At 52.0% G+C, this 115,343-nt stretch carries 85 protein-coding genes and 1 pseudogene (1 of these 86 running past the window's edge); 24 read left to right on the forward strand and 62 right to left on the reverse strand.

Features of this window, described 5'->3' with window-relative positions; translation table 11 throughout:
- Window positions 1-417: 417 nt before the first annotated feature.
- The 3 genes from B1748_RS07695 to B1748_RS07705 all read right to left on the reverse strand — a co-directional run bounded on the left by B1748_RS07695 (window position 418) and on the right by B1748_RS07705 (window position 2,365).
- The gene (locus tag B1748_RS07695) at window positions 418-876 is read right to left on the reverse strand and encodes a GNAT family N-acetyltransferase (RefSeq protein WP_087567320.1); all 459 of its coding nucleotides are present in this window, start codon (window positions 874-876) and stop codon (window positions 418-420) included.
- A 156-nt stretch (window positions 877-1,032) separates the two neighbouring features.
- On the reverse strand, window positions 1,033-1,836 hold the full coding sequence (locus B1748_RS07700; protein WP_087567321.1) for a Cof-type HAD-IIB family hydrolase: 804 nt from the start codon (window positions 1,834-1,836) through the stop codon (window positions 1,033-1,035).
- Window positions 1,837-1,915: 79 nt separating this feature from the next.
- Window positions 1,916-2,365: an SRPBCC family protein gene (locus tag B1748_RS07705; protein WP_087567322.1), complete on the reverse strand. Its 450-nt coding sequence runs from the start codon at window positions 2,363-2,365 to the stop codon at window positions 1,916-1,918.
- Window positions 2,366-2,479: 114 nt separating this feature from the next.
- Between B1748_RS07705 and B1748_RS07710 the strand changes: the two genes are divergently transcribed.
- Window positions 2,480-3,301 (forward strand): helix-turn-helix domain-containing protein, encoded by an 822-nt coding sequence (locus tag B1748_RS07710; protein WP_087567323.1) that lies wholly within the window; start codon window positions 2,480-2,482, stop codon window positions 3,299-3,301.
- A gap of 195 nt (window positions 3,302-3,496) precedes the next feature.
- Window positions 3,497-4,336 (forward strand): hypothetical protein, encoded by an 840-nt coding sequence (locus B1748_RS07715; RefSeq protein WP_087567324.1) that lies wholly within the window; start codon window positions 3,497-3,499, stop codon window positions 4,334-4,336.
- Window positions 4,337-4,943: 607 nt separating this feature from the next.
- Here B1748_RS07715 and B1748_RS07720 read toward each other — a convergent pair.
- Complete coding sequence (locus tag B1748_RS07720) at window positions 4,944-5,342, reverse strand: hypothetical protein (RefSeq protein WP_087567325.1); 399 nt, start codon at window positions 5,340-5,342, stop codon at window positions 4,944-4,946.
- A 200-nt stretch (window positions 5,343-5,542) separates the two neighbouring features.
- On the opposite strand from B1748_RS07720, the gene B1748_RS07725 reads away from it, so the two are divergent.
- Both B1748_RS07725 and hflX read left to right on the forward strand, forming a co-directional pair.
- Window positions 5,543-5,884: a winged helix-turn-helix transcriptional regulator gene (locus tag B1748_RS07725; RefSeq protein WP_087567326.1), complete on the forward strand. Its 342-nt coding sequence runs from the start codon at window positions 5,543-5,545 to the stop codon at window positions 5,882-5,884.
- Between the two features lie 477 nt (window positions 5,885-6,361).
- Complete coding sequence (gene hflX, locus B1748_RS07730; RefSeq protein ID WP_087567327.1) at window positions 6,362-7,648, forward strand: GTPase HflX; 1,287 nt, start codon at window positions 6,362-6,364, stop codon at window positions 7,646-7,648.
- Between the two features lie 56 nt (window positions 7,649-7,704).
- Here hflX and B1748_RS07735 read toward each other — a convergent pair whose 3' ends face one another.
- The 4 genes from B1748_RS07735 to B1748_RS07750 form a co-directional block, all read right to left on the reverse strand.
- The gene (locus B1748_RS07735) at window positions 7,705-8,967 is read right to left on the reverse strand and encodes an ATP-binding protein (protein ID WP_087567328.1); all 1,263 of its coding nucleotides are present in this window, start codon (window positions 8,965-8,967) and stop codon (window positions 7,705-7,707) included.
- Between the two features lie 200 nt (window positions 8,968-9,167).
- On the reverse strand, window positions 9,168-10,802 hold the full coding sequence (locus B1748_RS07740) for a sensor domain-containing diguanylate cyclase (protein ID WP_087567329.1): 1,635 nt from the start codon (window positions 10,800-10,802) through the stop codon (window positions 9,168-9,170).
- 154 nt (window positions 10,803-10,956) lie between these two features.
- Entirely contained in the window at window positions 10,957-11,427 is a 471-nt protein-coding gene (locus B1748_RS07745; protein ID WP_087567330.1) for a hypothetical protein, read from the reverse strand.
- 123 nt (window positions 11,428-11,550) lie between these two features.
- Window positions 11,551-12,375 (reverse strand): AraC family transcriptional regulator, encoded by an 825-nt coding sequence (locus B1748_RS07750; protein ID WP_087567331.1) that lies wholly within the window; start codon window positions 12,373-12,375, stop codon window positions 11,551-11,553.
- Between the two features lie 153 nt (window positions 12,376-12,528).
- Here B1748_RS07750 and B1748_RS07755 point away from each other — a divergent pair, with 153 nt between their 5' ends.
- On the forward strand, window positions 12,529-13,851 hold the full coding sequence (locus B1748_RS07755) for an alpha-L-fucosidase (RefSeq protein ID WP_087567332.1): 1,323 nt from the start codon (window positions 12,529-12,531) through the stop codon (window positions 13,849-13,851).
- A gap of 110 nt (window positions 13,852-13,961) precedes the next feature.
- Window positions 13,962-14,384: a CHRD domain-containing protein gene (locus tag B1748_RS07760; protein WP_256975569.1), complete on the forward strand. Its 423-nt coding sequence runs from the start codon at window positions 13,962-13,964 to the stop codon at window positions 14,382-14,384.
- Window positions 14,385-14,538: 154 nt separating this feature from the next.
- On the opposite strand, the gene B1748_RS07765 is transcribed toward B1748_RS07760, so the two are convergent.
- The 5 genes from B1748_RS07765 to B1748_RS07785 all read right to left on the reverse strand — a co-directional run bounded on the left by B1748_RS07765 (window position 14,539) and on the right by B1748_RS07785 (window position 20,174).
- Entirely contained in the window at window positions 14,539-15,228 is a 690-nt protein-coding gene (locus B1748_RS07765) for an AIM24 family protein (protein ID WP_087567334.1), read from the reverse strand.
- The gene (locus B1748_RS07770) at window positions 15,225-15,734 is read right to left on the reverse strand and encodes a DUF3450 domain-containing protein (RefSeq protein ID WP_143810261.1); all 510 of its coding nucleotides are present in this window, start codon (window positions 15,732-15,734) and stop codon (window positions 15,225-15,227) included. Before B1748_RS07770 ends, B1748_RS07765 begins: the two co-directional genes overlap by 4 nt.
- 313 nt (window positions 15,735-16,047) lie before the next feature.
- A complete protein-coding gene (locus tag B1748_RS07775; protein ID WP_087567586.1) occupies window positions 16,048-17,670 on the reverse strand; it encodes a glycerol-3-phosphate dehydrogenase/oxidase in 1,623 nt (540 codons plus the stop codon).
- Between the two features lie 361 nt (window positions 17,671-18,031).
- Window positions 18,032-19,522, reverse strand: a complete 1,491-nt coding sequence (gene glpK, locus B1748_RS07780; RefSeq protein ID WP_087567336.1) for a glycerol kinase GlpK — start codon at window positions 19,520-19,522, stop codon at window positions 18,032-18,034.
- Between the two features lie 97 nt (window positions 19,523-19,619).
- On the reverse strand, window positions 19,620-20,174 hold the full coding sequence (locus B1748_RS07785; RefSeq protein WP_087567337.1) for a glycerol-3-phosphate responsive antiterminator: 555 nt from the start codon (window positions 20,172-20,174) through the stop codon (window positions 19,620-19,622).
- 172 nt (window positions 20,175-20,346) lie between these two features.
- Here B1748_RS07785 and udk point away from each other — a divergent pair, with 172 nt between their 5' ends.
- The 3 genes from udk to B1748_RS07800 all read left to right on the forward strand — a co-directional run bounded on the left by udk (window position 20,347) and on the right by B1748_RS07800 (window position 23,701).
- Window positions 20,347-20,964 carry a uridine kinase gene (gene udk, locus B1748_RS07790; RefSeq protein WP_087567338.1) on the forward strand — a complete coding sequence of 206 codons (618 nt, stop codon included), beginning with the start codon at window positions 20,347-20,349 and terminating at the stop codon, window positions 20,962-20,964.
- Between the two features lie 92 nt (window positions 20,965-21,056).
- The gene (locus tag B1748_RS07795) at window positions 21,057-21,677 is read left to right on the forward strand and encodes a TetR/AcrR family transcriptional regulator (RefSeq protein ID WP_256975570.1); all 621 of its coding nucleotides are present in this window, start codon (window positions 21,057-21,059) and stop codon (window positions 21,675-21,677) included.
- 62 nt (window positions 21,678-21,739) lie between these two features.
- Entirely contained in the window at window positions 21,740-23,701 is a 1,962-nt protein-coding gene (locus B1748_RS07800; RefSeq protein ID WP_087567340.1) for an alpha/beta fold hydrolase, read from the forward strand.
- Here the strand turns inward: B1748_RS07800 and B1748_RS07805 are convergent.
- The gene (locus tag B1748_RS07805) at window positions 23,670-23,930 is read right to left on the reverse strand and encodes a hypothetical protein (protein WP_087567341.1); all 261 of its coding nucleotides are present in this window, start codon (window positions 23,928-23,930) and stop codon (window positions 23,670-23,672) included. The two genes, B1748_RS07800 and B1748_RS07805, sit on opposite strands and share 32 nt — an antisense overlap.
- 210 nt (window positions 23,931-24,140) lie before the next feature.
- Here B1748_RS07805 and B1748_RS07810 point away from each other — a divergent pair, with 210 nt between their 5' ends.
- Window positions 24,141-24,482, forward strand: a complete 342-nt coding sequence (locus tag B1748_RS07810; protein ID WP_087567342.1) for a hypothetical protein — start codon at window positions 24,141-24,143, stop codon at window positions 24,480-24,482.
- A 595-nt stretch (window positions 24,483-25,077) separates the two neighbouring features.
- Here B1748_RS07810 and aroC read toward each other — a convergent pair.
- A complete protein-coding gene (aroC, locus tag B1748_RS07815) occupies window positions 25,078-26,133 on the reverse strand; it encodes a chorismate synthase (protein ID WP_087567343.1) in 1,056 nt (351 codons plus the stop codon).
- A 116-nt stretch (window positions 26,134-26,249) separates the two neighbouring features.
- On the opposite strand from aroC, the gene B1748_RS07820 reads away from it, so the two are divergent.
- Window positions 26,250-27,137 (forward strand): LysR family transcriptional regulator, encoded by an 888-nt coding sequence (locus B1748_RS07820; protein WP_087567344.1) that lies wholly within the window; start codon window positions 26,250-26,252, stop codon window positions 27,135-27,137.
- 151 nt (window positions 27,138-27,288) lie between these two features.
- Here the strand turns inward: B1748_RS07820 and B1748_RS07825 are convergent, their stop codons facing one another.
- Window positions 27,289-28,605, reverse strand: a complete 1,317-nt coding sequence (locus tag B1748_RS07825) for an AAA family ATPase (protein WP_087567587.1) — start codon at window positions 28,603-28,605, stop codon at window positions 27,289-27,291.
- A 26-nt stretch (window positions 28,606-28,631) separates the two neighbouring features.
- Window positions 28,632-30,056, reverse strand: coding sequence for an RtcB family protein (locus B1748_RS07830; RefSeq protein WP_087567345.1), 1,425 nt, complete (start codon window positions 30,054-30,056; stop codon window positions 28,632-28,634).
- Between the two features lie 464 nt (window positions 30,057-30,520).
- Between B1748_RS07830 and B1748_RS36775 the strand changes: the two genes are divergently transcribed.
- Complete coding sequence (locus tag B1748_RS36775) at window positions 30,521-31,222, forward strand: hypothetical protein (protein WP_179215458.1); 702 nt, start codon at window positions 30,521-30,523, stop codon at window positions 31,220-31,222.
- Between the two features lie 356 nt (window positions 31,223-31,578).
- On the opposite strand, the gene B1748_RS07850 is transcribed toward B1748_RS36775, so the two are convergent.
- On the reverse strand, window positions 31,579-32,367 hold the full coding sequence (locus B1748_RS07850) for a nucleotidyltransferase domain-containing protein (RefSeq protein ID WP_087567346.1): 789 nt from the start codon (window positions 32,365-32,367) through the stop codon (window positions 31,579-31,581).
- Between the two features lie 193 nt (window positions 32,368-32,560).
- Complete coding sequence (locus tag B1748_RS07855; RefSeq protein ID WP_087567347.1) at window positions 32,561-33,391, reverse strand: phytanoyl-CoA dioxygenase family protein; 831 nt, start codon at window positions 33,389-33,391, stop codon at window positions 32,561-32,563.
- Between the two features lie 169 nt (window positions 33,392-33,560).
- On the opposite strand from B1748_RS07855, the gene B1748_RS07860 reads away from it, so the two are divergent.
- A complete protein-coding gene (locus B1748_RS07860; RefSeq protein WP_087567348.1) occupies window positions 33,561-34,394 on the forward strand; it encodes a helix-turn-helix domain-containing protein in 834 nt (277 codons plus the stop codon).
- A gap of 207 nt (window positions 34,395-34,601) precedes the next feature.
- On the opposite strand, the gene B1748_RS07865 is transcribed toward B1748_RS07860, so the two are convergent.
- The 4 genes from B1748_RS07865 to B1748_RS07880 all read right to left on the reverse strand — a co-directional run bounded on the left by B1748_RS07865 (window position 34,602) and on the right by B1748_RS07880 (window position 42,631).
- Window positions 34,602-39,035, reverse strand: a complete 4,434-nt coding sequence (locus B1748_RS07865; RefSeq protein ID WP_087567349.1) for an S-layer homology domain-containing protein — start codon at window positions 39,033-39,035, stop codon at window positions 34,602-34,604.
- A gap of 118 nt (window positions 39,036-39,153) precedes the next feature.
- Window positions 39,154-40,746, reverse strand: a complete 1,593-nt coding sequence (locus B1748_RS07870) for a type 2 periplasmic-binding domain-containing protein (RefSeq protein ID WP_087567350.1) — start codon at window positions 40,744-40,746, stop codon at window positions 39,154-39,156.
- Window positions 40,747-40,771: 25 nt separating this feature from the next.
- The gene (locus tag B1748_RS07875) at window positions 40,772-41,641 is read right to left on the reverse strand and encodes a carbohydrate ABC transporter permease (protein ID WP_087567351.1); all 870 of its coding nucleotides are present in this window, start codon (window positions 41,639-41,641) and stop codon (window positions 40,772-40,774) included.
- Window positions 41,642-41,668: 27 nt separating this feature from the next.
- Entirely contained in the window at window positions 41,669-42,631 is a 963-nt protein-coding gene (locus tag B1748_RS07880; protein ID WP_256975571.1) for an ABC transporter permease, read from the reverse strand.
- 218 nt (window positions 42,632-42,849) lie between these two features.
- Between B1748_RS07880 and B1748_RS07885 the strand changes: the two genes are divergently transcribed.
- A complete protein-coding gene (locus B1748_RS07885; protein ID WP_179215459.1) occupies window positions 42,850-44,646 on the forward strand; it encodes a sensor histidine kinase in 1,797 nt (598 codons plus the stop codon).
- 14 nt (window positions 44,647-44,660) lie between these two features.
- Window positions 44,661-46,175: a response regulator transcription factor gene (locus tag B1748_RS07890; protein WP_087567353.1), complete on the forward strand. Its 1,515-nt coding sequence runs from the start codon at window positions 44,661-44,663 to the stop codon at window positions 46,173-46,175.
- Here the strand turns inward: B1748_RS07890 and B1748_RS07895 are convergent.
- Window positions 46,159-48,228, reverse strand: a complete 2,070-nt coding sequence (locus B1748_RS07895; protein ID WP_087567354.1) for an alpha-L-rhamnosidase-related protein — start codon at window positions 48,226-48,228, stop codon at window positions 46,159-46,161. The genes B1748_RS07890 and B1748_RS07895 overlap by 17 nt on opposite strands.
- A gap of 136 nt (window positions 48,229-48,364) precedes the next feature.
- On the opposite strand from B1748_RS07895, the pseudogene B1748_RS36345 reads away from it, so the two are divergent.
- A pseudogene (locus B1748_RS36345) lies at window positions 48,365-48,534 on the forward strand (transposase); the annotation flags it as partial.
- A gap of 87 nt (window positions 48,535-48,621) precedes the next feature.
- Here the strand turns inward: B1748_RS36345 and B1748_RS07905 are convergent.
- From B1748_RS07905 to pdxR, 7 genes are all read right to left on the reverse strand, one after another.
- Window positions 48,622-51,063: a leucine-rich repeat protein gene (locus B1748_RS07905; RefSeq protein WP_087567356.1), complete on the reverse strand. Its 2,442-nt coding sequence runs from the start codon at window positions 51,061-51,063 to the stop codon at window positions 48,622-48,624.
- Between the two features lie 134 nt (window positions 51,064-51,197).
- Window positions 51,198-52,079, reverse strand: coding sequence for a carbohydrate ABC transporter permease (locus B1748_RS07910; RefSeq protein WP_087567357.1), 882 nt, complete (start codon window positions 52,077-52,079; stop codon window positions 51,198-51,200).
- 11 nt (window positions 52,080-52,090) lie between these two features.
- Window positions 52,091-53,017, reverse strand: coding sequence for an ABC transporter permease (locus B1748_RS07915; protein WP_087567358.1), 927 nt, complete (start codon window positions 53,015-53,017; stop codon window positions 52,091-52,093).
- A 95-nt stretch (window positions 53,018-53,112) separates the two neighbouring features.
- Window positions 53,113-54,813, reverse strand: coding sequence for an extracellular solute-binding protein (locus B1748_RS07920; RefSeq protein WP_256975573.1), 1,701 nt, complete (start codon window positions 54,811-54,813; stop codon window positions 53,113-53,115).
- A 147-nt stretch (window positions 54,814-54,960) separates the two neighbouring features.
- Complete coding sequence (locus tag B1748_RS07925; RefSeq protein WP_087567359.1) at window positions 54,961-57,336, reverse strand: AraC family transcriptional regulator; 2,376 nt, start codon at window positions 57,334-57,336, stop codon at window positions 54,961-54,963.
- A gap of 20 nt (window positions 57,337-57,356) precedes the next feature.
- Window positions 57,357-58,490, reverse strand: a complete 1,134-nt coding sequence (locus tag B1748_RS07930; RefSeq protein WP_087567360.1) for a glycoside hydrolase family 88 protein — start codon at window positions 58,488-58,490, stop codon at window positions 57,357-57,359.
- A 220-nt stretch (window positions 58,491-58,710) separates the two neighbouring features.
- The gene (pdxR, locus tag B1748_RS07935; protein WP_087567361.1) at window positions 58,711-60,171 is read right to left on the reverse strand and encodes a MocR-like pyridoxine biosynthesis transcription factor PdxR; all 1,461 of its coding nucleotides are present in this window, start codon (window positions 60,169-60,171) and stop codon (window positions 58,711-58,713) included.
- Window positions 60,172-60,296: 125 nt separating this feature from the next.
- On the opposite strand from pdxR, the gene B1748_RS07940 reads away from it, so the two are divergent.
- Window positions 60,297-61,181, forward strand: a complete 885-nt coding sequence (locus B1748_RS07940; RefSeq protein ID WP_087567362.1) for an arylamine N-acetyltransferase family protein — start codon at window positions 60,297-60,299, stop codon at window positions 61,179-61,181.
- A 72-nt stretch (window positions 61,182-61,253) separates the two neighbouring features.
- Here the strand turns inward: B1748_RS07940 and B1748_RS07945 are convergent, their stop codons facing one another.
- On the reverse strand, window positions 61,254-61,706 hold the full coding sequence (locus B1748_RS07945) for an AraC family transcriptional regulator (protein ID WP_087567363.1): 453 nt from the start codon (window positions 61,704-61,706) through the stop codon (window positions 61,254-61,256).
- Window positions 61,707-61,924: 218 nt separating this feature from the next.
- Between B1748_RS07945 and B1748_RS07950 the strand changes: the two genes are divergently transcribed.
- Complete coding sequence (locus B1748_RS07950; RefSeq protein ID WP_087567364.1) at window positions 61,925-62,404, forward strand: hypothetical protein; 480 nt, start codon at window positions 61,925-61,927, stop codon at window positions 62,402-62,404.
- Between the two features lie 345 nt (window positions 62,405-62,749).
- On the opposite strand, the gene B1748_RS07955 is transcribed toward B1748_RS07950, so the two are convergent.
- The 7 genes from B1748_RS07955 to B1748_RS07985 form a co-directional block, all read right to left on the reverse strand.
- Entirely contained in the window at window positions 62,750-63,925 is a 1,176-nt protein-coding gene (locus tag B1748_RS07955; RefSeq protein ID WP_087567365.1) for a response regulator, read from the reverse strand.
- Window positions 63,922-65,847, reverse strand: coding sequence for a sensor histidine kinase (locus B1748_RS07960; RefSeq protein ID WP_087567366.1), 1,926 nt, complete (start codon window positions 65,845-65,847; stop codon window positions 63,922-63,924). The genes B1748_RS07955 and B1748_RS07960 overlap by 4 nt, the downstream gene beginning before the upstream one ends.
- Before the next feature lie 9 nt (window positions 65,848-65,856).
- Window positions 65,857-66,741: a carbohydrate ABC transporter permease gene (locus B1748_RS07965; RefSeq protein WP_087567367.1), complete on the reverse strand. Its 885-nt coding sequence runs from the start codon at window positions 66,739-66,741 to the stop codon at window positions 65,857-65,859.
- A 16-nt stretch (window positions 66,742-66,757) separates the two neighbouring features.
- Window positions 66,758-67,651, reverse strand: a complete 894-nt coding sequence (locus tag B1748_RS07970; protein WP_087567368.1) for a carbohydrate ABC transporter permease — start codon at window positions 67,649-67,651, stop codon at window positions 66,758-66,760.
- A gap of 107 nt (window positions 67,652-67,758) precedes the next feature.
- The gene (locus B1748_RS07975) at window positions 67,759-69,105 is read right to left on the reverse strand and encodes an extracellular solute-binding protein (protein WP_087567369.1); all 1,347 of its coding nucleotides are present in this window, start codon (window positions 69,103-69,105) and stop codon (window positions 67,759-67,761) included.
- A 668-nt stretch (window positions 69,106-69,773) separates the two neighbouring features.
- Window positions 69,774-70,469, reverse strand: coding sequence for a peptide-methionine (S)-S-oxide reductase MsrA (locus tag B1748_RS07980; protein WP_087567591.1), 696 nt, complete (start codon window positions 70,467-70,469; stop codon window positions 69,774-69,776).
- Window positions 70,470-70,509: 40 nt separating this feature from the next.
- A complete protein-coding gene (locus tag B1748_RS07985; RefSeq protein ID WP_087567370.1) occupies window positions 70,510-71,361 on the reverse strand; it encodes a patatin-like phospholipase family protein in 852 nt (283 codons plus the stop codon).
- A gap of 233 nt (window positions 71,362-71,594) precedes the next feature.
- Here B1748_RS07985 and B1748_RS07990 point away from each other — a divergent pair, with 233 nt between their 5' ends.
- Window positions 71,595-72,125: a hypothetical protein gene (locus B1748_RS07990; RefSeq protein WP_087567371.1), complete on the forward strand. Its 531-nt coding sequence runs from the start codon at window positions 71,595-71,597 to the stop codon at window positions 72,123-72,125.
- Between the two features lie 5 nt (window positions 72,126-72,130).
- On the opposite strand, the gene B1748_RS07995 is transcribed toward B1748_RS07990, so the two are convergent.
- The 3 genes from B1748_RS07995 to B1748_RS08005 form a co-directional block, all read right to left on the reverse strand.
- Window positions 72,131-72,769, reverse strand: coding sequence for a glycerol-3-phosphate acyltransferase (locus B1748_RS07995; RefSeq protein WP_256975574.1), 639 nt, complete (start codon window positions 72,767-72,769; stop codon window positions 72,131-72,133).
- Complete coding sequence (locus B1748_RS08000; RefSeq protein ID WP_087567372.1) at window positions 72,766-73,965, reverse strand: glycosyltransferase; 1,200 nt, start codon at window positions 73,963-73,965, stop codon at window positions 72,766-72,768. Before B1748_RS08000 ends, B1748_RS07995 begins: the two co-directional genes overlap by 4 nt.
- A gap of 148 nt (window positions 73,966-74,113) precedes the next feature.
- Window positions 74,114-75,328, reverse strand: coding sequence for an MFS transporter (locus tag B1748_RS08005; protein ID WP_087567373.1), 1,215 nt, complete (start codon window positions 75,326-75,328; stop codon window positions 74,114-74,116).
- Window positions 75,329-75,477: 149 nt separating this feature from the next.
- Between B1748_RS08005 and B1748_RS08010 the strand changes: the two genes are divergently transcribed.
- Complete coding sequence (locus tag B1748_RS08010) at window positions 75,478-76,281, forward strand: AraC family transcriptional regulator (RefSeq protein WP_179215460.1); 804 nt, start codon at window positions 75,478-75,480, stop codon at window positions 76,279-76,281.
- Window positions 76,282-76,360: 79 nt separating this feature from the next.
- Here B1748_RS08010 and B1748_RS08015 read toward each other — a convergent pair whose 3' ends face one another.
- From B1748_RS08015 to B1748_RS08035, 5 genes are all read right to left on the reverse strand, one after another.
- Window positions 76,361-77,125 carry an N-acetylmuramoyl-L-alanine amidase family protein gene (locus B1748_RS08015; protein WP_087567375.1) on the reverse strand — a complete coding sequence of 255 codons (765 nt, stop codon included), beginning with the start codon at window positions 77,123-77,125 and terminating at the stop codon, window positions 76,361-76,363.
- A gap of 163 nt (window positions 77,126-77,288) precedes the next feature.
- Window positions 77,289-78,044, reverse strand: a complete 756-nt coding sequence (locus B1748_RS08020; protein WP_143810262.1) for a type 2 periplasmic-binding domain-containing protein — start codon at window positions 78,042-78,044, stop codon at window positions 77,289-77,291.
- A gap of 104 nt (window positions 78,045-78,148) precedes the next feature.
- Window positions 78,149-79,324 (reverse strand): WD40 repeat domain-containing protein, encoded by a 1,176-nt coding sequence (locus B1748_RS08025; protein WP_087567377.1) that lies wholly within the window; start codon window positions 79,322-79,324, stop codon window positions 78,149-78,151.
- Window positions 79,321-80,790: a sensor histidine kinase gene (locus tag B1748_RS08030; RefSeq protein WP_087567378.1), complete on the reverse strand. Its 1,470-nt coding sequence runs from the start codon at window positions 80,788-80,790 to the stop codon at window positions 79,321-79,323. Before B1748_RS08030 ends, B1748_RS08025 begins: the two co-directional genes overlap by 4 nt.
- A gap of 3 nt (window positions 80,791-80,793) precedes the next feature.
- The gene (locus tag B1748_RS08035; protein ID WP_087567379.1) at window positions 80,794-81,492 is read right to left on the reverse strand and encodes a response regulator transcription factor; all 699 of its coding nucleotides are present in this window, start codon (window positions 81,490-81,492) and stop codon (window positions 80,794-80,796) included.
- A 189-nt stretch (window positions 81,493-81,681) separates the two neighbouring features.
- On the opposite strand from B1748_RS08035, the gene B1748_RS08040 reads away from it, so the two are divergent.
- Both B1748_RS08040 and B1748_RS08045 read left to right on the forward strand, forming a co-directional pair.
- Window positions 81,682-82,431: a type II toxin-antitoxin system Phd/YefM family antitoxin gene (locus tag B1748_RS08040; RefSeq protein ID WP_087567380.1), complete on the forward strand. Its 750-nt coding sequence runs from the start codon at window positions 81,682-81,684 to the stop codon at window positions 82,429-82,431.
- 542 nt (window positions 82,432-82,973) lie between these two features.
- The gene (locus tag B1748_RS08045) at window positions 82,974-88,790 is read left to right on the forward strand and encodes an S-layer homology domain-containing protein (protein ID WP_179215461.1); all 5,817 of its coding nucleotides are present in this window, start codon (window positions 82,974-82,976) and stop codon (window positions 88,788-88,790) included.
- Window positions 88,791-89,004: 214 nt separating this feature from the next.
- Here B1748_RS08045 and B1748_RS08050 read toward each other — a convergent pair whose 3' ends face one another.
- The 10 genes from B1748_RS08050 to B1748_RS08095 form a co-directional block, all read right to left on the reverse strand.
- Window positions 89,005-89,880, reverse strand: a complete 876-nt coding sequence (locus B1748_RS08050; RefSeq protein ID WP_087567382.1) for a metallophosphoesterase family protein — start codon at window positions 89,878-89,880, stop codon at window positions 89,005-89,007.
- Complete coding sequence (locus B1748_RS08055) at window positions 89,881-90,675, reverse strand: HAD-IIA family hydrolase (RefSeq protein ID WP_179215462.1); 795 nt, start codon at window positions 90,673-90,675, stop codon at window positions 89,881-89,883. It abuts the gene before it with no gap.
- A 41-nt stretch (window positions 90,676-90,716) separates the two neighbouring features.
- The gene (locus B1748_RS08060; RefSeq protein WP_087567384.1) at window positions 90,717-91,844 is read right to left on the reverse strand and encodes an SGNH/GDSL hydrolase family protein; all 1,128 of its coding nucleotides are present in this window, start codon (window positions 91,842-91,844) and stop codon (window positions 90,717-90,719) included.
- A gap of 29 nt (window positions 91,845-91,873) precedes the next feature.
- Window positions 91,874-94,714, reverse strand: coding sequence for an alpha-mannosidase (locus B1748_RS08065; protein ID WP_256975575.1), 2,841 nt, complete (start codon window positions 94,712-94,714; stop codon window positions 91,874-91,876).
- A gap of 24 nt (window positions 94,715-94,738) precedes the next feature.
- Window positions 94,739-97,321: a glycoside hydrolase family 2 protein gene (locus B1748_RS08070; RefSeq protein ID WP_087567385.1), complete on the reverse strand. Its 2,583-nt coding sequence runs from the start codon at window positions 97,319-97,321 to the stop codon at window positions 94,739-94,741.
- Window positions 97,322-97,400: 79 nt separating this feature from the next.
- On the reverse strand, window positions 97,401-99,020 hold the full coding sequence (locus tag B1748_RS08075) for an extracellular solute-binding protein (RefSeq protein WP_087567386.1): 1,620 nt from the start codon (window positions 99,018-99,020) through the stop codon (window positions 97,401-97,403).
- 64 nt (window positions 99,021-99,084) lie between these two features.
- On the reverse strand, window positions 99,085-99,972 hold the full coding sequence (locus B1748_RS08080) for a carbohydrate ABC transporter permease (protein WP_087567387.1): 888 nt from the start codon (window positions 99,970-99,972) through the stop codon (window positions 99,085-99,087).
- Complete coding sequence (locus B1748_RS08085; protein WP_087567388.1) at window positions 99,969-100,874, reverse strand: ABC transporter permease; 906 nt, start codon at window positions 100,872-100,874, stop codon at window positions 99,969-99,971. The genes B1748_RS08080 and B1748_RS08085 overlap by 4 nt, the downstream gene beginning before the upstream one ends.
- Before the next feature lie 184 nt (window positions 100,875-101,058).
- The gene (locus tag B1748_RS08090; protein ID WP_179215463.1) at window positions 101,059-102,867 is read right to left on the reverse strand and encodes a sensor histidine kinase; all 1,809 of its coding nucleotides are present in this window, start codon (window positions 102,865-102,867) and stop codon (window positions 101,059-101,061) included.
- Window positions 102,860-104,476, reverse strand: coding sequence for a response regulator (locus B1748_RS08095; protein ID WP_179215464.1), 1,617 nt, complete (start codon window positions 104,474-104,476; stop codon window positions 102,860-102,862). Before B1748_RS08095 ends, B1748_RS08090 begins: the two co-directional genes overlap by 8 nt.
- 278 nt (window positions 104,477-104,754) lie before the next feature.
- Between B1748_RS08095 and B1748_RS08100 the strand changes: the two genes are divergently transcribed.
- Window positions 104,755-106,356 carry a response regulator gene (locus tag B1748_RS08100; protein WP_256975590.1) on the forward strand — a complete coding sequence of 534 codons (1,602 nt, stop codon included), beginning with the start codon at window positions 104,755-104,757 and terminating at the stop codon, window positions 106,354-106,356.
- A gap of 19 nt (window positions 106,357-106,375) precedes the next feature.
- The gene (locus tag B1748_RS08105) at window positions 106,376-108,154 is read left to right on the forward strand and encodes a sensor histidine kinase (RefSeq protein ID WP_179215465.1); all 1,779 of its coding nucleotides are present in this window, start codon (window positions 106,376-106,378) and stop codon (window positions 108,152-108,154) included.
- Between the two features lie 56 nt (window positions 108,155-108,210).
- Here B1748_RS08105 and B1748_RS08110 read toward each other — a convergent pair whose 3' ends face one another.
- The 5 genes from B1748_RS08110 to B1748_RS08130 all read right to left on the reverse strand — a co-directional run.
- Window positions 108,211-109,827, reverse strand: a complete 1,617-nt coding sequence (locus tag B1748_RS08110; RefSeq protein ID WP_143810263.1) for a type 2 periplasmic-binding domain-containing protein — start codon at window positions 109,825-109,827, stop codon at window positions 108,211-108,213.
- 44 nt (window positions 109,828-109,871) lie between these two features.
- Window positions 109,872-110,762: a carbohydrate ABC transporter permease gene (locus B1748_RS08115; RefSeq protein WP_087567394.1), complete on the reverse strand. Its 891-nt coding sequence runs from the start codon at window positions 110,760-110,762 to the stop codon at window positions 109,872-109,874.
- Between the two features lie 18 nt (window positions 110,763-110,780).
- Window positions 110,781-111,728 (reverse strand): ABC transporter permease, encoded by a 948-nt coding sequence (locus B1748_RS08120; protein WP_087567395.1) that lies wholly within the window; start codon window positions 111,726-111,728, stop codon window positions 110,781-110,783.
- A gap of 228 nt (window positions 111,729-111,956) precedes the next feature.
- Window positions 111,957-114,641 carry a glycoside hydrolase family 38 N-terminal domain-containing protein gene (locus B1748_RS08125; RefSeq protein WP_179215466.1) on the reverse strand — a complete coding sequence of 895 codons (2,685 nt, stop codon included), beginning with the start codon at window positions 114,639-114,641 and terminating at the stop codon, window positions 111,957-111,959.
- Window positions 114,642-114,673: 32 nt separating this feature from the next.
- On the reverse strand, window positions 114,674-115,343 hold the end of the coding sequence (locus B1748_RS08130; protein ID WP_087567397.1) for an alpha-mannosidase. Its footprint extends 2,063 nt past the window's final position; the window shows 670 of its 2,733 coding nt (coding positions 2,064-2,733); its start codon lies beyond the right edge, outside the window; it ends in the stop codon at window positions 114,674-114,676.

The raw sequence follows: 115,343 nt of genomic DNA on the forward strand, positions 1-115,343 counted from the left end.
TTGAAGTGTAAGCTTTGATGCAACGCTAGTGGAGCTTTTCCCTCTGTTTTCCGATGCGATGTACGATTTTCCGTGCGATGTACGATTTTTCCGATGCGGTAGACGATTGTCCTCCCCTCACGGCGTCCTTTCTATAGACGCCATCGTTTCATCGGAAACTTGTAGAGCGAGTATGGAGCTAATAGGAGCAAACGAGGAACGGTGCGTACAAGCTGTCGGCCATGCCGACAAACTCGCCCGATGTGGCTGCTTTTGACTACGGATCTATTGACTTACCCTACCGAAAACAACATAAGGACGGGAGTAAAAAAAACGACAGCGACGAACTAAGACTGAAAAAGCAAGTTCCTAGACTGCCGCTGTTGTCTTTGAACCTCTTTGAACCAACGTTCCCCTGGGGGAGTTCAATAGTAATTCTCAAGAGCTTTTCTTCTCAAGATATACCAGACTAAAATCAGAGGCAATCAAGTGCTCTTTGAAGGCTTTATATCCTAACTTTTCGTATAAGGCAATGTTCTTTTCGCTTTTACTTCCAGTGAATAATTCATAACGAGACTTCGGAAAAAGACCTTCAATCGCATTCATTAACAATTTGCCTGTCCCTTTATTTTGATGATCGGGATGAACAATGAGCTTGCCTATGTAGCACGTTCCGTCTTGGTGATTTGCTCGGACGGAACCGATAATAATTTCATCAACCGTAGCTTTAAGGATAATGTGATTTTCAAACTGTGCTTGCAACTGTCCCAGAGTTTGAATAAGCGGTTCAATACTAAAATTGTTGTAGAGTTCCGCTTCACTTCTATAAGCTAGCTTTTGCAGTAACAGTACTTCCTCGGCATCAATCACGGACGCTCTTTCAACTTTAACGCTCATCTCAACTCATCCTTTCTCGGCTCATCTCAGCTCATCAGACCCCCATTTTACTATACGCCTTATTGAGCTCTAGCAGCGCCTGCCGGTTCGTTCAACACCGCCGACTGAGTCTAACCCCTTTTCTCAGTCTGTAACTTGATTTTTTGGTCTGAATCTTTATTTTATTGGAACGGCAACGCCCTCGGAACGCAGCAATCCCGCCTCGATCAAGCCGTTGCGAATGCCGCGGTCATCCACATGCGACGTCACGAAATTCGCGTAAGGCAGCAATTCCGGATGGGAATTGCCCATCGCGACGCCAAAACCGACATACTCCAGCATTTCCTTATCGTTAAGCCCGTCTCCGAATGCGACGGCATCGGCCGCCGTCAGTCCCAGCTTCTCCAGAAGAGCCGCCACGCCTTGCGCCTTGGAGCCGCCTGCCGGCAGTACATCCATCGCGGCGCGATGCCAGCGGATCAACGTAAAGTCATCCTTCAACGCTTCATACAGATGCTCTTCGTGGCTTTCGCAGTGCAGGAACACCTGGAAGATGTCGTCCGTCTGCCAGAAGGCCGGGTTAAACGCCGGCAAGTCCACCTTAAGCGATAGAACCGCTTCCTCGATAAATGGATGGTTCTCCCGATCGCTGCAAAACGCCGTCTCTCCCTCGAATACCAGTCCATGATCATGCGCGGCGGCAAGCTCCACCAGGCGGCCCAGCTCCCGCTTGCCGATCTCTCGGCGATACAGCGGTTGTCCCTTGTAGACGACGTAACCGCCATTCAAGGTGACGAAGGATTCGATGCCCAGCTTCTCCGCCAGCGGCTTGATGAAGTAAGGCGCGCGCCCCGTCGCGATGACAGGCTCCACGCCCTGTTCCTTAAGCTCGCGGATCGCCAGCACCGTATCCTCCGGTATTTCCTTTTGCTCGTTCACCAGCGTGCCGTCGATGTCAAAAAAAACGATTTTGTAGCTCATGGTCCCATTCTCCTATCTATTATCTCTATTCGTTCGTATGGCTACTTCTAGTATAGAGAATAGGAGAAGGTTCGGCTACCTACCAGCCAAAGTTTAACGTCTTGCCCGTCTCGGCATAACTCTTAAGGTTGCTGACCACGACGGCCCAATTGTCCTCGGAGCGTTCGAAGCTGGGATGGTTTTCGGTGAATTGATCATTGACCAGCGTTAGCTTCGTCGTCTCCCCTACCGCCTCCAGCGTATAGGTAATGCGCGAGGTCAACTCGGCATGGTTCTCGTAGTAGGACGGTCCCGGATGTTCGATTACGGACATCATCCGGCCTGGATCGATATCGATAATTTCACCGTATACGTGAACGGTCTCCTCCCCGTCATTGCCTGGGCCAACATAAGCGAACTTGCTTCCCGGCGTCAGCTCGGACTGGAATAGGCAGTCGAAGAAGATGGCGCGGGTTCCCTCCGGGCCGATCAGCGTATCCCAAACCTTTTCCGGCGTTGCTCCAATATAAGAGATGAATTTATGCTGCATGTACATACACTCTCCTTTTTTAATCATAGATTCAAGCATCTCCCCGCCAGTATAATAGAGACATATCATCCCGTATTGTAAAAAAGCGTCAGCTCTGTAAAGGAGAGATTCCGCATGTCGTCTTCCCCGTCCCAAACCGCGAGCATGGGCATTTTGCAAGCGCCGGAAGCGTTCAACAAATTCCGTCTGCGCCGTTTCGCGCCATCCGAGGCTCTTGCGCCGTTCGTGATGCATCATTGGATCGTCGAATGGGATCTGCCGGAGAACGAAGTATTCCTCCAGGACAATATCCCGAATCCTTGCGTTAATCTAGTCGCAGAATTTTCAGGCAGCGCGGTCTACGGCGTTTCCAGCCGCAAATATACGAAACGGTTATCCGGCAAAGAGCGCGCGTACGGCGTTAAGTTCCGGCCGGGCGGCTTCTACCCCTTCGCAGGCAAACCGCTCTCCGAATTGACCGATGGGTCCATGACCTTCGCCGAAGCATTTGGCATGGACAACGACGGTATGAATGCGAAATTGACAGAAGCACTCCGGTCGGATCAGCAGGCGGAGACGCTTATTGCCCTCACGGAAACGATGTTAATGAGCTGTCTGCCCCATCCCGATGAAACGGTTGATCGGCTAGTCGACATCATTCGTTACATTCAGAGCGACCGTACCGTCTCCAGCGTCGAGCAGTTGACCCGGAACTTCGATATCGGGGTGCGTACGCTGCAGAGACTGTTTAGCAAATATGTCGGAGTCAGCCCCAAGTGGGTCATCCAGCTCTACCGGCTGCAGAATGCCGCGGAGACGCTTGACGCCGGTTACAAAGGGAGCTGGGCGTCGCTCGGCGCCGAGCTGGGCTTCTACGATCAGTCCCACTTCATCCGATCGTTTAAGTCGATGATTGGCAAGACGCCGGAGGAATACGCTGGCGGCCATTCGCCGTAAGGACCTTATATTAGAGCGTGCGTTCGCCTTCGGTATTGACCTCTCCAGCTTCATACGGTATAATCGGGACAAATACGGATCGGACAAGCGGGAAGCACCCGCAAGGACAGACGAACATCGTCTGCCTTGCGGGTGCTTTTTTTGTTGTTTGGATGACTGCCCGCCTGCTCCGACCGATTCTCAGGAGGTATGATTATGCGTATCCGCAACCGACGAATGAGCATTGGCACTACGATTGGCTTGGCTGGTTTGGCGTTTCTATTGTCACTGAGCTACTCGATGACGGCGTTCGCGGCGCCGTTCGAATTTACGCCCACCGCAAAAAAGGCCTTCGACAAGATGGTCTCGGCCGCATCCTCTTCCGTCTCCGCTTCGCTTAAGAAGCAATACGCCGAGCTGCAGACGCTGCAGCGCCAGGATCTGGACTGGGACTCGAAAATCAATGCGCTGCATTACAGGAACGAAGAGAACGATGGAAAGCTCCGAAAAGCCATTCGCGAGATCGACTCAGCCAAGATCAAAGCGTTGGAAAACGCGGCCGCTTCGCTCAAGAAGCAGCATGAGCCGTTGTTCAAGCTGTATGAAACCCAGAAGACGCAGCTTAGCCTCGCCCGCTCGTTTAAGAACAAAAATCTGACCTCCGCCCTGAGCGTCCAGGTCGAGATGACGAAGGCGGCCGTTCAAGCCGCGAAGAAAAAGCAAAGCGACAAGAATGCCGAGCTTAAGAAGGCGAAGGCCGACGCCAATGCCAAGATGAAGCAGCTTCGCCGGATGTTGGACGACAACGACGCGACGGAGTCGAAGATCAAGGCGGCCAAAGCCGCTGCCAGCACCTACAAGACGATGTTTACGACGGAGGGCAAGGTGCTTGGAGGCGCCGTTCGCGGCGGCGATACCAGTGGAACAGCTGCCTCCTTCACGCGTATGATCGCCCATCAGCGGCAAATACTTGTCCAGAAGTACCTCATTCATTCCTATGAGGAACGAATTGCCGCCTCCATCGAGAAAACCGAGGCGAAGATGCGGAGCTTATAGGCCTGGAGGCGTTAATAACGCCTATGGCTCCAAAAAGCAGGCGAACGAGCTGCTATAGGCGTTAAAAACGCCGATGGAGCGGAAAGTTACTCTGATTAGCTTCCATAGGCGGTACTAACGCCTTTAGCTCCAAAAAAGCAGGCGAACGAGCTGCTGTAGGCGTAAAAACGCCGATGGACCGGAAAGTTACTCTGATCAGCGTCCATAGGCGATACTAACGCCTATGGCTCCAAAAAGCAGGCGAACGAGCTGCTGTAGGCGTTAAAAACGCCGATGGAGCGGAAAGTTACTCTGATTAGCGTCCATAGGCGTTAATAACGCCTATAGCTCCAAAAAACAGGCGAACGAGCTGCTGTAGGCGTTAAAAACGCCGATGGAGCGGAAAGTTACTCTGATTAGCGTCCATAGGCGTTAATAACACCTATAGCTCCAAAAAACAGGCGAACGAGCTGCTGTAGGCGTTAAAAACGCCGATGGACCGGAAAGTTACTCTGATCAGCGTCCATAGCCGATAATAACGTCTGATGGAGCTTCAAACGGCAGCAAAAAACACCCCATAGTCGCTATTAACGTCTATGGGGTGTTTTACCAACTTCCCCTTATCTTACTACGTATGCGTGCTGCCGAATTTTCTCGATGCCCAGGCGATGAGCTCCACTAGAATGCCCAGTACGAAACCGGCGGCCGACAAAAACATGAACGTGATAAATCCGACAAGATCGCCCCAGCCTGATGTATCCTGGCTCTTCACCGCCATAAATACAATGCCCGAGACAAATCCGATCGTAGAAAGCAGCCAAATCCATTTCGCGCCGAACCACCCTGCGGCTGCGACGACAAGCGATACGACAACGGCAAGCAGGACCAGCATAAAAGCGTTGCCCAAGTTCCATTCCTGACCGATAATGCCGAATCTTACCGCCAGCAGCGCTGCTCCCAGCAGTGCGGCAGACACACCTGCGATTCTCCACCATGTTGCATGACCGCTATCGGGAAGCCAACGCATGGACGCACTCTCCTTATCTTCTCGTACTGTTGTCTCGGTAACATTTATTCGTACTTACACCATTAGACGATACCCGAATCGCAAAGGTTTCGTGTCGCGATCTTCCCCGCGCCTGATAAATTAATGGAAGAATAAGAATCATCCCTCTTTTCTGTATGCGCCTTCAAGTCTATAATGATAACAAAGAGAGGATGAGCCTTATGGAACAGAAGCGTATGTGTGTCCGATTCGAGAAGGCGGTCGAGCTGCTGAGCAAACGCTGGGTTGCGCTTATCGTGTACAGTCTGCTGCCTGGTCCCAAAAGATTCTCCGACATCGAGCAGCATCTCCCCAATCTGAGCGGCAAGGTGTTGTCAGACCGGCTGAGAGAGCTTGAGCTCGAAGGCCTGATTCGCCGCGACGTTTATCCCGAGATGCCCGTGCGAATCGAATATTCGTTGACGGAGAAGGGCCATGCCTTATCTCCCTTGTTCAACAGTATTACCGATTGGGCGCATCAGTGGGTTCACTTGGAGAATGAGGAGATTCAGGAGCCTCACTAAACGGTTATAAATGTTTAGTCGGTTGCTTCATGTTTCGTCCTTGTGCTACACTGTTCTCATTCCAAAGGAACGGAGGGTTTCGTGTGATAGATTACATCCGAGTCAGGTCTTTGCGCGGCTAATTGCAAAGTATATACCGCTCTGCCCATACGGCGGAGGACTCAGGACAGGTCTGTCTACATGAAGCTTTACTTCAACTGCAGCAGCCGAGACGCGGGAGCATGGCCCCCGTCGGATTGGCCGTCTATTGCCGCACGGCTTGCTTTGGTGCAATCGCTTAAGGATTGGACCATAATCAAGTTCCGCGAGCGGCGGCGATCCCATGCTGTAGCGACGCCTTCCTATCTCCTCAGATCGTATATCGTCGGGCACGGGCAGGCATGCCTGTGTTTTTTTGTACCCAAACCTAGGTCGTGTCTGAAAATCTGCTCCCCTCGGAGTATTCAGACATGCCCTAATTCCGGAGGATGATGAATAATGACGGAACCAAATGAAACGAAACAAAAAGCGATTATCGTCGGCGTCCAGCTGAAGAACGGCGCCGACTTCGAATATGCCATGATGGAGCTCCGCAACCTGGCCGATGCCTGTTATATCGAAGTGGTGGATGAGCTCAGCCAGAAGGCCGACCGCATCAATCCACCCCATTACATCGGCACGGGCAAGATCCAGGAGCTGCGCGCTCTGATGGAAGCCCGCGAGTGCGAGCTGGTCGTCTTTAACGACGAGCTGTCCCCTTCCCAGATCCGCAATCTGGAAGCCGAGCTCGCATGCACGGTCATCGACCGTACAATTCTGATCCTGGACATCTTCGCCGAACGTGCTAAAACCCGCGAGGCGCAGCTCCAGGTCGAAGTCGCGCGGCTGCAGTATTCTCTCCCTCGCCTCGTGGGCCTTCGCGCTTCTCTTGGCCGCCAGGGCGGCGGCTCCGGCCTGAAAAACAGAGGCGCAGGGGAGACAAAGCTCGAGCTCGACCGCAGGCGCATCGAGGAGCGGATCACCGCGTTGCAAGCCGAACTGGAGAAGCTCGTGGCCACGCGCCAAAATCAGCGAAAAAAACGGAAGAAAAACGAAATGCCTGTCGTCTGTTTGGTCGGATATACGAATACCGGCAAATCCAGCCTTATGAACGCTCTTCTGGAGGCGTACGACCCCGACACGACGAAGCAGGTATTCGCCAAGGATATGCTGTTCGCTACGCTGGAGACATCGGTACGCAGCATCGAGCTGCCGGACAACAAGTCGTTCCTGCTTACGGATACCGTCGGCTTCGTCAGCCAGCTGCCCCATCACCTCATCAAAGCGTTCCGTTCCACGCTGGAGGAGGTAACGGAAGCCGATCTGCTCGTGCACGTCGTAGACTACGCGCACGAAGATTATGAGCAGCTCGTCACCGTCACTAACGAGACGTTGGGCGAGCTGGGCGCTGACGGCATCCCGACTGTCTACGCCTACAACAAATGCGATCTGACGGAGCATCCTTATCCCATGAGGTCCGGCAATTCGGTCTATATGTCGGTGAAGGAAGGCCAAGGGATTCAGGAGCTGATCGAAGTCGTTCGCTCCCATATTTTCGCCAATTACGTCAAAAAGGATATTCTTATCCCCTTTAATCAGGGAAAGCTCGTGTCTTACTTCAACGAGCATGCCCATGTCATGTCGACCAGTTACGAAGCCGAGGGCACGCGTATGCTGATCGAATGCAGCACAGCCGACTATGAACGTTTTAAGAACGACTTTGTCGAGGTGGACGCCGAGAGCTAAGCAAGATACGAATACCAAAAATCCGGAGAGGGCTGTTGCCCTTCCGGATTTTTTCGTTAAATCGATATATTTTGAAATTGCAGCACAAACGTCGTTCCTTTGCCAGGCTCGCTATCGATATGTATCATCCCGCCCATCTTCTTAACGATATTAAAGGATACCATCGTGCCAAGCCCCGTTCCCTTATCCTTGGTGGAATAATATGGCGTACCTAACCGTTTAACCTGGTCGGCGCTCATGCCGATACCCGTATCCGCTATCCGGATTACCGCCGTGCCGGCCTGCTTGCTAAGCTCGAGAGAAAGATCCCCGCCATTTGGCATCGCCTCAATGGCATTTTTGCCGATATTAAGCAGCACCTGTCTAAACTTGTGCCTGTCCCCCATGACGGCCAGCTTGCTCTCCTCATAATAGGAAACATGTAATCTGATGTTGTTGAAGTTAGCGTAATTAAGAAGCAGATTGAACATATAACCCAGCTCCGCATTAAGGTCAATCTCCTCGATCACCTCCAGATCATTGCGGGCGAGCGACAAGTAATCGGAAATAATGCCTTCCGCCCGGTCAAGCTCCGCAAAGCAGATGGCCTTGTATTGCTCCTTCTTCTCGGGAGTAAGCTCCTTCGTGCCAAGCAATTGAATAAAACCCCGAACCGACGTGAGCGGGTTTCGGATTTCATGCGCCACGGACGCGGCAATCTCGCTGACGAGCTTCATCCGTTCCGTATTGACGACCTCGTCTTGAATGCGGCTGTATCGCCTCATAAATTCGATGATCAAAACTCCCATTACCAGAATAAAACTTTGGAACACATAGGTGGCAATAGTCTCCATCGGGTTGTTAGTCAACAGATAAAGTTGACCCTTCGTAATCAAATAGGTGGTGAACGTCACTAATTTAATGAGCGCGCATGCCAGCACGGCGATAACCGCCTTCATGCGAAGAGACGCCGCGTCGTACCTCTTCATCGCCAGCCACGCGATGCAATAGGTGGGCAGCAACGAAAATATGTACAGCAGAATATCGGATGTTCCCAACACGTACCTCGTGGCGATAATGACCCCGTACAGAAACAGGGATACAACGGGACCTCCGTACAAGGTGCCGATTACGAGCGGTACGGAACGAAAGTCGTAAGAGATTCCGTTCATCATGACCGGGAAACACATCGTCGCCAGGATGGCTATGCAGCAAAGCAGGAACAAGTAGGCGCGGTATGCGTTGACCCTGTCTCTGATTCTGTGCAAATAAGGGTATAATACGAAAGGAGATGAAATAATAAAAACGTTAAATAAAAACTCCTTTAGAAAGAGCAGCACGTCGAAGTCCCCTTCACGAATCTCCGAATCTGTATCCTGCCCTTAATATAGCATATTTTTCCGATTTGTTTTGAGATAATTTATATCCCATATTTACCCATATTCAATTCGGCTCGCAACAAAAAAAGAAGAAATCAGCATGCATATTGTGCACAGACTGAATTTCTTCTCCTATCGGACGTTTCCATAAAGACTTGTCATTATGCAGTGACGCTGCTGCGGGCAAATGTCAGCTGGTTTTTCCCTTTGCTCTTGGAGGCGTAGAGCGCTTCGTCGGCATCCCGCAGCAGGCTTAACGGATCGCGATCATCTTGCGGCCACATCGCGAGTCCGATGCTGCAGCTTACCCGCATTATCTTGCCATCAATCTCATACGGCTGCCGCACGGCCTCCAACACACTCGTTGCTACCGCCTCCGCCTCTAATTCGGCATTCGCTCGGGACACGGACAGGATGAGGACGAATTCGTCTCCGCCCATACGGAACAAGTAATCGCCGCTCCGCGCATTCTTCCAAAGCCTGGAGGCAACCTCCTTTAGAAGCTCGTCCCCGGCCGCATGGCCATGCGTATCGTTAATGTTCTTAAAGCCGTCGAGATCCATATAAACGAATGATAGCGAGCTGCGCTGCTCCTCCGCTTGCCTGACGGCACGCTGAACGATGACATCCATCGCGGACCGGTTAAGCAATCCCGTCAGCTTATCGTGATGAGCCTTGTCCTCCATTCGAACAAGCTGAGTCTCGGTCTCCGTCAGATCCGCGATCAGCGACCGCAGAGAACTGGACAGCAACTCAATGTCCTTAATCCCCTTCGAATAAGGAATTTCGGCACTCTCTCCTCTGCGGAGCTTGTTCGCCGCTTCTGCTATAAGCGACAGCGGCTTCGATACTTTGCGAGCGAGCAGCCATCCTATCAGCGCGCATGCCACGGCCAGCGCGAGACCAAGCAAGGTCATGAACGCAATAAGCTCCTGCACGGGAGCAAAAGCCAGTTCCGCCGGCTGACGGACGACAATCCTCCAGCCTAGACCCGGGTAGTTGCCGTAACCCGAACTTTGAGCGAAGCCGGTCAAATACTTTTTCCCGTCCGGCCATCGTCGCACATCCCATTTGTTGTCCGTGCTCAATGTTTCCAGGTCAGTCAACTGAAGCAATTGTCCGATCATATCCTCGGGACCCGACAATACCGTATTATCCTTCTCCCTTAATACGAACACCTCAAGCTCCTGCTTTCGGTCTCTATGATAAGGAGCAAGCAACGATTTCTGCAGCTCCTGCGACCATTCCCAGCTCAGTTGCGCCGCGAGTATGCCCGTAAACATTCCTTTGTTGTCGTATAAAGGCGTGCTGATATCGACGACCTTAAGCGGATCGCCCGACGGGCTCGTCAACTGCTCGGCTAACAGCACAGCTTCATGCACGTCACCGATAAACGGCTTTTGGAGCGCCTCAAGAAAAACGGGACGTTTCTCGAAATTCACACCGATCATAAGGTCTTTGGTCGCCGCCCTCACGATGCCCTGCGCATCCAGCAGAGCTACCCAAGAGAACGCTGGAATGTTGTCCTGCAATTCGTTCAGCAGGCGGCTGACCTCCTTCAGATCCTCCTGCTCCTTCAGCGTGTTCAGCGTACTCAACAGCATGATCTCGTTATAACGCGACCACATGTAACGGTCCAGCTTATCGGTCATACCGTATGCCAGGGCTGCGACCTGTCCCCCAATTTCCTTCTCTAACACGGTTTTTGTCCGCTGTCCATATAACGTAGCTACTGATGCAATAACAAGTAAAATTATAAGCGCGAACGATAATGCAAAATAAGTTCTCAGTTTCAAAGCCTGTCCTTCCCAATCCCGCGAAAAGATTGTCCATATTTGTCGAACAAGCAGTATTATAGACGAATTAATCAATGAATGGAAGGTTATTGCGACATATTCGCTGGAGTTACAGCATGTAAATGCTTGTCCTGTAATACTATGTAAGTACGTTCTAAGATTCGGTTATCCGAATTTCGAATGGCTCCGAAACAATTCGAAACGATTGCTTTCGGTCTCCATTCAGCTTCACTTCAAATGTTGCCGTGGCCACCAGCGTGTACGTTCCCGGCTGTTCGATCCGAATGATTCGTTTGCCCGACTCGTAGATCTCCTTATCGGGATTGTACGTTTCATTGGGCTTCGCTATGCCGTTAATGCCAATAGAATCGGTAACATGCATCTCAATCTGGGGCTGATCGCGCTCATCGTAAATTTGCACATGGATAAGCGGGGAGCCGTGATATACAGCCGCCGATCGATTCGTCAAATTGATCACCCCCGTCGTAATTTCGATATCTTCATTGGCCTTCCATGTCCTTGCATCAACCGTTTCAACCGTGGCGGCAAAGTCTGATTCCTCGAACATTTTGTCTTCCGGCTTCATGCATGCGGTTGCCGTTATTATAAGTATCAGAATAACCATACCACTGATCAAACTTCTTTTCCCTTTGCACGAACCTCTCATTGCATGCCCACCCTTCACTCTTCTTACTACGCCTCAGGAGAGGCGCTTGGCCGTATCCATTCTATCCCTTATCCCTGCCGCTCACACATTCAACCGATACTCCGAAGGACTGAAGCCCACTTCCCTGCGGAACGTTTTGGAGAAATAGTTGGCGTCGTCGAAGCCCGTGGCCGCAGCGACCTCCTTCACGCTTCGGGACGTCGTCTTGAGCAGCAGCTTGGCATGATCCATGCGCTTCCGGCTGACGTACTTGAGCGGCGGAATGCCGAAGTGGCGCTTAAAATATTTGCTGAAATAGTTGGGATGCAGATGCAGCACCTCCGCCAGCTCCTCCAGCGTCATCTCTTGATCGAGATGCTCGTCCACATATCGCTGAATGAGCGTCAGCCTTTCCATCTCATGGCTCTGGCTCTGACGGATGCGAATGGGCTGCGCCTCCATTAACAAAGACAGGATGTGAAGCAGAATCGCCTTCTCCTTAAGTCTGGCTGCGATGGACGAATCCTGGTGCGCGGACACAAGCTCGCAGAACAGCTCTTCCACTACGGCCCGGTCCAGTCCCGCGAAGCTGCATGGCAGATCCAGCCAATGAAAGACATCCGTCTGCCCCGTTATAGCAGTGAAGTGGCACCAATATTTGCGGAAGGGGCGATCGCTGATCGCCGAAAACGATTGCTGCTTGTGCGCGGGCATCAACACGACTTGCCCCGGCTCCGGATACAGCTCCCGGTCTTCGATTTTGATCCAGCCTTCCCCGTCCAAAATAAAGTACAGTTTATTAAAAGCCGGACGATAATCCAGCTCGCGCCAGCCCGTCCAGCATTGCGTCAACTTCGCTTCAAGCACCTCAACCTGCATCCCCAATACCATGTCGTGCGCGGCTCCGCCGATGACGCTTCCGTCCATGCGTACCTCCCCGTTCTGTCGCTTGAACAGGAACTTGTCCAAGCCTGGTTATCCGCTATTTTTTTACCCGCGATAGTTAGTTTCCTTCTCTGTCCATTCTATCACAAGCTTGGTAAACTGATGCTGAACATTACGAGACAGGAGGTTTCTCGCATGAGTACTGGACAACGATTAATCAAGGAACGAACGGATCGGACCGAATGGTTCCTTAACGACCGGTTCGGCATGTTTATCCACTGGGGGCTGTACGCCATCCCGGCTCGCGGCGAATGGGTCCGCAGCTTCGAGCAATTGACCGTGGAAGATTATCAGCCTTACTTCGAACAATTCGATCCCGTGGACTACGATCCCCGCGCATGGGCGAAGGCGGCCAAGCAAGCCGGGATGAAATATGCGGTGCTGACCGCCAAGCACCATGACGGCTTCTGTCTGTTCGACAGCAAGCTGACGGATTACAAGGCGACGAACACGAAGGCCGGTCGCGATCTCGTAGCGGAATTTCTGGAAGCATTCCGTGCGGAAGGACTAAAGGTGGGGCTCTACTACTCCCTTATCGACTGGCATCACGAGGATTATCCCGCTTATGGCGACCAGATCCATCCCATGAAAAATAACGAGCAATTCAAGCGCGATCCCGCAAACTTCCATCGTTACTTGACCTACATGCACGGGCAGGTCCGCGAGTTGTTGACGAACTACGGCAAACTCGACATCATGTGGTTCGACTTCTCTTACGGCGAAATGAGCCAGGAAACGTGGAAAGCGACGGAGCTGATCGGGATGATGCGCTCCCTGCAGCCGCATATTATTATCGACAACCGGCTGGAAGGAAGCGGAGAGCACGGCGGCAGCATCTATTCCGACGAGCCTACGGTATACGCGGGCGACTTCGCATCGCCGGAGCAGATCATCCCTCCGCGCGGCATTACCGGCGCGGACGGCAACCCCGTCCCTTGGGAGGCCTGCATCACGCTGAACAACAACTGGGGGTATGCCGCCGCCGACCGTCAGTACAAAAGTCCGGCCACCGTCATCCGCAAGCTCGTGGAATGCGTGAGCAAAAACGGAAATCTGCTCCTCAATGTCGGACCCGACGCCAGAGGCGTCATTCCGAGGGAGTCGCTCGATATTCTCGCCGAGGTCGGCGACTGGATCGCGCGCAACGGCGACAGCATCTACGGCTGCGGCGCGTCGGAGCTGCCGAAGCCCGATTGGGGACGGTACACGAGCAACGGCGGCAAGCTGTACGCCCACGTTTTCGAAGAGAGCATCGGTCCCATCGTCCTTGCCGGCTTGGCCAGCCACGTCAAGTCGGCGCGTCTGCTCGCGGACGGCTCCGAGCTCATCGTAAATACGCCTTGGAGCGCCAAGGAATTCAAAGAGGACGCATTCGTAAACTTCGCCCGTCCCGAGCATTACACCTATCCGTTGCCGGACAAACGCGACACTGTAATTGAGCTGACGCTGAACGACTAGATTAGTCTCTATTAATCATTTAAATTCCATCATCGCCGAGGTACAGCCGAACAAACTTCTCCCTTCCCGCATGCATACGCTGTCGTATGAATGAAAGGGAGGAATGTAGATTGGCCACTTTCAGAGCTAGACTTCGCGGCCGCAACGAAGTGCCGCCGGTGATCACGAACGCCTCCGGCAGCGCCGTGTTCCGCGAAATATTCGGACGAACCGGCGTTGACCGCAGACGCGTGCGCGCGCTTCAATTCCGTCTCACACTGAACAACATTCGCAGAGTGACGCAGGCGCATATTCATCTTGGTCGGCCCGGTCAGAACGGTCCCGTTGTCGCTTTTCTGTTCGGACCCAACCGTCAGGGCGTATCGTTTAGGCGCGGCGTTATTCGAGGCACGCTCAGAAGCAACGATCTGGTCGGACCTCTTAGAGGGCAAAGCATTCGTGCGCTAGTTCGCGAGATCGAACGCGGTAACGCCTACGTAAACGTGCATACGGTGCGTAATCCGGATGGAGAAATACGCGGGCAAATCCGTTAATAAACCGTAAATACGAAGCACTCATCGATTCTGCATGAATCCCAACAAAAAAGGGGCTTCCTTCGGCTTTTAAGCCGGAGAAAGCCCCTTTTCCTATTCCTTCCAAAAAAATCCGCAGCCTTCTTCGGCTGCGGATTTTTTGTTTGTTTATCGGTTATTTGATATAAACGCTGCCGAAAGGGAGCACTTCGCGAAGCAGCCGCTTGAACCAGCCTTCGTCGCTGAGCCGGCTCTCCAGTCCGCTGTCCCGCGAACCCGTCTGAATAAGCACCGGCCCCTTCCCTCTGAGCTCCCACTGCACGTTCATATGCTGGCTCGCGAGGGAATTGCCGTAGACGGACAGTTGGATGGAGGCGTTGTCGGGATACGCGACAAGCGCTCCCTTATCCACGAACAACGGCGTCTCCTGATCCAGCTGAATGACCGCCAGATCGCCTACCGACAGTACGCCCAGCGTACCCGGACCGCTGAACTGGATGCGGATCAGTTCCCGCGTAATCCATGCCGTCTTGAGCCGCATCACCTTGCTCTTGAAGGTCATATCGTCGGAGAGAAACATAATATGGCGAAAGTCGAACAGCAGGCTGCCTCCCTCCGGCACCTCAATGGGCACAAGCGAATAACCTGCCGGAAGCCCCATGACAAACGAGGCCGGCCCCTGAAGCCTGGAACGGATCCACTTCTTCTTGCGGAAGGCGCCCCCGATGTTCATGAACTTGTCCTCGCGATTTCTGGGAGCTCCGCTGAACGCGATAATCGATCGCGGATGCAGCACCTGAAGAGCTTCTTCTTGACCAAGCTCGACGCGCACATGCCCTAGCGGAGAAGGCGCCGCGATGTTCATGGCAGCGTCACTCCGCGGCTGTCGTCATGCGCTCTGCCGCCGCGCCCTTGTCGGCGCCATGTCAAGAAGCGCCATACCCGTACGGACAACGCATAGACGGCAATGAGCGCTACAAGAGCTCCCGCGGCGATTGCCGCTTTACGGTACAGCGACTGACGGTTCTGCTCCAGCTCTTCCATCTGGCCCACCAGCCTTGCATTCTCCCGTGCCAGCTCCTCATTGCGTGCCTGCATCTGCTCGTTTTGCTCCCGAATAGCTTCGTTGCTGGACTCCAGCTCCTGCTGGCGCTGGAGCAACTGCTCGGCTTGGCGGCGCGAATCCTCCAGCTGTCCTTCCACGGCCTTGATGCTGGCGTCGTAAGCCTCCTGGAGCTCGTCCAGCTTGTCGGGCGCCTGGTAAATATCCTTGATCCGGTCGAACATGCCGGCACTCGCCGTCTCTAACGGCACGGCAACATATAATAGAGATAGAATCATAACGGTATACAATAGTTTCGCTACTTTCATCGCATTCACCCGCCTTCTGCGATTTATCCACGAAAGATGCGGGTTCCACGCTTCCGCGTCGCCTTGCATCCTTCGCCTACATCCATACTAATTGTCTCTTATTCTAGCATAAATTAGTCGGGACATGTCGAAATACGCAGAAGTTGCCATAGCGTTCCAACTTAGAGGATTTGCGATCGTTTAGCGGTAATTTGATATTACATGCAACGAACTAACAACATACTAGCAACAAACTATAGATAAGCGGAAAATCGCCACCTAATTGCAATAAAACTAACAAATCAATCATTCGGCGTTCAATCGCAGTTGCCGATTAAGGGTGCGCCGGCGTGACTGCCTCGCGAATAAGCGTATCCAGTTCCGCGGCATAACGTTCGAGTTGCTCCACGCTCCAACCGAGCTCCTGCTCCATGGCCCGGATAACGGGCTCTTTCCATGCGCGGACCGTGTCCATGCGGAAGAAAAGATCCCCCGTGCGGCGGACGAAGAAGTCGGCCGGCGTAACCGCCATCTCGTGAAGCATCGAATACCGCAGCATCGCGGCCAAATTCGCCGGCAACCCGTAGACACTGGCCAAGCGGCCGGATTGTTCGGCGTCGTCAAAGATTCTGCCAACGTTCGAGCCGTAGCGCCTTGCCAGGAAGTCCGCATCGCGTCTGCTGAAACCCGCCCTCTCTCCATCCGCAACAGCCGAACGGACATAAGCTTCGAATCGCGCAGAGCCGCCCACGTCACCGCCCGATATCGGCAAGTCGCGCGTCATACTGCTGCCGTACGACCCGCCGTTGCCGTTGCTCTTCATGAGCGAGACAACCTTGTCGACAACGTTCTCCGCCATCTTGCGATAACCCGTCAGCTTGCCGCCCGCGATCGACAGCAAGCCGGATTCCGATACGAATAGCTCATCCCGGCGGGATACCTCCGAAGGGGATTTTCCTTCCTGTTGGATAAGCGGCCGAAGTCCAGCCCAACTCGACTCCACGTCCGCAGAAGTTAATTTAAGCCGAGGAAACATGCCGTTCGCGGCTGTCAGCAGATAGTCGCGGTCAGCGGCCGTCATGGCCGGATGGGCCGTATCGCCCGCATAGTTCGTATCCGTCGTGCCGAAGTACGTCTTGCCGTCACGCGGAATCGCAAACACCATGCGGCCGTCCGGCGTATCGAAGTACACCGCCTGCCTTAGCGGAAATCTGCCTCCGTCGAATACCAGATGCACGCCTTTGGTCAAGCGAAGCGTCTTGCCCCGCTTGGAGCCGTCCAGCTCGCGCACGTCGTCGACCCATGGTCCCGCCGCATTGATGACGTAAGTAGCCGACAACCGATGCGTTGTTCCGCCGATGATATCGTGCACTTCCGCCCCGCATACGGTCCCTTTCCCGTCATACAGCAGCTTCTCTGCGCGCGCATAGTTGACCGCCATGGCTCCGGAATCGATCGCCTTTTTGAGCACCTCGATCGTCAGTCTCGCATCATCCGTCCGATATTCGACATAATAGCCGCCGCCCTTTATGCCGTCCTCCTTCAGCAGTGGTTCCTTCGCCAGCGTCTCTGCCTTGCCGAGCATCTTCCTGCGCTCGCTCCGCTTGACGCCCGCCAGGAAGTCATACACTCTAAGGCCGATCGACGTGGTGAACTTGCCGAATGTTCCCCCCTTGTAAAACGGCAGCAGCATCCACTCCGGAGTCGTCACATGCGGTCCGTTCTCGTATACGATGGCACGTTCCTTGCCTACCTCGGCGACGACGCCGATCTCGAGTTGCTTCAAGTACCGCAACCCCCCGTGCACCAGCTTCGTCGAACGGCTCGACGTGCCCGCCGCGAAGTCCTGCATTTCCACCAGACCGACTCTCATCCCCCGAGACGCCGCGTCCAGGGCGATACCGGCCCCCGTAATGCCTCCCCCGATGATCAATACATCCAACTGACTGGCCGCCATCGCGCGAAGACTGCCGCTACGACTGCTCGCTCCGAAGGCCGTATCGCTGACCTGCCCGACTTCTCCTCCGAATTCGCCTGCTTCGTTCCCTGTTCCTACCCGTTTTTGTTCCATATCCGATTCCTCCGTTCGCTCTCCTGTAGACACGTTATGTTTATCATTACCCATTTGCCAGTATTATGCTCATCCGCACGCTCTCCAAATTGAAGCCTGAAACACGATAGAAATCGAAAAAAACCGCCCAGACCATCCTCCTCCCTCGCGGAAGGCTGATGGCCTAAACGGTTTCTCCGAATCTCCGACCTTTATTAACTTAACCCCACTATAGCATGTGCCAAAGCCGATCGCAAGCCTAGACTGTTCAGTTGCTAAATGCCATCGCCGCCGCGACCGCGCGCTTCCAGCCGCCGTACAGCTCTTGTCTTCGAGCTTCGTCCATGGCAGGCTCGAATAGACGATCCACCTGGCGCAGCGCCTCGATCTCGGACTTATCCTTCCAGAAACCTACGGCGAGACCGGCCAAATAAGCCGCTCCAAGAGCCGTGGATTCCAGCGATAGCGGTCGCTCGACCGGCACGCCGAGCAGATCGCTCTGGAACTGCATCAAAAGACCATTCGACACTGCGCCTCCATCCACCGCCAGCGATGCCAGATGGACGCCTGCTTCCTCCTCCATCACCTTGAGCACATCCTTCGTCTGATACGCCAGCGATTCCAGCACTGCGCGCACGAAGTGCGCCTTGGTCGTTCCCCGCGTCAGACCGAATACGGAGCCTCGTACATCGCTGTTCCAATACGGCGTGCCAAGACCCACGAAAGCGGGCACGACATAAACGCCGTCCGTTCCTCCCGCTTCGGCCGCCAGCGCCTCCGTCTCGGAAGCCGATTCGATCAACTCCAGCCCATCGCGCAGCCACTGAATGGCAGCACCGGCCACGAATACGCTGCCCTCCAGCGCGTATTCCAGCTTTCCGTCCAGCTCCCAGGCGATCGTAGTGAGCAGTCCCTTCTGCGACATGATCGCTTGCTCGCCGGTATTCATGAGCATAAAGCAGCCCGTGCCGTACGTATTTTTCGTCGCTCCCTTGCGGAAGGCGTTCTGTCCGAACAGAGCGGCCTGCTGGTCGCCGGCGGCGCCGGAGATCGGAAGGGCAAGCCCCAGCAGCGATTCCTCCGCGTATCCGTAAATTTCGGAGCTGGACTTCACTTCCGGCAGCATCGCGCGAGGGATGCGGAGCAAGCTCAACAGCTCATCATCCCACCCGCGATCATGAATGTTGAACAACAGCGTGCGCGACGCATTCGATACATCCGTCACATGCGCCTTTCCGCCTGTCAACTTCCAGATGAGCCACGTCTCGACCGTGCCGAATAGCAGCTCCCCGCGCTCGGCGCGTTCCCGGGCGCCGTCCACATGCTCCAGCAGCCAAGCGATTTTGGTCCCGGAGAAATAAGCGTCGATCAACAGCCCCGTGCGGGCATGAATATTGTCCCCGTGTCCATCGGCTTTAAGACTGTTGCAAATATCGGCCGACTGGCGAGACTGCCAGACAATCGCTGCATGAATGGGCTCTCCTGTCGCTTTGTCCCAGACGATCGTCGTCTCTCTCTGATTCGTAATGCCGATGCCCGCAATCTGCTCCGGCCGCGCGCCCGTTTCCTTCAACACGCCGCGCATGACACGTTTCGTTGATTCCCAAATATCCAATGCATCCGCTTCCACGGCGCCAGGCGATGGGTATTCAAGTTTAAGCTCCTCTCGCGCGATGCCAGCGATCCTCCCCATGCGGTCTACAAGCAGCGCTCTCGTGCTGGTCGTCCCCTGATCCAGCGATAACATATAGGTTTCCACAACGCTTCCTCCTCATACCAGATGGTTCAACAACTATCGATCAATCCATAATCCGATAAATGATCACAATCTATAAACCAAATCCCATACTGCGGTCCTATTCCCGCCAAAGCTCGCTCCGCGACGTCGTAATCGCAGCGGCGCCCGCCGCCAGCGCCTGCCGCACATGCTCCTTGGTGCGGATCAGTCCGCCCGCGATGACGGGGATGCCGGTCCGCTCCTTCACTTCCGCGATAATCTCGGGCATTAGTCCCGGCAGCACCTCGACGTAATCGGGCTGCGTCTTCTCCAGCAGCTTGCAGCTCTTCTCCAGCGCATCCGAATCCAGCAGGAACAGCCTCTGTACGGCGATAAGCCCTGCTTGCTTCGTCCGGGCGATCACGCCCGCGCGCGTCGAGATAAGCCCTGCCGGGCGAATCGTCTGGCATAGATACTCCGCCGCGTATTCGTCGTTCTTAAGGCCGTCGATGAGATCGGCGTGCAGAAGCACTTTTTTGCCACCGGCTCTAGCCAGATCGACAAGTCCTTGAACATGTCCCAGATGCCCGCCCAGCAGCACCATGTACGTATAGGGCGACGCGATAATCGCCTCTACTTCCTTCGCCTTGCGAGCCGCCGGAAGCAAGCTCTGCTCCTTCGTCAACAGCGGCATACCCGCCACCTCCCGATCAGTCATCCTACACACTAAGGTAATACGAAGTGCGGTCCAAGCGCAAATAGCAAATTTACTCCAGCTGTTTTCCGCATGGTGAAATAGGGGCTGTCATATGCTACAATACGGTGATCTCAAACGCATTCAGGACTAGGAGGGTGAAGCTTCGCCCATGTTAATGATCGGTATCGCAGGAGGCACCGGCTCCGGCAAAACAACCGTCGCGCGTTCCGTCATCGACCGGATCGGCGCAGACAAAGTCACATTCATCTCGCAGGACAATTATTATAAAAACTTCCCAGAGCTTATCCTCGAAGAACGCGAGCGCCTCAATTACGATCACCCGCTGGCCTTCGACAACGAATTGCTTATTCGAGATCTCAAGCTTCTGCGCGAAGGACGCCGGGCCGTCGCGCCGGTCTACGACTTCTCCCGTCACGCCCGCTCCGAGACCGAAACGCTGGAGCTCAAGCCGAATCGGATCGTTGTGCTGGAAGGGCTGCTCGTGCTGGCCGACCAACATGTGCGGGATCTGCTCGATATCAAAGTGTTCGTCGATACCGACCCGGACGTCCGCATTTTACGCAGGGTGCTGCGGGATATCCAGGAACGCGGCCGCAGCATACAGTCCATTTACGACCAATATCTGGAGACGGTAAAACCGATGCATGAAGCCTTTATCGAGCCGTCCAAAAAATACGCCGACCTCATCATCCCCGAAGGCGGGCATAATCAGGTTGGCATCCAGCTTCTCTCCGCGCTTATGGAGAACGTGCTCAGCGAAGCTTAAATGAACGACCTTGCAGACAAGGCCGCGGGTCATGCGACTCGCCCGCCGCTTTCATACGCTTTTTCGGGACGCTGCCGGCATCATGAATTGACATGATGATATTAGTACCGTATAGTACCATTATGACACCAACAAAACGAACGAACTCCAATCGCGACGTCGCTCTGGAAGCCGCGTCGCATCTCTTCCTCACGCGGGGCGTAACGGTCACCAGCATGGATGACATCGTCGCCTACAGCCATGTCTCCAAGACGAATATTTATTATTATTTCAAGAGCAAGGAGGAGCTTCTGCTCACGATCGTGGACGGCTTAACGTCACACTACGAGCGAAGGCTGGCCGCTATTCTGTCGGAAGAGGGGGCGTCCGTCTACGACAAGCTTGAGAGGGTCATCTCCGCTTTATCCTTGGAGAACGAAAATAACAACTATCTCGGCGGATGTCCCTTCTTGACGCTGTACGTCCAGACGGCTGGCGAATACCCCGCGGCTAAAGAGAAATTCCGGCGTTTTTTCTCCATGCAGCTGGAAAGCCTGGAAGCCCTGCTGACGGACGGAATAAGTCGGGGCGAATTGCGCAAAGATCTGCCTGCTCAAGCAACCGCCGCGATGATCGTCTCGACGATCGAAGGTGGGTTGTTTGTCGCCCAGAGCACCGGCATGAACGGAATGCTGAAGGATGTATTGCCTGCTTTAGCGCTTTTGCTAAAGTAATTTTTTTAATCAAATTAGTACCTATTAGTACTATAAATTCAAATCGATGGGACGGATGACACATGAACGTATTTTTGACCGGCGGAACGGGATTTATCGGCAAACCTCTCCTGAGGAGACTGGCTGCGGAGGGCCATCGCGTCTATGCGCTTGTGCGCTCCCTATCGAAGTTCGAGACTGTGCTGGAAGAGCTGCGGATGACGGATAGAGATCAGACCGTCTTGCCAATGGTCGGCGACTTAACCTTGCCGAAGCTGGGCCTCTCCACGGAGAACATCGGGCAATTGCTGGCTTGCGACACGTTCATTCACGCAGGCGGTCCGATGAATATCGGGCTGGATCTGGCCGAGGCCGAGATCGTGTTCCGCGGCGCGGCCCGGGAAGCGGCCGGACTTGCGGAGAGCCTTGTCAGGGAAGGCAAGCTGCGCCACTTCGTTCACGTCGTCGGATTCATGAGTCCATATGACGAGAGCAACGCGCTGACGGATCTGCCCGGCGCCGTCAGCCACGCACCGCCTTACGAGATCATGAAGTTCGAGGCCGATTCCTACATTCGTAAGGCTCTGCGACCGCTTGAAATAACCTTGTCCACCGTCAATCCCAGCGTCGTCGTCGGCCATTCGGTTACCGGCGAGACCGAGCAGACGGGCGGACTCGGCATTCTCGTCGATGCCGTTCGCAAAGGAGCGATGCCCCTGTCTCCTGGCGGGACGGATCATTGGCTGCCCATGGTCCATGTCGATCATACGGCGGCGTTCATCGCAAGTCTCGTCGCAAAGAGACCTGCCGTCAGCGATACCTTTTACTTGTTGGATGATAAGAGAGATAGCCTTTCCATGCCGGAGTTGACGGGGCTTATCGCCCGGGAGCTTAGGGTGAAACCTCCGCTCGCCGCGGCTCCTCCCGTCTTGATAAAGCGGCTGTTGTCATGGGGCGGGAACCGACTGCTCGGCATCCCCTCCGAGTCGATGAACTTCATCGTGCGGAAAGAATTTACGACGACATCCAAGGAACGCGTGCTGCGAGGTCTTGCCGTCAACCAAGAGGCGCTCCGCCGCGTCGTCGCCGATCTCGACTATCGGCTTAGCCATCCGGGCCGCAAGCTTTCCGGTGATGCGACGCTTCATGTCCACGAGGGGATGACGCTGCTGGCCTTGCAGGATGGGATTCATCCGGCTGCGGGCATTACGGCTGAGGTTATTTCGGGAGAGGGGAACCTCCCTTCCGCTAATCAGCCTTCGCGGCTACCGACGACCGGTCAACCCATGCCGCTCGTATTCGTTCACGGCATCTACAGCTCGGCGGAGCAACTGCTGCCGCTTGCCAGAGCCGTCAAGCATGACGGGCCTAAGCAGATCCTTGAGCTTCCCGGCCTTGGGCGCGCGCCTTACCATCGTCATCCTTCGGTCTTGGAAGGGTATGTCGAAGGTCTTGCGCGCCTGCTGCGAAGCTTCGACGAACCTGTCGTGCTGATCGGCCATTCCTTTGGCGGTTTGATTGCGGCGAAAGCGACGGAGAGCGTGCCCGGCCCCGTTCGCAAGCTGCTTCTGCTCCAGCCTGCGCTTCATCCCGTACGCAAGGCCGCGTATCGTTTCCCGAAGCTGAGCGCCCGCTTGTTCAGGCGCGGCTCGTTTCGCCTGATCTCCAAACAACTCAAAAAATCCGGCACCTTCGCCATAAGCGAGAATGTGCCGGAGGACTATGTTCGTTACGTCCGGGAGGAGCTGGCTTCTCCCAGAGTGTTGTCGACGACGGCGGAAATTGCCAGGCAACTGACGCGCGCGGACGTTTACTTGCCGATGCTGTCGGCTTCAGTACGGAACAAAGCGGCCATTCTGTGGGGTGAAGCGGATGCCGTATGGCGGTTACCGCACGCCTTGCAGGGATGCCGTGTGGATACGTTGCCTTTCGGTCATCAATTTCCCATCTCCCGTCCGTTAGAGACGGCGGCTTGGATCGAAGACCAATTGTTGGCGGATCGGGGAAATTCCATCAACCCCGTGCTTCTCTCCGATACTCCGTGAAGTAGAAAGCACCAGTCGTATGCGCCGAATCGATAATGCGGTTCATCACTTTGCATACATGCTGCATAGAATCGATGTCCTTGAGTGTAGAAGCCATCTGATGCAACGTATTGAGGCTGCCGAGCGCATGCTCCTTGCCAACGACCCCGTTTTTTAAATTGGCAACAACCCGATCGATTTCTATGTGGATGAACCAGGCCGTCCTCTTTCTAAGCGATTTTTTGTCCAAATAGCGCCCCTCCGTCATCTTGAGTAATAATCTCTATGACTAGTATAGCGAGCTTGATCGCAGAGGGGTGTCGAAGCGCGTAGTCGAAACGCAATTCTTTCTGACAAGATTCTAACTACAATTCCGACAAAATACGATGGTATACTTTGGAATTTAAATCTAACAATTGGATTATATTTCAATTTGGTGAACCTGGGAAGTTACACCGGATTGCTGCAGGTAAGGAACGTTAGATCGATCGATGTCAGCTGCATCAGCGTGCGCAGCGTCTCCATCCTTGCGTACGTGTTTCATGGCATTCCGGCGCTGCTGGAACTATTCTTGATTGGAAGCGGCCGAAGCATAATCGCAACATTGTATGAACTTAATACCGTGTGTGGCTTGAACACCTGGTATGATCTGAACACGCCGTATGGTCTGAACACCGAATGTGAGCTTAATGCCGTGTGTGACCCGGACACCGGGTATGACCTGAACATCTTGTATGACCTGAACTCCGGGTATGACCTGAACATCTTGTATGACCTAAACTCCGGGTACCCTCATCATTAATTGTGCATTTTTACTCAATTTTTCTGATCATTACCGCCCCTGGGCCGCAATTTGTACGAATATACACAAATCCTCGATCTACATCGTTTCTTTGAAGTCCTTCAGACCAAAATTTATGTATATTTACACAAATTTATGAAATTATAACTCATAATGGGCTTTATTTGTGTATTTTCGTACAATTATTTTTCTAATCGCGTTATCGTAACCGATGCTTTTAGCCAAATAGCCTTTTCATTGCAGCCAAAAAACGCCCCGGCTGCCGTTAGGCAACGCAAGGCGTGAGGAGCAGGGCGTGCACAAGCACGAGGCGCAAGGCGCTAGACTCGAGCTGCAAGGTGTGAAGCGCAAAACGCTAGACGCTAGATGCGGGACGGTAGACGCGAGTCACACAAGCGCGAGGTGCACAAGCACGAATTGCAAGGCAGTAGACGCTAGCTGCGAGGAGAAGAAACGCAAGGCCCGAGCTCAAAGCGCGAAGCGCTAGGTGCAAGGCACAAAGGCGAGAGGCGCACAAGCACAAAGCGTGAGGCACAAGGCTAGGCGCGAGGCGCTAGACGCAAAAGTGCTAGGCGCATATCCGTTCAGCAACAAATTAATCCAGCAAAGCGGCCTGCCGCTTATAATGGTCCTCGATAACCATGCAGACCATCGCCTCGATAACCGGTACAACACGAGGGCAAATGCTGGGATCATGTCTGCCGATCGTCGTGATCGGCTTCTCGTTTCCTTCCACATCCACCGTCATCTGGGGCTTGGAGATGGAAGAGGTGGGTTTGACGACAACGCGGAACACGATGTCCGCACCCGTACTGATGCCGCCGATGATACCGCCGGCATGGTTCGTTTTGAAGCCGTCCGCGCCCATCTCGTCGTTATGCTCGCTGCCCCGCATAGTGGCCGCCTGGAATCCCGTCCCGAACTCGATGCCTTTGATGGCGCCGATCGACAGCATCGCCTTAGCGAGCTCCGCGTCCAGCTTGTCGAATACCGGCTCTCCAAGTCCTGCCGCCACGCCGCTGATTCTGCATTCGACGATACCTCCGCAGCTGTCGCCCTCCAGAGCCAATTCTTCGATGTGTTTAATCATGCGCTCGGCCGCCACAGGATCGCATGCCCGCACCGCATTCCGCTCGATCGCATCGGGATCGAACGTTTCGCAGCGGATGCCGCCGATCTCCTTCGTATAGGCGAGAACGGATACGTTCCGCTTCTCCAGCAGCTTGCGCGCCACGGCGCCTGCCGCCACGCGGGCTGCCGTCTCCCTGCCCGAAGCTCTTCCGCTGCCCCGGTAATCCCGAATGCCGTACTTCTGATCGTATGTGTAATCCGCATGCCCCGGTCTGTACAATGACTTAATATCGTCGTATGCCGATGGCTTCATATCCGTATTGTTCAGGATGATGCATAGCGGCGTGCCCGTCGTACGCCCTTCGAATATGCCCGATACGATCCGAATTTTGTCATATTCCTTCCGAGGCGTCGTTACGGAGGATTGGCCGGGCCTTCTGCGGTCCATCTGCACCTGAATATAGGCCTCGTCCAGCTCGACCCCAGGCGTGACGCCGTCTACGATGACCCCCACCTCCAGTCCATGCGATTCACCAAATGTCGTCATCTTCAATCGTTCCCCGAATGTGCTGCCCGCCATAACGCAAGCCTCCTCTTTTTTTCATCGTCCGAGTGTTCTCTTCTTCATTTTAGAGGTATACTTGGAATAAATGAAATTACAATATTTGAATCCTGTCATAGAGAGGGTTGATGTCAATGGTGTCTCATACGGAGTGGTATCGCATCTTCCTGTATGCCGCCGAAGCCTCGAATTTAACCAAAGCCGCCCAGCAGCTTCATATGACGCAGCCTTCCGTCAGCTACGCGATCAAGCAGTTGGAAGAAACGCTAGGCGTTACCCTGTTTAATCGATTGCCTAAAGGCGTGCAGTTGACCGAGGAGGGCAAGGTGCTGTATCGGCATGTTCGACTTGCCTTCGAAGAGCTGGGAGCCGCCGAACGGCATATGAACAATCTTCGTCAATTGCATGAAGGGATTGTGCGCATTGGCGCGAACGGAGCCATTATTCGGGATAGCGTGCTCCCGGCGCTGGATGCGTTCCAAGACCGTTATCCGGATATCCACATCCAGCTTATCCAGGATCAATCCAGCAGTATTGTCGATCGGCTAAAGAAAGGAGAGCTGGATCTCGGCTTCGTCCATCTTCCTGTCTCGGACGACGAGATCGAGATCGTCGCATCGCGCATCTCCCCATACTGCGTCGTGGCAGGAACGGCCTTCGAGGAATATGCGGACCGGCCTTTATCGGCGGAACAACTTACTAAGCTTCCTCTATTGCTGCTTTCCACCGGAAGCTCAACGCGCAAATACGTTGAGCGATGGTTCCAATCACAAGGCATGGAGGCCAAAGCCGATTTCGAATTAAGCAGCTTGGACATGCTGGCCGAGTTCGCGGAACGGGGATATGGCGTAACGTTCCTGCCCAGAGCCTTCATCGCCTCCGGCATCTCCCGGAGATCGCTCCTGGAGCTTCGCACGGAGGTCCCGCTGCCGGATCGGCAGATTGGCATTGCCGCCAGAAAGCAGGCCCCCCTCTCCATCGCGGCGGAGTCCTTCCGTGACCTGCTGAGAGCACAGCAGTAGCGTCTTCCGTAGCGATCCAGTGAGACTAGAGTTCCGCTGAGACAGCTCTGCCCGGCATGGACGCAGGTAGTAACGTCTTCCGCAGAAGACCAGCGATTCTCTCATTCACGGCAGACAGCTTTGCCTGGCATGGAAGCCGGCTTTTCGAAGTTTACAAAAATCCCATCGAGCGGGATTTGTCAGCGGCCATCCAGTCGCCGCTGCGGCTCTTGGCGTAGTCCGACTTCATCTCTTCGACTAGTCGTTCCAGATCCGCTTCCCCTTCGTACTGGCGTTGCAGGGCCGCGGACACGTAGAGCTCGCCAAGCTGCGCGAAGGTGAAGCCCTCCGTACGGCGGGCGATATCGGCGATCTGGTCCTCGGCGGCGAATCTTCCCAGGCCTTTGCGCGTCAGATAGGCAAGACGCAGTCGTTCGTCCGGCAGCTTCACCTCGTATGCCCGGTCGAAGCGACCTGCCCGGTTCATAAGAGCGGGATCGATCTTCTCCGGGTAGTTGGTGGTTCCGATCAGGAAGACGCCTTCCTTGGAAGCGGCGCCGTCCAGCGTGTTCAGGAAATACGAGCGGCAGGACTCCGGCATGGAGTCCAGATCCTCGATGACGAGCACCATCGGAGCCATGCGGGCCGCGGCCGCGAACACTTCGGCGATGGACTCGCTGTTCGTATACTCCGTAATTTGCCAATACGCGACAGGCGCGTCGACGGTAGCCGAGATCGAACGGACGAGCGTCGTTTTGCCGTTGCCGGGTTTACCGTAGAGCAAAATGCCCCTTTTATACGGAATGCCATACTCTTGGAAGAACAGTCCCTCATTACTGAAAAATTCGTCCAACGAGCGGTAAATTTGCGTCTTGAGCGACTCCTCCATAAATACGTCGTCGCGCGTCACCTCGCCCTTGGGGTTCATCCGCTCCTGCTCCAATCCGTCGCGCGTATCGCTAAACAAGATCAGCTTCCTGCACTCCAGCTGGCGCTTGCGCATATCGGCGAGGAACGCTCCAAGCCCCTCATCATTCTCCGCGAAAATAATATCCTCGTTGCCAAGCCCGTACTGCGTCTCTCTCGGAATTCGGGCAAAGGCCACACGAAACTTGTCATAGACGAAAAGGTTGTTGCGAGCGGACGGACGAATCTCGTAGCCCGACAGCCGCCGGTCCGGCTCCGACTCGAACTGGAATTGGCTCGTCTCTACCAGATCGTACAGACTGGCAACATGCCGAAGCCCTTCGTAGCCGCTGCGGATGTCCTCGCAGAGCGCATCCCAGACGTCGTTGTTCTCATCCTGGTAATATAGCTTGGGCTCTGCATCCCAACGTTCCGTCAGATTGACCATAATCCGCTCCATCATGGCCACATAGTTGAAGTAGTTATGCCTCCCGCCGATAGCCGCGCCTCTATCTTTGGCATCCGCGGACCGCACGATGAATGGCGTTTCGGTCTTCGGTTCGTTTTTGAATACGATGTTCATCTTGTTCATTGTTCATCACCTTTATATTAAATGCCTTTAATCGTCGCCATAGGGCGGCATTTCGCGACAACGGATGCCAGACCCGCTCCGACTACGCTGTCCACGATTTCATCAACGTTCTTGTACGCTTGCGGGGATTCGTCCAGAATAGCCTCCAGCCCGCGATGGTTCACCACGATCTCGTCCTCTTCGCCGACGCGCATGGAACGGGCGAATTCGTCGACCGTGACAAGCTGCTTCGTCGCGTTGCGCGACCGTATTCTGCCTGCTCCATGGCAGATAGAATGGTAGTTGGCCGCGCCGCCAGGGGCACCGACCATAAGATAGGAGGCCGTCCCCATGGAACCCGGGATAAGGGCGGGATGTCCAGTCTCCAAATACGGCGCGGGGTTGCCGGGATGGCCTGCGGGCAGCGACTTGGTCGCTCCCTTGCGGTGGACGAAGTAGGCGGACTCCCCTCCCCCCTCTTCGCAGGCGTAGTTATGCATCAGATCGTATAACGTGCGAAGCTCGGCAGCCTTGCCCAGCGTCTCCTTAAATGCCTCGCGGACCGCGAAAGCCATGAGATGGCGATTTACAATGGCGAAGTTAAGCGCGGAATACATCAGGTTTACGTACGCGTACCCGGCCCCGCTGTCCAGCGGCGCGAACTGCAGCTTCGGGTCTGCCGTGCCGAGTCCCGCGCGGCTCATCGACTTCGCGACCTCGGAGCCGCAATACTGGTTGACGGAACCGCCCCATGCCCGGGAGCCGGAGTGGATCATGACGACGACCATGCCGTCCTCAAGCCCCCAGCGGTTTGCAATATCGCGGTTGTCTTCATGGATGCGAAGAGATTGAATCTCCACAAAATGGTTGCCGCCGCCCAGCGTTCCCAACTGTCTATGGGCGCGATGCCATACATGTTCCGGTAGCCGGTCGAGCTCGGCTTCGTCGAAGCGGAAGCCGCTGCTCTCGACATGCGTAAGCGAAGTCGCTTTCTTGGGCGTGTAGGCATCCGGCACGTATTTGCCCGGGAGACCGTGCAGCCCTTTGCGCAGCACATGCTCCAGCCGGATATCGGAGAAGAAGCCCCTCGCGTGGTTCTCCACCGGGATGAGCCGTTCGATCGCTTTTACCAGCTTGCGCCTCAGCCGAACGTCGCGAAGCTCTTCCTCGCGGATGTTCGTCAGGTGGACGCGCATGCCGCAGCCGATATCGCTGCCCACTATGGAAGGCGAGACGAATCCGTTCTCCATCCCCCATACCGCCGTCGTCCCGATGCAGGTCCCGACGCCGACATGCGCGTCCGGCGTGTAGCTCATGAAGCGGATATTCGGGATTTGCAAATTGTTGTTCGCCATCTCGAGGACCTTGTGCCCCATTCCGTGGAAGAGCGGGTCGCTGGCGTAGACATGCAGATCCCCGGCGGGCAGATCCACTCGTCTGTAATAAGTTTGTTGTGTGCTCATATGTTGGTACTCCTTTATTTTTCATTGGTTTCTTGACGTGGAATTGATCGGCGGCGCCGACCTGCTTTGCACCAGGGGCCCGGTATCCGGCTTTTAGATTCGGCTAGGCCGACTTACAAACATAAATTAAGGGAAAACCTCCCACTATTTCGATCCCCTAGGGTTTCTGCATCAAATTAAAGGGAAATGTTCCCTCAATATTGCGTAATTACGAGTCCTCCGGCCGATTTCACGATAATTAGAGGGAGATTTTCCAGCTATTGTCCCAAATCCATGGATTGGCGCAAGATTAGGAGGAGCTTTTCCCTCTATTCGTGCCTACGACATCCAAATGTACGTCAACGGGATGGTATGCAGCGTCTATCGCATTCTTCCCCTAGTTCTGGTGCTGGTGCCGGCGCTGGTTCTGGTACTGATGCTAGTGCTGGTTCTAGTTTTCTGATACTGGTGCTAGTGCTGGTTCTGTGCTGGTGCTGGTGCTGGTTCTGGTGCTAGTGTTGGTGCTGGTGTTGGTGCTGGTGTTGGTGCTGGTGTTGGTGCTGGTGTTGGTGCTGGTGTTGGTGCTGGTGTTGGTGCTGGTGTTGGTGCTGGTGTTGGTGCTGGTGTTGGTGCTGGTGTTGGTGCTGGTGTTGGTGCTGGTGTTGGTGCTGGTGTTGGTGCTGGTGTTGGTGCTGGTGTTGGTGCTGGTGTTGGTGCTGGTGTTGGTGCTGGTGTTGGTGCTGGTGTTGGTGCTGGTGTTGGTGCTGGTGTTGGTGCTGGTGTTGGTGCTGGTGTTGGTGCTGGTGTTGGTGCTGGTGTTGGTGCTGGTGTTGGTGCTGGTGTTGGTGCTGGTGTTGGTGCTGGTGTTGGTGCTGGTGTTGGTGCTGGTGTTGGTGCTGGTGTTGGTGCTGGTGTTGGTGCTGGTGTTGGTGCTGGTGTTGGTGCTGGTGTTGGTGCTGGTGTTGGTGCTGGTGTTGGTGCTGGTGTTGGTGCTGGTGTTGGTGCTGGTGTTGGTGCTGGTGTTGGTGCTGGTGTTGGTGCTGGTGTTGGTGCTGGTGCTGGTGCTGGTGTTGGTGCTGGTTCTGGTGCTGGTGCTAGTGTTGGTGCTGGTGTTGGTTCTAGTCCTAGCACCTATGCTTTCGCGCATGCCCGCCTTGTTTTTTTCATACTTTACAGCATGGGGCTGAATCCCGTTAGACTTCTGCGGGAGTTCTGGCGCAGTGATTTCACACTCATTCCCACCCTGCGGGTCCGCAGGCTCCCCCAAGAAAAAAACCGCAAGCCCGAGGGCTCACGGTTGAACTGTGCATCAAGACAAACGCTTCACCGCTCCGCTCTGCAAGGGAGACAAATGTCGCGAATTCTTTCTCAGATCAGGCCCGTAGAGGCCGATGGACAATAAGCGTATGATATTGTGCCGCAGCTTGCTTGCGTTTTGTCGTCGTATCGATCACGGCCATCGGCCTCCCTTCTCCATATAGTAAATCCATCTTACCCCTGCCGAGGTTCAAGTTCAAAGGAATAAACGGTTTAGTACCGAACTTTACCTCCACGCCTCGGCCAACGTATCGCGAAAAACCTCATCCAACCGTTCCATCCGTATCGGGTCTGCAGGCAATTCGGCGGCACGGGCCATCACCTCCAGCATGATGAGCTTAGAATCCAAATAATCATGAAGGACATCGATACGAGGCTCTCGATCCAATTCTTCGCCGCGCATCTTTCGAGCGAGAAGCTCCTGAATAACGGCATGAAGCTCGCTTCCCTCCGGCACGATCTCCTCCACCAGTCGATGGAATTCCAGCGGCGGCATTTCTCCGAATTTGACGATCCACTCGCAAGCCAGCACCGGCCGCAGCACGTAAAAATATTTTTTGATGCGAACGACGTCACCCTGCAAATATTCGCGGAAGTTGCCCCTTGCCATATTCAAGTAATGGAACATGCACGACTTGGGCGAAAAGGCTTTGGACGCCAGACGTCGTATCCGCTCTGCAGAGCTATAATATTCGCCATACTTGATAGGCGACTGCAGCCACTCCAGCAGCGGAGGATTGGACTTTCGCAGCAATCCGAGCGCCTTGCGCAGATCCCATCCGCTAATGTCCAGCATATCGCTGATTGGCCGCTCGATCACATCGCGACGTTCGAAGACGGACAAATACCACTCCACCGGTCTTATATAGATAAATCGGACATCGTAATCGCTATCCTTGGATGGAAATCCCCACGCCCGGCTCCCCGATTCGCAGGCATAGAGAATGCGAACGTTCTCCTCAAGCTCCAATCGTTTCAGCTCTTCTTGAATGACTTCTTTTTTGATCTCGGTCATCTTTGCTACTCCTCCCTTTGCCCTTGCCTTTGCCTTTCCAGTTACTCGGCTTCCTCCATTTTCTTCTAAAACCGACTAGATGAACATGGCGGAAATATGGCGACATCTCATTCGGAAGCCCATTCCAACAACAAAAAACCTGCAAATCTCTTGATCTGCAGGCTGAGTACTCAAGCGCTGTTCAGAAATGCTTTTATTTGTGATGCCCGCGAGGTTTTTTACCGCTCCAACGCTCGTCTACTTTCTCGTTAACGGACTGGTATCTCGTGTCGACGCTTAGCCGGTATTGATTAGTCGTATTTTCCAGTGAACAATGCATAAGGAACATTCCGAAAATTAATACGTCTCCGGCTTTAAATTCTGTTGTCGCCCATTTGCCTCCGAATTTTTCCGTGACGACAAGAGGATCGTCTGTATAGTGTCCAAACCCGATATTGTCCCTGTCCGAGTCCTTGGAGCCGTAGGAACGTTTAAGCTCTGCGAAATTGTGAGAGTCAAGGCAAATCGCGAGCCCTCCCATCGCATAGTTGATATCGCCGAGCGGAGACCAGACGGTGTACAAGTTGTGTGTCCCTCTTCCCATGTATACGATATCGTAATGGGCACCGGTATAATCGCCTTTCCCGACCGCGCGCAACCATTTATAGTGGTAGGTCATCGATTGATCACCAAGCAGCTCATCGAAGAATCGCATAACATGATCGCCGTTAAGTACGCTAAGCAACTCCGGAAGATCCTCGTTTGTCCCGCCGAAAAATATCGTTTTGCTGCCGTCCGCCATTACCCCGTCTTCCAGCAACGTATCCCGCTCCAGTTTGCCCATCCGGTCCATTTTCTCCAGAATGCGTTGACGTGCTTTCATAACTTGTTCCCGGTCATGGAAACCTCTAAGCAAGAGGTAACCGTCTTCTTGCATTCTGTTTCTTAGGGCATCGATATCGTGAAGCAAATCGTTCGAGCTTCTCAGTTTAGTCAGATGCGGGCCCCCTAATTCAAGCTCTCTGCTGCCGACTTTGACCATCATAACGTAACACTCTCCCTTGTTATTTATGACCAAAGTATAATTATTCCGCAAACGCGAAACCATGGAGAAACGTATTCATTACATGTAAAATAGTACATGAATATATCAAAATATTATAATCGCAAGCAGTATTTATGTATAATTGACCAGAACGGAGGATCGAAGCGTTATGCATAAAATCATGAACATTCCATACGAATTAGCCCCAAGCGATAGTCGACTACCTTGCCGTTTCCATTCCATCTGGAAGGTGCATGCGAACGAATCTTATCAAGTCGCGAAACAGAATGGTTTTTCCGAACCCGGTCTATTCGTAACAATAGAAGGTGCTGGCAGTCTAACGTTAATTGGCGAAAAAAGGCTATTGCATGCTGGTACTTTTTTTATCGCTGACGTGGATATGCCATGCTCTTATTGCTGCATAGACGGCAATTGGAAATTTTATTTCATAGACTTCGCCGGAACGGATATGATTAAGGAGCTTGAGCTTGCTATTGGGCAAGTGACGACAAGCGCCAAAGTTGCAGATAGTGTTAAACTCTGCGAGAACATAATCGAAACTCTCATCGTTAAGCCCGTAGGTTATGTATATTCAGTCAACATTCTCCTTCAAGAATTGCTCCTTCTGTTCGCCCGAGAAAAATCTATCACAAACACTACTCGCGATCCTGAGCTCGATACCGTTCTTTATCATATGCACCAGAACATCGATAAGCCGTTCCGTGTCCAGGATTACATTGCGGAAAGCGGCTTAACCAGAACGACGTTTTTTTCGCGATTCCGCGGAATGACGGGACAATCTCCCGCTCAGTATATGCTCGACCTTAAGCTCGCCTCGGCAAAAGCATCATTGGAGACAACGAATCTGTCCTCCAAGGAAATTGCGTTGGCTCTTAACTTTTATGACGAATTCCACTTCTCGAAGATGTTCAAGCAACGTTATGGCTTTTCTCCCCGGATATACCGGAAAATGAGGACAGAATCGGATAACAGTAGGCATTAATTTGATTTAGAAACAACGTGCCGACTAATGGCAAATCAATCTGGAACCGCGCGAGAAAATAAAGGCAACCCAAATTGCTAGGAGGTTGCCTCGTGAGGACAAAGGACAACAAGAGAAGAGAATGAAAGAAAAAGCCGAGCGAATATCAGGGGATACCTGAAATACGTCGGCTTGACGGTATACTTTAAGCAATGAGCATGACAAGAATTATTTGGTGAGAATATTGTATAGCACTTGTGCTGCTTCAGCACGAATCGCAAAAGAGCGCGGATCGAATTGACCATTGCCCTTTCCTTGCATCAATCCAACAGCAATTGCCTTGCTTACTTCTGCAATCGCCCAGTCGGATACATTAGAGCCATCTGTAAAGGCATCCGGCCCCGTGCTATCAACCTCAATGCTGCCATTCACGAATTCGTATGCGCGTACCAGCATTGCCGACATTTGCTCGCGGGTTATGTTCTCCTCAGGTGAGAACGCCGTCGTCGATGTACCGTTAACGAGTCCCGCCAGATAAGCTGCGACAACTTCCGAATAGTACCACTGATCCGAGGTTACGTCAGTAAACGGCGATGCTTGTTCTGACAATTCGATTCCTAGAACTCTCACAAGCAGCGCTGCAAACTCCGCCCGCGTTACATCGCCATCGGGTGCGAAGTTCTTATCGTCTGTCCCGTTGACCATGTGCTTGGCAGCGAGTATTTGCAAAACTCTGGCTGCCCAGTGGTCTGCAGGAACATCATCGAATCGCTTCGTATATTGGAAAACGGCATACTTCCCTAGGCGATCGATGTTTATGGATATTTGCCGGTTCTCCTTGTCGACGATACCACCGACATACCGCCACTCCTGCGCCTCCTCATCGAATACGTAGACACCGAGGAGCTCCTCGTCAAATACATCATCGTAATCCAATGTCAGGTTCATAACTTCCTTACCTTCTCCAAGCTGAAACTTGTCCCCAGCCGCAGTCCGCAGATACACATCGAACTCGTAAGCTGGGCCAGCTAGCTCAACAGCAGTCGGATTACCCGCTACGGCGGCCTTCAACTCCCCTTCAGATAACGCTGTTATACTCACTTCAAGCGTCGCACCGTTTGGATCCTCCAGTTTGCTGAGGAGAGCTTCCAGCACCCCTTGCTCGATTCGCAGCTTTGCATCCTTCGATTGAAGGACAAGCGCTAACCCCTCTAGCCCTTTCACCGGGATCGAATATGCCGGATTTTTTTCATCAAGCGTTACAATCGCACTGCCGCCATTGATTTCTACGAGCTTCACTTCCGGTACACCAGGCAATGTTGGATATTCCATGATAGGGCTAGTCGTTTCTTCCGGTACTTGATCATGAGGGATCACGTATTCCGTAAGATTCGGAACGATGATCTTGATGGATCCGTCCGATTGTTTCTTTACTGTTGGCTGAGTCGCGTTCCGGTTACCTTCGATCTGGTACAGCTGTCCGGCATAAAGCACTTCCTTTAACCCCATATTGTCAAGCTCGGCAGGCAAATTCGGGTTGATGTGCAGCCCATCCGACCTTGCTTCTACGCCCAGGAAGCCTTCCAGCATGACCATCGGTACAATGCCTGATTCCGAATATTCGCCGACGATGCCAAACACCCATGGCCCTCCAACAGGATTGATGGGATCTCGGCGCAATTCGTCCTGATGGAATTCCTCCAGTATGTTCTCCATTCTTGCAAATGCGCTGTCTGCTCCGCCAGATGTCTTCAATCTGCCCATCATATCGTCGAAGGAGGTATAGAAGATCGCCCCGCCATTCTCCAGATGCTCGCCCCATCTCGCGCTGCTTGAAGGATTATTCGGGTCTACGCTGATGGCTCCGTTATAATCAAACCACCAATACGGCTCCTTGGATTCGACTGCTACCGTATTCGCTCTTGGCGCCCAGCCCCAGTGATAGATATCCTCCCCTGTCGAAGTATCTCCCTCAATAATTCGGTTGCCATCCAACCAGTCATATATGAAATCGGCACGAGCCTCATCGGCCAGACCATACATAACAGCCATTGCATTCAAGAAGGTGAATCCGTAATCGTGCTCCTCATCGTTCACGTCAATCGTAGCGATATAACGCCCAAGCTCATCATTCCAGAACGTCTCATTAAACTTTTCCTGGATAAGCGGAAGCAGCTCGCGCAGTTCAGTTGCCCGATCCGGATTGCCTACCGCACCCTCAAGATCGGCCATTGCCTTCACTGATCCATAGAACAATACATTCTCATAGGCACTCTTATAACCCATCGGGTAGTTGTCCCAATAGTTGGAAGCATGGGCATCTGCCGTACCGTCATTTTCCGGATCCTTAATGATGAGCAGACCATGTTTGCCCTCTTGATCCTCAAGCATAAATTCCATCGCTTCACGCAATTTATCCAACATCGTGTTCACGCCTTGAGGGTAGGCCGGTGCTGCCCAATACGACAAAGACGGCAATGGATTACTGAACATGGAATGATCCCGTGTCCACATATACAGCCTGTGCACGCCCATAATAAACAAAGGGTTATTGGAATAATGTCTGGACAAATCCAGATGCTTCTCCCCATACGCATGCGCCCAGATAAATCCATCATCTAACGGCACATCGAGCATCTGCCGGTAGAGCTCTTTTTTATTCGCCGTATCATTCGTCCAGGCCAGCTTCTGCGCTGTCCAAAATTGCCATTCTGTCGGTCCAATGGCAAGGTTGCCGCCTGGGCCGTTCAACCAACGATTTCCTTCCGGTGTCAGCTCATTTTGCGCCAATCCATAAACCGTGAACATATTGCTCCAATCCGCATCATAGATGTCGCCTTTGGAGGTATAGAATCGTGTTCCTTCCTTGCCAATCACCTTTAGCTCGGCTAATTGAAAGGCTGATTCGCCCTGATCATCCTCGCCAAGCTCGTTGGCCGTAATCTTGAAATATTTGGCCGCAAGTCCGCCTGTCTCCAATACGAAATCAGAATCAACGGGACCAGGCACGGTCATATTCTCGTAAATGGGTACATCGTGCCAGATTAGACCATCTACACTATAAGATAAGGTTAGTTCTCGCGGGAAACCATAACCTCCGGCTCGAGGGCTCAGCTTAATTCGGTCAACCGTGTATACGCGGCCCAAATCCACCGCAAGATGCTCTTCTTGGGAAGGATCATCTGCATGCAATTCACTGGACCAGTATGAGCTCGGATCGCCATCCAAGACATGAATCCCGGCATAAGCCGCTTCCCGTTCGGAGGAAACGGAAGAGACCTGCACTCCGTTTATCATATGATCGCCAGTCGCTCCTGCAGGTTCTGCAACGACAACCTGCAGTGGCTCCGACCATTCTTGAGACGGGTTGCCTTTATTATCATAGGCCCGCACTTTAACCGAATAGGTCCCTGGCGCTTCCCATGCATGTGAAGAACGTCCATTACGATACGCTTCACCATTCGTTCTTGGTTTAACTGGCGATGACATGGACAACGAGCCATCTCCCCAATCGAACAGATACGCCAGCATCGATCCAGCCCCGTGGGATGCTCCGCTATAGAATTCAGCTGTTTCTCCTGCCTTGATCGTTGCAGAACCTGTAGGAACTGCTGGCTTACCCGGTACTACTCCGGAGATGAAACCAACCTCTGCCTGATAGTTAAAGTTTTGCAATACCACTCCATTGGCATAAGAGACGGACGGATCCCCATTCTGACGATCATAGCCGTAAACTCCGATCCATTCTACCGGATCGCTCAGTTCCCAGAGATAAGATCCCTGAGGCTGCTCCGGAAACTCCAATTCCAGCCAGGCATTATCATTGAAATTAACAAATGTTTTACTTATAATTGCTTCTTTGCTTGTTGTCATTGCATAGTTAGTATCCCAAGCATACAGAGACAGCGTCAGCTCTCCGACATTGTTCCCATAGCTTGGCGCCACAACGCGGAAAGAATCAAATCCTGATAATACATTAAATCTTTGCCCTCTTGTTGCTGTTGCGTTAAAATCAAAGGCGGGTCTATCGCCTTGCGGACTATAGAGCTTGGTCCAACCCATCACAGCAACTGCCGATCCTTCGGGATCTACTGCTCCTCCTTCGCTTAATTCAATTTCCGACATATAATTGTAGCCCGGCAGCTCCACACCGTTGTCGAATGAGACGGACTTATCGTTACCATTGCGAGCAAATCCGTATACCCCGACCCACTCTTCATGACCGCTTAATTCCCAGAGATAATCCCCCTCGTCCTGCGTTGCAAAATTAATTTCCAGCCAGTCGCTATCAATAAAATTGACAAATGTTTCAACTTCGATAGGCTCCTGACTTGTTGTCGTTTCATAGTCAGTATCCCAGGCATACAAGGACAGTGTAAGCTTCCCCGTATTGTTCCCATAGCTTGGCGCCGACAGACGCAATGAATCAAACTCAGCATCGGCAGTAAATTTCTGGCCCTTTGTTTTTGTAGCGCTTGCATGAGTCGGAAACTCAAAATGAGCTTTATTCTCATTTCCAGTGTGAGTATACAGCCTGATCCAGCCATCCGCACTAGCTCGGGATGGGAGCAAGGACAGCGAGCTGCACGCAACAATCGCTGCCAGCATGAATATTCCAAGTGTTCTGCAGTACTTATTGAAATCACTAGCATATGTCTTCATCCATCTATTCCTCCGCTCTTCGTCATAAGTAGAGCCATAGCCAATCCGCCTTTAGAAGCTTGTCGCTGTAACTGCCCTAATGCTGGAATGAAACTATGGCTCCCTGAGTCAATACGGGCTATTTGATATAGCCAAGCGCCTTGTATTGTTCCGTTGCGCTGTCCAGAAGCTGTTGGCCGCCGGCCTTCAACCATTCTGCCTTGAATGCTTCATAATCACTCGTATTTCCTAGGACGTATTTGATATCAAATTCGTTCTGAAGTCTCGTAACGTCATTCAACAACTGCGGATCCAGCGTCAACAACGATTCAAAATCTTGATAGCGTGCGGCATTGATCGTCTCGTTATCAAGTTCAAATGTCTTTTCTTGTACCGCTCCCGGTTCTTTCGCCGTACTTTGAAGCACACTGTCACGATTGGTAGCGATCCAGGTGCCGTAATCCCATGCTCCCGGTACATTGCTGCGATAATTGCTGGAGTCTTTGGTTTCGCTAAAGAATTTGGCGCCATTATCCAGGTCGGTCATCGTTTCTCCTGTAATGCCAACGCCCCAACGTATTTTCCAGTACCCGTCATTTGGATAGGTTACGCCTTCAATCAGTTGAAGCACTCGTTCAAGCTTCTCAGGATCCTTTGCCGCGTTTGCGGAAATCGCCAGCATGCCGCTAACCGGAGCATCTGCAGGCAATTTGCCACCCGAATCCGTGCCTTTCGGCATGGGGAGATTCGTCCATATATCCGCCGCTTTTCCCGTATTGCTGGTATTCGCTTCGTACTCTGAAAGCAGAACGCCAGGATATTGATCCACGCCAACCTTGTCTGTACCCAGCTTCACTTTCTTTTGCTCCCAATCCTGCGTGTACCAGTCCGGATCAATAATCTTCTCATCCTGCAGCAGCTTCACGAAATCCAGAAATTTCTGATGAGTACCATTAAGGATGGAATGATCTACCTGGTTATTGGTTACCTGGAAGCCCATTTGACCATACATATTTTCTAATTGCGACAAGGAGCTAAAATTCGCGCCTGCGCCTGCAGAGGTTGCTCCCCATGTATCAGCTTGATTGTTGCCGTCTGGATCGTTGAAGGTAAACTGCTTGAATACTTCAATTAATTCAGTATCCGTCTGCGGAATTTGCAAGCTTAGTTTATCCAGCCAGTCCTTGCGGATCTTGAACGACCATGTATTGGCATCCGGCTGTCTTGGCAACGCGAACATCTTTCCATCTTGAGATACATATTTTTTGGCTACATCGGACATAGTGGCTGCCGCGGTCGGCACCTTATCCAGCAATGGGACCCAATCATCAAGCAGCACTCCCTGATTGTATAGCTTCTGGAACAAGGTTCGATCCGTGCCTGCAACAAAGATCAGATCAGGCTGATTGCTTCCCGAGAAACGGGTGAACAGCTTGCTCTCGAAATCATTGGCAGGGATCGTCGTCAAGGTGAAGTCAACGTTAAACGTTTCATCAATCCACTTCTTGAAAGGATCACTGTCGTCTGTAGGTGTGTTAACCCAGCCCGTCTCGATCAATTCGATAGCGAACTTCTTATCGCTGGTTTTCTCAGCGTCGGTTGCTCCAGCTGTTGGACTAACCGCATTCGAAGGACTTACATTGTTCGGATCTCCTGATGACCATCCTGCAAGCATAATGCTTCCGGCAAGCATCAGTGTGCCTACTGTTCCCCATTGTTTTCGTCTCAACATTCAAATCATGCCTCCTATATTAGTTCTAACCCTTTACAGCCCCCAAGTACATGCCTTTGGTAAAATATTTTTGCAGGAACGGGTAGACGCACAGAATGGGCAGAATACCGTAAACAACCAATGCCATCTTCAATGATTCCTGCGAAATGGATGGAATAATTGTGGCCGCTCCCGCATTTTGCATAATCGAGAATTCGCGATCATTCTCGAACATATTGCGAATAAGAAGCTGCAACGGATAAAGTTTGCGATCATCGATATAAATAAGAGCATCAAACCATGCATTCCAATGACCAACGGCTGTAAAGAGTCCAATTGCCGCCATGGCTGGCGCCGCCATCGGAATCATAATTCTCCACATAAGCTGAATCTCTCCAGCCCCGTCGATTTGAGCCGATTCTTCTACCTCTGAGGGCAAGTTTTCAAAAAACTGTTTTAACACCAGCACACTCCAGCTATCCACCAATCCCGGGATGATCAGCGCCCAAATCGAATCCAGCAGCTGCATATCCCTAACGACCAGATAGGTTGGAATAAGGCCTCCGCCAAACAGAATGGTGATCAGAATAGCCAATAGCAGCACTTTCCGACCAGGAAGCTTCTTCCTTGACACCGCATATGCCGTTATAACGGTAAAAGCTAAAGTCAGTAACGCCCCCATCGCCGTCCTTAATACCGTTACCCCCATCGCCTTTGTGAACAGGGTGCTTGCAAACATTTGCTGGTACGCCTGCAGCGTAATTTCATCCGGCCAGAGAATAAAGCCGCCCTTGGCGTTCCATTCCTGTATATACACAAGCGAAGATGATATCGCATACCACAAGGGCAGGACGGAAAAGGCGCTTATTACCGAAACAATAATCGCTGCGGACCATTGGTAGACCCGTTCGGACATCCTTCATCCTCCTTCCTCCTCCTCGATTTACCAAATGCCGGTCCCCGTCCATTTCTTCGAGATCGAGTTCGACGACAATACTAATATGAGACCAATTACGGATTGAAACAAGGAAACAGCCGTTGTCATGCTGTACTGCATAGAGCCTAGACCCTGCCGATACACATATGTATCGATGACATCCCCCACGCTATAGGTGGCCGGATTATAGAACAACAGAATCTGTTCCGCACCCGCATTCAAGATGCCCCCCAATGAAAGCGTGAACAAAAAGATCATGACCGATTGAAGCCCCGGCAGCGTTACATGCCATATACGTTTTAATGGACCGGCGCCGTCTATCTTGGCTGCATCGTACAGCGAGGGATCGATCATGGACATTCCTGCCAAATAAATGATCGTGCCCCATCCGATTTCCTTCCATATCGCCGATCCTATTAATAATGGCCGGAACCAATTCGCATCAAGCAGGAAGTTCTGAGCCTTGCCTCCCACTTCCTCCAGCAAGTGATTAACTAATCCCGTGTTAGAGAACAACGCATATACAAGTCCATACATGATGACCCACGAGAAGAAATGAGGAATATAAAGCAACGTTTGGCTTATTCTGCGAAGAAGGGAAGAATGCAAATCGTAAAGCAGAATAGCTAATATGATCGGCGGAAGAAATCCAAACGCCAAACGCAGCAAACTGATAGCGATGGTATTCCTCAGTACTTGATAGAATTCATCCTTAGAGAAGATGTGCGTAAAATTATCGAATCCAATCCAGTTGCTATGCCAGATCCCACCAAGAAGCGTAAAATCTTTAAAGGCAAGCGTCACCTGTACAAGCATCGGATAGTAACGAAAAATGCCGTAATACACGAGAACAGGCGTGATCAGCAGATATATAAACCAAAAGCGCTTCATCTGCTTTACCCTTATCCAGCCAAGAGGATTTGGTCTTCTAACAACCCGACCGGCCATCTCATTATCGTGATACTCCATCTGATAATTCACCCCCTTGCAGCCTATTTCGCTGCGACTTGATTAGCTTGCATTGTCATTTTATCGAACGGCCAATTGCATTTAAAGGTGACAATCCGAGCAAAAGGGTGCAGATATTGACACAACAGCATTTGAATATTGCTTGCATGAATCTTCTATTTTATACTCATGATTATCACTTCATTGGATAGAAAATAAAACGGTTGGAGCGGATGAGCTTGAGAAGGTTATCGCGCCTGAAATATCGAAACTGGCCTATATTCTACAAAATGGCCATTGTTTTCTCTCTGCTGTCGACCAGTCTGATTCTAAGCATTGGGTTTTTGTCGTATGTCATTTACCGCAATAGCTTGGAAAGCCAAATCGGTGAATTCGTTCCGCAAGTGCTCTCTCAAGTCAATCACCAGGTAGAAAATTATCTGGACGATCTCAAATCAACATGGCCGGATAATTTGGAACAGGCATTAAAGGAAATCAATCTCAAAGAAGGTCTGCCCACCTTGGAGAAAACGTTAATGATTCGCGACATCATTGATACACTTAAATTACAGTTGAAGGGCTCTCTCTACGGGGTCACGTTCTATACAGATCAAGGTTATACTTATGTAAACGAACAATCCGGCGGTGTATGGAAGAATGTCTCCTATGCGACCCAACCGTGGTATAGCCAATTGGACTTGGTCGACTTCTCGCCGATTGTGCTGGGTACCGTCCGTCAACAAATTGTGAATAATAGCAACGGAACGTTTTTCTTCTCCATCGTCCAGCCTCTTCGTCTTTCCGGTACGAAGAATTTGGCGGGCGTCATGCAAATTTTCGGCACGATGGAGCCTTTGAATACGATTATGCATGGTATTAATCTAGGATCGGACTCCAGATTCTATATTCTCGACAACGATAACAAAATTGTTTATTCTACGCTTTCATCCCAATTAGGGGAATATTGGAATCCAACACTCGGCTTCGACATGAGCAAGCAAGTGCCCGGAGCCCATTCGGACACCGTAATGCTCAATAACAAAAAATATATGATGAGCTACAATTGGTCATCCGGAACTAACTGGAAGGTGATCGGATTTGTGCCGATGGAAAATTTCAGCAAAGGTATATCCAGAATTGCACTGTGGACGGGAATTTGGGGAGTAATCGGGGTTATTATTGCGATTCTATTATCGAGTCTTCTAGCTTACGGATTTACCCAGCGTCTCAAACAATTGAGCAAGCAAATTCGTTCTACCCAGCTTGATGAATTAGAGCAGAAGCAGGAACCGTTGCAATACGATGAGATTGGTTATCTATCCGTTTCCTTCCGAAGCATGATCAATCGCATACGCAATCTGGTCGACGAGGTGCTGAAGTCAAAGATTCTAAAGCAGGAGGCTGAAATCAAGGCGCTTCATAGCCAAATCAATCCTCACTTTCTCTATAATGTCCTGGAATCGATTCGTATGACCATCAAGAAGGGGGACCATGCCGCAGCGGAAGCCGCTTTAGTATCGCTTGGGCAGCTTTACCGCTACCAAACCTATCAAGAGAATGATCTCGTTACAATAGGTAAAGAAATGGAATTTATCGAGCAATATTTGCACATTCAACAATTCCGCTTCGGAGACTTGCTAGAGGTTCAAGTAGATGTGGCCTTAGATGTCCAGGATTTCCTTTTCCCTCGGATGATCCTGCAGCCGCTTATCGAAAATGTGCTTAAACACGGTCAATCGCAGCTCGACATGTTCATTCAGTTGCTCATTCGTATTCGTTGTGAACAGGATTCGATCCTCGTCGATATTGCGGATGAAGGCGACGGGATGAGCGACATGAGATTGCAAGAGGTTCTCGACGGCTTAGAGCAGGGGTTTACAGCTGACCAACGTTTCGGTCTTGCCAATGTATATCAACGAATCAAGAATCTATATGGCGAGCGAGGAAGCATGTACATTGAAAGCGAAGAAGGAGCGGGAACGATCATCCAAATCCGCATACCCGCTGAACATTATACGAAAGCCGCACACATTTGAAAGGGGTTGCTCCTATGAACGTATTGATTGTGGATGACGAATTTGCGATCCGAGAAGGACTTCGCGACATGTTAAAGCAGCTTGCCAACTCCGGCATTCCTATACACCAGGTTGAAACATCGATTGACGGCAATCACGCGATGGATATTCTTCATTATTATCATTTTGACTTGCTAATCACCGACGTGCGAATGCCAGGGATGGACGGGTTAACGTTATTAGAACATGTTCAAAGCCGTTTTCCAAAAATGAAGACTATCATACTTAGTGGCTTTGATGAATTCGCATACGTTCAACAAGCTTTGCGCCTAGGAGCGATAGATTACCTGCTCAAACCAGTAAATGTGCCCGATTTGACAAAAACGATCGAGCGTATTTCGTCCGGGTTAAACGATACCTATAACATCCACCGAAGTTGGAAGCGCTTCAACGAACTGGATGCATTCAAATTATTAGCTGTCGTAGATATTGACAATCCTCAAGAAACCCGCGCCCTTGAATTTGGAGATTGGCAAACTCTTTCGTGGATGCTTAGAAAATCCTCTTTTGAAATCTTACAAGATATGACTGGCGTATACCTCATTGAAGAGATGGAGTCCCGGATGGATAGCTGTAATATGATATGCGGCTTCACCGGCGAGTCTCCCGAACGAGCAATGGAGCAATTCGAACGATTCGCCTCTGCTCTGTTCGAATTTTGGGAGGATCGCGTGCGTTTATCCATTAGTATCGGAGTATCCCGTCCTTACCGGCACGATCATTCGGAAGAAGCTCCCTATTCGGAAGCCCTGACAGCACTGCTTACGAGACTTTACAGAGGCAGCTGCATTCAGAAATACCCTGAGGATGAACAGGCTGAGATAGGTTCCGCTTCCTTTGCTCGATTATGGCAACAGCTTGAAGTCTCTCTCGACGTTGGCGATATCGATCGTGTCATCGAACGCCTCCATGAATTTGTTCGCGAGAGTGTGAAGCAAGGTACTCCTCGTCAGCTTATGTGGTCTCTGGAACGCTTGATGCTGGATCTGAATGGGCGCATTAATCAGAATGCACTAATTCCTTTTTCGATAGAAGCACGTCACATTACTCAGAAAGTCAATCAAATGCAATGGTCGCGCAGCGAGGAAGCGTTGCAGCAGCAAATCGGAAAATGGATAAACGATCTTCTTCTGTCTAGCGATCCTGAAGAGCAAGAAGGACAAATCATGCTCAAAGCCAAAAAATATATCCGTGAACATTTGGGAGAAATGATCTCATTAGAGGAGGTCAGTCAACATACCTATATAAGCAGGTCACATCTGAGCCGACTTTTCCGCATTCGAACGGGGCAAACCTTTCTGGAATACTTAACTGACTTAAAAATCGAAGAGTCCAAAAAAATGCTTACGGAGCCTGGAATTAAAATATATGAAGTAGCCGAAAAGCTTGGTTATCGAGATTGGAAGCATTTCAGCAGGACCTTTAAAAATAAAACAGGGTATGGTCCTGCTGAATACAGAGCCAATCTCAATATCAGTCCATTGGAGTAAAGACAACCTCATAGGTTATGCCCGGTACATCGATGCAAAGCTCGTACCAGTCGTCAGCAAGCATTGTTATGATATTCTGACCGGCATTTGGTTCGTGGCGGCTGCGGAATTGCAGCCGCCCCTTACCTGCAGGTATCGAACAACGTATCGACTTGCGATTCATGAATACATATACTTCACCTGCAGGCACAGGAACTCGTCCCTCCATCCATTCAAGCCCTCCAAGCGCTGGACGAATGAATACCTCCTCATAGCCGGGCCTTGCGGGAGTCACTCCGAGATAGTATCTGCCGATCAAATATATCGGACTAGCGCCCCAGGCATGGCAAAGGCTCTTGCCATACTTGCGTCCGTACATGGCATACTGATCCGGCATCGGTATAGCAGGATCATACTCCTCCCAGAAGGAGGTTGCTCCCAAATCCAGCATGCCACCCCAATAATCCAACATTTCATGGAGAACAAACGATTGTTCACCCACCTCGCACAAAGCCGCAAGCTCATAAAATCGCATATAAGGAGTCGTAATTTTCGGAACGGAAGGATTCAGGAGCACCTGCTCCTTCACTCGATTCATCTGTTTGGCATCCGCAAATCCATACAGCACCGCCATCATATTGGGATGTTTAGTCACGAACGCATCGAGTGAGCCGTTAATGATGCGATGAATATAGGCCCCTTTTTCTTCGTCCCAAAAAAGCTGGCGAATTTTCTTCCGAAGTTGTTCGGCTTGGGGCCGATAGTAGTCGCCTGACGCCTCATCACCCAACAGCTCCGCAAAACGAACAATGGACTCCAGGGAGAGGCAGTACAGCATTTGCTCGAAAGCCAGTGCTCCTTCCTTATCCATGTCCGCCCAATCCACAAATACCCAATCGCCATTCTGCCCCTCTAACATGCCATCTTCATTTGACCGTGATTCACAGAACTTGATTAGACGCAGCATGGAATCGTATTGGTCTCTAATAAACGACAAATCTCCAGTGAATTGATAGTAATCTTCAAGTCCCATAAACCAATAAAGGGTATAGTCCATAATCGTGTTCAAATGATGCTCAATTGGATCCTTTCCTCTAAGCGCGATCATCGTTCTCTGTGTTACCGGAAGGTCAAAGAACAGATAATAGTTCATGAGATAGCTTTGATACGCATCCCCCGACCAAACCCAACGGTCCCGTTTGATCCCGTCAAGGAAAAATTCCCGAGTATTCAGATGGAACGTATAAGAGGATACCTCCCATATTTGGTTTAGCTTTTCATTGGAAGACTTGAATTGACCACGATAGGTCAGCGGCAAATATTCATACAGTAATGTGACGGAGCCAATGCTCACACCTTCATCGGACGTAATCCGAACATACCGAAGGGCGCGTGATCGAGACAAAGTTAAACTCGTAGTCAAGCTAGTGACATCAACAATATCATAAGTCTCGCAATGCTCGAAGTCGTTCGCTTCCTCGAGCGATTCGCCGTAAACAAGCCGTACCTTTCCTTGCCCTCGTATATCATGAAGCTGTACATAGCCGAAGGTTTCCTTGCCAAAATCTATGAGCAATGCTCCTTCATTAGAAACAGCGTTTACCGGTTCAATCTCTATCGTATCCAATCTGAAGTCTGATGGAGGAATCTCCTGCTGATGAAAGCCTGCACGCCCAGCCTTCACATAGCCGGATTGCCACAAATGACTGACTTCCCAAGTATGATCCGACTTAACAGTTGGACCCTCCACAAATAAAGAAGGGACTCTTGTGAAATGATGGACTTGAACGAAGATCGAATGCTCCCCGGCTTGAATGACAACTCCTTGCCCTGGGGAATTCATCGTTACACCGTCGATCTGCAGCATAAACTCTCCATTTGCCCTAAAAACAACAGATTCTGCTGCCTCTAAATGTACGGTCCTCCGAAATCTAACTGCCGTATATGGACTATCGACACGCCAGATTGGCGGAATCGTTATTCTTCGTTCATCACGTCTGAATTCCACTTCTCGACGAAGCCATATTTCGAAGTCGCCTGGGTAAAAAATCCACTCGGCTCTTTTACTCTCCATTCATTCACACCTCCATATATTCAAAACCGTTTGGTACCCATTCTATCAATCATCGTATAGGCATAAAAGGAGCTAATTACATCAAAATGGAATGAAAATAACTATTACGCCTCCCGAGAGTTACCGCCGCCAGCTCCGAACGTGCTACCAAACCATAGAGCGATGCTTTGCGGACGCCAGGGAGCTTCACGGGCTTCGTTATTGTCGTTATCACGGACGCAAAAAGGTGCAGCCACAAGCTTTGATGACGCAACCTGCCAGAACTTAAAGAAGATCGCCAATATCCTGGCCAAGAAGGCGAGATAAGGAGCGATCTTCTTCAGTTCAGAATCAAAATGGCCTTCATCCTGAATTAACAGGATTTCTTCTGTCGTATTCCAATATAAACCACCTTCAATCGATAAACCCAATCTTCCGCAGCATGCGGTCGATCATCGCTGCCGCCTCCGCCCTTGTCGCCGTCTCCTTGGGAAGCAGTTGGTTATTCCCGTTGCCTACGATCAGACCGGCTCGCAAGGCCGTGGACATCTCGTCCTTTGCCCAAGGCGATATTTCGCCTGCGTCTCGAAAACGATTCAGGATCCCAACGTTGGCCCGATCCGGTCGATCAACCGCGTAGCGCATCCCCGAAACGATCATGACCGCGGCTTCTTCCCGACTGATTGGATCTCCAGGACGGAAATTGTCCGTCTCGTCCCCATGCACCAATCCTTCACGGAAAGCCGTTACCACCGCATCGGCATACCAGCTTGCCGGGTCTACATCCTTGAACTCGCTCACTCCCACCGCCACTGCCTGCAAACCCAGGGATCGCGCCAACATCGCCGTCATTTCCGCGCGAGTCACCGGAGCATCCGGAGCGAACCTTGTGTCATCCATACCGTTAACAATCAGCTTCGAGCCGAGCCGATTGACGACCTCTTCCGACCATAGGCCCATCACATCCGCGAATGCCTTTTCGTAAACAAGCACGGCAGCGATGCCGCCTGAACGGCTCTGAAACGCCGCTTTAGCTCCCTCCATTCGGGACGGCGCGTAATGGTAGGTTTGATTCGATCGATCGTAGCGTGCCCCGATTCGTACAGAGGGATCTCCTGCGTCATCCAAAGCCAAAGTATAAACAACATAATCCGCGTATCGATCTATGATTCGTTCCTCGTCATCCGTCACAACCGCCAATTCCGTCTCAACAGGAACCCCTGCCAATCGGGCACCGATCGCCGCCGCCGCTTGCTTCATCTCTCGCAGAAGGATGGAATCGGCGAGACGGATTGTTAGTTTCGTTCCAGATACCTCTGCAGTATCGATCTCGGACAACAACACCGCCACCGGCAAGTCGTAAGCCGCCAAAGGGGTCCTTAACCGCACCACGCCCTCGGGGTTATACTCTTCCAGTACCCGCATCGTTCGTACCGGGATCGTAAGCGTCCAGGCGTTCGAGCTCATAGCCGGTTGCCATTCGCCGCTATCCGCCTCAACGATATCCGAAAGCAAATCTTTTTGTTCATAATAGAGGGTTTGGGATTCGTTATCCCCGGTCGTTAACGTCATCACATATCGCGGAATGACAGGAGCCGGAGGCGGGGCTTCACTGTCGTCATCTTCGGAAGCATCGCTTGACGGCGCACGGGTCACGTCGATCGTATAGCTTCCGGTTGTGCCGTCGATCGTGACGACTTCGATTTCGATCGTATTCTCGCCGACATGAAGCGCAATTGGCGCCGATGCATGGCCGCTCGTCACGGCATCGCCGTTTACCGTGACGGCAAAGTTGCTGTAACTCGCGGTCGGCGTCACCGTGATCGCATACACGCCGTTCGTCACTGAAACAGTGTAAGCGAGCGAGTCCGGAGCAAACGCCGGACTTAAGCTGCCCTCGCTCAACGTCAACCTGCTCAGTTCCGGCATCAGCTTATGAAAGGTGTGACCCTTCGCAACCGCATAATCTTTGGCCGGCGAGGGGTCATAACTGATAAAGGCCAGATCATCCGGGGACGCTTGATTGTTTTCGAAAGCATCTGTCCCGATACTTGTCGCATCTCCGGGAATGGTAACTTGAATCAATGCATTGCCAACAAATGCATATTGCTCGATGCTCGTCACGTTTTCCGGAATTTCAATCGTTGTCAGTTCATTATTAGCGAATGCATATCTACCGATGCTTGACAAACGATCGGAAAGCTCGAGGCTGGTTATTTGGTTGCTTCGGAAGGCTGCTGTCCCGATCCCCGTCAAGCTGTCCGGGAACGTGACGTGCGTCAAATGGTTCCGATAGAAAACAAAATCCCCCAGGTGCTCCAGGCCTTCCGGAAGAATGACGCTCGTAAGATTATTTAATTCGAATCCCGCGCGTCCGATACTCTTCAAGCCATTCGAGAGCGTCAGACTGGTCAAATTATTGATCCGAAATGCATAATCTCCAATCGTCGTCACGCTATCCGGAATCGCGAGACTTGTCAGTTGGTTGTACATGAATGCTTGATCTCCAATCGTCGTCACGCTATCCGGTATGATGAGACTTGTCAGACGATTGTTTGTGAAAGCACTCTTACCGATACTGGTTACGGTGTTCGGAATGACGACACTGGTTAGATTGTCGCTAAAAAAGGCAGCTTGCCCGATTCCTGTAACCGTTAGCCCATCCAATGCACTCGGAATGATCACGTCCGTATTCGTTCCCATGTATGACGTAATTGCCGCTGTTCCGTCCCCGTTATCCATGTAACTGAAGTCGCCTGACAATGCCGCTTCGGCTTGCTGTCCAGGGACTGGCATCCAGACGGCGGTTAGAAAAACCAACAATGCCATCGTGCGAAGCGCCGCTCTTTTCAACATTCTTTTCCCTCCAGTTGGGTAATTCTAGATCGCAAGATCCATTCCGCAGTATACCAAACCACTATGAAAGAATTATGAAAGAAATATAAAAACATGCCCTGCTCCGGCGGTCTTCCCTCCGTGGCCTTATGCCGTTACTCCTTGATCGCGCCCAGCATCACTCCCTTCACAAAATAACGTTGCAGAAACGGGTACAACAGCAAAATCGGCACCGTAGCGACGATAATCGTCGCGTATTTGATCGTTTCCTGCACAAGTCCCTTGTCAAAGTCGCTGACTGTCGTCATCATCTGGTCGGTGCTGTTGGCGATCAGAATCTCCTGCAAAATCAGCTGCAGCGGATACAGCTCGCGGTCGCGCAAATAGATCATCGCATCCAGGTAGGAGTTCCAGTGCTGCACGCCGTAGAACAACGTCATGACCGCCAAAATCGGCAACGATACCGGGAGAAAAATGCGGAACAGGATGGTAAAGTCGTTGGCTCCGTCGATGCGGGCCGATTCCTCGAGCGCCACTGGCACCTGCTGGAACGAGGTCCGCATGACAAGCAAATTCCACGTACTGATCGCGGTGGGGAGAATCATTACCCACCGCGTGTCGAACAAATGCAAATTTTTAATAATGAGGTAATGAGGGATCAGTCCTCCGGAAAAAAACATCGTAAATACGATGGCGAACATCACTTTATTGCCCAGCAGCGTCCCCCGACGCGATAGGCCGTACGCTGCAAAGGAGGTCAATAAAATATTAAGCGCCGTTCCGATAATGACATAAAACAAAGTGTTAAAGTAACCCGACGCAATCATCGGGTCGGCCAGTACAAGCTTATAAGCTTGCAAGCTGAAACCCTCGGGTGCAAGCAACAGACCGCGATGCTGCATCAGCTCCGCCGGCGAGCTGAACGAAGCAAACAATACGTACAAAAACGGGTACAACGTTACGGCCATAAGCGCAATCATCAAAAGCGCGTTCAGACTGTCAAACAGCCGCTCGCCAAACGATCGGGAATTGAGCATATTGGCCCTCCTTACCATAATTTATGTTCGCTAAACCGGCGACTAAGAGCATTGGCCGTCAGCAGGAGCGCAAAGTTGACGATATTGTTCATCAAACCGATCGCCGCCGAGAAGCCGTAGTCGAATTGCAGCAGCCCGCGCCGGTATACGAAGGTCGAGATGACATCGGCCGTTTCGTAGGTCGTCGGCTTGTAGAGCAGCAATATTTTTTCGAAGCTTCCGCCCGACATGAGATGCCCGAACCGCAGCAGCAGCAGGATCATAATCGTCGGCATGATGCCCGGAATCGTAATATTCAACAGTTGGCGGAAACGGCCGGCGCCGTCGACTCGCGCCGCTTCATACAGGGACGGGTCAATACCGGCGATAGCGGCCAGATAGATGATCGAGCCCCAGCCGACGCCTTGCCAAATGCCGGAGGAGACATAGATGGTTCGGAACCACTCGGGCTGAAGCAGATACGAGAGGGGAGTTCCGCCGAACCAGGCAACAATCTGGTTAATAATGCCGTCGCTCGCAAGGAAATCGACCATCATGCCGGCAACGACGACGACCGAGATAAAATGAGGCAAATAAGTAATGGATTGCACGACGTTCTTGAACATCTTGCGCCTCAGCTCGTTCAGGAGAAGCGCCAGTACGATCGGCGCCGGAAAACCAAAGACCAGCTCGTAGAAGCTGAGCAGAAGCGTATTGCGCAGAATGCGCCAGAAATAATAGCTGTCGTAAAACGCAACAAAATGTTTAAAGCCCGCCCAATCGCTGTGCCAGATGCCCTTCGTCGGCACGAAGTCCTTGAAGGCGATCTGCAAGCCGTACATGGGCAAATAAGAAAAAATAAAGTAATAGGCAACGACGGGCAACAGCATCATGTACACGTACTTGTTGCGGACAAGATCCTTGGATAATTTGCGCATGACAGGCATTTTTGTTTTCATATTAATATTCTCCCATGTGAAAACTTGGTCTAAGCGTTCATACGGCTTTGGTCGAAGAAGGAGATCTCCTTCTCCAACCGCTTTGCCGCTTGTCTTTATCGTTTCAGGTAACGATCGTAAGCAGCCTGCTGAATTTGAATCGCTTCCTGCGCGCCCATCCCGTTCAGCTTGTCAACGAAGGCGTCAAAGTTCTCGATCGGCTCCGCTCCCATAACAAATTTGTCGAACATCTCGTCATTGAACGTTCTAACGTCGGCCATAATGGAAGCGAGCTTTGCGGCCTCCTCGGTCGTCAACGACAAGGTCGGGAGCCAGCCGCTATTGTCGGCCTGCGTCCACACCTCCAGCGCGTGTTTCTGTTGCGGAAGAGCGGCATTTTGCTCCATATAACGCTTATCCTGCACAATCGGCGCGCCGAACGGAATGGCGTATTTCGTCAAAGCGACGCCGAAGGCAAGACCTTCTTTATTTTTCATCACTTCGTCCGTATAAGTCGGATAACCGTTCTCCATCGTGTAGCTGACGCCCTCGATTCCGAAGTTGAACAGCATCGAACCTGCATCGCCGTATTTGTAATCCAGCCACTTGACTGTTTCGACCGGATGCTCGTTCGACTTGGAGATAGCCGCGCCGAGTCCGTTAAATATCGGTTCCTGCTGGCCGAGCGCCGGCTTGTCGCCTTTGTTCAGCGTCGGATACGGAGCCGCCACAAGGTCGAAGGTTGCGTGATTGTCTTTCATCGCGTTCAGATACGTGCCGATGCCGCCGCCGATCGTCACCTGCATTGCGCCTACGAGATCGCCTGTCACCTTGGCATTTTTTTGCTTGGCGTCCGTCGCGGCGTAATCGGGATCGATAAGCCCTTCCTTGTACCACGACTGCAACGTTGCCAGGAAATCCTTGAATTGAGGCTGAACGGCGCCGTATTGTACCTTGCCTGTTGTCGTATCGAGGTAGAAGTCGTTGCGAAGTCCATAAGCGTTAAGAATTTCGTTGCCCCAATTCATGGTACCTTTATCGAATAGCAGCGGCAGCTCGTCGGCCTTGTTGTTGCCGTTCGGGTCCTGCTCCTTAAACGCCTTCAGCACTGTATGCCATTCGTCGATCGTCGTCGGCACCTGCAAATTCAGCTTGTCGAGCCAGTCCTTGCGCAGTGCGAGACCATAATAAGTTTGCAAATATGGATCGTTTCTAATGAAAGGGAACGCATAGATGTCGCCGTTGTCCGTCGAAATCTGCTTGCGGATTTCCGGATTTTCGTCTAACAGCTTTTTGAGATTCGGCGCGTGTTCATCGATCAACTCGTTAAGCCGGATGATCGCGCCGCTGTTAAGCGCGTTCTGCCCGCCGCCCGGATAGCTGTTCCAGCCCCACTCGATCACGTCCGGGTAATCGCCAGAGCTGAGCATCAGATTAAATTGATCCGCTTCCTGGCCGGCGGCCGGGTGCTCGAATTCGATATGGATGCCTGTCTTTTCCTCCAACTCCTTGTAAGCTTCCATGTCGTTCAGGCTGTTCATCCCGCTCGGCCGATTCGCTGCCAGCTTGACGAAGTAGGACAACGTCAGCGGAGATGATACGATTCTGCCGTCCTCAGGCGCCGCCGCAGAGTCGGCGGGCTTGCCTGACGGCGCTGTGGACGGAGCCGTGCCGTCCGTCCCTCCCCCGTTGCCGCTGCAGCCTGTCGCGACGACCGCCAACGCGACCAGCGCCGCGATAGCCGTCTTGGAGCCGCGTCGCCCAGCCCTTCTATACGGCTTGTTGAGCGATTCCCGATTGTCCATTTGGTATGCCATTGTCTGTTACCCCTTTTGCGATAGATTTGACCCCAGCCCCTCGGCGTGGTCCTGGATTCGATTGTAGCCCCGGCTAGCCTCGAGCGGTATTGCCTCATGCTAAGATCGGCTAACTGCTTGTAAGAACCGGGTTATCTATCACTCTTATTACCTATCCCTATCCAAGCTGGTGCGATAGGCACCTGGCGTCACGCCCTCGTATTTTTTGAAAAAGCGGATAAATCCGATATCGTTGGCGTATCCGACTCGAAGGGCAATCGCCGCCAATGTCTCCGATGTATCGGCCAGAAGCCGCTTGGCTTCGCGAAGCCGAACCTCCGCGATATAATCCGCCAAATTTTGACCGCCTGCCTTCTTGAACACGGTCGACAAATATTGAGGCGTCAGCTCGAACGCATCGGCGATAGAGTTGACGCTAAGCATATTGTCGCCGTAATGCCGCTCGATATGTTCCCGTACGCCAGAGAGCAGACGTTCCCCCGCGTCGCCCCGCCGCTCCCGCAATAGCCCGCATAATGCGACATACACTCGCTTAAGTTCGCCAAATGCTTCGTCAAGGTCTCCTCCCTTATTATCCAGGGAAACCAGTTGTTCGGTTACGAGCTGCTTCAAGCCGGGATGGCTCTGCAAAAGACGATACATCGTGCCAGTCAGGTGTACGAGCAAATAACGTCCCGATACGGCTGAAATGCCCCGCTTGTCGAAGTTATCCGCGCAGATGGCGTCCAGCAGCTTGATGGCCCGCTCCGAATCGCCGCTCTTAACGACATTAAGGAGCTGCTGCTCAGCCTCCAACGGGTAGTAGTAGCCTGTCTCATCCGGCTCCGCCGACATAGACACGAGGTCGCCTGCGCCTCCGATCGGACCGGCGGCAGGATGTTCTCTGCCGAGGGAAAGCTCTTCCTCCAGCGCGGCAAGCGCGGCAAGGAAAGCTTCGCCAATCCGCGAGGCGCCAGAGACCGGACCTCCGACCGCCACCGTCGCCTGCAAGCGAAAGCGGTCGGCAAGCAGGGTCGACAAACCTCCCGCGACCGCTTTGAGATCGGCTGCGGCCTCTGCCTCCCTCTCCTGGCGGACATTAACCAGCATCGCTACGCGACCGCGATCAAGCTCCACCGGATAGCCCTGATGCCGCTCGTTCGCCAGCTCTCCGGCGATATTGGCGATAATGAAGCTGACAAACGGCCATTCCCGTTCTCCGGCCTGGGCGAAACCGCTTATATCGTCAACCTCGATCAGCAGCACCGCGAACGACTGCCACTGAAAAGAGAACCCGGCAAACGCCAGCGCCTCTGGCTTTAACTCTGCCGGATCGGCGTAACCTCTAATGAGGCGACGCAGAAAATTGACGCGGATAATCGGCGACTGCTGCTCCAGTCGCTCCCGCAGCCGCGACTCGGTCAGGCGGGCGGATTCGATCGTGCTTCGAATAAGATCGTATTCACCCCCGGCCTGCTCCTGCACCGTATCCGAAGCTCTCCATGTCCGGATAGCCCTTACAACGTCGCGCACCGGCCTATAATTGCGGTAAGCCAAATATAAGGAGGCTGCAACGCCCCCTACGACGCATAGAGTCAGCAAAATCAGCGCCCACTTCTTGACGGCGTAAACCTGATCGAGAAAAACGTCGCTCGGAACAACATATACATACTTCCAGCCGTTGACTCCGGAGGTCGTATAGGAAGCTATCGTCGCCTCTCCTCCCGAAACCAGCTCCTGCTTGCCCGTTTCTCCGTACAGCCCGCCGTAGCTGAACAAGCCGGCGCTTGAAGCGCTGCCGTTCGTCGCAGTAGAACTGACGATCCGATTCTCGCTGTCGACAATATAAATTTCGCCTTGGTTGACGGCGGCCAATTTGTCGAATAACGCGCGGAGCTGCGACTCGTCGATCAATACAATAAGCGATCCTCGCACATCGCCGGGGTTGCCGTATGGCAGCGACTGCCGATAAGTAATCAGACTCAGCGGAGCGCCGTCGCTCGACTGCATTGAGACAGACGGATCGTACTTCCGCATGGCCAGCCGCTGAAATTCTTCTGTCCAATCCTTGCTTGATTTGCCCGGAAATCTATATACCCCGTCGAACAAGACTTGCGGCGTCGATTTAACGCCGGGGCCGACCAGTGTCTGCGAAGCGTCCGCATAAATATAAAAGTCATAGATGAGCAGATTGGCTAGTGTCTTGAACCGCCTCAACTCGCTGGCAAATTCAACGACCGCGTACGCCTCCTGCTCGGCAAGGACCCTATCGCTGTTCAGCAGCTTCCCAAGTTTGGGATGAAACGCGATCTGCTGCTCCAATTGCTCGATCTCCCGCAGTCGTCCGTCCACCACCTCGCGCAACTGCTGCAGCATCGCGGCGTTCGAGTTTTCCACGGTATGCTGTACGACCGTCGTTGCTTTCCAATACAGCATACTGCCGATCACAATGGCCAGCAGCAAGATGACGATATAAGAAGCGAATAACGGCACCATCGCGCTGCCCTTTCGCTTTCGCCATCCTTGCATCCACCCGTTAATCATTCCGCCGCCCCCCTCTGTCTCTATCTTTCTCTCGACCACATATGCCAGTTGCGGCCCGTTGCCTTAAGAAGCGCCTCCAAATAATAGTAATCGCCCCAAATCGTATACATATGCGATCGCCTTCCCTCAGTCCTTCCATAACAACATGAGAGAATACCGCTGACGGCGGGATCGAAGGCCGAGGAATAGCCGACGAGGGCGCTTAACATGTCCAGCGCCCGTCTCCGAAGCTCCGCAGCCCGCTCGGGCTTATCCGCCGCAAGCGCATCGGCCAGATCGAACAATCCGGATATCGCAATGGCGGCTGCCGAAGTATCCTTTAGCTCGATCGCGTCCTCAGGCAGCCGGAAGTCCCATAGCGGCACCTGATCAGACGGCAAGTTGCGGATGAAGTAGTCCGCCATCCGCTCCGCCGTCTCCCTAAACTCCTGCCGCCCCGTCCATTCGTACGACATTTGAAAGCCGTAGACACCCCATGCCTGTCCGCGCGACCAGGTCGACTCGTCGGCATAACCGTCCTCGCAGCGGCCGCCAAGCGGCTCGCCGCTGTCGGGATCAAAGTCGAATGTATGGTAGGTCGAAGCATCCGCCCTGAGCAAATGCTTGCGCGAGCTGTCCGCATGGCCCTCCGCGGCCTCGCGGTACTTGCTTGCGCCCGTCAACGCGCTCGCCTCATAAAGCAAAGGCAGATTCATCATACAATCAATGATGATCTTCCCCCTGCGTTCGTCGCTATGCAGCGGACCCCATGCCCGGATAAATTGTCCGCGCTCATTGTATCTCTCCAGCAGCTTGTCCGCGGCGTCCACGGCAAGGCGCCGGTACTTCTCATCGTCCGTCAACCGGTACGCCTCGACGGCATACAACTGATATAGGAAACCTAAATCGTGATCGGTATAACCGGTTCTCAAGCGTTCTTGATAAAGCGGAAAATAGTGCTGCAAGTAGTCGATATATCGCGAATCTCCCGTCACTCGGTAGGCAAGTCCCACCATGCCGGTCCAGAACGACCCTGTCCAACTTCCGTCTTCCGCAAAATTCTCGGCGTAACGCCCCTCCCGATGGAGATGTGGAAATCTTGCTCCGTACGCCTCCATATTTCGATCAATCTTTTCGATTATCCTGTCAATTTCTTGCTGAAATTCTGTTAACATCCCTTCTCCTACCTCCTCCTTATTCGGACGACGAATCGTCCAAACCAATTGTATCAAGGAGGGGGTCTTCTACGAACGATACATCTGTACGATTGGCTGCCTGTTTGTAAGACAGATTCCTTGTATAAGCCATTCCGCTGCGCCATCAATCCGACTTTCGCTTTCTTCCCACTCTCCCGACGACCGGCAGCTGGCAGGCATTCTCCACCATGAGCCATCCTCATCTAGGAATCGCTCCCCCCCACGCTTCGCGCAGCAACGACACTCCTAACGCCAGCTCCTCCTCGCTCAGGTCGCCGAAGCCCAGGTACACGGTCGCCTCCCCCATGCCGGGAATCGACCCCATCCAGGTTCGGGCGTAGTCGTACACCCGAACGCCTTCGTCCGCAGCCAGCTCCATTAGCTCCGCCGCCGAGCGCTCCGTCCGCACGGTTACGCCGATATGGAGTCCGGCGCTGCCGCCGGAGACGGCGATGGCGTCTCCAAAATGCTCCTGCAGGAGCTGCGATAATCGCTGATGCTTTCTTCGATAAGCATTGCGCATCCGGCGGATATGCCGATACCAATGCCCTTGCTCGATAAATGTCCGCATGGCCAATTGGTCCATGCGGGAAGGAACGCTTAGCAGATGGCCGATGGCGCCCAGCCGGGGCAGCAGCGCTTCCGGTATGACCATGTAATTCATGCGGAAGGCTGGCGCGAACGCCTTCGAAAACGTCCCGACATAGATCACTCTGCCTTCGGGATCAAGGCTTTGCATGGAGGGGATCGGCTTGCCCCGGTAACGAAATTCCCCGTCATAATCGTCCTCGATAATGTAAGCGCCCCTCTCCCTTGCCCATTCCAGCAACTTCAAGCGTTCTCCGTATGGCATGACCGCGCCGGTAGGAAATTGATGCGAAGGCGTGACGTAGACGATATCCGCCTTGCTCTCCGCCAGCCCCTCCAGACGGATGCCCAGCTCTCCGACGGGGATAGGCTCCACGACGGTTCCGGCCGCCAGAAATACATCCCTGACGGTCCGGAAGCCGGGCTCTTCGATCGCCGCGATTGCGATGGGATCCAGCAGAGATAAGATCACCTTCAGGCTGCCGGCCATGCCCACGCCGACGACGATCTGCTCCGGCGAGCAGACTACGCCCCGCGATTGTCCGAGATACTCCGCCAGTATGGCGCGCAACTCATACTCCCCCTGCGGGTCTCCGTAACCGCTGTGATTCAGGAATTCATGCTCAAGCGTATCATGCAGCGCCTTCTTCCACGCCCGAAGCGGAAACAAAGCCGCATCCACGCCAACCGTGTTGAAGTCGATGCGAAAAGCTTTTGGGGGCTGGAGAACGCCCTCCCGGAATTGCCGCTCCGACAGCGGGATGTCGGGGTATAACCCCGCCCTCCCATTCTTCTGTTTCCCCGCGTCCGGGATCGTTCCCGCTCGGGGAGCTACGGCGAACAGCCCGGATCGCGGCTTGCTCACGGCGTACCCCTCGGCGACAAGCATCTGATACGCGGTCTCGATCGGCGTCTTGCTCAGTTGAAGCGCGGCTTGCAACGCCCTTACGGAAGGAAGCCTCGATCCGTCCGCAATGCTTCCGTTCGTAATCCGATTACGGATTTCATCGTAAAGCTGCCTGTATTGAGGCTGGTTGGAGCCCGAGTCGGCGTCCAGCCAAATGTCCAGCATATTCGTTCCTCCTCATCGAGGTCAATCTGTCTTTTAATTTCCGCGAATTCTGTCCATTTATTGCAAGTCAGTTTTATTGTAAAGTAAGCTGCATGAACCCGCAATGATGAAGGAGAGATGCTCTTATGATACTTACCGCAACGGAAATAAAAGCCTATCTAAAGCGGCTGGATATATCGGACATCGAAGCGCCGAGCTATTCGTACTTAAGACGATTGCACCGCGCCCACGTGGAGCGGCTGTCCTGGCAAACGCTCGATATCTTCGCCGGCAGACCGGCGTCCATCGATCTTGAGCATTCCGTCGGACTTGTCTTGAGCGGGAGAAGCGGCTACTGCTTCCACTTAAACGGGGCGTTCGGCACGCTGCTTCGTTCTTTGGGATTCCGCGTGAACTGGCATCGGGCGGGCGTGCAGCCCGCAGGCATGGAACCAAGGATCAACGGCTTTCATCTGGCTCTTACGGTCGGAACGAGCAATGAGGACGGCGAAGAGGAGCTCTGGATCGCGGATGCGGGGCTCGGCGATATGCCCCATGATCCGCTTCCTCTTGCGGAGGGAATCTATCATCAGGGACCGTTCGCTTATACCGTCACACAATCGGAGCTGGCGGAAAATGGCTGGCGGCTTGTGCATGACCCCCTCGCGACATTCGCCGGGGTCGACGTGGCGCCGGAGATCGTTCAGGATTTGACCCCGTTCTACGACAAACACACCTATTACAGCACATCGCCGGAATCCCCTTGGCTGCATACGTTTTTGCTGCGCCATCGTCATGCGACGGGCAGCAACGAATTGCGGGGCTGCGTGTGGAGCAGGCGCGAGGGAGGGCATATAGCCAAGACGGAGCTCGCTTCTCAATCCCAGTGGCTGGACGTGCTCGGAGACGTGTTCGGCGAACCTCTTGTCGCATACGGCTCGGCAGACCGGGATGCCTTGTGGAAGCTGGTGCGAGGCTGGCACGAGGAGTGGTTGCGGTCGCGGGAGCAAGCCGGCGCGGTCGACGGTTAAGCCGCCGTCTTGCCGCGCCGGACGGCAGAAATCGCTTTAAACTTTGATTTTCATTCCGCTACGCGGACAGGATTACCGTTCGACCGGCACGCAAATTTCGCAAAAATCATGGATTTCCATATTGCCGACGTATCTTTCGATAATCGGCTTATCGGCTTGACGAAGCCCTCTATCGTGTAGAGCCGGGAAAATAGCGCCCCATGCTCTTTGAACATCTTCTGACGTATGTTTGACCGTAAATATCGCGTATTCTCCGCCAACGAACTCCCTTTCGCCGATCGACTCATCAATCGCGTTATGATCGGCAAGAACAATGCAAGCATCGTATCTGCATTCCTGGGGTGAAGTTGTTCGAGGGTTGTCGTTGGCGATCCCCAGTAATACGGTCGATTCCGTAAGCAGCCCCTTCGCCCTCGACCATTCCTTTATTTGTTGCATGGCTTGAGTGTTGGCCGGGCCGTACGGCCCCGTCTGCCTCACATAGGCAAGGCGGTAATTCGGGAGAATCTCCATTCTCATCTTCATCGTATCATCCCTTTCGGTTCATTTTGCGTTACCCATCGAATGCTAACATGTTATAAAAAAATATGCATGATTATATTAAAATGAAAATATTTACATTTAATAACATTGATTATACGATGGTACTATAAAAGATAGAACTTCTTGCATAGTCCTTTGTGCAGTATGATGCAAGTAATGGAACGCGGAGTGTGTTCTGCACGAAGGGGGAATACCGCAGTATGCAGGTGTCTTTCAAACAAATGTTCATGAGAAAGCTGATAAGCGCAGCTATTGCGACTTCCTTATTTTCGATTCTATACGCTTGGTTTGGTCCCGATCCATTTGGCGACAAAGCCCGCTTTTATTCGTTGAGCGATCGCCTGCACGAAGCCATTGGTTATACAATGATTTATATGATGTATGCTGCACCTGCTATTTATATTTACGGAGTCATAACATCCGTTATTAGCGAGCTGATCTCCCGCGCCGCGACTTCACATCAATGGCTGAGACTGGTTATATCGGCCATCCTGCATATCGCTTTTGGTCTGATTCTGCTGTATATCAGCCTTTTGGCAGTCGTCTTATTTTTCATGGCCGATACCCTTCTTGTTTTATTCCGCAAGAAATCGTACACGATAAAGTACACGTTGGCAAGTCTACTTCTGCCTCTGACCATTTGGCTTGCGTGCTTGGCCTATATCCATATCATGGGTTGAATGGAAACTAAACACCCGGTAACAACAATAGCACCCGCAAACGGACATGAGAAACCTTATTTCGATGAAATCGCCCGCACTCGAGTTCTAAGAGACAAGAAAGACACTATTCGAGCCAAAGACCTCTCCAAACCGCTCCACGGACCTCAATAAGGTCTTTCCTGTCTGTTAGAATTGGAAATCGGCGTTTTCCGCCCCAATAACGTCGCTGGTGTCCGTTAGCCGCGCAGCCCATCCCATTCCATCCCCATCCCCATTCCGCACCAAAAAAACCTGCCCAATAAAGGACAGGTCGACTCAAGCAATAGAGGGGCAATTCCGCTTCCCGCCTAGGCCCGATGGGCCCTAAAGGGTGGGTGCGGTCGTGTTCTGCCGATATTCCGAAGGCGTGCAGCCTGCCTTCTTGCGGAAGATCTGGGAGAAGTGTCGGACGTCGGGATAACCCACCTTCTCGGCGATCTCGCCGATCTTGAGCTCCGAGTCCCGGAGCAGCTCCATCGCTCGCTCGAGACGCAGCCCCGTCACGTATTCCTTGAAGCCGCCGCCCGTCTTCTGCTTGAACAGCTGGCTGAAGTACACAGGGTTTAAATAGACGACGGAGGACACCTTCTCCAACGTCAGCTCGGAGGCCATATGGGACCGAATATACTGAATCGCCACCTCCACCGCCTTCTCGCCGCCGCTGGCATAATGATCGTATACCTGCGATTCCGACGACTTGCGCATCCTCTTGACCTGCTCCGGCACGGCGTCCAGGTCGGTAATCCGGTCGGAGTGCACGACCTGGAACGGAATTTTGAGATACCGCTTGAGATGCGAACGCATCTGCTCGATCAGCGGACCCAGCCCCTGCTCCTCCCGCAGCGTGACGAGTCCAAGCAGGCTCTTGGAGTCGATGCTCGCGACGAACCCGTCGCCAGCGGTATCGATCAGCTCGGACATGACGTTCTCCACGATAAAGTGCTCCAGTCGAAGATCGGTTTCGCTGTCGAGACGCAGCATGATGAGATGAAAGTACGGGTGATTGCCTACGAAAGGCGCCAGATCGATGCCTCCCAGGTCCAGATCGGAAGCCCATCTGGCAAAGATCGCTTCGCGCAGGAAGCGGAGATTGCGAGACAGCAGCTGGGCTTCCTTGTTCCGTTCGTTCTCCTTTTCGATCTCCAATTCCAACTCCTTGATCTTGTCGATCAGCGTATCCTTGCCGATCGGCTTCAGCAAATAATCCTTAGCCCCGAGACGCACGGCCTCCTTCGCGTAAGCGAATTCGGAGTAAGCCGAGATGACGATCCACTTGATATGGGAGTGCCGGCCCCGCGATATTTCGATAAGCTCCAGCCCCGTCATGCCCGGCATAAGCACATCGGTCAGCACAAGATCGATAGGCAGGCTCTTGAGCAGCTCCACGGCCGCTTCGGGACTGTCCGCCATGACCACGCGATGCTGGGGAAATGCTTTCCGTATCGTCCGCTCAACACCGCTCCTTATCACTTCTTCGTCGTCGACGACCAGAATGTTCATCCCTTTGCCTCCTCCTTCCCTTGAGCCGGGAACGACGCGATAACGGCCGTCCCTTGCCCCTCGACGCTTTCGATACGAAGTCCGTACGTTTCTCCGAACATGAGCCGGATACGGCGGTGGACGTTGAGCAGCCCGATGCCCCTGCGCTCTTGCGACTGCCCGCCGCCGCCCGAAGCCGGCAGGCTCCCGGCATCCCCGATCGACCTGTTGTCCTCCATTCCGATTGCTTTCGAAGCGTCCGAAGCGCGCTTAGGCAGAGTCGGATTATGAGATGATCCCCAGCCTGACTGCCCAGGCATGACGGAATGCTCCTCCAGCATGTCGCTCAGCCTTGCGAGCGTTTTTTCCTCCATGCCGACGCCGTCGTCCTCCACGACGATTTCTACCCGACCGCCGTCGGCCTCTCTGGAATAGACGCGAAGCAGACCCGGACGGTTCAGCGGCTCCAGCCCGTATTTGACCGCGTTCTCCACGATGGGCTGAAGAATCATTTTCGGGACTTCGATATCCAGCCACTTCTCCTCGACCTCGATGGAGGTCGTCACTCTATCCCCCAAGCGAGTCTCAATAATCGTAAAATAATGCCTGAATTGCTCCAGCTCCAGCCGCAGCTTCGCCTTCGACGCTTCCTCCCAATCGCTGCTGTAGCGGAAGATGCGCGATAGCGCCAAAATGACGCGGCCTAACCGGTCGTTTTCCCGCTCGTCCAGCATCCAGTAGATCATATCGAGCGTGTTGAACAGGAAGTGCGGGTTCACCTGCGATTGCAAAGCTTGCAACTGCGCGTTCTTCTCGCTGATGGAGGCCAGCTTGATCCTCTCGATCAGTTCGTCCATCTGCTGAACCATCCGGTTGAAGGAGCCGACGAGCACGTTAATCTCATAATACGAACGCACTTGCACTTCGCCTTTGAAATTGCCTAGTTCGACCATCTTCATCTGCTGGATGAGCCGCTTGAACGGCGAGGAGAACGAACGCGAGACGAAAGTAGCCAGCAACGTTGCCGCGACGATGAGAATGAGCGCAAGCGTAATAAGGAACTGCTGCGTTTCCTTGAGCTCCAGCCGCAGCTCATTGTTCGGCGTGACGCCGATCATCGTCCAATCCGCCATGCCGATTCGCGCTGCCGTCGACGTGACGTCATCCGAGTCGCGCACGACGACCTCTCCCTGTCGCAGCGTTCCCGGCCATTCCGCTGGCACAAGGGCCGGTTCGACGCCCTCGGAAACACCGGTGCGAATGATTTCTTCTCCTCCCGCGCCTCGAATAATAACCTGGCTCCCCGGCCCAAGGCTTGCGTTCGTAAGCGCCGTCTCGATGGCGTCGGCGTCCGTCTCGATCAGCACGATGCCGATGGACTTTAGCGTATCAAATTCGTACAACTGTCTCCCGAATGCAAAAACAGGCCGCTGAATTCCCGCGCTCATTAGCGATTCCGGAAACACGCCCAGCCATTTCATCTCCCCCGTCGATCCCTTGAGCTCGGTAAACCAGGACGTCTCCGAATATTGCCGCACGCTGGCTCCGTTGGTCCGGTCGAAGCTGAACACCTTGTCGTAGTTGGTTACGATATGGATGCCTACCGTATCGCTGCGCGAATAAAAGATGGCGCCGATAATGTCGGTAATCCGCTTCTCCAGCTGCACGGCCTCGACGGATTCCGATCCGGCGTACTGCTTGAGCAGACGGATGAGCTCATAGTTGCTGTTCAGCGATTTGGTGACGCTGTCATACCCTCTTAGCAGCAGGTCGAACAGATTGACGGTTTGCGATATATTTTTTTCGGCGATGGAGCCTACCCGATCCCTGATCTGCTCCGTCGCCCGCTGGTAATAAACCACCGTGACGACGAGCAGAAGACCCAGCATGCTAAGAAGGAACATGGGAAACAGGCGGCCGTGAATGGATTGGAATTTGTTCATCTCTCCATCTTACCCCTTTACGGCGCCGGCTACCATCCCTTTTGTAATCCGCTCGGAGAGCAGGAAATAAATGACGATGACCGGCAGCGCACCAAGCACCAGAAACGCGCCGATGGCGCCATAGTTGACGGAATACTGGCTGACGAAGCTGTTTACGCCGAACGGAAGCGTCTTGAGCTTCTCCGACGAGATGAATGTCGCGGCCAGAATGTATTCGTTCCAAATGTTGATGAAGGTCAGAATGCAAACTGTCACAATAGGCGGTACGGAGATCGGCAAAATGATGCTGCGGAAGATCCGGAATACGCCCGCTCCGTCGATAATGGCGGACTCCTCGATCTCGTGCGGGATCGCCTTCATAAAGCCGCTCAGGATGAAGACCGAGATCGGCGTCTGGAACGCGATATACGGCAAGATCAGAGACAGATGCGTATTTAGAATGTCCATATTTTTGAAAATAATCATAAGCGGCAGCAGCGTGCTTTGCAGCGGAATCATCATGCCGAGCAGGAACAGCAGCAGTACCAGTTGGCCATACTTCCAGCGGAATCGCGTAATGGCGAAAGCGGCCAACGCTGCCAGCACGATGACGCTGGCCATCGTAATCGACGTGACGAACAGGCTGTTGCCAAGGTATCTCCAGTAATTGCCGCTCTCGATGGCGGCGCTGTAGTTCTCGATCTGCCAAACGGACGGCAAGGAGAAGAAGCTGCCGGACAGAATCTCGTCGTTCGTTTTGAACGAATACAGGAACAGCCAGAGCAGCGGGTAGAGCTGCGTGACGAGCAGGATGCCCAGCACGATGTAGATCAGCGGCTTGGCGACGGAGAAGCGGCTGCCGCTTGTGCGGACAGTCGCGGCTGGCTTGGTCGCCGTGATCGCGGTTCGGCTCATGACAAGCGCCTCCTTCTTACGTATACTTTTTGTCCAATCGATTGAACAGGAAGTTGATGATGACGGTCGCGATCAGACAGACGGCGACGAGAAAGGTCGCGATGGCGCTTCCGTACCCGAACTTCTGCGACAGGATCGACATCTTGTACATATGGCTGGCAATCACGTCGGTTGCGTTGCCCGGTCCTCCGCCCGTCATGACCATAATCAGGTCGAAGGACTGCAGGGAACCGATAAAGGACAGCACGACGGAAATTTTGAAGATCGGGATGATCATGGGCAACGTTATATAACGATCGGCCTTGAAGCCATCTGCGCCGTCGATCTTGGCGGCTTCGTAAATATCGGCCGGAATGTTCTGGACGCCAGTGAACTGGATGAGAATATGGTAGCCCAGGTACTGCCACAGGCCTACGACGATAATCGCAAAGATCGCGATCTTCGGCTCGGTCAGCCAGGAGTGGGTCCAGCTCTCCAGCCCGATTGTTTCGAGAATTTGATTGATCATGCCCCCCATGGAGCCGGGGTTATAGATCGTTTTCCATAGTTGGCCAATAACGACCACGGACAGAATAACAGGCAGAAAATAACTGGAAACCAAAAAATTCGGTTTGCGCACGTAACGGCTAATTAAGATCGACACGAACAGGGCAAGCGGCAATTGAATAAGCATCGAAAATCCCGCAAGCAGGAAGGTGCGTCCGACCGCCGGCCAAAACACCGTGTCGCTCGTCAGCATGTACTTGAAATTATCGAGCCCGACGAACGTCGAGGCTCCGATTCCGTTCCAATCCAGCATGGCGCTGTATACGGACACGAGGATCGGTACGAAAACCAAACCGACATATAACAAAACGCAAGGCAGCACGAACGCCGCGATGGTCCACTTGGACACTTTCAATACGTTCAAGGCATCCATCTCCTTCTCACAAAACCTTCGCTAGCCGACACGGGCGGAGGGAGCGGCTATCAGGCTGCCCCCTCCATTCCTTTTATCAACTTGAACTGATGATGCGATTACTTGTTGTTTTCTTCGAAAGCTTTTTGATGTTCTTTGGCGACGTCCGCCGCGTCCTTCTTGGATACGAACAGGTTCTGGATGCTCGTCAAGTGGACCTGGGACGTGCCGGGGTTCATCGTGTTGTCGAAGGAGATGTCTCCGCCTTTAACATCCTTAAACAAATCAAGTACTTGAATCGCCATGTTGGAATAGCCTGCAGCCGCGAAGTCCTCTTCGATCGTCTGGGCGACGCCTACCGCGCCTTTTACCTTAAACGCTTCGATCGGGTAATTCTGCATGAAGTAGTTCAGGAAGTCCAACGTCACGTCCAGATGTTTGCTGTGCTTGGATACCGCGAATGCGGAGCCCGGAGCCAGCATGAATTCGTCAGGGTTGCCTTTGCCGTTAACCGTAGGGAACTTGAAGACGCCGATATTGTCGTCCTTGTTCACTTCGGATGTCTCGATGCCGCCCGTTGCCCAGCTGCCCATATAGTACATGGCCGCTTTGCCCGTTTTGAACAGGTTTTCGCCCGCATTATAGTCGAAGGAAGTTGCGCCCTCCTGGAAGGCACCGGCTTGAACCAGCGATTGGAACGCGTCTACGGCTTCGGCGAAAGCCGGATCTTCGAACGTTTTGTTGCCGTCGGCAACGTCCTGCAGGAAGCCAGGGCCGTTCGTGCGGAGCAGGACGTTCATAAAGAGGAACGAACCCGTCCAGGAGTCCTTCTCCCCGATTGCAATCGGAGTAATGCCCGCTGCTTTTAACGTTTTTGCCGCTTCTACCATGCCCTCGAAGGTCGTCGGCACTTCGATGCCGGCTTGCTTGAACAACGCTTTGTTGTAATAAACAAGGCCGATGTTGTTGCCGTCAGGCAGCGCGTACAGGTTGCCATCGAAAGTGTAGTAGTCCAGAATGCCTTCCTGGAATGTATCCTTAAGGCCGTTTTTCTCCACCATTTCGTTGAGCGGAGCGAACAGGTCCGCTTCCACGAACGGCTGCATTTGGGCGGCCGGGTTCACGATCGTAATGTCCGGCACTTCTTTGGAAGCCGCTTGCGTTTTGAGCTTCAGCTTCTGTTGGTCCGTATTCAAGGAATCCAGCTCGATCTTCACGCCCGGGTGATCCTTTTCGTAATTGGCTACGATCGTACGGATCATCTGGTATTTCGGATCGGATGAGTCCGGGTAGATGTTCTGGAACGTGATCGTCGCTTTTTCTCCGCCTTTATCCCCGCCGTTGCCGCCAGCGGCGCCTTCGTTTGTTCCCGTATTGCCTCCGTTATTGCCTCCGCAAGCGGTAAGACCGACCGCCAGGGCGCCAGCCATTAATACGCTTAATGTTTTGGTTGTTTTGTTAGCCATTTGTGTTTCCCCCTTAATGGTTATGACGTAATTATGCGCCAGGCTGACGGGTCTAACAATAAAGTTAATTAGGAGTTCATGTTTGTTTTTTTAAGGTGGGGGAACATATGGCGACGACGTTACCAGTGAAAGCTCGGAGCTCGGAGCTCGCACCCCGCACCCCGGCGGCACCCATCTCCTTATCGATTCATCGGCTACTGTTGACTACTATAGTGGGAAAATGTCCCACTAAATTCATCGAATTTCACTTCAGCAGGACTATAAAGGGAAAATCTCCCGCTAATTCTCAACATACCGTCTATATGGAGGCAAATACATCAAATTAGATGGCACATTTCCCTTTAATTAGAAAATCAGTGGTTATTCTTGTGAATTAGAGGGCAGATTTCCTTCTATTGTTCTCCACACAACAACATCCATCCGTCGCAAATGGAACAAAGACAGCCCGGAGCTTATTGCGCCCCGAGCTGCCTTTGTTTTTTACAAGGTATTTAATATTTAATGAGCCTTAAATTCGATGTTCAAGATGTTTGGCCTGTATATAATAGCCACATTCCTCACTTGATTGATATATCCCCACGTCATATTGGGTTGGATCAACAAGATCACAAAAAACTGCCGGCGGCGGGCATCCCCATTTTATTTTGTCGAGCTCTAACGGGAATTTATTACCACCGAATTTGAAACAATTTCGTCGCCAACCGAACGCGCTCCTCGTCCTCCAGCTCCCACGACTCGAGCTCCGACCTCAGTTGTCCCATATTCAGATAACCTTTGGCAATGCCGTTCAGCCTGGCCGCGATCGTCGTGCCCGTCCAGGCTTCCGTGTTCTCCGACGGATATAAAGACTCCAGTTCGCTTACCGCGCTCGGAAACCGCTTCACGTAATACTTCTGATGCCTGTCTTCCGCAAGGTGGAATCCCGCGTACGGCGTAACCTCGGTATCAGGTCTGCCAAGCCCGGCCTTCTCCCTCTGTTCCAGCTCCGCGTCGATCGACGCTTTTTGGTCGGCGTCATGATAGAAGAGCAGCGACTGATATTGCCTCCCCTTATAGCCGTTAATATTTAACGGGGTATGGTTACTCCAAAACGTCCGGATAATATCTTCGAAAGTTATCATCGCCTCATCAAATAGAAGCTCCACGGTCTCCGTATGATCGCCAAGTTCCCTGTAGGTCGGGCTTGGACTGCTTCCTCCCGCATAACCGACGCGGGTGCGAACGACGCCCGGCAACGCGCCGAACAAGGCTTCCGGACTCCAAAAGCAGCCCATGCCGAAGGTAGCGGTACGTAGCCTCCCGGCATCTCCATGACTCTGCACAGGCAACGTCAACGGCTTGTTGTCCGGCAAGTTATTCTCCATACCTCCCACCTCGCTTGATCCATACAGGATTTCCAGCACACTATCCCATCCAGCTCCTCAGCTCCGGCAACAGCCGCTTGGCATCCGCGTAGCCTTGCTCGTACAACGCCCCCAGCTTGGCCGGATCCCGCTCCATGCGGCCGACCGTCAACGTCTCGGATGGACGAATGACAAATGCGGCGCCGGTACGCTCTTGCTCGGCGATGTAGGCCAGCGTTTCATTGTAGACATCATGCCTGCGCAGCATCGTTTCCACCAGCTTGGGATACTTGCCGTACGCGCGGCGCGCCAGCCAGCCCATACGGTTCGGCGATTTGCGATAGGACTCGTTGCGGGTCAATATGAGCACGTTGCGGCTATTGCCGTCCCCTTCCGACTTCCGCAGAGGAATGGGATCGGATAATCCTCCATCCAGCAGCTTCCTGCCGCCGAACTCCACGATTCTGGCAATGAAAGGAAGCGAGCTTGACGCTCGCAGCAACGGCAGCATATCGAAGCCGGGCTCGCCCTTTTCATAATAGACGCTCTCCCCCGTCTCGCAGTCCGTCGTTCCAATGACGTATCGTTCGGTGCTGTTCCGGAAGGCCTCGTAATCAAAGGGCACCAGCCGGTTCGGAATCTCGTCGAAAATAAAGTCCATTCCAAACATCTCTCGCTTCTTCAGCAGATTGCCCCAAGAGATATAGCGCGGATCGCTGACGTAATCTACGTTGACCACACGGTTGCGCCCAACCTGCCTGGACAAGTAGCTCGCGCCCATGCAGGCGCCCGCCGACACTCCGATATTATAAGGAAAGTACACATCATGCTCCATCAAACATTCCAGCACGCCAGCCGTATACACCGCCCGCATACCGCCGCCCTCCAGCACGAGTCCGATTGTTTCCGACAAAGGGTTACCTCCTCCGATGATACCAGTCTGACCCTAGTATACACCTGCGGAGGCGCAACGGCGAAATAAAGCCTCCGAGTTCCGTCTAACATTACTTCGATCATTTACGCCAGCATGACAACGATGACAAACTTCATGACAGCGCGTAACTATCTGCTTCCGGGAAATTGATCTACGATAGGGGAGTCACGGCATTGTGACGCATTATTCTTTCGATCGGGAGGAATTTAATCATGGAGTTAAAACAAGTCATCAAGGTGCTTGCTATTGTGGCCATACTGGGGGGCATTGCGCGAATCGGCATGGCGCCAAGCTCCTATATATGGGGGCTCGACAGCATGCCGGAGCTGGTGTTCGGTTTTATCGCTTGTATATTTATGGGGATCGGCATCATCGGCGTGTACCTGCACTCCTTGCCGCGGACTGGAATAGTGGCACTCCTTTCCGTTCTGTTGATCGCGATCGGCAGCATGCTGACCGTTGCCCTCGTCTGGTCGAACATGCTGGGCATTCAGACGGAGGATGACCCCATCATCGCGCCGGTGCTGAGCGCAAACTCCATCATGACTCTTTTGGGACAGATCGTCCTTGGCGTCATCCTGATTCGTGCGCGAATTTATCCGCTATGGGTGATGGTATTGTTCATGATCTACCCTGCCATCTACTTCATCCCCGCCATCTCCAATATGGGATCGGTCGCATGGGGCCTCTGCTATATCGTATTCGGTTGGTATATGCTGAACGATCGCAGAGCCAGGGCGTAAGACGCTCAGCCCCCGCTTTTTGTTCCCGTGCGCATCGCCAGCAACGACTTAAGCTCCCTACGATGAGCATAAGCTAGCAGCAGCGTGTTGACCATTCCGAACACAGCGAGATGAAGCTCGGCGAAGCCGCTCCAGAGGAGTATCAAAGCCGTCAGCAGCAGCATGCCAAACACGATCTGGGAGCCGTCCGACACGCTCGAAGACGGCTTCCCCCTGCGGAGCAGCTTGCCGCCGAGCAAAAGAACAGCCAATAGGACCGCATACGCAAGCGCGGCCGCAAACCCTGTAAGCGCGCTCCACACCCCAAACGTGACGGCAACGGCCTTGCCGCCCCTCCCCCGTAGAAACGGCGAGAACATATGGCCCAGTACGGCAGCCGCGGAGGGAAGCACTAAAGAGTAGCCGTTCACTCCTCCTGCGTGAATGAGCAGCCATATCGGAAAAAAGCCTTTGAGAAAGTCGAGCGCAATGCCCCAGATACCAAAGACGGCGCCCGCTGATTTCCACAGGTTAGCGGCCCCGGGATTGCCGTCCCCGACTCTCTTTACGTTATGACCCGCCAGCAAGCCAAGCCAATAAGAGAACATAAATGACCCGCATAAAAAGCAAAGTATAGTCCAGCACGCGTATGGAAGCACCATCATGACGGCCCCCCTCCCGTCCTATCTCTGACCGCCTCCCCAGTACCCTTAGTCTCGCTGTCCACGCCATCTCCTCTACCCTTGCCACCTGCCCCATCCCCCCGTTTGCCACCTACTTGCACCGCCCTGCCTTTCCAGGCGACTCGGCCAAAAAAGGCGACTTGAATGACGGAATAGAGCATAACGAACAGGAAGAACAGCGTGCTGATGCCGTGAATCGCCGGAAGCCATCGCCCGAACATGCCCGTATAACGAACAAAATAATAGATCTGCGCCGTATACAGCACGTACGCGATGCCCAGCGGAATCCCCCATTGCGTCCCGAAAAAAAATGGCGCGGACTCCGACGCCGCCAAACCGATCAGCCATATGGCGACGAGCAGCGTCGTCCAAAGGCTCAGCTTGCTTGTGCTGAGCACGGCGCCCTTGCTAAAGCCTTCCACTTCGCTGCGTATGCCGCCGGGATACATGCGGAAGGAGACCAGACCGTGACCGATATAGTTGTGAATGGCAATGCCGGCTTCCCTGAATCGGGCGCCTAGTCCCAGATCGTCGAGCAGCTCCCCTTTCAAGCCTTCATGACCGCCCGCCCTCTCGTAGTCCTCCCTCGTCGCCACGATGCAAGCCCCGTATAAACCTTGGGCGGGATTGCGCCGTTCCATGGGCGAGGTGAAGGCGAACAGCCCCAGCAGATTGGGAATGAGCGAGAGCCGCTCGTAGAAACGTTCCGTCTGATGATAGGGCACGACGGATAATACGCCGCCCATCCTCTCTCTTGCCGCCAGCAGGGAGAATAGCGAATTCGGCGCAAGCCGGACATCGGCATCCAGAAAGATAAGAATGTCGCCTTTTGCAGCTTTGAAGCCGGTCGTCACCGCCCAATTCTTGCCCGTCCAGCCAGGAGGCAGCGGCGGGCTTGCAATGACGTTGACGCCGAAGCTCTCCGCGATGGCTCGCGTACGATCCTCGGAATGATCGTCGACGACAATAAGGTCCAGCCCTTCCATGGACTGGACCTGAAGCGAACCGAGCAGGTACGGCAGATTGCTCTCCTCGTTCCTGGCCGGAATAATAACGGACGGCTGTCCATTCATGCGGAACACGCCCCCGTTCTCCCGGGGAACCGTATTCCTGCGGAACAGCAGAAACCCCGCCGCGCAGGACGCGGCAAGGAGATAGACGAGAAAAAAACCTGCCATGCCTTCGCCTCCCTCAGAAGGGTGTAGAGCTATTCTCTACATTATATGGCGGTCCTCTCCTCCGATATGAGCAACGCGTTAAAATCATTCCAGCGCGCCCGAGCTTGCCACATCAGCCCGAGCGTGCCGGATTTTACGCCGAAGCCTCTCAGGCTCCCCGCATGATCTTGGAATCTCTCGGCAGTAGCAAGGCAAGCAAACCAAGGAGCGGCAAATAGGAACATGCCTTGATAACCTGCTCGACGCCATGAGAATCGATCATGGAGCCCATGACGACTGAGCCGAGTCCCGCCAGTCCGAAGGATACGCCGAAAAATAGACCGGCAATCGTTCCTACATGGCCGGGCAGCATTTCCTGGGCGTATACAATAATGACGGAGAAACCCGACATCAGAATAAGCCCGATTGCGATGCATAGCAGCACGGCGGCCGTCGGCCCCGCGTAAGGCAGCAAGAGCGAAAACGGCGCGGTTCCCAAAATGGAGAACCAAATCACTTTTTGCCGGCCGAACCGGTCGGCCAGAGGTCCGCCGAAGAACGTGCCTGCCATCCCTGCGAATTGAAGAGCGAATAAGCAAATTTGCGCGCTTTTCAGGGAGAGCCCATATTTGTCCATATAATAGAAAGAATAGTAGCCGGTCATGCCGGCAAGATACACGAATTTCGCGAACAGCATCAGGACGAGCACCGACATGACGTAGATGATAAACGGTTTGCCGAACGTTGCTTTGCCTGCCGCGCCTGTCTTTTTCTTAGCGACAGGACGGTCTTTCACATGATCCCGATACCACTTGCTTACGCGCGTTTGTATGACAATCCCGACAAGAGCAAGCAGGACGAACCAAAGGAAACCGTATTGCCCTTGCGGGCTGATTACGTAGGCGACCATAAGCGGCGCGAGCGCCTGGCCGGTATTGCCTCCCACCTGGAAGATCGACTGCGCGAAGCCTTTGCTCTTGCCGGCGGCCAAGTGCGCGACTCGAGAGGATTCCGGATGCAAAATGGAAGACCCCACCCCGATAAGAACGGACGAAAGCAACAGATAGAGCAGCGATGGAGCGACGGCGAATCCGATCATGCCCAGCAGCGTAAATAACATTCCCAGCGGCAAAAGACTTGGCATCGGCTTCCGATCGGTGTAAGATCCGATTAACGGCTGCAAAATAGACGCCGAGATATTAAGCGCAAAAGCGACCCATCCTATTTCCGCAAAGCTGAGTTCAAGCTTTTGCTGGAATAGGGGGAAAACGGCGGGAACGACGGACTGCATCACATCGTTTAACAGATGCGCGGCGCTTACGCTAAGAAGAATGGTGAAAGCCGTGTTCGTACCGGCTTGGGCGACTGCCTCTCTTGGTGACATCGTATGTAGACATCCTTTCTGCCAATGATGTTCTAATGCTACAACCAAGCATGTCACGGCGTCGCTCGCGATTATTGCTCCCTTCGAGCACGAATTGCTATAGCCTGACAAGGCGTGTTCAAAAAGTACGGTTTGAGACTGGAGAAAACATGCAAATTCAATTAACGCTGCCAGATATAGAAGTTGTTCAAATCGCGAATGCGTTCGAGAACCTTCCTCATACGCATGACGGACATTATCAACTGACGATTCCTACGCACGGCACCTGTTACTTCACGCATGAGAATAAGCAAATGACGCTCATGCCTGGAGAAGCGCTTCTTCTTCATGCCGATGACCGGCATTGCTTCCATATCGGAGACGACGCTGGAGTCATTGTTGCCATTACGGAAGGCGGGCGATTTGACGCCTCTCTTCCAGAGGTACGAGGACGTGACGAGACTGCACTGCGCCTGCAGGTAGAGCCCGGCCTCGTTAAAGCCCGCTTCCGCAGGTGGCTGGACCTGTCCATGCCCTCCGGGGAGCTGCTGGCCGAACAGCAGTCGGAGACGCTGATCCTGAACGAACTGCTCGAGCTCATGCAGGGAGGCGGGGAGAAGGGGCTCCTGTCCGATAAGGAGCAGTCCCCTCAGTTGTCGGACAAACATATTACGAAGGCAGTCGAGTATATACGGGCTCATTACACGGAGGCGATCAGAATCGACGATGCGGCGGCCATTGCGCTCCAGAGCCGGTTCCACTTCATCCGCTCCTTCAAAGCCGCTACCGGCTATGCGCCCTATCAATATGTCCTCCATCTTCGCATGGAGGAAGCGCGGCGACTGTTGAAGGGGACAGCGCATACCGTGATGGAAATCAGCTTTATGCTGGGCTTCTCTACGCCAAGCCAGTTTTACCGAGTTTTCGAGAAGTCTACGGGGGCGACCCCGGAGCAGTATCGCCTACGCCAATAAGTGTGACGACCATAAAAAGAACCACGGCCCAAAGCTGGCGTCGTGGTTCATCTGATCTTATCCCATCTATCCTTCTCGACTACATACTACTTCCCCTTGTTTGCTCATAGTACGCCTTCAAACCGTCAACGATGGCCCGAGCCATCTGATCCTGCCCCTCCTCGCTCAGGATAGCGGTTTCCTCCGCCACATTGGACAGGTAGCCGGTCTCGATAAGCAGCGAGGGAACCTGACTCAAGGTGAGTACCTTCAGCTCGTTCAGCCGGATCCCCCGATCCCTGAATCCCATTGCGTCTACGAGTTCTTCATGAATCGCCTCCGCCAGCAGCAGACCGTTATCGTATCGATAAAACGTCTCCGAACCAGAGACGCTGCTGTCTTCGTAGGCATTGCCATGAATGGAGACGAAAGCGTCGGCCGGCCAGTCATTGGCCATACCCGCACGATCCTCAAGCTCCACGAACGTATCGTCCGTCCGGGTCATCCGGACCTCGAAGCGCGAATCCTCCAACAGCAGATCATACACACGCTCCGCGATTGCCAGATTGCTGACCTTCTCGAATATTCCGCTGGCCCCAGTGGAACCAGGATCCTTACCTCCGTGTCCAGGGTCAATCACTATTTTAAACGTATCCTTCGTCGATTCGGAATCGGAATCGAAATCGCCGATTCCCGAGCTGATTTGCTCGGTCTTATTTTCTTTTCCGCCGAGCGTTTTCGGCATCTCTCCGCCATTTTTCGCAAATTGAGTCATATAGAGAAAGATACCTGCAATGGCAACGAGCAGCAGCAGCGAAAGCGTCTTGAATCTGGCCGATCTTGAATATCTTCTGGTTCTTTCCATTAAGATGACGCCCTCCCGAATATGGATAAATAATGCCTCTACTACGTTATATCATCCAGAAATCATGGGATCGTCTACAACTTGCAACAAAAATGTCTCCAAATAAATTCTAACACGAAAAAAGATAGAGCAGTTCATTTAGCCAGATTAAATTTTAAAGCGCTTACTGCTGAAGCTCGTTGACGGGGACTCCGTCAGAAAGCATCCACTGACCCGACATCATAAACTTGATAAATGCCCAAGCTTCTTGTTTTACCGTGGATGCGGCGTTCATCCCGACCGTCGAATCGACATCTTCGGCGAATCCCCGCTGGAAGAAGGACAGCGGCATCCCGTATAAGCCGCCTCCGACCTTTGCATGATCCAGAATGTTGGCGAAATATAGCTCACGATTAAAAGTCGCATCCCGCTCGATCAGTGTCTCCAGGTCGACAAGCAAGCCGCGCTGCACGTAATGCTCGATCGGCAATAGATCCATTTCCAAAATATCCGGCCCTTTGCCCGCCAGCATCGCCGCATTCGTCGTTTTTACGAATCTCTCCAGATCCTTCTCGAATCTGGAGTCGTTTGTTTGGATATAGTGCAGCTCGATCTCGATATCGGGATGCAGCGCTTCGAACCTGGTCTTCGCTTCCGCGAAGCGGACATCCGGCCAGAAGGTCGCGAATACAACTTTCCGCTTTCCTTTGCCGCCCGATGCCATGCCTTGGCCGGTTCCATGAATTGGGCCTCCGTTCCATGCGGCGCCTTCGCCACCGGCATAACTTCCGCCTGTAGACGTACCGCTTGCGCCTCCCGTAAAATTGCCCGACGAGCTGCCGCCGCCCGCTCCCCTTCCACTGCAAGCAGCCAATAGGATCACGAGCAATAAGACCAGCGCCACGGCCATGATTCCGATTGTCCCTCTTAAGGTTATCATTGTCGAACACACCCTCTCATTCTGATGTCGTCCGGCTTACGCTTGCACCTCTTAAATGTAGGACAATCATGTCACCAAAGCTTGCCCGAGATGTCTACAAGTTGTCATGAACGAAAGTCGATCACGATCTGCTGGAAGCTGTAGTCATCCACAGCCTCGGCTTCTTTCGCCACCGGCTGCAAGGCAGCCGCATCGTCGTAGGGTTTCCGGCCTTGGATGAGCAGGGAGCCCCCATCCGGACTCCATGTCAGCCCATCCGCGACAATGCCTCGGTAAACCGTTGTTTTGTGCAACAGATTGTTCCCTTGCAGCTTCGCTACCTCGACGGTTGCATCAGGGGTTGAGTAGGCGATGAAGGAGCGATCCTGCGACAAGGCAAAATTCCCGACTTGGTCCAGCAGCACGGCATAACCGTCATTGCGGAGATCATAGGCGAACAAGGTGCCGTCCGAGCCGGTAAACGCGACCCGGTCCTGATCGATCCAATCGACCGAACCGTTCTGGTGCATCGTATGCTCATATTGCGGGATAAACTCGCCTTCCTCCAGCTTGCCCAGTACGAAGAACTGCGGCTTTCCCTTCTCTTCTTTAATCACGATTGCGCTTTTTCCATCCTCCGACAGCTTGACGGAATAATAAAATGCAATCTCGCTTGGCTCCGGCATCCTGTACGTTTTTATGGATCCGCTCTCCATATGGTAAGCTCCGATGCCAAGCTCCCCTTGCTCGGTAAAGGTAAAAAACGAAAAGTATGCGCTGTCGCCAGACCATGTAATGCTTCTCGAGCCCATTCTCAGAACGGAGCGGAGCGAGCTCACCTCCTTCTCCTCCCCGCTTTCGAGAGATACAAGCGTCAACGCGGACTCCTGTCCGGCGTCCTCGCTGTAGGAGTACCCGATGAGGTAACGCCCGTCCGTAGACAAGTTTCCGATATCGAGGAGATAACCGTCCATTTCGCGAACGCGCTCAGCCTTCTCGAACGGCGTTTTATACTTGTCGACAATGATGTCGCCCTTGAAGCCCCACGTCACGCGGATCAATTCGTCGTTCCCGATCCATTGGAACAAGCCGGCGTACTTGACGTCCCCGTTCGGGAGCCGGTACAGCGCGTCGATCTCGAACGCGTCGCCGCCTATCGCCGCAGGCGTCTCTTCCGCCCCATCCGGTATGATGATCGTTTCTGTTTTAAGCGTTCCCGCGCAGGCGGAAAGCGCAAGCGGCAGCAGGACGGCAAGGAGACATGCCGCTCCCGTTATACTCCAATTACGTTTCCGCTTCATACAGTCCTCCCCGCTTTCGCGCCGAGCAGCTCCATGGTTACTTTGTTCATTCCATCTTCGCTCATAATCGTAATTGTACCGCCGAGTTCGTCCATAATCGACTTGGCAATGGCTAGGCCGAGACCGACGCTGCCTTGTTCCCTGGCTGCTCTGCCTTCGGCCCCGAAGGGCTGGAACAAGCTTGCCAGCTTCTCCTGCGGGATCGGCTGGCCCGAATTGGCGATCACGATCCTGACGTTTTCTGCCGCAACCGAGCTTGCCGATGCCAAGATTTCCGCCCCGGGATCGCTATACTTGATCGCGTTGTCGAGGATGTTGATAAACAGCTGGCGGAGCTTGTCCGGTTGAGCCTCTACGAGCAGTTCATTACCGGTCTCGCAACGGATGGCCTTCTTGTAACGCTGCGCCTTGAAAGACATGGCGTCGCATACATCCCTTAGGAGCGATCCGGCTTCGATCCGCCCGCTTTCCTCCCAGCCTCCTTGCTCCTTCGACGTTTCCAGCAGGGATACGACCATGCCGTGCAGCCGCTGGCTTTCGCCCACGATATGATCCATCCCCTTGCGGAAAAACGCGGGATCGCTCTCCCCGTTTTCCCGGATAAGCTCCGCGTAGCCCAGAATGGACGTGAGCGGCGTCTTGAGCTCGTGGGTGACGTTGTCAAAGAAATGTTTGCCCTGCAGATGCAGCTTCTCCAGCCGATCCCGATCCCGTTCGATCTTCCCGATCTGGCTCTTGAGCTGACCGATCATGTCGTTGAAGTTGTCCGCCAGCCGGCCAATCTCGTCGCGCCTGTTTACCTCAAGCCGGACGTCCAGGTTTCCCTGCATGACTTCGGCCGAAGCGCCCTCCAGCTTGGACAGGGGCACCGAAATATGCCGCGACAGCAAATACGAAAACAGGAACGCGGCGCCAAAGATCGCCAGCGCGATGTAAAAGACGGCATTTAATATCCGGTCGGATTGCTCATAGAGCAGGTCGAATGGCTTCGAATAACGAAGAATGCCCACTTTTACGCCGTCGATAACGACGGGATAGGAATAATAAACCGCTGCCGTCCCGCCCTCATAGGAAATCGTATAAGCCGTCGCTCCCCGCGTTGCCTGCTTAAGATCGTCTTCCCCCGCACCCGAAAACGCGGACTCGTCGGAAGCATGGATGAGCTCGCCGTCCACCGTGTAGGCGCTGACCTCGCTCGACATGGCGTACCTCAGATCGCTGATCATTTCCTCCGCGATTTGTCCGAAGTAGATGTCGTCATTGCCGAAGTGATTGATCATAAACGCTTGACGCACATAATTGTTGCTTGTTTTTTTGAGCCCGATCAGATCGTCGGTTATAATCTTCTGATTGCTGGTCTGGATGATATTCGTAACCGTCCAGCTGAGGAGCAGAAACGACACCGCGAAGATGAGGAAAAAACCGACGATGAACTTGGTCCTGATGGACCGGAATCCCCCGCGCATGGACTAATCCGCATCCTTCTCGAATTTGTAGCCAATGCCGAATACCGTCGTAATCAGCTCGCCGACATCGAGTTTCTTGCGCAGCCGCTGGATATGGTTGTCGACGGTTCTCGTCTCTCCGACGTAATCGTAACCCCAGACCAGCTCCAGCAGCTCTTCTCTCGTAAAGATTCTGCCGCGGTTGCTGCACAGCTTCAGAAGCAGATCGAACTCCTTCGGCGTTAAGTCCACCGTCTCGCCGCGCCTCTTTACCATCCGTTCGCCGCGGATAATCTCGATATGATTAAAACGCAGCGTTTCTCCGCCGGCCTCCTCCTGCGAGGTTTGGCTCGCTTGCGCGAACCGCCGCAGAATAGTGCGGATCCTCGCGATAACCTCGCGCAGGTCGAACGGCTTCGTGATGTAGTCGTCCGCTCCGAACTCCAGGCCGAGTATTTTGTCGGTGATGTCGGACTTGGCCGTTACCATCAGGATCGGAATATTGTGGCTCGCTGTCACCTTCTTGCAGATGTCCAGCCCGCTGCCGTCCGGCAGCATCCAGTCGAGAATGAGCAGATCGGGGCGGAATCGCTCTACTTCTCGCATCCCTTCGGCGCTGCTCCCGGCGGTCTGCACCTCATAGCCCTCTCTCGTCAATCCGTATGCCAGCAGCTCCGCGATCGCGGCTTCGTCTTCAATGATCAGAACCTTTGTTTTCTCCATTGTTCGGCGTTCTCCCGTATGCCCTGCTGCAGCAGGGCGAAAGTTTGCCTCCATCATAGCACGAAGTTGTCATCAAGATGTAACGGGCCGTTACTCCTCTTTTATATCATACGATATTTTAACTTTTATCGAACGATATGCTATAATTATCGTACGATTATTGAACTATTACACTACGAGGTGATAGAAATGAAAGACACGACAAAAACAGTAACGGCCACTGAGTTTAAAACAAATTTGGGCAAGTATCTGGATTATGCAGCAGAGGATAATGAAATCGTCATCACAAAAAACGGGAACAAATTCGCGCGATTGTCGCCCTACCTTTCTAAAATCGAACGATATTTTACGGTAAAGGAACGAGCACAGGACTATCAGTATGGCGGCAAGAAGGTCTCTTACGAAGAATTCATGGAAATTTACGAGGATAGCGAGCAACGGATGGAATATATTAACGGCGAAATAGTTCTTCTCACTTCCCCAAGTACATTCCACCAAGATATTTCGGGAAATCTATATGTTCATCTTCGAGCATATTTAAAAGAGAAGAAGTGTAAGGTCTTTTATGCTCCTTTTGATGTGCATTTCTATAAAAAGGACTTGGACATACCTGATGTCATGCAGCCGGACTTGCTCATTGTTTGCGATTATGATGAGGCAGTAAATGAAAAAGACCGATATATGGGCACTCCAACGCTTTGTATCGAAATTTTATCAAAAAGTACCCGCTCTAAAGATATGATTGATAAGCTGAATACGTTTATGTTGTCAGGAGTAAGGGAATTTTGGATTATCGATCCTGATAAGCTTTCCGTTTTGGTTTACAGCTTTGAGAATTTTACTATCGAAGAATTTGCCGTATATCGCTCTAATGAAGTGTTGCGATCTTGCTTTTTTGAGGACCTTGAAATCGCAGTCAATGACATATTCGAGACGTAAAGATGTAGAACGTCGTTTATTTATCCGTGTATCCAATTTTATTCATAATCAGTCGGATCGACTCTTGTTCATACACATTGCGTCGATCCGATTCACACCCTCTTTATTGCTCCGGTATTCTCGCACGGATCGACTCCCTTTCGCATAACAATTGACCGTAGTTCGTAGAGATGATAATCCCCTTCGCCCCGCTCTGCACGGCCTGAACGATCGACGCCTCATCGATAATAGGGACGGGTGTCCAATACGAAAGCACCCTTGCCCTATAGCAGATAAATGTCCCGAAATCCCAATATTCTTACATAAATACAAAAGATATTGGATGGACGCTCCAATCCAATGTCCTCTATATTTTTAATAGACATAGCAATCAAATCTGCCATTTTGCTTTTACCTTTTAGTTAAATTAAAGCGGTTACATATGACCGCTGGACGAACGATGTCAATCGCAACCTGAACATTTGGCGAGCAACAACCGCCACACTGCGGGTAGCGTTTACATACCACATGCAAGCAACTATATGAAAGGTGGGAAAATAACAATGAAATTACGCACATGGACATCACTGCTTCTGGTTTTATTTCTTTTTGCAGGAAGCATGGCTGTTCCGCCCCCGGTAAAAGCAGAGGGCATCCAAGACAAGCTGTACGTATTTGATTTGCAAGCCTTTATCGATAGTAAAAAAAGCGTCAGTTCGAAGCTTGCCTACGATTATTTGAAGCTGGCCAGCGCGTTGCAAGGGCTCGCGAATCGCGACAAGCCGCAGCTCTATTTCCACTTCGAGTCCAACGGAATTGCAAAACAATCCAATTTGGACATCGACAATTTCTGGCTGGAGCAATTAAGCGGGCAGGACAAGCTGTTGTCTAACTACGACCAGGTCGCGGTAGACGATTTCTTTGAGCTGCTTGATCTGCTGCAAGATGCCGCAGACGGTGTTGTGTTGTGGGATGAAGACGTTCCCGCAACCGCCAACGTCGCTTCGACGATCGCCGGCGTCGAAAACTTGCTGCCGATTCGATATGATGACAATCCGGGCAGTGTATACGATGAAGTGGTGACCCAGCGTGAATTGTGGCCGGTAAGCAAGAACCTCGTCGGAATGTTTACCGGTTCGGGCACGATACCAGGCACCGATGGAGAACCATCGACCGGGAGCGCCAAAAACGATGCGTACATATGGGCGAAAATCAATTACTTGGACGCAGGATTGACGAATCCGGCGCTGATGGTAAACGCTTTGGACGGCGCTTCGTGGGGCGTGATCGCCAGCAAATTGAGCGCGAAAGTTGTGTCGGCTTACATCCCGACAACGTTGACACCCGGTCAATCGGCCGATATTTCGATTACGATCGAGAACACAGGCTCCTCGCCATGGACGTTGGCGGCCAATGACCGACTGGCCTCGACCAGCACCAACCAGTTCATCTGGAGCAATCTAAATGGAGGCTTCTCCGAAAGTATCAACAATCAGCGGGTATTCCTGAGTACGGATGATGAGATCAAACCCGGTGATACCAAACAGTTCCGGTTCACAATCAAGGCACCGGATACCGCAGGCACCTATACATTCAGCGCCACGATGGTACGTGATGGCGAAGCCTGGATGGTTGGTACAGGATTGTCCCGTGACATCGCAGTCGTAGCGAACGAGGCAAGGTCCATCCCTTCTTCGTCCGATGGCGGCCTACTCCCTATCGGCGATAAGCACAGCGGAACGACGATAACGGCTGTACAATCCATCAATCCGATGGCAATCTCACCAGAACCGTACGCCGCCCAGTTGGAGATCGCGGCATTGCCTGCCGCGATGCAACCGGGAACTATGGCCCAGGTGACGGTCGCCTATCGGAATACAGGGAGCGCCGCTTGGACGAAAGCCGCGAACGTCAGGCTGGGCGCTTGGGTGGCCCCCGATCTCAGCGCCACTGTAAATGAATTCGTCTGGAGCAGCCAGAATGGCGAACACGATCCTGCTAACCCGATGGGTCAATGCGTTTATTTGGACGACAACGAGCAGGTCGCTCCTGACGAAGTCAAAACATTTACCTTCCATATCATCGCCCCTACACAAACCGGTACTTACGAGTTCAGCGCCGCGCTGCTCCAAGAAGGCGTGCAATGGATCGGCCCGAACAAAGCGACGCGGACGATCTATGTCACAGCCGATGGGCAACCGCCAGCTGCGCCGGCGGAGGAACAATTAAGCTTGCCGCCAGCCGCTACAAACCAGGGCATGAATGCCGACATCGTGTCCGCTTCGCTGCCGATTGCGATCTTGGCCGGAGAGACGGCAGAAGTTAGTATAACAGTAACGAACACGGGCGATGAGCCATGGAGCATGAGCGCGTTAGACAAACTCGCATCGCTGTCGACTAATTCGCTGGTATGGAAGCGGTTGAATGGCGGATTTGCGGAGAGCGTGGACAATCAGCGCGTGCTGCTCGATCCGCAGGAGTTGGTTGCGCCGGGGCAGTCGAAGACGTTCCGTTTCGCAATTAAAGCACCCGATCAGCCAGGCGTATACCGCTTTGCTGCACAAATGATCAGGGACGGCGTAACTTGGAGCGGCACCCCGTTGGAACGAATGATTGTCGTCGAACAGCAGCTTGCCAGCCCTGAGCCGACTAACGTGCCGATGGCTGCGACAATCGTGTCCGCCTACGTCCCGCAGTCAATGAAACTGGGCGAAGAAACGGAGCTATCGCTCACTTTCGCCAATACAGGCACGAGCAGTTGGACGAAAGCCGACCTGTACCGGTTGGCGGCAGCCACCTCGAATCAGCTGCGCTGGACGAATTACAAAGACGGATTCACGAACGCACCAAACGATCAGCGCATTTATCTCGAGGAAGGAGAAACGGTCGCCCCTGGCCAAACCCGCACATTCCGTTTCTCGCTAGGCTCGCCGCAGACAGCGGGCACCTACGAATTCGCGGCTCGGATGATTCGTGACGGCGATGCTTGGTTCGGCAATTCGTGGATCAGCACGATCACCGTATCGGCAGATGGCACCGTACCGCAAATTCCGGACGAAGTAGAGGTTCCTAGCGAGCCCGTGTTCTATTCCGACCTATTTAATTCATCGCTGCCGAATGCGGACTATTACATCGCCCGCAAAGCCTTTTTCTTCGATTTGAGCCCGGACGAAACCAGCGTTCCGAACGATGATCCCACTCAGCCGCTCGGAAGCGACTACAGGACGTTTATCGAGCTCCTTCGTTCGCAGAACAGTCGGGCCGGCGAGCAAATTATAACGATCGGCGGCTTCGTGCCTTGGTTCATTAAATATACGACCTATGCCGATCCGAATGCGGCGCTTGATCCCGTTCCGGCCGAATGGGGTTATGCCGACATCATCTCCAAGTATAACGGGCAGATGGATGCCGATGCTTACGGATTGATCGGCCTAACGAACGCTTCTATATTCCGCCAGGTTCCGCTTAACGCCAACCTGAAGCAGAACAACGATAAAGGCGCGAACGGTAAAGTATACGATAAGAATAAGAAGTACATTATGTTCTACATGAGCGACTTTGATGCTTCGGCCTGGACTTCCGGCGCACTTCCGGCTTTATGGAACGATCCTAAGCGCGGCGAAATTCCGCTGGCATGGTCGTTCGTACCGAACGCGGCCGACCGCGTGCCGCAAGTGTTCAACTATCTCTATGAGACGATGAAACCCAATGATTATTTCGTGGCTAGCGACAACGGTGCAGGATACTTGAACCCGATGATGCTGGAAGCCCACAATCGCCCGGACGGTTTGCCCGATTTCCTCGACGTTTGGGAAGATTATAATGCGAGGCTGTTCGATCGTTTCGATCTCGATATTACCGGCTTCCTGATTAGCGGCAATTCAGGCGCCGCCTCGCTGCGCGTCCAGCAATCGTACAGCACGTTCTCGCCGCTGGGCGTGGGCAATAATTCCGGCTTCGATCAGCCGATCGTAAACGGCACGCCTTTTGGCAAAGTAACCGATCTCGGCGTGCAATTTACGGATACGCAAAAAATGGGCGACACGATGGCAAAGATGTTGCAGCGCAACTCGAACTTTTTCAGCTTTCGAACGATTTTGACCAAACCGACCGTCATCGTCGACGCCGTGGAATACGTGAAGCGGCAGTATCCCGACTTGAACTTCGAAGTCGTCGATCCGTATACGTACTACCGGTTCCTGGGCGAGAACGGCGGGGATATGTCGGACACGATTCGTACTTACAATTCAGTTAAAACATCGCAGCCTGTCACAATCGACGGCGTCGCCGATCCGGCTGAATGGGCCGATGCCGAAGAAATTACGGTGAGCAAGGAATCGCCCGATGTAAAAGCGTATGGCACCGTCGTACGCGATCCGCGGTCGGTTAGCAAATACCGCATGCGTTGGGACAACGATAATCTATACTTGCTGGAGGAGCGGACCGACGACTCGTTGCACTTTCCCGAGATTGGCAATCGAATGTACGAGTCCGACGCCACGCTGCTGTTCTTTGATCTCAAGCGGGACAAAAACGGGTCGGCTTTCCGCAACGGCGATTACGGCATCTTTATGACGGCAAGCGGGCCGGAGCCCAATCCGACTCCGCATATGTTCATCCGTGAGGGGCATAACGACGGGGCTGTAGAGAAGCCGTTTACAGACGGCCAGATCGCCTCGCAGTTACGCAGCGACGGCTATACGATGGAGGCGGCAATACCCTGGAGTTCGTTGCAAGTAACGCCGTTCGCCCCCGGAGAAAACCTCAGAGTCGGCATGACGCTGGCGGCGACCGACAATCATGGCTCATTCGCCGACGAGAAATGGGGACAAATCATGTGGGTCGGCGAAGGCGACGGCCAAGAGTATTGGGGCGACATGAAATTCGTCACATCACCCGTATCTATCTTGCAGTCGACAGTCATTAAACTGCCAGCTTCGCTGCAGGCAGGTTCTACGGCTACTGCGGCTGTAGACGGAACTTACAGCGACGCCACGGTAAAGCCGGTCACGCAAGGTCTCGTTTTCAGCAGCAGCAAGCCGGACGTAGCCTCTATTGATAGCGTGACAGGTCTGGTTCGTGCCATCGCGCCGGGACAAACGACGATCAAGGCAATAACGGCAGCTTCTGGCGGCATTGAAGCGCAGTTTACGCTTCTTGTGTACGCTGCACCCGCCGGCAACGGTCCAGGCAATCCGCCGACAACGACACCCGGCGAGGATGACAGACCATCGGCTAATCTAATGCGGCAAATTAGCAGCTCCGAACTGAGCAAACTAGCGGGAGACGGCGGGAGCATCGTGATTCGGTTAGCGGCTCAAGAAAGAGGCGTGCAGTTGCCAATTGATGCGGCAGAATTGCTCAAGGGACAAAGCTTGCAGGTCAAGTCCGGTACATCGACAATCACTTTGTCCGGCGGTACGCTTCGCGGTCTTGCTTCGACGCTAACGCCGAACAAGTCTGGCGGATCCATGACGTTGACGTTGGCTCCGCTGACTAACGCGGCATCGCAAGATCGGCTGAAACAGAGCGCCGAACTTACGTCGGCGCAGTTGCGGCAGCGTTCCGCACTCGTGGAACTGGGAGCGTCGACCATCGCGGACGATGGCACCGTTACAGCGACGACCCGATTCGCTGAACCGGTTGCTCTTATGATCGAACGTACCGCTACAACAGCAGTCAGCGATAAGCCGGTTTATTTATATAAGATCGGCGTCGATGGCAAGCTCACCTATGTGCCGAGCAAGCAGAAGGACGGCTTTTACACAGCAGAAGTCACGGAGCCTGGCTCCTATGCGCTGCTCGAATATAATAAGTCATACACGGACGTAGCAGACAACCACTGGGCGCATGACGTCATTCGCGACCTGAGCGCAAAACAAATTGTGGAGGGAATCCATGCTGCGCAATTTGATCCACAAGCAAGCGTCACCCGGGCCGAGTTCGCTGCGATGCTCGTACGAGCGTTGGGGCTCAGTCAGACTCCGGTAGAGGACGAGGGCAGCATCTTCGCCGATGTCGCCGCCGACAGCTGGTATGCCCGTTATGTAGCTGCCGCCTTCTCCTTCGGGCTCATCAACGGTACGTCGGCAACCTCTTTCGCTCCCGATGCGGCCATAACCCGTGAACAGATGGTCACGATGTTGATGCGTGCCGTTGAACTGAAGAAGGGCAACTCACTCCCTGTTAGTCCGACTGCTTCGACGTTCAGCGATGCTGCTTCCATCCAGGCATGGGCCATCCAGTCGGTTAATGCAGCGGTTGAACTAGGCATCGTCAAAGGCAGACCTTCGAATCGATTCGAAGCAAACGATTCGGCCACCCGTGCCGAGAGTGCGCAACTCCTCTATAATGGGTTATCTTATCTCGATAACAATTGATGGGGTTAAACGTAGGACGGGGCATTTATTCGATGCTTTCGAGGTAACTGGCGACTAATCTGTAGACGTACCACTTCCATGTGGTACGTCTTTCTTGTGCATTTGGCATGGGCTGAGGTACCCGAAATCCGGAACAACTCAAAAAAGAAGGGCCCCCAGTTTTCAACCTGGTACAACCCTTCTGATCATGTAAGACAGATATACCACAACTCTCTCAGCTCATGGGCAAGAGACGAATCGTTCTATAACCGCCGCTAAAACCGGCTTTCGTAACATATTGATATGTCCCCCGTCCGAAGGCGTCCCGATGCGCGAAATGGATATGACCGCAAAATAGGCCGATCAGATTGGCATATGGATTATCCATCAATATACGGTAAAAGTCGATTGTCGCAGCACGGGGTTCCTCTATCATCCACTCCGCCATAAGCTTCGCATCCCAACCCTCGGCCGCCATCATGATCGGCGAACGCCACTCCCGCATGACATCCTCGAGCAGACTTGGGATATAGATAGGTATGTGCATAAACAACAGAGTCGGCAACTCTTTTGCAAGTTGCCTTTCCATGAAGTCTAATTGATCGCCCGTGATCTGGTAGGTACTGTTATCGATCGCAACAAGATTGATCCCGTTAACTTCGGTGGACTGATAGGACGGATTGGCGTTGGTAAAACGATCAAATTTGGCATATTGGGAGCTGCGCGCAGCTTCGCTCCAAGGCTCGAACGGGTACTCCCAGTCATGATTGCCCGGCGTATATAGATAAGGCGAGCGCAACGTTTGCAATCGATTGTCCAAATAATCCAGATTATTGAGCGTTGCTCCATTTATGATATCACCGGTCAGAACAACATGATCGACGGCCAGTTCATTTGCATAATCCAGAGCCCGATTAAATTGGGTGCGAGTCTCAAGCGCATCGAAGCTGTACTGCCGAACAGACTCTGCCCATATTTCAATCCCATCCCGATCATCCGTTTCTTGCATATGACTATCGGTAATATGAAACAGGACTGTAGGCCTGGCAAGTCCCTCCACTCGAATGAGCGCCTGCTTCTCATTGGCAGTCCATACGTGCTCGAACTTCATTTAATTACCTCCTAATCGTTGATAAAGTTCAGGCAAATGATGAACAATGAGATCCGCATCCGGCTTGTCTGCCAAGTCCTGGCGTTCGGACAACGTCAATCCGCTCAGCCAAATCGTATACATCCCTGCTTTTTTGCCGCCGATGATATCCGTATCGTAATTGTCGCCGATCATGGCCGCCTTCTCTTGCATCAAACCGCATGACTCCAAAGCATACCGGAACAGATGCGGCTCGGGCTTCCCCAGAAACCCGGCCCGCTTGCCGGATACAGCTTCTAGTGCAGCAACAAGCGCCCCTGTCTCCGGAACCTTTCGCCCGCTCTCCCCCGGATGGGACAAATCGGCATTTGCTGCAATAAATCTCGCGCCATCTTTAATCGCATTAGAGAGCCGTTCCAGCTTGGCATAAGTAAAGTCCACGTCCAACCCGACTACCACGGCATCAAGCTCCGTTTGGTTTGCAAGCGGCACCACCTCATGGCCGGCCGCCTGCAATGACAGATTAAGCTTCGGACTGCCTGCGACTCCCACCCTCTGAAGTCCATAGCGCTCTCTCACATATCGCCCCATATAATCCGTTGCGGTTACGATATCTCCAGCAGCAGCCTCTATCCCCATGCCGCCAAGTTTATGCGCGATTTCAGCAGAGGAATGCCTTGAATTGTTGGTAACGAACCTAACCTGTTTACCCGAGTCTCTTAACCAACTTACTAATGCCAGAGCTCCAGGGGCAATGGTTTCTCCAAAGTAAACACTGCCATCCAGATCAAATAAATAGGCTTGAATGTTTTCCAAAGTCGCCTCTCCGCTCATGAGAACCGAACTGCTCAGGTTCATCATTCGTCCTGCATCATCGTAATAGGACCTGGGATAATACCTACGAGCGCCAATCGGCAATTGGTTCCCTTGCATTCGGGCGTATCACCGTGCACGACTTCCATTTCGAATTCATGGGACCCGTTGATCAAATCCTCTGCGACTGTAAACATCCGATACCATCCGTCATTCCCGCACCAAACGGGACGACTGCGTTCCGAGATCTTCCATGGGCCGTTATCCAGTCGATACCGCAGCTCGGATGAAGTTGCGCCAAAGTCAAAACCTAATGTAAGACCAGTACCCTCAAAGGTGAATTTCAGCTTCGCGCCAATTGCCGACGTTTCAAGCACTTGATCCATCCACTCCAAATGCGGCCAACGTCGAATGACCCATGGTCCTTCCGTTTCTATTTCGTCTAGCGGCAATATAGACGCGTTCTCCCAGTTGTTCGGATTAAGCGGCAGGGGCAATTGCAACGGTTTTGCTGTCGGCTTAACGGGATTGACCGATCCCGGCAGCTCCTTCTCCAGAAATGAGATTACGCTGCGCGCGTAACTCAAGCTGCCCCTCTCTGTCGGATGCAAGCCGTCGGGCAGCCACTCTTCCCAACGCATTCTTCCAAGCCGCACCTCTTCGAGCGCATGAAGCCCCATCCCTACGGACCCTATGCCATAATGCTCCGCCAACGCTTCGAATTCGGCGATGGACGCAGGCGTATCGCCTACGCTCATCTCGCGGTAGAACGATTGGCGAAAGGTATGAACGAGCACGACATCTCTAGAGCAGTCGGCAAGCAGCTTGCGCAGGAGCCCTTCTCTTGTGCGCATCCTCTTTTCGCTTGCTTCTTCATCGTCATTGACCGAATAATCCACGAATACCAGATCGCAATCCCGCATGATCAAATCCCGCTCGGCGCGGAATACGGCGAGCTCGCTGCCCGTCGCGCCAATTGCCGCATTTTCGACAAACAGCCGAACATGCGGATAATGCTCCTTAAACCACGCAATCACAGGTTCGGGCCAGTTATGGCGAGCCCTTGCATCCGTAATCGAGCCGCCGATAAATCCCAGTCTCAGCGTACCGGATTCAATCGCTTGCCATGTATTCAGAAGCGGCGCTCTATGCTTCCAGATTTGCTTATTCATCACCCGCACCTCTTTCTCCTAACATACGATTAGTTGAATCTCAAACAAATGGCCGCAGCCGAATAAGGCTGCACATCGAATGCGACAACATGATCCGTAATTTGGATCGATTCGTTTTCCGGCAGCCTCTGCTCGTTCGTGTCTACGAAATACGCCTCTGCCGCCTGCTGGAACAATTCAAGCTTGACCGCCGCAAGCTCCCCTTCCGTTTCGTAAACGCGGATAATCCACCGCTGTCCATCTGGATCCTCGGGCATTTTTACCGCAGAAATCGCAACGGTGCCGGATATTAGCTTCAAGAAGCTGGAATCAAGCGGGCGAGTGCCGGCATGTGCGGAACCTGACAACACAGTAAGCGGATGGTTGAAACGATACGACCTTTCAATTCGCTCATAGGCCCGGGCTGCATCCTGCACGACGACCGCGAAAGAAAACTTGTGATGATTGCCAAGCTCAGGATACGGATCCGGGTAAAAGGAGCTGCGAATTAAGGATAGGGACAGTGCATTGTCCGCGCCCCGAAAACCGTATTTATTGTTCGTCACCAGCATCACCGACGACTGTTTTTCGTTCTGCGGAACGCCCACCGCAAAGCTGTTTGCCGGTACATCGAATGAAAGCGGCTTGCGTTCAATCACTCCGAACGGCACGTCATATTGGTACGATTTAGTATCATAAGCGAGTGGCCAATGAAAATTTAATTGAGGAATGCTTTGATCCGACTTGCCGATCTCTTGCCAATCACATTCCACCTCATAATCAAGCTCGGTGCAATTGCGGTCAAGCGATACCGTCGCCTTGAGCAGCGAACGGCCAAAGGAGAACTCATATTGCAGCGATTGGCGAACATCGCCCCAGGCCCCTCTTTTGATTTTTACTTGCTGATGAACGTTTGTCACGCTCATATAACGCCCTGTCCACCATGCGCTCATCCCTTTATCCGGATCCTCCTGGATGAGTCTGAACACGCCGGTTGGACGCGCCCCGTCTACCAATTGTTCGCCTGTCGATTTGCGAATCATCGAACGAACCGTTGCATCGACGGGATCAAGGGTTACTTTCAGCCATTCATTTTCAAGCACGTACCCGTCTTCTTCATCTATACGAGGATCGTCCGGCAGGAACGGCTTTAGCCTGTCATCGCCTTCCGACACGGTATAGGTGGCATACCCGCAAGCAGGCACTTTAACGTAGGCAAGCAGGCGCATATAATCGTGATTCCAATACCAGTGCAAACCGTTGTCCAGGATTTGATGGGGTACTGCCTGGCCGTTGCCGTCTTGCACGAGTAACGAACGAATGGGCGTTTTCCAATCCCATAACGTGATTTCCACCACTTCTTCCCGCTCGTATGCGGAGGAGTTGAAAAGATGAACAATCCTTTTGTTGCCGCGACCTCGCTCGACCTGCGTAACTTTGAAGCCCCCGGCACCGTACCCGGCTCCGGCGCCCTCCGAAACCGAAAATTTACTCTCCTTTCCAACAAGGCTGGATGTATCGATCATTGCGGCAATCTTCTCCAAAGCCAGCTTGCGATTCGTATTGGCAATGGCCATCGTGTTCTGGAATAACCCAAGCGCATGCTCCCGTGTTTCCAGCACCCCAGAGCCTGGAAGAATATCATGGAACTGGTTAAATAACACGTTCCTCCATGCCTTCTCAAAGCTATCTCCCGGATAGCGAGCTTCTTCGGCCACCGCCGCTGCCGCATTAAACAATTCCGCTTCATTAAGCGTCGCTTCGCCAATTCGGTTCGCTGTCTTAATTCGGCTTTGCGAGGTATAGCAGCCGGTAAAAACAAAGTTCTGCTCTCCCTTGAGGACAGGGAGCTGCTCGGCAATCGCCTCCGCTTCGGCAAAATATTCGCGATACGTTCCAAATCGGAGCTTGGGATAAACTGGCCAGCTTTGCATGTCCAGCAGTCGTTCCAGGTCGCGTCTCGTCGGGCCGCCGCCGTGGTCGCCAACGCCATAAACGTTCAAATACATTTTTAATCCCGTTTGCAAACAAATTTCCGGCACATACGAACCAAGCAAGGCTTGTATATTGTCATTGTACCAGGTCGGTTCCCGATAGACGATGACGGATTTGCCGGAAGGCGCTTCCCAGCGATACAAGGCAGGCGCTTCATTACCGCGGCAATGATAGTAGTATTTGACGCCTCCATTCGCCAGGATTTCCGGAACGTTGACGCTGTGCCCAAATGTATCGGGTTCAAAATCGAGATTGAGACTATCCGGATCAAGGTCAAATAAAACGGACAAATAACGTTTCGTATAGAGCAGATGACGAGACAGACTTTCGCCGCTCGGCATATTTTTGTCCGCTTCCACCCAATGCGATGCCGTGACTTCCCATCGTCCTTCTTGAACCCGCTTCCGTATTTCCTGCAGCATCTCGGGTGCATATTGTTCGACGATACGATAAATGGAAGCCTGCGACTGCGAGAAGGTAAACTCGGGATATTCCTCCAACAACGTCAGCATCGTCCGAAACGTATCCAGCGTAACCGCCACCGTCTCATCCCAAGACCACATCCAGTTCATATCGATATGCGCGTGGGATACGCATAAAATGTCGTAGCTTTTCGCTTCGGACGCAAGCGCTTCGAGCAGCTTCTCGGCATGGATCGCCGTATGCTTGCCAATGACGCCTTCATCCGCCCATTTGTTCTCTACAAAAGCTAACGCCGCATCAATCTGTTCGTCGAATATCCCTTTGTTAACCTTCGACATTTCATAAGCAAAGAACAACTGCGAAACGATCCGTTCGCCCCAATAACCGAGCTTGGCTGTAATTTTTTCTTCCCAATACGTCTTCGGCTCAGCTCCAATCAGCATCCGAAGTCGATTGTCGATCGATGACAGCATGACACCAACTCCCTACTCTTTTTATCAACTATTCAACGCTTTCACGACCCATTGTCGCTCCTCAGGCATGATACCCTCGAAGCAGCGAACAACCGTCTGACCGGGAGCAATCAAAAATCCATCCTGGATCGGCCGAACAACCGGTTGACTCACAGCAACATCATCATGAGAGGCAGTGCCGCTTATCCGTACCCAAAGGGCAACTGTCTCGCCGCTATTCGTGACGGACATCCTGGTTCCGCCATCCTCTTCCTCCGTGTGCCATTCGAGCATAGTCCTCGGCGTCGTTAAGAAAGCTTGCAACGGCGCCGCGTCTTCCCGCTCCCTGATTGCGAACGCGTATTCATTATCCGATAATACTCGCTGTTCTGTGGCATCGATAACTCGCACCGTTACGAAAAACGCGCCGCTATCCGGGACGTCGAATTCGATCGATCCGATACGTGTCGTAAGCATCTTTAGATTGTTATGCTCGAACAGGCCGTCGGCCAGCTTGTCGCCAGTACCAGTGAAGGCCTGCCATTCTACATCCCACTGTCCCGACTCGGAACCGTCGTTCGTTATATAAACCGTCGCCCGATAAACTTCGCACGGCAAATAAGAAATCGCATCGTATTGCAAGGAAACATGCAGATTGCGGTTGGCTTTCGCCACCCAGCTATAAGCCAACTTCGGGTCGCCGTAATAATCGATCGCGCTGGTGCAGGATAAGTTCGGGTAAGGCTCGTTAAACTGCCACAGCAAACTTCCGCTGCAATAAGGCGCGCGTCTGCGATTCGCTTCGACCGCATAACGAATTCCTTCCGCCTGCAGCCATTGGGATACCTCTACCATCTGTTCAAGAGTGTTCAGGGACGTACCGAACAAGCCGTTAAGCTGCTCGTCCATATTCCAGTATTCGTAGCCATGGAGCAGCCACTCGACTGAACCGGAATGCTCCGTTTGTAGCTTATCCCCGGGAAGAAATCGTCTTAGACTCATCATGGAAGCAAAGCCGTCTCCGCCGTATTCGCTGTGGAGAAGCGCATCGCTGACATTATACAGCCGATAATGCTCAGTAACGCCCGTATATTTCCAAGGTCCGTGCACATCGTGCATGACGCCTTGTCCGCTCCTCTCCGCATCCAGAAAGAACGTCGGCCCCGTCGGCGAAGTAGGCAGGAAAAGCCGCGATTCATCGAGGTCCGACACCAGGTCGCGAAGGACGCGAAGGTTGGTCTGTCGATCGGTAAGCGGCACCATTCGCTCACCCAGATGTCCGCCCTCCGTCAATTCGTTGCCTCCGCACCAGATAGCCATAGACGGATGATTTCGTTTCTCCCGGATCGCATGCCGCATCGTTCGCGAGAGGGTATGAAGGAATTCCGGCTTCACTGATGGCTCGTTATTAAAACCTGAACTCGATTGCATCATTTCCTGCCAGATCAAAATACCCGCTTCGTCGCATAAATTATAAAATAATTCCTTTTCAATCAACCCGCCGCCCCATACGCGAAGCATATTAACGTTAGCTTGTTTGGCCAGCCTGATCAGATGTTTTAGCTGTTCTTCACGCTTTCGGCCATACAATTGATCGATGGGAACCCAGTTCCATCCCTTGATATAGAGCGGCGCTCCGTTAACGGCTATCGTGTAAGCCAGCGCATCCGCCGGAGCCCCCGGATTGGCTTGAAAAGCCAATTCGCGGAAACCGACCTGCGCGCTATACGAATCGGAGAGGATATACGAGCCGTTTTTCGCATCGGCTGTCTCCAGCCTGAGTTCCAGCCGATACAGGGGCTGTTGTCCGTAGCCGTTCGGCCACCACAAACGCACATGGGGCACCTCCATCGTAAACCGTACGGATCGCAATCCCGGCACTGCCTCGCCGCCAAGGCTGATCGCTCCGACAGACGCCCCCTCCGGATCATACAGCTCGGCGATTAACCGGTACGGACCGGACTGTCCGCTCTCCAGCACGGCGCTTACGGTCAGTTCGCCTGCTCCATCGGAACCCGGCAATGCCTCAAGCTTAACGTTTTCCAACACGCAGCTTTCCGTGATTTTCAGGCACACTTCCTTCCATAATCCGATGTGGACCAGCCGCGGGCTAAAATCCCACCGATAACCGAATCGGCTCTTTAGATGATCCACCCGATCCGTATAACCAAGCTGCGCCTCGCCGTCCGGGGAACGCTCCAGCACCACGACCAGCCCATTGCTTTCTCCATAACGGAGCGAATCCGACAAGTCGAACTCACCCGGCGTAAACATGCCGGAGTGGCTGCCAAGCTCTTTGCCGTTAAGCAATACCTTCGCCGCATAATCTACCCCCTCTAGCACAAGCGCGACTCGTTTGCCTTGCCAAGCCGGCTCCGCGGTAAAGGAAGTTTTATATAGCCAATCCCTCTCATTCACCCATTCGCATGCGGGAGCATTTATTCCAAAATACGGATCCGGCAAATAACCCGCGCGGTGCAAATCCCAATGCACGCTGCCAGGCACTTCAGCGGGAATCCAGGGGACAACTCCTCTAAGCTCCACGTTTACTTCCATGCTGCGTCCAAACGCCCAGAAACCGGGGTACGAGCCTGTCAGCTCCCAATTATCCATCAATACTACTTTCATGACCGTCCGCCGTCCCTTCCCTTTCCTTTAAAAACAAAATGAATAGGAGGGGAATTGCCTCCTATTCACCCGCGGTATTCTATTGTTTAAATTCGCTCATAGACTTCAATCTTTCATTGACGATGTCTCTGCCGCCGTTTTTCTCGAAAGCATCCAGCATTTCTTTTGTAATTTTACGCGTTTCTTCTTCCGACTTGGCAAAAATGGCTTTCGACGTCCATTTATCCAATTCGCTCCACATCACGCCCCATTTTTGCTGCTCAATAGGTCCTGCCTGCGTTAATTGAAACTCGAGAGGAAGCGGTTCTCCGATGGATTCTGCCCATATCTCGGTTCCCATTTTCGCTTCTTCGGATCTTGGGTTCGTATCTTCCGCCGGTATCAGAATCGATCGCAGAAGATTATAGGAATCCAATCCCGTTCTTTGCAAGAAGGTGTTGTTCTGCTGCGACTGTTCTTCCTTGGATTCGGGCGTAGCTTCATACAATCCCTCGGCATTTTTAATGTAATATTCGTCTTCGATGCCGTATTTCAACATGCGGGTTCCTTCCTTGGAAGCGTTCCAGTTCAGAAACTCCATAAGCCTTTCGATATTTCTTGGATCTTTGGCGAATTCAGTCGAGACGACTAGGGAGTTAAATCCTCTGTCGCTCGGGTTGGAATATACGGGAACGATGGATGAGCCTGTCACTTTGAGCGGCGGCGACGGCACAAACCGCGTTTCCGGATTTTCCGCCTTCAAGGCTTTATTAACCGTATCCATGTCCCAATAAATACGAACCGTATAACCGACGCGGCCGGATGACAGTTTCTCCATGTATTGATCAGTTTGCTGGGTAAGCATCTCCTGATCAAGCAGGCCTTCCCGGTACAGCTTGTTCATAAACACCATATATTCTTCGATGTCGGGATTATTGAATTGGAATTGGAGCGACTTATTATCCTCCGAAAATTTGACCCAGCTTTTCGTCCATGCATTCGCGATGTACTGCCGGAAAACATCAAACGTAGCAGGTATGATTTTTTTGCCGTTGACATCCGGAATTTGATCGCGGAATGCCTTTAATACTTCATACAACTCATCCGTCGTAGTCGGTGCGGACATGCCAACCGCCTTTAGCCAATCCTCCCGGATCACCGGCCCGACATCCGCCATTAAAACTCCTTTTTTGGCCGCTAGATTAATAGGAAGCATATACATATTGCCATCTTTGGCTCTGTGCACCGCATCATCGTATGCTTTGTCGTTGTTGGCTACCAAATCCGGGTATTTTGCGAGCCATTCATCCCACGAAATGACAAGTCCCGCTTCCCCCATTTTTTTGACAACCTCAATGGCGCCCGGCACATTCTCAAGCTCCAGCACATCCGGTATATCTCCGCTGGCAAGCATCAAATTAAGTTTGTCGACCATCTTGTCTGTTTGCCGATCTGCTACCGCCTTTATATCCACGTTTTTATTTTCTTTTAGCCATCCGTACATTTCATTATTTTCCTGCAAAACGACATCTCGCGATAAAGAATGATACACGAATTTCAGCGGATCCTCTTTTACCGGTTCTGCCGGCGCACTTGCGCTTGCGCTTGGCGACCCGGAGGTCGATCCCGTATTATTTTCTTTGTTCGAACATGCGGCAATGACGCTGAATAACAGACATGCCATTACGAACAATGTCACGCTCTTTTTGGTCCTTTTCATCTCTTACATCCCCTTCGTATGGTTAGATAATTACTTTTGTAGCGCAATGCATTATATAAACACCTTAGCCTTTAATAGAGCCTACCAATACCCCTTTTACGAAATACCTCTGCAGAAAAGGGTACAGGCAGACAATGGGCAAGATGGTTACAACTAAAGTCGCCATTTTTACGGAATAACTGGTCACCGATTTGACGCTTTGTTGAGAAACGGTAGATAAGCTGCCGGCGATCATCTGAGCGGAGTCGTTTTCTCTAATGATCTTCATCAATAAGGTTTGCAGCGGAATCAACTTCGGATCTTGCACGAACACCGTACCCGAAAACCAATCATTCCAATGACCAACGGCCGTAAATAAAGAAATCGTGGCAACGATCGGAAGCGATAACGGTACAACGATTTTAAAAAATACGATCAGGTCGTTGGCGCCGTCCATCTTGGCCGACTCTTCCAGGCTTGCAGGCAGCTGCTGAAAGAAGGTTCGGAACAAAATAATGTACCACAGCTGATAGAGCGCGGGTATGATATACACCCATAAGGTGTTTAACAAGTGGAGATCCTTTAACAGCAAGTAAACCGGAATCAATCCGCCATTAAAAAACATCGTAAACAGAATCATGGCATTAACAAACTTTCTGCCTTTCAAGTGCCTCTTGGATAATCCATAGGCCATGATCGCTGTGAGGAATACCGACAACACCGTCCCGATCACCGTTCGTAGAATCGTTACTTTATACGCATCTATAATTTCCGATCTCGCGAAAATGACGATGTAATTACTCCACGTCGCCTCTCGCGGCCAGAAGTAAATCCCGCCTCGCAAGGAATCGATGCCATCATTCATGCTCAGCATGAGAATCCGCCAGAACGGAAACAGAATAGAGAAGGACAGCAAACACAAGATCGTATAATTGAATACGGAAAATACTTTTTCGCCCCAATGTCTCCTCATAATACGCCCTCCTCTCCTAAAATCTTGACAAGGGCATTGACCAGGAGAAGCATAATTAACCCTACTATGGATTTAAAGAGGCCGACGGCTGCCGCGATTGAATAATTGGCTTGAAAAATACCGGTCGTCATGACATAGGTATCAATGATTTGGGCCCGGTCCATGACGGCAGGATTCTGCATGACATAAATCTGATCGAAACCGGCATTTAATATGCTGCCCACATTTAAAATGAAAAGAATAATAATCGTGCTGCGGATGCCGGGGAGCGTAATATGCCAGGTTTGTTTCCAGCGGCTCGCTCCATCCATGACAGCGGCTTCGTAGAGATCAACATCGACTCCAGATAGTGCTGCCAAATAAATAATGGATCCCCAGCCTATGCCTTTCCATATATCCGATGCGACCACCAGCCCCCAGAAATAATCTGGATTGCCGAACCAAAAAACAGGTTCTTTGAGCAAGCCGATATTCATTAAAAAAGTATTCACAATACCACCCTGGTCAACAGTCAAGAGCTCATACCAGATCCCGGATACGACGACCCAGGATACGAAGAAGGGCAAATACGTAACCGTCTGCGTAATGCGCTTGAACATCTTCTTTTTGACTTCGTTCAATAGAAGAGCAAGGATGATCGGCGCGGGAAAACCGATTAATAATTTCAACAAGCTGATCGCGATCGTATTGATCATAATGGAATTAAAATTAAAATCATGAAAAAAATCGCTAAAGTACTTCAATCCAACCCATTCGCTGTTATACACGCCTGCGACGATATCATAATCCTTGAAGGCGATTAACACTCCATACATAGGCTGGTAACAAAAAATCAGAAACCAGATGACGCCGGGTATAACAAATAAATAAAGATAACGATCGTTCCATATTCCCTTGCTCATGCCGTAAACCCCTTTGCTTTAGCCTTTGAAACGCTTTCATGTTTTCAGTTTAGCATCGGGCAAAGCGGAATCAAATTCAGGATCTTGCACAAAAATATAACTATTTTACGATAACTTTTGCTACGGATATTTAAGTTTAACTAAAAAAAACCCTCTCCCAGGAGGTAGTCTGGGGAGGGATTGTTTACGTATTGGGCGGCGGCATAACCTCGGCTGGGATAACAATCCTGACCAACGTCCCTTGATCCGGCGTACTGGTCATTTCCACGCCAAAGTCGTTTCCATATCGCAGCTGTATTTTCTCATGCACATTCCGAATGCCATAACCGCCCTTCGTCATGTATTGTCCAGGCAGAGGCACCTCTTTCAACCCGATTCCGTCATCCTGAACTTCAAGTATGATGCGGTGTTCTTGCCGATAACCTCTAATCGTAATAGTCGTTGTGCTTTTTTTCGTTTTGGCGCCATGAAGAATCGAATTTTCCACGAAAGGCTGCAAGATGAGTTTAGGCGTGTACGCATCCAGAATGTCGTGCTCAATATCGTAGATAACTTCTATTTTCTCTTCCATTCTTATTTTTTGGATATTCATATAAGCTTGTATTTGCTGAACCTCTTCGCCGATCGTGAGGTATTCGCGCCCTTTGTTTAAAGATAGTCTGTAGAAGATTGATAAGTTATCCACCATGGAGATGATTTTTTCTTTCTCATCCTCTAGCACCATCCAGTTGATCGTCGCCAACGTATTGTATAAAAAATGAGGATTGATCTGTGCTTGCAGGGCTTTCATTTCCGCTTCCTTCTGTATGATCTGGCTGGCAGTCAGTTGCTCGATAAGCTCTCTTATTTTACGAATCATTCGGTTGTAGTTTTTAGCGAGCTTGCCGATTTCATCCCTTCCATCGATGGCAACATGCATATCCAGGGACAAGTCATCTACTTGCTCCATATTGCTGGAGAGGATCGAAATTCTTCTGGACAGCCTGCTTCCAATAGAGATCGCAATCAAAATGGAAATCACGATACTAATAACGACAATAAAAATGGTGAATCGCTTCACCGTATTCGCGCTCGACAACAAATTTTCCAAGGGCATTTCTCTAAAATAGATCCAGTTGGAGCTCTTCCCTTTCTTGAAAAATACCAAGTTCTTTGTATCGTTTTTTGCCACAATGAAGTTGCCCGACTCTTTCCCTTCCATTTTATCCAAATAAGCTTGATCCAGCTTTTGATTCGTTCCAGGCGAAGATTCGAAACTGTTGAATATGACTTCGTCTCTCTCGTCCGCAACGAAAAAATGGTCTCCATTGTTCGGGTCACTGGACATATACTCGCCGAATACCGTCTCATATCGAATATACATTTCCAAAATGCCTACGATTTTTTCAAAGTTGAGAATCATCGGTTTTACGATCGCGATCCTCGTTTCAAGAACAGAATCTTCATTTACAGCAGAGTATTTCGGTTTAATATCCTCATCTGTAACGAACCATATTTTCAACTTGGAAAATTGGATGTAGTCATTAACGCTAAACTGGTCCGTTTTTGCAAAATACTGCTTATACCACCAAGTATCCACAGCATGCTGTACATTCAGTAATTTTCCTCCTGCCTCCGGCAAGGAATCGTTATTTTTAAATATGAAAATGTCCAATATATTATTGGTCGTATCGATTTCCTTAATCTCATAAGCCTGAGATATCGTATTAAGGAATTCATAGGAAAAATCGGCGGGCGACTTATAATCATGGGATAGAGCAAGTACAATTTCTTTATTATTCGCAATCTGATTCATTAACTCATAATACGTGCTCAGCTTATCCTCGATATTCATTTCGACTTGATCCAGGGTTTGCCCGTAAGAGACGGTTGCCTGATTATAGATATACTTCTCTACGTTGGTATAAGAAAAAATGCCTGCGGATAATACCGCGAATATAATTAAAGCACCGTAACTAAAAATCATTTTATTTTTCAAACTAATATTATTCATGCGTTTGCTCACGCCCCGATAGTCCAGCTTCCCTGAATTCTCTAGGACTAACACCGAACATGCTCTTAAAGACGGAGCTGAAATACGAAGTGCTGTTAAAGCCTGTTTTTTCAGCAATTTCATAGATTTTTGCATCGCTTTCCGTTAGAAGGGCCTTTGCATGCTTCATCCTGACTTTTATCAAATAATCAATAATGCTTTCTCCGACATTTTCTTTAAAAATATTGCAAATATAGCTTGGCGTTAAAAATACCGTCTTCGCCAGCTCATCAATCGTAATCTGTTCATCGTACTTCTGCTCAAGCACATGGATAATCGACTGCACGACTATGGAGTGTTTACGCGACCTTTTTTGATGAATATATTTCGATAACGTCGTCAGTGCGTTTATGAGCCATTCTCGAGCATCAGGAATGGTATCGAAGCGATAAATCGGTTCCCATAGGCGCTCCTCATGTCCATAGATGGTTTCCACTTTTTCATCCATGTTATAGATGATCTTATAAATATCGCTCAGTATTCGAAAACAAAAGGCTTTTAACGTATGCTCCCTTGCATCGGATGGAATCGGCAGCAGCTTTAATATCTTGTCAATATCTTTATCGATCTGCTCATATTTCCCGATTCCAACATCCGCGATCAATCGCTCAATCTTATCTTCAAGGCTCACAGGATGATTTATTAGAGGATAAAAATCTTGAAAACAAATGGTATTCCCTTTGCCAAGATAAAACTTTTGCCTCGATGCGATTTCCGCCTCCCGGTAAGCTTCGTGCAGCTCGAAAAACATATTTTTTTTGCGACTGACGCTTATGGTTATCGTTTTATTAAACAAATCATGCAAGGATTCCCTTATACGGTCAATCTGCTGAAGCGTCTGATTTTCATCTTGGCAAGTGTCATAGAGAATGAGGATAAATTCGTTTTCTTTGGACATCAACGTCATTCCAGTATCCGAATACGCTTCGAGCAGGTAATGATAAAACCTTAAGAACAACAATTGATGGTCTACTTCGGAATGATGCTGTTCCTGCCCGTTATCGATCTGAATCAATAACAGATTGTAACCGTTTTCCGGAAAGGTAACGGATAAGGCTTCCGCCCTTTTACTGACCGTATCTTCATTTTCCAAGTATCCATAGACCAGATCCTTTATAAACTTCTCCACAAGAAGCGGCTTGCTCTCCTCGAGCTGTTTCCTCATAAGAAGCGATTCGGACTCCGATTTGCGCTCCGAAACGATTTGCGCCCCCAGTTTTTCCAATTTATCTTTTAATTGCCGAATGTTAATCGGCTTCAACATAAAAGAATACGCTTTCAATTCTATAGCCGACCTGGCAAATTCGAACTCATCATAACCAGTGATAATCATGATTTTAAGTTGCGGATTCAGCTCCTGAGCCTGCTTGGACAATTCCAACCCATTTAAGCCCGACATCATAATATCGGTAATCAAAATATCGACTTGATAAGTTTCTATAAGACTTAGCGCCTCATCGCCATCCTCCGCACTGCCGACAAGCTCCATCTGAAGTTCATTCCATGGGATATGCCGGGAAATACCCTCTCGCTGTATTCTCTCGTCATCCGCAATGACAACCTTTAGCATAAACAATCCCGCCTTAAATGTGATGTCTTGCTTTAGCATAGCATTCGATAGTTATGCGTTCCATATCATACCGCGGAATGTACGAAAAGACCATGCAAAATATTGCACGATGTTATAAGTATATTTTAATTTTCTACACACTCTTTCAACTATTCTACAAAATCGGCTTATATTCCGCATAATACCTATACTCGCTATGTATAGCAGGCTTTCTAGCATGTATATTAATACTAAAGATATTGATGCGAGTCTGACAGGGGGAAATCATATTGCTTAAAGTGATTATAGCGGACGATGAACGAATACAAAGAGAAGGCATTGCCAAGCATGTGGATTGGCAAGCTTATGGGATGCAGATCGTTGGTCTTGCAAAAGATGGCGTACACGCGCTGGAACTGATTGAGAAGAACGGTGTCGATCTTCTCATTACAGATATCAAGATGCCAAAAATGCATGGATTGGAGCTGGCCGAGCGCACCAAGGAATTGAACCCTCAGGTCAAAATTTTAATCATAAGCGGGTATAACGACTTTGAATATGCAAGAGCCGCAATCGAATTGAAAGCGTATGCATTTTTATTAAAGCCGATTCTGTTCGACAAGCTATTTCAAGAGCTTGATAAAATACATGCGCTAATCGTTCAAGAACAACACAAACAGCAAACTCTCGCTTCCTTGAAAGAACAAATTCAGGAAAGCAAGCCGTTGCTTGCCGAGAAACTGTTTCAGCATATTTTGCACGGATTTTTAAGGGATGAGGAATTAATTCGCAATCGTATGGACACGCTGTCTTTGCCATTACCCTCAAATGGTTATGATACCTTGCTGCTGCAAGTGGACGCTCCATTGGATTCTCCAGAGACAGACGCCGAAAAACAGTTGACTTATTTGCAATTTCTCGAGCGGCTGACCCGTTTCATTGATGCGCTCGAACAGCAGGGGCAGGCTTTCGAAACCAAGGAAAACGAATTCGTGATCGTGCTTTATGCCTCAGAGCTTGACGGGCATTCTCCCGTTCCCGATGTGATCCGCGAGGTCAGGGAAAACCTGCTGCTTCCGTACAACGAAATGTTGACGATCAGTATTAGCAATCGGAAGGCCAGGCTCAGTCAATTGCATGAAGCCTACAAGGAATGCGAAGCGGCATCGAGACAAAAATTTTATCTCGGCAAAGGGAAGGATATCTACTACCTTGACAGTATGACCGAGCAAGCATTCTCCGCCAATTCTGACGTTTTCTACGAACAATTGATTCAAGCGGTGGAGATTGGCAATGTCAATCAGGTAGAACAGACAATTGAAGAAATATGTAAAGAATTTACCCAAATGTCTTCCGGCTATAAGCCGTTTATTAAAGCTTTTTGCTTTCGAACGATGAGCGATCTGATCCGAATTATCCACGAATCCAATGAAAAAATAGAATCCGTGTTCGGCGAAGAGCATCGGCTATGGGATCGCATCTATTCTTTTGATACTCTTCCGGAAATTCACGAGTGGCTCAAGGAAACGGCCGTCTCCGCTTGCCGGCATCTTCACGCAAAGCGCACAAGGAAAAATACAACCATTATCGAAACCATCATTCAGAATCTCGAAACCCGTTTTCACGAACCCATTACGATCGACGAACTTGCAAAGCGCATCCACCTGACTCCCAACTATATTTCCAATATCTTTAAGGAATACGTTGGGGAAAGCATTATCGACTACCTGACGAAGGTGAGAATGAAACATGCCATAAGATTGCTGACGGACGAATCCGTTCGAATCTATGAGGTCGCCGAACAAACCGGCTATAATAGCACCTCTTATTTCAGCGTTGTCTTTAAGAACATGTACGGTATCAGCCCGAAGGAATATCGAGACCAATCTCTGAAATCGTAAACAAATGGAGCGAGCACAGATGAAATTGCTAAACAACATAAAGCTTCGAAACAAGCTGCTCATCTGTTATGGCAGCTTGATGATCTTCGCCGTCAGCATGGTCGGTCTGCTAACCTATCAGAAAATCCAATCCTATATTTATAACCAATCGAGCAAATCATACAGTCAGACCCTGGATCAGGTCGTCATGAATATCGATTACAAGATGAACACGCATCAAGAGCTTCTTAGTCCGTATATTACCAATCACAAATTTATCGCCGCCTTAAATACAATCTACTATTCGCCTGCGGATTATACTTATCAATATTTTGACAATTTGCGCTCTATCTTTGAGTTGGAGCGCCGTTACCCTTCTATTAAAAATATTATTATTTATAAAAAAAATAATACCATACCCGATATCGGCACTTACCCGGACAAACCAAGCATCTCCGACGCGGAGCATACCATTATCGATATTTCCTATGCCGAGCGAAACGATTGGTATCAAAAGTATTTCACCAATCTGGACGAAACAGACTTGGCCGGCCTCATCGCATTATCCAACGCCTCGATCTGGACAGTCAACGACAGCAGGACGCTCATTTCAATTATCAAGCCGATCATGTACAACAACGACCAACTCGTCGGCATTGTCGAGATGCAGCTGAAGATCAAGGATATTTTCCAGGATGGAATGTTTAGCGAGCATTCGCTCGAAGAATTTTTTTACATGATGAACGACGATGGTGATATCCAATTCCAGAGCAAACCCGAGATGCGCCCAATCGCCGCTCCGTCCGGAAACCCGATGTTTGACAACAAAAGCTCCGGAAGCTGGCTGACGGAAGGCAATCCCTCCAAAAAGCTGGTGTTGTATCAAACCAACCGCCAGTCCGGCTGGAGATACGTGCTCGAGGTGCCGATGGACAGCCTGATGCTCAGCGCGCAATCCATCCGGAATTTCACGGTTGCGATTCTGATCGGCAGCATTCTGATCAGCATCCTGCTTACCCTGGCCATCTCCCGCGTACTGTCCAGCAGAATATCGCTGCTGGCAAAACATATGGAAAAACAGGAGGACCTGACGCTGGAGATTGGCCCATCCGTAGACGGACGGGATGAAATCGGGATGCTGATGCGAAATTACAATCGCATGATCAAACGAATACGAGAGTTGATAGAAGAGTTAAGAACAAGCCAGCAATTGCAGAAAGAATCCGAAATCAAGTCGCTGCAAGCTCAGATTAATCCCCATTTCCTTTACAACACTTTAGCGACCATTAATTGGATGGCTGCAGATAACGAAACGAAAAAGATTATGGATATGGTCAACAATCTGGCGACTTTTTATCGGTTGTCCCTGAATTCGGGCAAGGAATATTTGCGGATCAACGAAGAAGTACGGCATGTGCAAACCTATGTCGAAATTCAGAAGATCAGACTAGAGGACATGATCAACGTTACCTTTGACATCGAGGATAAAATTTTAGCCTTCCACACCCTCAAGCTGATTCTCCAGCCATTTGTGGAAAATGCCATTTTGCATGGAGCCGAGCATAAAGAAGGTACGACAAACATCGTGATCAAGGGGTATTTGTCTCATGAGGAACAATGCGTAATCTTCGAGATTATCGATGACGGAATCGGCATGAATATGCCGACCCACAACCAATATGTAAATCACGGCGGCTACGGCATCCACAATGTCAATGAAAAAATCAAACTTCAGCACGGCCATCAATACGGCGTCCGATTATTCAGCGAGCCGGGAGTCGGCACCCAGGTAGTGATTCGGATTCCCATCCTCGAATAAAAAACAAAAAAGCGGAAGCGCAGGACTTGCCCGCGCTTCCGGCTTTTTGTTGTTTGCTACTTTTGCAGATATTCGTCGATCAGACGGAGCTTCTCGGCCGTAACCTCAGGAGCGCCGATTTTTTCGAAGTGGGCAAGCATTTCTTTCGTAATCTTGCGCGCTTCCTCTTCTGTTTTGGCAAATATGGCCTTAGCCTGCCACTTGTCGATTTCGGGCCAGAGATTGCCCCAATGCTTATCCCATTCCGGACCCGTTCCGGCAGGGTTAAACAGATTGTCGTCAACCGTATAGCCTTCCGCCCAGATCGTTTCGCCCATCCGGAATTCCTCCGTGCCCGCTTTCACTTCCATCGCCGGAATAACAGGATATTTCAGCAGATTGTAGAATGTAAGGCCTTCGCTTGCTAGGAATACGCTGTCGCCTTTGTCAAGCTCGGCTTTCACTTCCGGTTTCGCCTCGTACAAGCCATCTGCATTTTTGACATAATATTCGCCATCGACGCCATGGCTCAGGAAAAATGAACCTTCGTTCGTTGCGTTCCAATCCAGGAATTCCATAAAACGCTCCAGGTTGCGCTCATTCTCCGCGAATTTTTTGGAGATAACGATGCCCTCGAACATGCTGTAGGAGGTCGAAGCGTAGATCGGAAGCGGCAATCCTTCTACGCGGATCGGCGGATTTGGAACATATCGGCTGTTCGGATCGGATGCTTTCAGCACGCCATTGGCCGTATCCATCGGTACATGCGTCTGGAAAGTGATCCCTACGCGGCCCGAGCTGAGCTTCGCCTGATACTGATCCGGCTGCTGCGTCAGGAACTCTCGGTCAAGCAATCCGTTATTGTACAGCTTGTTCATAAAGACCATATATTCCTCGATGCCCGGATGGTTGAACCACCAGTGCAGCGTTTTGTTATCCTCGGACAGATCGTACCAATTTTTAGTCCACGTGTACATGAAGTTTTGTCTGCCCATATGATCCAAAGTAAGCGGAATAATCGGTTTTCCGTCCACATCCGGGATTTGTTCTTTAAATGCCATCAGCACGTTAAACAATTCGTCCGTTGTCTTGGGCGCTTCCATCCCCACCTGCTTTAGCCAATCTTCTTTGACGAAGAAGCCGAGCACCTTCTCTGCAACATCAGGATGGCTTGCCGAGTTGCTTGGGATAATATTCATCTTTCCATCTTTCTTATTTGCAAATACGGCGGCGTTATATTTGGGATCGCTATATTTTAGCAGGTTCGGATACTTCGCCAGCAGCTCGTCGGTTGAAATAGAAAGCCCTGCATCCGCCCATTTGTTAGCGATCGCGTTACTCAGTTCATTGGTTGCATACCTTACGATATCCGGGATTTCTCCTCCGGCAAGCAGCATGTTCATCTGATCGGGAACCTCGCCGTTAGCCAAGGAAAAACGGATATCTATATTTTTGTTTTCCAATAGCCATTGGTGCATCGGATTATTTTCTTTCGGCAAGACCGTGTCTCCCATGAGCAAAATGTTGACGACAAGCGGGTCCTCCTTCGCTGCCGGAGTCTCGGCAGAGGACGACGTTCCAGTCGGCGACGGAGACTGACTGGTCCCGTTGTTCCCCTTGCTGCAGGCTATTAGAGAAGCAGCCATTAAACTGAAGACAAGCACGATGGAGAGCAACTTCGATGACTTTCTCACTGTAAAACCACCTTTTCGATTATTTTATATATTATCAAGATTCCTCAGCCTTTCAAAGAACCGATAATAACGCCTTTAACGAAATACTTTTGCAGGAACGGATACACGCACATAATCGGGATGACCACGACCATCAATGTCGCCATCTTGATCGATTGCGCCGTGACCGTTCGTTTCGTGCTGCTGACCAGATCCACCATGCCGAAGGAATTGCCCGGCGTGCCCGATCGATTAAGATCCAGAATCTTCATCAGCAGCGATTGCAGCGGAATGAGATCCTGCTTGGTGACGAAGAGCGTGGCCGTCATATAGTCGTTCCAATGCCCGACCGCAGAGAAAAGCCCCATGGTTGCGAAGATCGGCAGGCTTAACGGAAATACGATTCTCGTATACACGGTCAAGTCGTTGGCCCCGTCAATATGAGCCGATTCCTCCAGCTCCTTCGGCAGCGCCCTGAAGAACGAACGGAAGATGAATACGGAAGAAGCGCCGTATAAGGTAGGAATGACGTAGACCCAGAAGCTGTTGAGCAGATGGAGCGACTTATACAGCAAGTATGTCGGGATAAGACCGCCGCCGAAGAACAGCGTAATGATAATCATGATGTTGATGACCTTCCTGCCCCTCAGCCTGTCCTTGGATAAGCCGTAAGCCATAAGAGAGACAAGTAGAATGGAAAGCGTCGCCCCGATCAGCGTCCTGCCGATGGTAATGGTGTAGGCGTCCATAATATCGCTTCTGGCGAAGATCGCCTTGTAATTATCCAACGTAAAGGCTCTGGGCCAAAAATGGATCCCCCCCCTGGAGGCATCGTAACCCTCGCTAAAGGACAAAGCGGCGATGCGCCAAAACGGGTATATGAACAGAAACGAGAGCGCGGACAGAAACAGATAGTTAATCCATTGAAACACTTTTTCCCCTCTGGAAATAATCATGCCGGTGTCCCTCCTTTTTTAGAAAATGCCTTCTTCTCCTGTCTTCTTGATCAGGAAATTTAGCGTAAACAAGGCGATCATGCCGATCACGGACTTGAACACTCCGACAGCGGTCGCCATCTCGTATTGGGCTCTGAATATCCCCATCTTCATGACATACGTATCGATGATTTCGGCTTTATCGAGCAGCATCGGGTTTTGCATGACATAGACTTGCTCGAAGCCTGCATCGAGAATTCCCGCCATATTGAGAATAAACAGCAGGATGATCGTTGGACGGATTGCAGGGAGTGTGATATGCCAGATTTGCTTGAAACGGTTGGCGCCGTCGATAACCGCCGATTCGTACAGCTCCGTATTGACGGACATAATGGATGCGAGATAAATGATCGTACCGAAGCCTATTCCTTTCCAAACGTCTGACGCCACAATCATCCCCCAGATCAAGTCCGGATCGCCGAACCAGAAGATAGGCTCCTTGATAAAACCTAGTGATAGCAACAGGTTATTGATAACCCCGCCATCCGTGCTGAACAATTCGTACCAGATACCCGCCACAACGACCCACGAGACGAAAAAGGGCAAGTAGGAAATCGTTTGCGCGACCCGCTTGAACACGATGTTGCGAACCTCGTTTAACAATATGGCCAGCAAAATCGGCGCCGGGAATCCGAACACCAGCTTTAGCAAGCTGATGGCGATGCTGTTGGTCATCACAACCGAAAAGTTCGGGCTGTTAAAAAACTCCTCGAAGTTGTCCCATCCTACCCACTCGCTGGCAAAAACGCCCTTGATGATGTCATAATCTTTGAAGGCGATGAGAACGCCGTACATAGGCTGGTAACAGAACACGAGAAACCATACGATACCCGGCAGGACGAACAGGTACAGATACCTGTTGCTCCACAGTTCCTTTCCCAATAGGCGGGAATTCAAGCGCTTACTTTTTATTGATGACGATTGCATCCATTAACCTCCTTGCGTCTGTCAGTTCTGTCTTGTACCTTGCAAATAAAGTATAAAATACGGGGTATAAAATGATAATTCAGTATTCTACACAAAGTGCTAAGTATTCTATTAGAACGCTTACATAAATGGATAGTCCAAAAGAACGGGCGTGGCATGATGTCCGCAATTCCCGATTTTGTATCGAAAAATCCCCCGGATGTCTTTGCACCTGGGGGATTCTTTGGTCTATACCAACTTATACGTAACGAACTTTTTCGCGCCAATTGAACTTGTGATTCGATTGTCCGCGGCATCCGCCGCACCCTGCTGCTCCTCAATAGTATTGGTGATTATCGCACCCTTGATGGGAATCGGTGCAGACAGGATGACTTCCGAAGTTTGAGACTCCACATTGTATAACCGAATAATAGGTTGATTGCCGTCCTCCGACCATTTCTGAGCGGATAACATGACGTCGCCCGCCAGCTTGATCAGGCTGTCCTTGGTAGGCAGACGGGACTTCGACACGTTGGGATCCGGCAGCTTAAACAGTCCGCCATGCGATGTATCCTGCACCCAGGACCTTCCCTTGTTCCATTTGTCCTCATCGATCTGGAGCAGCTTCGTCAATAACCCTTGATGATAGAGCTCCGCCTCTTGATAAAGCCGGGTAGCGGATTCCTCCGCAAAAGGCCTCAATGCAAGCTCCAACGTATGTCGTCCGATGCACTGGGCTTTCGGCTGATAATCCTGCTCCATGTACACGCTCTCTCTCAGATGGATCGTTTCGACGTTGCGGAGCAGCGTAACGCCGGCCGTGCGGCCCTCGTCCAGCATCTCGTAATCATGCAGGCCTTTGGCGAAAATCGCCGAGCCGCCGCTAGTGTACACAGGGGCAAACCACTTCCAGAACGGCTGCGAGTTGGCATCCCGCTCCCATTCCGTGCCGCAGTTCCAGCTTCTCTTTACAACGTCAAGTTGTCCGCCTGCAAGTACGTGCAGCGCCTGTTCCTCCGACGGGAACAGCATGCGAAGACGATGATCCTTGACTCCGTTAACTACCTGTACTTGTATGTTCAATCGCTCGGAAGCCGCGTCAAGCCTCAACGTCACATCGAAGACGCTAGGTGCCGTCTCCTCCGACATGCTCTCCTTCGAGGCATCCAGCCCGATAGGCAACTGCCAGACGAATCGGTAGACGGCTTCCTGATAAAGTGAATTGTCGGTTCTGGATACCCACTCGACGGGTCCGTCCCAAATCCGATCGCCTTCGCCGTCTTGAACCTTTTTAAACACGTACAAGTCCCCGCGGTCGCCGACGTTCTGTATTTGCCCTTGATTGCTGAGCCGGCGCCCCGAGTTCTTGTGCAGCACATGGAACGTGCCATTGTCTTGCAGCTCGACCCTGAGCTGGTCGTTCTCCAGAATCGACGGCAGCGGATTCGTGGCATCCTGCAGACCAGCCCCTTCCCGATGTTGACGCACGCGATACGTTGCATACCCTAACGCCGGCACGCGCGGCTGCCATTCGATTTCGCAGCGCTTTACGCCGATAACGCCGGGCAAATTAATGGGACTAATTACTTGCACGCGGCTTGGCGCTTCCGATACCAGGCGATAGGGCATTCGTTGCCCGTGCTCGTCCTCGATGGAGAAGGACTCCACCTTCTCGTCATCCAGGAAATAAACGGGCGTTCGGATGACCTCCGAAGCTTCCAGCTGCGACGTATTGACGACGAGCAGCTTCTGGTCGTCCCGTTCATACCCGGAACTGTCAACCTGCCTCGCGATGATCCCGAGCTTCCGGTCGATGATGGCTTCCGTCAGCTCCTTCACGCGCCGGAACCGGTCCATCATCCCATCGTGCACGGCGTCTTGGCTGCAGCCGCATATACTGTCATGCGGGTGGTTCTCCATGTATAATTTCCAGACGTAACGGATGGCTTCCTTATCGTAAGGATCCAGGTCCAGCATGGCGCACCATGTCGACAGCGGCTCAAGCCGCTTCTCGATTAAATCATGACATTCCAGATTCGCTTGCTTGATATAAATTCGGCTCGATAACGTGCCGGCAAGGATATTGTATTCGGGTGCCTCCCGGAGCTCGCCTTGCAGGACGGGATAAGTGCCTTCCGGCTGCTCTCCCATTTCCCGCTGTACGCTCTTTACATAATCCGGCAGCGTGCTATGCAAGACATCAATATCGTCGCCGTACAAGCTGCGCAGCCGCTTTAAAACCTCGGGGAGATTTTCCTGCGCCTCCAGATGATCGACTCCGTTCATCATGGGATAATGCGATGTCGGATTGATGTTCTCTTCGCGTTCCCTGATCATGTCGAAGACGGCTTGCAGCTGATCCGGATCGCTAGGCAAACGCTGCGCGCTGTTATACCAATAATAAAGCTGAAGCGCCGTCACCTCCGAGCCGTCAGGGGACTGCCATCGAAAGAACGGGCTGCCGTGCTTGCCGGCATCGTAGGCGCGGCCGAACACGCAGTTGTCGATGCCTATGTCCTTGAACAGTTGCGGCATCTGACCGATCAGCCCGAAGTGATCCGGCAAATAACCGACCTTCATCTCTCCGCCCAGCCTGCGCGATGCGCTGATCCCTTCCATCAGACTACGGATGGTAGACTCCGCGCTCGTCAAATACAAATCGTTCTGTTGATACCAGGGACCGATCAGAATCCGACCCTCCCGAATCAACCGTTCCATACGCGGCTTCTGATGCGGACGCAGCGCGTAGTAATCTTCCAGCACGATCGTCTGCCCGTCGAGATGGAACGACTTGAATTCGCGATCGCGGTCGAGCAGGTCGAGCAGTTTGTCGATCAACTGGACCAAACGATATCGGAATTGTTCGAACGTCATGTACCATTCGCGGTCCCAATGCGTATGCGCGATGAAATGATAGGTTTTTTTCCGTGTCATGCCACTGTCCTCCATGGTTCGGAAACTCCGAATTAATGAGTCGTTTCAATTGTAATGATCCCCTTGGACCTCAGGCGCAGGGTCAAGGCTCTGCCATCCGGCGAATCTATCTCAACCGGTTCCTTGCGGTTTTCCTCCAAATCCAGTACATAGGCTTCTTTGACAGGACGATCGAGCTGCAATGTCACCGAATGCTCGGATTCCGACGGGTTAAAGCAGCGAAGAAGCGTTCCGTCGCGTCCTTCCGTCCTCTTAAGCGCGGACAGCACAATCGGGTTTTCCGGCGTATCGAGGCTGACGAAAGAGTGAGCAAGCGGCATCGTTCCGGCATGCTTGCGCATCTGAACCGCGCGCGCCGGTAGATGATGCTCGGCGGATCGCCGCCATGCTTCCCCGCTTTGCGCGCCGTCCCCCGCATGCGGGATAAGCGCCAGCCGGTACGTCAGCTCGCCCTGGCATTGCGCCTCCGGCGTCTTGAACATCGGACCTGCTCCGCCGCGGATGGTTCGCAGATCCGGAGAGCCCAGATAACCGACGGAACGGACAAGCGTGACGAGAATATCGCCGCTAGGCGTCACCTCGTATTCGGGAAGACCGTAAGGAGCAACCGCAAAGCCATACGATCCGCACGAACTCGTGACTCCCGCCAGACCTTGATTCGGATGCACGCCGACGGCATCCTCAATCCAGCGATCATCGGAG

Source organism: Paenibacillus sp. MY03 (assembly GCF_002165585.1).
GTDB lineage: Bacteria > Bacillota > Bacilli > Paenibacillales > Paenibacillaceae > Pristimantibacillus > Pristimantibacillus agaridevorans.

What these genes read in the sequence shown, in the direction of transcription:
- B1748_RS07695 (WP_087567320.1), bottom strand. Translation starts at nt 876, where the DNA reads ATGAGCGTTAAAGTTGAAAGAGCGTCCGTGATTGATGCCGAGGAAGTA.
- B1748_RS07700 (WP_087567321.1), bottom strand. Translation starts at nt 1,836, where the DNA reads ATGAGCTACAAAATCGTTTTTTTTGACATCGACGGCACGCTGGTGAAC.
- B1748_RS07705 (WP_087567322.1), bottom strand. Translation starts at nt 2,365, where the DNA reads ATGCAGCATAAATTCATCTCTTATATTGGAGCAACGCCGGAAAAGGTT.
- B1748_RS07710 (WP_087567323.1), top strand. Translation starts at nt 2,480, where the DNA reads ATGTCGTCTTCCCCGTCCCAAACCGCGAGCATGGGCATTTTGCAAGCG.
- B1748_RS07715 (WP_087567324.1), top strand. Translation starts at nt 3,497, where the DNA reads ATGCGTATCCGCAACCGACGAATGAGCATTGGCACTACGATTGGCTTG.
- B1748_RS07720 (WP_087567325.1), bottom strand. Translation starts at nt 5,342, where the DNA reads ATGCGTTGGCTTCCCGATAGCGGTCATGCAACATGGTGGAGAATCGCA.
- B1748_RS07725 (WP_087567326.1), top strand. Translation starts at nt 5,543, where the DNA reads ATGGAACAGAAGCGTATGTGTGTCCGATTCGAGAAGGCGGTCGAGCTG.
- hflX (WP_087567327.1), top strand. Translation starts at nt 6,362, where the DNA reads ATGACGGAACCAAATGAAACGAAACAAAAAGCGATTATCGTCGGCGTC.
- B1748_RS07745 (WP_087567330.1), bottom strand. Translation starts at nt 11,427, where the DNA reads ATGGTTATTCTGATACTTATAATAACGGCAACCGCATGCATGAAGCCG.
- B1748_RS07750 (WP_087567331.1), bottom strand. Translation starts at nt 12,375, where the DNA reads ATGGACGGAAGCGTCATCGGCGGAGCCGCGCACGACATGGTATTGGGG.
- B1748_RS07755 (WP_087567332.1), top strand. Translation starts at nt 12,529, where the DNA reads ATGAGTACTGGACAACGATTAATCAAGGAACGAACGGATCGGACCGAA.
- B1748_RS07765 (WP_087567334.1), bottom strand. Translation starts at nt 15,228, where the DNA reads ATGAACATCGCGGCGCCTTCTCCGCTAGGGCATGTGCGCGTCGAGCTT.
- B1748_RS07770 (WP_143810261.1), bottom strand. Translation starts at nt 15,734, where the DNA reads ATGAAAGTAGCGAAACTATTGTATACCGTTATGATTCTATCTCTATTA.
- B1748_RS07775 (WP_087567586.1), bottom strand. Translation starts at nt 17,670, where the DNA reads ATGGCGGCCAGTCAGTTGGATGTATTGATCATCGGGGGAGGCATTACG.
- B1748_RS07785 (WP_087567337.1), bottom strand. Translation starts at nt 20,174, where the DNA reads ATGCCGCTGTTGACGAAGGAGCAGAGCTTGCTTCCGGCGGCTCGCAAG.
- udk (WP_087567338.1), top strand. Translation starts at nt 20,347, where the DNA reads ATGTTAATGATCGGTATCGCAGGAGGCACCGGCTCCGGCAAAACAACC.
- B1748_RS07795 (WP_256975570.1), top strand. Translation starts at nt 21,057, where the DNA reads ATGATGATATTAGTACCGTATAGTACCATTATGACACCAACAAAACGA.
- B1748_RS07800 (WP_087567340.1), top strand. Translation starts at nt 21,740, where the DNA reads ATGAACGTATTTTTGACCGGCGGAACGGGATTTATCGGCAAACCTCTC.
- aroC (WP_087567343.1), bottom strand. Translation starts at nt 26,133, where the DNA reads ATGGCGGGCAGCACATTCGGGGAACGATTGAAGATGACGACATTTGGT.
- B1748_RS07820 (WP_087567344.1), top strand. Translation starts at nt 26,250, where the DNA reads ATGGTGTCTCATACGGAGTGGTATCGCATCTTCCTGTATGCCGCCGAA.
- B1748_RS07825 (WP_087567587.1), bottom strand. Translation starts at nt 28,605, where the DNA reads ATGAACATCGTATTCAAAAACGAACCGAAGACCGAAACGCCATTCATC.
- B1748_RS07830 (WP_087567345.1), bottom strand. Translation starts at nt 30,056, where the DNA reads ATGAGCACACAACAAACTTATTACAGACGAGTGGATCTGCCCGCCGGG.
- B1748_RS07850 (WP_087567346.1), bottom strand. Translation starts at nt 32,367, where the DNA reads ATGACCGAGATCAAAAAAGAAGTCATTCAAGAAGAGCTGAAACGATTG.
- B1748_RS07855 (WP_087567347.1), bottom strand. Translation starts at nt 33,391, where the DNA reads ATGATGGTCAAAGTCGGCAGCAGAGAGCTTGAATTAGGGGGCCCGCAT.
- B1748_RS07860 (WP_087567348.1), top strand. Translation starts at nt 33,561, where the DNA reads ATGCATAAAATCATGAACATTCCATACGAATTAGCCCCAAGCGATAGT.
- B1748_RS07865 (WP_087567349.1), bottom strand. Translation starts at nt 39,035, where the DNA reads ATGAAGACATATGCTAGTGATTTCAATAAGTACTGCAGAACACTTGGA.
- B1748_RS07870 (WP_087567350.1), bottom strand. Translation starts at nt 40,746, where the DNA reads ATGTTGAGACGAAAACAATGGGGAACAGTAGGCACACTGATGCTTGCC.
- B1748_RS07875 (WP_087567351.1), bottom strand. Translation starts at nt 41,641, where the DNA reads ATGTCCGAACGGGTCTACCAATGGTCCGCAGCGATTATTGTTTCGGTA.
- B1748_RS07880 (WP_256975571.1), bottom strand. Translation starts at nt 42,631, where the DNA reads ATGGAGTATCACGATAATGAGATGGCCGGTCGGGTTGTTAGAAGACCA.
- B1748_RS07890 (WP_087567353.1), top strand. Translation starts at nt 44,661, where the DNA reads ATGAACGTATTGATTGTGGATGACGAATTTGCGATCCGAGAAGGACTT.
- B1748_RS07895 (WP_087567354.1), bottom strand. Translation starts at nt 48,228, where the DNA reads ATGGAGAGTAAAAGAGCCGAGTGGATTTTTTACCCAGGCGACTTCGAA.
- B1748_RS07905 (WP_087567356.1), bottom strand. Translation starts at nt 51,063, where the DNA reads ATGTTGAAAAGAGCGGCGCTTCGCACGATGGCATTGTTGGTTTTTCTA.
- B1748_RS07910 (WP_087567357.1), bottom strand. Translation starts at nt 52,079, where the DNA reads ATGCTCAATTCCCGATCGTTTGGCGAGCGGCTGTTTGACAGTCTGAAC.
- B1748_RS07915 (WP_087567358.1), bottom strand. Translation starts at nt 53,017, where the DNA reads ATGAAAACAAAAATGCCTGTCATGCGCAAATTATCCAAGGATCTTGTC.
- B1748_RS07920 (WP_256975573.1), bottom strand. Translation starts at nt 54,813, where the DNA reads ATGGCATACCAAATGGACAATCGGGAATCGCTCAACAAGCCGTATAGA.
- B1748_RS07925 (WP_087567359.1), bottom strand. Translation starts at nt 57,336, where the DNA reads ATGATTAACGGGTGGATGCAAGGATGGCGAAAGCGAAAGGGCAGCGCG.
- B1748_RS07930 (WP_087567360.1), bottom strand. Translation starts at nt 58,490, where the DNA reads ATGTTAACAGAATTTCAGCAAGAAATTGACAGGATAATCGAAAAGATT.
- pdxR (WP_087567361.1), bottom strand. Translation starts at nt 60,171, where the DNA reads ATGCTGGACATTTGGCTGGACGCCGACTCGGGCTCCAACCAGCCTCAA.
- B1748_RS07940 (WP_087567362.1), top strand. Translation starts at nt 60,297, where the DNA reads ATGATACTTACCGCAACGGAAATAAAAGCCTATCTAAAGCGGCTGGAT.
- B1748_RS07945 (WP_087567363.1), bottom strand. Translation starts at nt 61,706, where the DNA reads ATGAAGATGAGAATGGAGATTCTCCCGAATTACCGCCTTGCCTATGTG.
- B1748_RS07950 (WP_087567364.1), top strand. Translation starts at nt 61,925, where the DNA reads ATGCAGGTGTCTTTCAAACAAATGTTCATGAGAAAGCTGATAAGCGCA.
- B1748_RS07955 (WP_087567365.1), bottom strand. Translation starts at nt 63,925, where the DNA reads ATGAACATTCTGGTCGTCGACGACGAAGAAGTGATAAGGAGCGGTGTT.
- B1748_RS07960 (WP_087567366.1), bottom strand. Translation starts at nt 65,847, where the DNA reads ATGAACAAATTCCAATCCATTCACGGCCGCCTGTTTCCCATGTTCCTT.
- B1748_RS07965 (WP_087567367.1), bottom strand. Translation starts at nt 66,741, where the DNA reads ATGAGCCGAACCGCGATCACGGCGACCAAGCCAGCCGCGACTGTCCGC.
- B1748_RS07975 (WP_087567369.1), bottom strand. Translation starts at nt 69,105, where the DNA reads ATGGCTAACAAAACAACCAAAACATTAAGCGTATTAATGGCTGGCGCC.
- B1748_RS07980 (WP_087567591.1), bottom strand. Translation starts at nt 70,469, where the DNA reads ATGGAGAATAACTTGCCGGACAACAAGCCGTTGACGTTGCCTGTGCAG.
- B1748_RS07990 (WP_087567371.1), top strand. Translation starts at nt 71,595, where the DNA reads ATGGAGTTAAAACAAGTCATCAAGGTGCTTGCTATTGTGGCCATACTG.
- B1748_RS07995 (WP_256975574.1), bottom strand. Translation starts at nt 72,769, where the DNA reads ATGATGGTGCTTCCATACGCGTGCTGGACTATACTTTGCTTTTTATGC.
- B1748_RS08000 (WP_087567372.1), bottom strand. Translation starts at nt 73,965, where the DNA reads ATGGCAGGTTTTTTTCTCGTCTATCTCCTTGCCGCGTCCTGCGCGGCG.
- B1748_RS08005 (WP_087567373.1), bottom strand. Translation starts at nt 75,328, where the DNA reads ATGTCACCAAGAGAGGCAGTCGCCCAAGCCGGTACGAACACGGCTTTC.
- B1748_RS08010 (WP_179215460.1), top strand. Translation starts at nt 75,478, where the DNA reads ATGCAAATTCAATTAACGCTGCCAGATATAGAAGTTGTTCAAATCGCG.
- B1748_RS08015 (WP_087567375.1), bottom strand. Translation starts at nt 77,125, where the DNA reads ATGGAAAGAACCAGAAGATATTCAAGATCGGCCAGATTCAAGACGCTT.
- B1748_RS08020 (WP_143810262.1), bottom strand. Translation starts at nt 78,044, where the DNA reads ATGATAACCTTAAGAGGGACAATCGGAATCATGGCCGTGGCGCTGGTC.
- B1748_RS08025 (WP_087567377.1), bottom strand. Translation starts at nt 79,324, where the DNA reads ATGAAGCGGAAACGTAATTGGAGTATAACGGGAGCGGCATGTCTCCTT.
- B1748_RS08030 (WP_087567378.1), bottom strand. Translation starts at nt 80,790, where the DNA reads ATGCGCGGGGGATTCCGGTCCATCAGGACCAAGTTCATCGTCGGTTTT.
- B1748_RS08035 (WP_087567379.1), bottom strand. Translation starts at nt 81,492, where the DNA reads ATGGAGAAAACAAAGGTTCTGATCATTGAAGACGAAGCCGCGATCGCG.
- B1748_RS08040 (WP_087567380.1), top strand. Translation starts at nt 81,682, where the DNA reads ATGAAAGACACGACAAAAACAGTAACGGCCACTGAGTTTAAAACAAAT.
- B1748_RS08045 (WP_179215461.1), top strand. Translation starts at nt 82,974, where the DNA reads ATGAAATTACGCACATGGACATCACTGCTTCTGGTTTTATTTCTTTTT.
- B1748_RS08050 (WP_087567382.1), bottom strand. Translation starts at nt 89,880, where the DNA reads ATGAAGTTCGAGCACGTATGGACTGCCAATGAGAAGCAGGCGCTCATT.
- B1748_RS08060 (WP_087567384.1), bottom strand. Translation starts at nt 91,844, where the DNA reads ATGAATAAGCAAATCTGGAAGCATAGAGCGCCGCTTCTGAATACATGG.
- B1748_RS08065 (WP_256975575.1), bottom strand. Translation starts at nt 94,714, where the DNA reads ATGCTGTCATCGATCGACAATCGACTTCGGATGCTGATTGGAGCTGAG.
- B1748_RS08070 (WP_087567385.1), bottom strand. Translation starts at nt 97,321, where the DNA reads ATGAAAGTAGTATTGATGGATAATTGGGAGCTGACAGGCTCGTACCCC.
- B1748_RS08075 (WP_087567386.1), bottom strand. Translation starts at nt 99,020, where the DNA reads ATGAAAAGGACCAAAAAGAGCGTGACATTGTTCGTAATGGCATGTCTG.
- B1748_RS08080 (WP_087567387.1), bottom strand. Translation starts at nt 99,972, where the DNA reads ATGAGGAGACATTGGGGCGAAAAAGTATTTTCCGTATTCAATTATACG.
- B1748_RS08085 (WP_087567388.1), bottom strand. Translation starts at nt 100,874, where the DNA reads ATGAGCAAGGGAATATGGAACGATCGTTATCTTTATTTATTTGTTATA.
- B1748_RS08090 (WP_179215463.1), bottom strand. Translation starts at nt 102,867, where the DNA reads ATGAATAATATTAGTTTGAAAAATAAAATGATTTTTAGTTACGGTGCT.
- B1748_RS08095 (WP_179215464.1), bottom strand. Translation starts at nt 104,476, where the DNA reads ATGCTAAAGGTTGTCATTGCGGATGACGAGAGAATACAGCGAGAGGGT.
- B1748_RS08105 (WP_179215465.1), top strand. Translation starts at nt 106,376, where the DNA reads ATGAAATTGCTAAACAACATAAAGCTTCGAAACAAGCTGCTCATCTGT.
- B1748_RS08115 (WP_087567394.1), bottom strand. Translation starts at nt 110,762, where the DNA reads ATGATTATTTCCAGAGGGGAAAAAGTGTTTCAATGGATTAACTATCTG.
- B1748_RS08120 (WP_087567395.1), bottom strand. Translation starts at nt 111,728, where the DNA reads ATGCAATCGTCATCAATAAAAAGTAAGCGCTTGAATTCCCGCCTATTG.
- B1748_RS08125 (WP_179215466.1), bottom strand. Translation starts at nt 114,641, where the DNA reads ATGACACGGAAAAAAACCTATCATTTCATCGCGCATACGCATTGGGAC.